General features: G+C 41.7%; 110 protein-coding genes, 1 tRNA gene and 1 riboswitch (2 of these 112 running past the window's edge). Of the genes, 43 read left to right on the forward strand and 68 right to left on the reverse strand.

Annotated elements, in window-relative coordinates; translation table 11 throughout:
• Together pyrE and rph are read right to left on the reverse strand one after the other, a co-directional pair.
• Positions 1-518, reverse strand: the 5' portion of a protein-coding gene (gene pyrE, locus GZH31_RS13620) for an orotate phosphoribosyltransferase (RefSeq protein ID WP_036973002.1). Its footprint begins 127 nt before the window's first position; 518 of the gene's 645 nt are visible here — the first part of the coding sequence; it begins with the start codon at positions 516-518; its stop codon lies beyond the left edge, outside the window.
• 23 nt (positions 519-541) lie between these two features.
• Positions 542-1,255: a ribonuclease PH gene (gene rph, locus GZH31_RS13625; protein ID WP_036973003.1), complete on the reverse strand. Its 714-nt coding sequence runs from the start codon at positions 1,253-1,255 to the stop codon at positions 542-544.
• 180 nt (positions 1,256-1,435) lie between these two features.
• On the opposite strand from rph, the gene GZH31_RS13630 reads away from it, so the two are divergent.
• The 8 genes from GZH31_RS13630 to GZH31_RS13665 all read left to right on the forward strand — a co-directional run bounded on the left by GZH31_RS13630 (position 1,436) and on the right by GZH31_RS13665 (position 8,707).
• Complete coding sequence (locus GZH31_RS13630; protein ID WP_036973004.1) at positions 1,436-2,296, forward strand: YicC/YloC family endoribonuclease; 861 nt, start codon at positions 1,436-1,438, stop codon at positions 2,294-2,296.
• A gap of 181 nt (positions 2,297-2,477) precedes the next feature.
• Positions 2,478-3,728, forward strand: a complete 1,251-nt coding sequence (locus GZH31_RS13635) for a site-specific integrase (protein WP_180311095.1) — start codon at positions 2,478-2,480, stop codon at positions 3,726-3,728.
• Positions 3,721-4,467 (forward strand): hypothetical protein, encoded by a 747-nt coding sequence (locus GZH31_RS13640; RefSeq protein ID WP_180311096.1) that lies wholly within the window; start codon positions 3,721-3,723, stop codon positions 4,465-4,467. The genes GZH31_RS13635 and GZH31_RS13640 overlap by 8 nt, the downstream gene beginning before the upstream one ends.
• A gap of 104 nt (positions 4,468-4,571) precedes the next feature.
• Positions 4,572-4,814, forward strand: a complete 243-nt coding sequence (locus tag GZH31_RS13645; RefSeq protein WP_180311097.1) for an AlpA family transcriptional regulator — start codon at positions 4,572-4,574, stop codon at positions 4,812-4,814.
• Entirely contained in the window at positions 4,804-5,028 is a 225-nt protein-coding gene (locus GZH31_RS13650) for an AlpA family transcriptional regulator (protein WP_257473661.1), read from the forward strand. The genes GZH31_RS13645 and GZH31_RS13650 overlap by 11 nt, the downstream gene beginning before the upstream one ends.
• A gap of 172 nt (positions 5,029-5,200) precedes the next feature.
• Positions 5,201-6,211, forward strand: coding sequence for an inovirus-type Gp2 protein (locus GZH31_RS13655; protein WP_180311098.1), 1,011 nt, complete (start codon positions 5,201-5,203; stop codon positions 6,209-6,211).
• A gap of 9 nt (positions 6,212-6,220) precedes the next feature.
• The gene (locus GZH31_RS13660; RefSeq protein ID WP_180311099.1) at positions 6,221-6,763 is read left to right on the forward strand and encodes an HGGxSTG domain-containing protein; all 543 of its coding nucleotides are present in this window, start codon (positions 6,221-6,223) and stop codon (positions 6,761-6,763) included.
• Positions 6,764-7,474: 711 nt separating this feature from the next.
• Positions 7,475-8,707, forward strand: coding sequence for a hypothetical protein (locus tag GZH31_RS13665; RefSeq protein ID WP_180311100.1), 1,233 nt, complete (start codon positions 7,475-7,477; stop codon positions 8,705-8,707).
• Positions 8,708-8,858: 151 nt separating this feature from the next.
• Here the strand turns inward: GZH31_RS13665 and GZH31_RS13670 are convergent, their stop codons facing one another.
• The 16 genes from GZH31_RS13670 to GZH31_RS13745 all read right to left on the reverse strand — a co-directional run bounded on the left by GZH31_RS13670 (position 8,859) and on the right by GZH31_RS13745 (position 35,390).
• Positions 8,859-9,008, reverse strand: a complete 150-nt coding sequence (locus GZH31_RS13670) for a hypothetical protein (RefSeq protein ID WP_180311101.1) — start codon at positions 9,006-9,008, stop codon at positions 8,859-8,861.
• 122 nt (positions 9,009-9,130) lie between these two features.
• Positions 9,131-10,453 (reverse strand): McrC family protein, encoded by a 1,323-nt coding sequence (locus GZH31_RS13675; RefSeq protein ID WP_180311102.1) that lies wholly within the window; start codon positions 10,451-10,453, stop codon positions 9,131-9,133.
• Positions 10,440-13,163 carry an AAA family ATPase gene (locus GZH31_RS20035; RefSeq protein ID WP_180311103.1) on the reverse strand — a complete coding sequence of 908 codons (2,724 nt, stop codon included), beginning with the start codon at positions 13,161-13,163 and terminating at the stop codon, positions 10,440-10,442. The genes GZH31_RS13675 and GZH31_RS20035 overlap by 14 nt, the downstream gene beginning before the upstream one ends.
• 9 nt (positions 13,164-13,172) lie before the next feature.
• Positions 13,173-14,045 carry a hypothetical protein gene (locus tag GZH31_RS13685; RefSeq protein ID WP_180311104.1) on the reverse strand — a complete coding sequence of 291 codons (873 nt, stop codon included), beginning with the start codon at positions 14,043-14,045 and terminating at the stop codon, positions 13,173-13,175.
• On the reverse strand, positions 14,042-15,634 hold the full coding sequence (locus tag GZH31_RS13690) for an AAA family ATPase (RefSeq protein WP_180311105.1): 1,593 nt from the start codon (positions 15,632-15,634) through the stop codon (positions 14,042-14,044). The genes GZH31_RS13685 and GZH31_RS13690 overlap by 4 nt, the downstream gene beginning before the upstream one ends.
• Positions 15,631-17,223 (reverse strand): restriction endonuclease subunit S, encoded by a 1,593-nt coding sequence (locus GZH31_RS13695; protein WP_257473662.1) that lies wholly within the window; start codon positions 17,221-17,223, stop codon positions 15,631-15,633. The genes GZH31_RS13690 and GZH31_RS13695 overlap by 4 nt, the downstream gene beginning before the upstream one ends.
• Positions 17,220-18,728 (reverse strand): N-6 DNA methylase, encoded by a 1,509-nt coding sequence (locus tag GZH31_RS13700; RefSeq protein WP_180311106.1) that lies wholly within the window; start codon positions 18,726-18,728, stop codon positions 17,220-17,222. The genes GZH31_RS13695 and GZH31_RS13700 overlap by 4 nt, the downstream gene beginning before the upstream one ends.
• Before the next feature lie 61 nt (positions 18,729-18,789).
• Entirely contained in the window at positions 18,790-22,206 is a 3,417-nt protein-coding gene (gene hsdR / locus GZH31_RS13705; protein WP_180311107.1) for a type I restriction-modification system endonuclease, read from the reverse strand.
• Positions 22,207-22,327: 121 nt separating this feature from the next.
• Entirely contained in the window at positions 22,328-23,221 is an 894-nt protein-coding gene (locus GZH31_RS13710; protein ID WP_180311108.1) for an Abi family protein, read from the reverse strand.
• Between the two features lie 515 nt (positions 23,222-23,736).
• Positions 23,737-26,202, reverse strand: a complete 2,466-nt coding sequence (locus GZH31_RS13715) for a S8 family serine peptidase (RefSeq protein ID WP_180311109.1) — start codon at positions 26,200-26,202, stop codon at positions 23,737-23,739.
• A gap of 99 nt (positions 26,203-26,301) precedes the next feature.
• Positions 26,302-26,940 (reverse strand): response regulator transcription factor, encoded by a 639-nt coding sequence (locus GZH31_RS13720; protein ID WP_180311110.1) that lies wholly within the window; start codon positions 26,938-26,940, stop codon positions 26,302-26,304.
• 1 nt (position 26,941) lies between these two features.
• A complete protein-coding gene (locus GZH31_RS13725; RefSeq protein WP_180311111.1) occupies positions 26,942-27,658 on the reverse strand; it encodes a sensor histidine kinase in 717 nt (238 codons plus the stop codon).
• Entirely contained in the window at positions 27,651-30,977 is a 3,327-nt protein-coding gene (locus tag GZH31_RS13730; protein WP_180311112.1) for a serine/threonine-protein kinase, read from the reverse strand. Before GZH31_RS13730 ends, GZH31_RS13725 begins: the two co-directional genes overlap by 8 nt.
• 19 nt (positions 30,978-30,996) lie before the next feature.
• Positions 30,997-31,893: an FHA domain-containing protein gene (locus tag GZH31_RS13735; RefSeq protein ID WP_180311113.1), complete on the reverse strand. Its 897-nt coding sequence runs from the start codon at positions 31,891-31,893 to the stop codon at positions 30,997-30,999.
• A 29-nt stretch (positions 31,894-31,922) separates the two neighbouring features.
• Positions 31,923-32,759 (reverse strand): DUF6689 family protein, encoded by an 837-nt coding sequence (locus GZH31_RS13740; RefSeq protein ID WP_180311114.1) that lies wholly within the window; start codon positions 32,757-32,759, stop codon positions 31,923-31,925.
• Positions 32,760-32,924: 165 nt separating this feature from the next.
• On the reverse strand, positions 32,925-35,390 hold the full coding sequence (locus GZH31_RS13745; RefSeq protein ID WP_218977102.1) for a S8 family serine peptidase: 2,466 nt from the start codon (positions 35,388-35,390) through the stop codon (positions 32,925-32,927).
• Between the two features lie 269 nt (positions 35,391-35,659).
• Here GZH31_RS13745 and GZH31_RS13750 point away from each other — a divergent pair, with 269 nt between their 5' ends.
• Positions 35,660-36,241 (forward strand): hemerythrin domain-containing protein, encoded by a 582-nt coding sequence (locus GZH31_RS13750; protein ID WP_083633662.1) that lies wholly within the window; start codon positions 35,660-35,662, stop codon positions 36,239-36,241.
• A 33-nt stretch (positions 36,242-36,274) separates the two neighbouring features.
• Here the strand turns inward: GZH31_RS13750 and nrdD are convergent, their stop codons facing one another.
• Positions 36,275-38,074, reverse strand: coding sequence for an anaerobic ribonucleoside-triphosphate reductase (gene nrdD / locus GZH31_RS13755; RefSeq protein ID WP_180311115.1), 1,800 nt, complete (start codon positions 38,072-38,074; stop codon positions 36,275-36,277).
• Between the two features lie 5 nt (positions 38,075-38,079).
• Positions 38,080-38,532, reverse strand: a complete 453-nt coding sequence (nrdG, locus tag GZH31_RS13760; RefSeq protein WP_065978358.1) for an anaerobic ribonucleoside-triphosphate reductase activating protein — start codon at positions 38,530-38,532, stop codon at positions 38,080-38,082.
• A 265-nt stretch (positions 38,533-38,797) separates the two neighbouring features.
• Between nrdG and mog the strand changes: the two genes are divergently transcribed.
• Complete coding sequence (gene mog, locus GZH31_RS13765; RefSeq protein ID WP_036973017.1) at positions 38,798-39,325, forward strand: molybdopterin adenylyltransferase; 528 nt, start codon at positions 38,798-38,800, stop codon at positions 39,323-39,325.
• 85 nt (positions 39,326-39,410) lie between these two features.
• Here mog and GZH31_RS13770 read toward each other — a convergent pair whose 3' ends face one another.
• Entirely contained in the window at positions 39,411-40,883 is a 1,473-nt protein-coding gene (locus GZH31_RS13770; protein ID WP_065978357.1) for a NarK family nitrate/nitrite MFS transporter, read from the reverse strand.
• 331 nt (positions 40,884-41,214) lie between these two features.
• On the reverse strand, positions 41,215-42,405 hold the full coding sequence (locus GZH31_RS13775; RefSeq protein WP_180311116.1) for an alginate export family protein: 1,191 nt from the start codon (positions 42,403-42,405) through the stop codon (positions 41,215-41,217).
• 183 nt (positions 42,406-42,588) lie between these two features.
• Between GZH31_RS13775 and GZH31_RS13780 the strand changes: the two genes are divergently transcribed.
• The gene (locus tag GZH31_RS13780; protein WP_036973025.1) at positions 42,589-43,332 is read left to right on the forward strand and encodes a molybdopterin-synthase adenylyltransferase MoeB; all 744 of its coding nucleotides are present in this window, start codon (positions 42,589-42,591) and stop codon (positions 43,330-43,332) included.
• Positions 43,333-43,348: 16 nt separating this feature from the next.
• On the opposite strand, the gene GZH31_RS13785 is transcribed toward GZH31_RS13780, so the two are convergent.
• From GZH31_RS13785 to GZH31_RS13795, 3 genes are all read right to left on the reverse strand, one after another.
• Entirely contained in the window at positions 43,349-43,792 is a 444-nt protein-coding gene (locus tag GZH31_RS13785) for a putative zinc-binding protein (protein WP_051501921.1), read from the reverse strand.
• A 147-nt stretch (positions 43,793-43,939) separates the two neighbouring features.
• Positions 43,940-45,142, reverse strand: a complete 1,203-nt coding sequence (locus GZH31_RS13790; protein WP_196857407.1) for an NnrS family protein — start codon at positions 45,140-45,142, stop codon at positions 43,940-43,942.
• A complete protein-coding gene (locus GZH31_RS13795; protein WP_065978355.1) occupies positions 45,139-46,407 on the reverse strand; it encodes a nitrate/nitrite transporter in 1,269 nt (422 codons plus the stop codon). Before GZH31_RS13795 ends, GZH31_RS13790 begins: the two co-directional genes overlap by 4 nt.
• 321 nt (positions 46,408-46,728) lie before the next feature.
• On the opposite strand from GZH31_RS13795, the gene GZH31_RS13800 reads away from it, so the two are divergent.
• Positions 46,729-48,447 carry a bifunctional protein-serine/threonine kinase/phosphatase gene (locus tag GZH31_RS13800; protein WP_036973029.1) on the forward strand — a complete coding sequence of 573 codons (1,719 nt, stop codon included), beginning with the start codon at positions 46,729-46,731 and terminating at the stop codon, positions 48,445-48,447.
• Here GZH31_RS13800 and GZH31_RS13805 read toward each other — a convergent pair.
• On the reverse strand, positions 48,444-49,313 hold the full coding sequence (locus GZH31_RS13805) for a U32 family peptidase (protein WP_180311117.1): 870 nt from the start codon (positions 49,311-49,313) through the stop codon (positions 48,444-48,446). The genes GZH31_RS13800 and GZH31_RS13805 overlap by 4 nt on opposite strands.
• A gap of 8 nt (positions 49,314-49,321) precedes the next feature.
• Entirely contained in the window at positions 49,322-50,314 is a 993-nt protein-coding gene (locus GZH31_RS13810) for a peptidase U32 family protein (RefSeq protein WP_180311118.1), read from the reverse strand.
• An 80-nt stretch (positions 50,315-50,394) separates the two neighbouring features.
• Between GZH31_RS13810 and GZH31_RS13815 the strand changes: the two genes are divergently transcribed.
• Positions 50,395-50,913: an SCP2 domain-containing protein gene (locus GZH31_RS13815; RefSeq protein WP_036973036.1), complete on the forward strand. Its 519-nt coding sequence runs from the start codon at positions 50,395-50,397 to the stop codon at positions 50,911-50,913.
• A 134-nt stretch (positions 50,914-51,047) separates the two neighbouring features.
• Here the strand turns inward: GZH31_RS13815 and GZH31_RS13820 are convergent, their stop codons facing one another.
• On the reverse strand, positions 51,048-51,419 hold the full coding sequence (locus GZH31_RS13820) for a hypothetical protein (RefSeq protein WP_036973038.1): 372 nt from the start codon (positions 51,417-51,419) through the stop codon (positions 51,048-51,050).
• 69 nt (positions 51,420-51,488) lie between these two features.
• Entirely contained in the window at positions 51,489-53,102 is a 1,614-nt protein-coding gene (locus GZH31_RS13825; RefSeq protein ID WP_065978353.1) for an MFS transporter, read from the reverse strand.
• Positions 53,103-53,380: 278 nt separating this feature from the next.
• Between GZH31_RS13825 and narL the strand changes: the two genes are divergently transcribed.
• The 3 genes from narL to GZH31_RS13840 are packed head-to-tail and all read left to right on the forward strand — an operon-like array spanning position 53,381 to position 55,593.
• Entirely contained in the window at positions 53,381-54,034 is a 654-nt protein-coding gene (gene narL / locus GZH31_RS13830; protein ID WP_036973040.1) for a two-component system response regulator NarL, read from the forward strand.
• Positions 54,035-54,036: 2 nt separating this feature from the next.
• A complete protein-coding gene (gene glp, locus GZH31_RS13835; RefSeq protein WP_180311119.1) occupies positions 54,037-55,293 on the forward strand; it encodes a gephyrin-like molybdotransferase Glp in 1,257 nt (418 codons plus the stop codon).
• A gap of 15 nt (positions 55,294-55,308) precedes the next feature.
• Positions 55,309-55,593, forward strand: a complete 285-nt coding sequence (locus GZH31_RS13840; protein WP_036973042.1) for a hypothetical protein — start codon at positions 55,309-55,311, stop codon at positions 55,591-55,593.
• Here the strand turns inward: GZH31_RS13840 and GZH31_RS13845 are convergent.
• From GZH31_RS13845 to GZH31_RS13890, 10 genes are all read right to left on the reverse strand, one after another.
• Positions 55,590-56,765 carry an ATP-binding cassette domain-containing protein gene (locus tag GZH31_RS13845; RefSeq protein WP_180311120.1) on the reverse strand — a complete coding sequence of 392 codons (1,176 nt, stop codon included), beginning with the start codon at positions 56,763-56,765 and terminating at the stop codon, positions 55,590-55,592. The genes GZH31_RS13840 and GZH31_RS13845 overlap by 4 nt on opposite strands.
• 14 nt (positions 56,766-56,779) lie before the next feature.
• Positions 56,780-57,472 (reverse strand): molybdate ABC transporter permease subunit, encoded by a 693-nt coding sequence (modB, locus tag GZH31_RS13850; protein WP_036973043.1) that lies wholly within the window; start codon positions 57,470-57,472, stop codon positions 56,780-56,782.
• A 4-nt stretch (positions 57,473-57,476) separates the two neighbouring features.
• On the reverse strand, positions 57,477-58,229 hold the full coding sequence (gene modA / locus GZH31_RS13855; RefSeq protein WP_180311121.1) for a molybdate ABC transporter substrate-binding protein: 753 nt from the start codon (positions 58,227-58,229) through the stop codon (positions 57,477-57,479).
• Between the two features lie 10 nt (positions 58,230-58,239).
• Positions 58,240-58,689 (reverse strand): molybdenum cofactor biosynthesis protein MoaE, encoded by a 450-nt coding sequence (locus GZH31_RS13860; protein WP_065978350.1) that lies wholly within the window; start codon positions 58,687-58,689, stop codon positions 58,240-58,242.
• 2 nt (positions 58,690-58,691) lie between these two features.
• A complete protein-coding gene (moaD, locus tag GZH31_RS13865) occupies positions 58,692-58,937 on the reverse strand; it encodes a molybdopterin converting factor subunit 1 (protein WP_065978349.1) in 246 nt (81 codons plus the stop codon).
• A gap of 15 nt (positions 58,938-58,952) precedes the next feature.
• Positions 58,953-59,423: a cyclic pyranopterin monophosphate synthase MoaC gene (gene moaC, locus GZH31_RS13870; protein ID WP_180311122.1), complete on the reverse strand. Its 471-nt coding sequence runs from the start codon at positions 59,421-59,423 to the stop codon at positions 58,953-58,955.
• Complete coding sequence (gene moaB / locus GZH31_RS13875; RefSeq protein WP_036973048.1) at positions 59,423-59,974, reverse strand: molybdenum cofactor biosynthesis protein B; 552 nt, start codon at positions 59,972-59,974, stop codon at positions 59,423-59,425. The genes moaC and moaB overlap by 1 nt, the downstream gene beginning before the upstream one ends.
• The gene (locus tag GZH31_RS13880) at positions 59,962-60,534 is read right to left on the reverse strand and encodes a molybdenum cofactor guanylyltransferase (protein ID WP_074989362.1); all 573 of its coding nucleotides are present in this window, start codon (positions 60,532-60,534) and stop codon (positions 59,962-59,964) included. The genes moaB and GZH31_RS13880 overlap by 13 nt, the downstream gene beginning before the upstream one ends.
• 1 nt (position 60,535) lies before the next feature.
• Positions 60,536-61,507 carry a GTP 3',8-cyclase MoaA gene (gene moaA / locus GZH31_RS13885; protein WP_036973049.1) on the reverse strand — a complete coding sequence of 324 codons (972 nt, stop codon included), beginning with the start codon at positions 61,505-61,507 and terminating at the stop codon, positions 60,536-60,538.
• Positions 61,495-61,626, reverse strand: a riboswitch (molybdenum cofactor riboswitch). (Overlaps the previous gene by 13 nt.)
• Before the next feature lie 123 nt (positions 61,627-61,749).
• On the reverse strand, positions 61,750-63,573 hold the full coding sequence (locus GZH31_RS13890) for a histidine kinase (protein ID WP_083422916.1): 1,824 nt from the start codon (positions 63,571-63,573) through the stop codon (positions 61,750-61,752).
• A gap of 267 nt (positions 63,574-63,840) precedes the next feature.
• Between GZH31_RS13890 and GZH31_RS13895 the strand changes: the two genes are divergently transcribed.
• The 11 genes from GZH31_RS13895 to GZH31_RS13945 all read left to right on the forward strand — a co-directional run bounded on the left by GZH31_RS13895 (position 63,841) and on the right by GZH31_RS13945 (position 77,026).
• On the forward strand, positions 63,841-67,566 hold the full coding sequence (locus GZH31_RS13895; protein WP_075593987.1) for a nitrate reductase subunit alpha: 3,726 nt from the start codon (positions 63,841-63,843) through the stop codon (positions 67,564-67,566).
• 14 nt (positions 67,567-67,580) lie between these two features.
• Positions 67,581-69,116, forward strand: a complete 1,536-nt coding sequence (gene narH / locus GZH31_RS13900) for a nitrate reductase subunit beta (RefSeq protein WP_036973051.1) — start codon at positions 67,581-67,583, stop codon at positions 69,114-69,116.
• A 3-nt stretch (positions 69,117-69,119) separates the two neighbouring features.
• Entirely contained in the window at positions 69,120-69,833 is a 714-nt protein-coding gene (gene narJ / locus GZH31_RS13905) for a nitrate reductase molybdenum cofactor assembly chaperone (RefSeq protein WP_036973052.1), read from the forward strand.
• Positions 69,834-69,843: 10 nt separating this feature from the next.
• Positions 69,844-70,527, forward strand: a complete 684-nt coding sequence (gene narI, locus GZH31_RS13910) for a respiratory nitrate reductase subunit gamma (RefSeq protein WP_036973053.1) — start codon at positions 69,844-69,846, stop codon at positions 70,525-70,527.
• A 45-nt stretch (positions 70,528-70,572) separates the two neighbouring features.
• Entirely contained in the window at positions 70,573-71,349 is a 777-nt protein-coding gene (locus GZH31_RS13915; RefSeq protein ID WP_036973054.1) for a peptidylprolyl isomerase, read from the forward strand.
• A 15-nt stretch (positions 71,350-71,364) separates the two neighbouring features.
• A complete protein-coding gene (locus tag GZH31_RS13920; protein ID WP_155950865.1) occupies positions 71,365-71,505 on the forward strand; it encodes a hypothetical protein in 141 nt (46 codons plus the stop codon).
• 112 nt (positions 71,506-71,617) lie between these two features.
• The gene (gmk, locus tag GZH31_RS13925) at positions 71,618-72,238 is read left to right on the forward strand and encodes a guanylate kinase (protein WP_180311123.1); all 621 of its coding nucleotides are present in this window, start codon (positions 71,618-71,620) and stop codon (positions 72,236-72,238) included.
• Positions 72,239-72,348: 110 nt separating this feature from the next.
• Positions 72,349-72,624: a DNA-directed RNA polymerase subunit omega gene (gene rpoZ / locus GZH31_RS13930; protein ID WP_036973056.1), complete on the forward strand. Its 276-nt coding sequence runs from the start codon at positions 72,349-72,351 to the stop codon at positions 72,622-72,624.
• A 130-nt stretch (positions 72,625-72,754) separates the two neighbouring features.
• Positions 72,755-74,860 carry a bifunctional GTP diphosphokinase/guanosine-3',5'-bis pyrophosphate 3'-pyrophosphohydrolase gene (spoT, locus tag GZH31_RS13935; protein WP_036973057.1) on the forward strand — a complete coding sequence of 702 codons (2,106 nt, stop codon included), beginning with the start codon at positions 72,755-72,757 and terminating at the stop codon, positions 74,858-74,860.
• 11 nt (positions 74,861-74,871) lie between these two features.
• The gene (locus tag GZH31_RS13940) at positions 74,872-75,264 is read left to right on the forward strand and encodes a RidA family protein (protein WP_036973059.1); all 393 of its coding nucleotides are present in this window, start codon (positions 74,872-74,874) and stop codon (positions 75,262-75,264) included.
• A gap of 157 nt (positions 75,265-75,421) precedes the next feature.
• A complete protein-coding gene (locus GZH31_RS13945; RefSeq protein WP_036973061.1) occupies positions 75,422-77,026 on the forward strand; it encodes a DUF342 domain-containing protein in 1,605 nt (534 codons plus the stop codon).
• 48 nt (positions 77,027-77,074) lie between these two features.
• On the opposite strand, the gene asnA is transcribed toward GZH31_RS13945, so the two are convergent.
• A complete protein-coding gene (gene asnA / locus GZH31_RS13950; protein WP_036973062.1) occupies positions 77,075-78,070 on the reverse strand; it encodes an aspartate--ammonia ligase in 996 nt (331 codons plus the stop codon).
• Between the two features lie 187 nt (positions 78,071-78,257).
• Here asnA and asnC point away from each other — a divergent pair, with 187 nt between their 5' ends.
• The 3 genes from asnC to recG are packed head-to-tail and all read left to right on the forward strand — an operon-like array spanning position 78,258 to position 81,607.
• Positions 78,258-78,716, forward strand: coding sequence for a transcriptional regulator AsnC (asnC, locus tag GZH31_RS13955; RefSeq protein ID WP_036973064.1), 459 nt, complete (start codon positions 78,258-78,260; stop codon positions 78,714-78,716).
• Positions 78,717-78,770: 54 nt separating this feature from the next.
• Positions 78,771-79,487: a tRNA (guanosine(18)-2'-O)-methyltransferase TrmH gene (gene trmH, locus GZH31_RS13960; RefSeq protein ID WP_065978344.1), complete on the forward strand. Its 717-nt coding sequence runs from the start codon at positions 78,771-78,773 to the stop codon at positions 79,485-79,487.
• A gap of 38 nt (positions 79,488-79,525) precedes the next feature.
• Positions 79,526-81,607 (forward strand): ATP-dependent DNA helicase RecG, encoded by a 2,082-nt coding sequence (gene recG, locus GZH31_RS13965; protein WP_118844645.1) that lies wholly within the window; start codon positions 79,526-79,528, stop codon positions 81,605-81,607.
• Between the two features lie 54 nt (positions 81,608-81,661).
• On the opposite strand, the gene GZH31_RS13970 is transcribed toward recG, so the two are convergent.
• Both GZH31_RS13970 and GZH31_RS13975 read right to left on the reverse strand, forming a co-directional pair.
• Positions 81,662-82,594 carry a porin gene (locus GZH31_RS13970; protein WP_036973069.1) on the reverse strand — a complete coding sequence of 311 codons (933 nt, stop codon included), beginning with the start codon at positions 82,592-82,594 and terminating at the stop codon, positions 81,662-81,664.
• 196 nt (positions 82,595-82,790) lie between these two features.
• On the reverse strand, positions 82,791-83,645 hold the full coding sequence (locus GZH31_RS13975; protein WP_036973070.1) for a LysR family transcriptional regulator: 855 nt from the start codon (positions 83,643-83,645) through the stop codon (positions 82,791-82,793).
• Between the two features lie 90 nt (positions 83,646-83,735).
• On the opposite strand from GZH31_RS13975, the gene GZH31_RS13980 reads away from it, so the two are divergent.
• Together GZH31_RS13980 and GZH31_RS13985 are read left to right on the forward strand one after the other, a co-directional pair.
• A complete protein-coding gene (locus tag GZH31_RS13980) occupies positions 83,736-84,110 on the forward strand; it encodes a DUF413 domain-containing protein (RefSeq protein ID WP_036973071.1) in 375 nt (124 codons plus the stop codon).
• Between the two features lie 79 nt (positions 84,111-84,189).
• Positions 84,190-85,425, forward strand: coding sequence for a diguanylate cyclase (locus GZH31_RS13985; protein WP_036973072.1), 1,236 nt, complete (start codon positions 84,190-84,192; stop codon positions 85,423-85,425).
• A gap of 2 nt (positions 85,426-85,427) precedes the next feature.
• On the opposite strand, the gene rarD is transcribed toward GZH31_RS13985, so the two are convergent.
• Positions 85,428-86,351, reverse strand: a complete 924-nt coding sequence (rarD, locus tag GZH31_RS13990) for an EamA family transporter RarD (protein ID WP_036973073.1) — start codon at positions 86,349-86,351, stop codon at positions 85,428-85,430.
• A 389-nt stretch (positions 86,352-86,740) separates the two neighbouring features.
• On the opposite strand from rarD, the gene recQ reads away from it, so the two are divergent.
• From recQ to GZH31_RS14010, 4 genes are all read left to right on the forward strand, one after another.
• Positions 86,741-88,564 (forward strand): DNA helicase RecQ, encoded by a 1,824-nt coding sequence (recQ, locus tag GZH31_RS13995; RefSeq protein ID WP_036973074.1) that lies wholly within the window; start codon positions 86,741-86,743, stop codon positions 88,562-88,564.
• A 7-nt stretch (positions 88,565-88,571) separates the two neighbouring features.
• Positions 88,572-88,868 (forward strand): DUF3630 family protein, encoded by a 297-nt coding sequence (locus GZH31_RS14000; RefSeq protein WP_036973075.1) that lies wholly within the window; start codon positions 88,572-88,574, stop codon positions 88,866-88,868.
• A gap of 67 nt (positions 88,869-88,935) precedes the next feature.
• Positions 88,936-90,651 (forward strand): BamA/TamA family outer membrane protein, encoded by a 1,716-nt coding sequence (locus tag GZH31_RS14005; protein WP_230236442.1) that lies wholly within the window; start codon positions 88,936-88,938, stop codon positions 90,649-90,651.
• A 64-nt stretch (positions 90,652-90,715) separates the two neighbouring features.
• Positions 90,716-91,276, forward strand: a complete 561-nt coding sequence (locus GZH31_RS14010; protein WP_036973077.1) for a mechanosensitive ion channel domain-containing protein — start codon at positions 90,716-90,718, stop codon at positions 91,274-91,276.
• Positions 91,277-91,321: 45 nt separating this feature from the next.
• Here GZH31_RS14010 and GZH31_RS14015 read toward each other — a convergent pair whose 3' ends face one another.
• The 3 genes from GZH31_RS14015 to GZH31_RS14025 are packed head-to-tail and all read right to left on the reverse strand — an operon-like array spanning position 91,322 to position 93,794.
• Positions 91,322-92,380 (reverse strand): succinylglutamate desuccinylase/aspartoacylase family protein, encoded by a 1,059-nt coding sequence (locus tag GZH31_RS14015; RefSeq protein WP_036973078.1) that lies wholly within the window; start codon positions 92,378-92,380, stop codon positions 91,322-91,324.
• A gap of 33 nt (positions 92,381-92,413) precedes the next feature.
• Positions 92,414-93,319 carry a 30S ribosomal protein S6--L-glutamate ligase gene (gene rimK, locus GZH31_RS14020; RefSeq protein WP_036973079.1) on the reverse strand — a complete coding sequence of 302 codons (906 nt, stop codon included), beginning with the start codon at positions 93,317-93,319 and terminating at the stop codon, positions 92,414-92,416.
• Between the two features lie 52 nt (positions 93,320-93,371).
• Complete coding sequence (locus GZH31_RS14025) at positions 93,372-93,794, reverse strand: ATP-dependent zinc protease (RefSeq protein ID WP_036973081.1); 423 nt, start codon at positions 93,792-93,794, stop codon at positions 93,372-93,374.
• 160 nt (positions 93,795-93,954) lie between these two features.
• Here GZH31_RS14025 and GZH31_RS14030 point away from each other — a divergent pair, with 160 nt between their 5' ends.
• A complete protein-coding gene (locus GZH31_RS14030; RefSeq protein WP_074989354.1) occupies positions 93,955-94,926 on the forward strand; it encodes a zinc transporter ZntB in 972 nt (323 codons plus the stop codon).
• Positions 94,927-94,933: 7 nt separating this feature from the next.
• Here GZH31_RS14030 and GZH31_RS14035 read toward each other — a convergent pair whose 3' ends face one another.
• Both GZH31_RS14035 and GZH31_RS14040 read right to left on the reverse strand, forming a co-directional pair.
• Positions 94,934-95,155 (reverse strand): Rho-binding antiterminator, encoded by a 222-nt coding sequence (locus GZH31_RS14035; protein ID WP_180311124.1) that lies wholly within the window; start codon positions 95,153-95,155, stop codon positions 94,934-94,936.
• Between the two features lie 64 nt (positions 95,156-95,219).
• Positions 95,220-95,294 (reverse strand) — tRNA-Arg (locus tag GZH31_RS14040).
• Between the two features lie 198 nt (positions 95,295-95,492).
• Between GZH31_RS14040 and GZH31_RS14045 the strand changes: the two genes are divergently transcribed.
• Positions 95,493-95,675, forward strand: a complete 183-nt coding sequence (locus GZH31_RS14045; protein ID WP_036973088.1) for a hypothetical protein — start codon at positions 95,493-95,495, stop codon at positions 95,673-95,675.
• On the opposite strand, the gene GZH31_RS14050 is transcribed toward GZH31_RS14045, so the two are convergent.
• Genes GZH31_RS14050 through GZH31_RS14060 form a run of 3 tightly spaced genes read right to left on the reverse strand, consistent with a single transcriptional unit; the run spans position 95,672 to position 97,383 of the window.
• On the reverse strand, positions 95,672-96,478 hold the full coding sequence (locus GZH31_RS14050; RefSeq protein ID WP_180311125.1) for a phosphotransferase family protein: 807 nt from the start codon (positions 96,476-96,478) through the stop codon (positions 95,672-95,674). The two genes, GZH31_RS14045 and GZH31_RS14050, sit on opposite strands and share 4 nt — an antisense overlap.
• The gene (pnuC, locus tag GZH31_RS14055) at positions 96,479-97,102 is read right to left on the reverse strand and encodes a nicotinamide riboside transporter PnuC (RefSeq protein WP_180311126.1); all 624 of its coding nucleotides are present in this window, start codon (positions 97,100-97,102) and stop codon (positions 96,479-96,481) included.
• A 23-nt stretch (positions 97,103-97,125) separates the two neighbouring features.
• On the reverse strand, positions 97,126-97,383 hold the full coding sequence (locus GZH31_RS14060) for a YkoF family thiamine/hydroxymethylpyrimidine-binding protein (protein ID WP_036973093.1): 258 nt from the start codon (positions 97,381-97,383) through the stop codon (positions 97,126-97,128).
• A gap of 114 nt (positions 97,384-97,497) precedes the next feature.
• Between GZH31_RS14060 and GZH31_RS14065 the strand changes: the two genes are divergently transcribed.
• Positions 97,498-97,737 carry a DUF2960 domain-containing protein gene (locus GZH31_RS14065; RefSeq protein WP_036973096.1) on the forward strand — a complete coding sequence of 80 codons (240 nt, stop codon included), beginning with the start codon at positions 97,498-97,500 and terminating at the stop codon, positions 97,735-97,737.
• A 9-nt stretch (positions 97,738-97,746) separates the two neighbouring features.
• On the opposite strand, the gene alr is transcribed toward GZH31_RS14065, so the two are convergent.
• The 17 genes from alr to radC form a co-directional block, all read right to left on the reverse strand.
• A complete protein-coding gene (gene alr, locus GZH31_RS14070; RefSeq protein WP_074989353.1) occupies positions 97,747-98,826 on the reverse strand; it encodes an alanine racemase in 1,080 nt (359 codons plus the stop codon).
• On the reverse strand, positions 98,826-100,205 hold the full coding sequence (gene dnaB / locus GZH31_RS14075) for a replicative DNA helicase (RefSeq protein WP_036973100.1): 1,380 nt from the start codon (positions 100,203-100,205) through the stop codon (positions 98,826-98,828). The genes alr and dnaB overlap by 1 nt, the downstream gene beginning before the upstream one ends.
• Before the next feature lie 159 nt (positions 100,206-100,364).
• Positions 100,365-101,306, reverse strand: a complete 942-nt coding sequence (locus tag GZH31_RS14080) for a DUF4097 family beta strand repeat-containing protein (protein WP_036973102.1) — start codon at positions 101,304-101,306, stop codon at positions 100,365-100,367.
• Positions 101,307-101,317: 11 nt separating this feature from the next.
• Complete coding sequence (locus GZH31_RS14085) at positions 101,318-101,806, reverse strand: hypothetical protein (RefSeq protein ID WP_083202712.1); 489 nt, start codon at positions 101,804-101,806, stop codon at positions 101,318-101,320.
• Complete coding sequence (locus GZH31_RS14090) at positions 101,793-102,344, reverse strand: RNA polymerase sigma factor (protein ID WP_036973104.1); 552 nt, start codon at positions 102,342-102,344, stop codon at positions 101,793-101,795. The genes GZH31_RS14085 and GZH31_RS14090 overlap by 14 nt, the downstream gene beginning before the upstream one ends.
• Positions 102,345-102,469: 125 nt before the next feature.
• Complete coding sequence (locus GZH31_RS14095) at positions 102,470-104,218, reverse strand: polymer-forming cytoskeletal protein (RefSeq protein WP_180311127.1); 1,749 nt, start codon at positions 104,216-104,218, stop codon at positions 102,470-102,472.
• Positions 104,199-104,723, reverse strand: a complete 525-nt coding sequence (locus GZH31_RS14100; RefSeq protein WP_118844648.1) for a prepilin-type N-terminal cleavage/methylation domain-containing protein — start codon at positions 104,721-104,723, stop codon at positions 104,199-104,201. The genes GZH31_RS14095 and GZH31_RS14100 overlap by 20 nt, the downstream gene beginning before the upstream one ends.
• Positions 104,723-105,121, reverse strand: coding sequence for a prepilin-type N-terminal cleavage/methylation domain-containing protein (locus tag GZH31_RS14105; protein ID WP_180311128.1), 399 nt, complete (start codon positions 105,119-105,121; stop codon positions 104,723-104,725). Before GZH31_RS14105 ends, GZH31_RS14100 begins: the two co-directional genes overlap by 1 nt.
• On the reverse strand, positions 105,118-105,570 hold the full coding sequence (locus GZH31_RS14110) for a GspH/FimT family pseudopilin (RefSeq protein ID WP_180311129.1): 453 nt from the start codon (positions 105,568-105,570) through the stop codon (positions 105,118-105,120). The genes GZH31_RS14105 and GZH31_RS14110 overlap by 4 nt, the downstream gene beginning before the upstream one ends.
• Positions 105,571-105,575: 5 nt before the next feature.
• Positions 105,576-105,998 (reverse strand): type IV pilin protein, encoded by a 423-nt coding sequence (locus GZH31_RS14115; protein WP_180311130.1) that lies wholly within the window; start codon positions 105,996-105,998, stop codon positions 105,576-105,578.
• A 321-nt stretch (positions 105,999-106,319) separates the two neighbouring features.
• Positions 106,320-106,772 (reverse strand): 50S ribosomal protein L9, encoded by a 453-nt coding sequence (rplI, locus tag GZH31_RS14120; protein ID WP_036973111.1) that lies wholly within the window; start codon positions 106,770-106,772, stop codon positions 106,320-106,322.
• 35 nt (positions 106,773-106,807) lie between these two features.
• The gene (rpsR, locus tag GZH31_RS14125; protein WP_002962753.1) at positions 106,808-107,035 is read right to left on the reverse strand and encodes a 30S ribosomal protein S18; all 228 of its coding nucleotides are present in this window, start codon (positions 107,033-107,035) and stop codon (positions 106,808-106,810) included.
• Between the two features lie 12 nt (positions 107,036-107,047).
• On the reverse strand, positions 107,048-107,350 hold the full coding sequence (priB, locus tag GZH31_RS14130) for a primosomal replication protein N (protein WP_036973732.1): 303 nt from the start codon (positions 107,348-107,350) through the stop codon (positions 107,048-107,050).
• Between the two features lie 67 nt (positions 107,351-107,417).
• Positions 107,418-107,759 (reverse strand): 30S ribosomal protein S6, encoded by a 342-nt coding sequence (rpsF, locus tag GZH31_RS14135; protein WP_036973113.1) that lies wholly within the window; start codon positions 107,757-107,759, stop codon positions 107,418-107,420.
• A 244-nt stretch (positions 107,760-108,003) separates the two neighbouring features.
• Entirely contained in the window at positions 108,004-108,159 is a 156-nt protein-coding gene (gene rpmG, locus GZH31_RS14140) for a 50S ribosomal protein L33 (protein WP_022946036.1), read from the reverse strand.
• An 11-nt stretch (positions 108,160-108,170) separates the two neighbouring features.
• Positions 108,171-108,407 (reverse strand): 50S ribosomal protein L28, encoded by a 237-nt coding sequence (gene rpmB / locus GZH31_RS14145; protein WP_036973115.1) that lies wholly within the window; start codon positions 108,405-108,407, stop codon positions 108,171-108,173.
• 274 nt (positions 108,408-108,681) lie between these two features.
• Positions 108,682-109,356: a DNA repair protein RadC gene (gene radC, locus GZH31_RS14150; RefSeq protein WP_036973117.1), complete on the reverse strand. Its 675-nt coding sequence runs from the start codon at positions 109,354-109,356 to the stop codon at positions 108,682-108,684.
• Between the two features lie 143 nt (positions 109,357-109,499).
• On the opposite strand from radC, the gene coaBC reads away from it, so the two are divergent.
• The 4 genes from coaBC to katG all read left to right on the forward strand — a co-directional run.
• Positions 109,500-110,693: a bifunctional phosphopantothenoylcysteine decarboxylase/phosphopantothenate--cysteine ligase CoaBC gene (gene coaBC / locus GZH31_RS14155; protein ID WP_180311131.1), complete on the forward strand. Its 1,194-nt coding sequence runs from the start codon at positions 109,500-109,502 to the stop codon at positions 110,691-110,693.
• A 112-nt stretch (positions 110,694-110,805) separates the two neighbouring features.
• Positions 110,806-111,393 (forward strand): nucleoid occlusion factor SlmA, encoded by a 588-nt coding sequence (gene slmA, locus GZH31_RS14160; RefSeq protein WP_036973120.1) that lies wholly within the window; start codon positions 110,806-110,808, stop codon positions 111,391-111,393.
• 216 nt (positions 111,394-111,609) lie between these two features.
• The gene (locus GZH31_RS14165; protein ID WP_180311132.1) at positions 111,610-114,372 is read left to right on the forward strand and encodes a S9 family peptidase; all 2,763 of its coding nucleotides are present in this window, start codon (positions 111,610-111,612) and stop codon (positions 114,370-114,372) included.
• Positions 114,373-114,559: 187 nt separating this feature from the next.
• Positions 114,560-115,343: the 5' end (the start) of a catalase/peroxidase HPI gene (katG, locus tag GZH31_RS14170; protein ID WP_036973125.1), read on the forward strand. It continues 1,430 nt past the right edge of the window; the window shows 784 of its 2,214 coding nt (coding positions 1-784); its start codon is at positions 114,560-114,562; its stop codon lies beyond the right edge, outside the window.

Genomic DNA, 115,343 nt, shown 5'->3' on the forward strand with positions numbered 1-115,343 from the left:
TCACGTTCAACTTCTTGAATCGCAGAAAGCTCAGCTTTGCCTTTTTCTTGACGGTCTAGAGCAATAAGCACACCACTTAAATCTGCACCATTATCTGCAATGATTTCCATTGATTCACGAATGGCTGTGCCAGCGGTGATCACGTCATCAACTAACATGATTTTACCTTTAAGCTCAGAACCGACTAATGTGCCCCCTTCACCGTGTGCTTTTTTCTCTTTACGATTAAAGCAATAAGGTACATCTTTATCGTGGTGATCCGCTAATGCAACCGCGGTAGTTGTTGCAATTGGAATACCTTTATAGGCTGGACCAAATAAAACATCGTATTCGATGCCTGCATCTTCCAGTGCCGCAGCATAAAAACGTCCCAAGCGAGCAAGATCACGACCGGTGTTAAACAAACCTGCATTAAAGAAGTAAGGGCTAGTACGGCCTGACTTTAAAGTAAACTCACCAAATTTAAGCACCTGCTTTTCAAGTGCGAATTCAATAAACTCTTTTTGATAATCTTTCATTACTAAATTAACCTACTTCTAAATTATGCTAAAGCTTGCTTTTGAGCATCGATAATTTCACGGATAGAATGCTTAGCCAGTGAAAGTAGCTCATCTAATTCATCAAACGAGAAAGGTTCACCCTCGGCAGTCCCTTGGATTTCGATGATTTTGCCGGTTTCAGTCAAAATAACATTCATATCGGTTTCTGCTTCAGAGTCTTCTAGGTATTCAAGGTCTGTAATTGGTTGACCTTTATATACACCCACAGAAATAGCTGCAATCATATGTTTAAGTGGATTAGAGTTGATCATGCCTTTGCTGCGCATGTACGTCAGCGCATCAACAAGCGCAACACATGCGCCGCTGATTGATGCAGTACGAGTTCCGCCATCAGCTTGAATTACGTCACAATCAATTGTAATGGTGTTTTCGCCTAACGCTTTTAAATCAACCGCAGCACGTAATGCGCGTGCGATTAAGCGTTGAATTTCCATTGTACGACCGCCTTGCTTCCCGCGAGCTGCTTCGCGACCATTACGGGTATGTGTTGAACGTGGCAACATACCGTATTCAGCCGTAACCCAACCTTTACCTTGGCCTTTCATAAAGCGTGGTACACCTGCTTCAACAGTTGCAGTACACAATACTTTCGTATTTCCGAACTCTACTAATACTGAACCTTCAGCATGCATAGTGTAATTACGTGTAAATGTAACCGGTCTAATTTGGTTAGGTGTTCTTTCGCTTGGACGCATTAACGATCCCCTTAAATCTGAATTTGCCACATTATAAGTATATATACGTGTAGATGCCATGTTGATTTACATAATTAAATGAATGTGAAATATGCAGCTGAAAAAATTTCCGCTAGAGGTTAAAGGCTGATACGGTATAATCAACCAAATTTGTAAATAAATAACACTAGGAAATCATCCATGATCCACAGCATGACAGCTTATGCGCGTCGCGAAATTAAAGGCGAATGGGGCACTGGCACTTGGGAAATTCGTTCAGTTAACCAACGTTACCTTGAAACTTTTATCCGCGCACCAGAGCAATTTCGTGGGATGGAACCTGTTATCCGTGAACGTTTACGCAAACACCTACAGCGCGGAAAAGTAGAAGTTTTCCTAAAATTTGCAGCAAACCCAGCACATGTTGGTGAGCTAACAATTAATGAATCTCTGGCTGAGCAGCTTATTAAAAGCGCGCAATGGGTGCAGCAACAAAGCAATGGCGACATCAACCCTGTTGATATTTTACGTTGGCCAGGTGTGATGGAAGCTGAAGAGTTAGACATGGATAGTGTGAATACTGCACTGATCGCAGGCTTTGATGAAGTAATCGAAGACTTTAAACAAGCACGAGGCGATGAAGGCGCTAACCTTCACGAAATGATTGCAACCCGTTTAGATGCAATTTTAGAGCAAGTAGTCATTGTTGAGAGCCACTTACCAGAAATAGCTAAATGGCAACGCGACAAACTAAATCAAAAACTAGAAGAGTTAAAAACGGATATCGACGAATCACGTCTTGAGCAAGAACTTATTTACCTTGCTCAAAAACAAGATGTGGCCGAAGAACTAGACCGCTTAAAATCGCATGTTAAAGAAACTAAAAAAATCTTAACGAAAGGTGGCGCTTGCGGTCGTCGTTTAGACTTTATGATGCAAGAGTTTAACCGCGAAGCGAATACGCTTGCGTCTAAGTCAATTAACAGCGACATCACAAACGCAGCTGTCGAACTTAAAGTGTTAATTGAACAAATGCGCGAACAGATCCAAAACATAGAATAAAGTTTCACCTTGTTTAAACCCGTTTATAAGCCACTAAAAAACCTAGCTTTTGCTAGGTTTTTTGTTTTTTACCGTCCATAATAGTTACCTATTGTCCGTGTCCAAGTGGTTACCAAAGTGGTTACCAAACCACTAGGTAACCACTATTTAAAACTCTTGGTAGCCATTTTTATGTAACTCTATGAATGTAAAAGAAATCAAAGAAAAAATAAAAAATAGTTCAACGCTTAGGTTTAGTGTTAGTGATGGATTGTATATAAAGCCCAACAAAGATAAGAAAAGCGGAGCTTGGGAACTTCGATACACGATTAATAACAAGCGACACTTTATGACTCTTAAAGGTAGCAACTTCCCAGATAAATCATTATCTGATGCGCGAATCGAAGCCGCATTAATAAAACAGAAAATTAAAAGCGGTATAGACCCCCTTGCTGAAAGAGCACGTCAAAGCGAATCAGATATTATCACTATTAATGATCTATTCGATGATTTCTATTCAATAAAGCTTCAAAAGTTAGATAACCCCAAAATTCCTTTGAGGATATTTAATCAAAATATTAAGCCTACAATAGGGAAATTAAAAATAGATGATGTTAACGCAAGAGATATCAGATCCATTATTACTAAAGTAAATGAAGATGGGCGCCCATCTATATCCAATAAATCACTACTTCTTTGTAAGAAACTTTTCGACCATGCGATAAAGCTGGATTTAACTCAAAAAAATCCAGCAGCCCCATTTAATGAGTCTGATGCAGGTGGACCAAGTAAAAGCCGTGATAGAGCTCTAAGCCTACAAGAAATTGAAACTACATTTGATGTACTAAGAGAGAATCCGAGTGTTTTTACCAGAGATAACTATTTAGCAATGGTATTGCTCCTAATATTCGGTAACCGTAAAACCGAGCTAACCCAAGCAAAATGGGAGGAGTTTGATTTTAAAGAAAAGGTTTGGAATTTAGGTAAAAGAAATAAGAAAAAGGTACATATTCAAATTCCTATTGCTGACGAACTTATATCTGTATTTGAGGAGTTAAAAGTAAAATCGTGTGGCTCTGAGTATGTCTTCCCTGCAAGAAAAGTTAGTAAAAAAGGCCATATGTGCGAAAACACTTTAAATCATGCCTTAGCAAAAATGTTTGGTAAAAGTATAAGTAAAAAATCTTACCCTAATCTGCTTGAACCTAAAGGTATTAAACACTTTACTATCCATGATTTAAGACGAACTTGTCGTAGTTTACTCGCTGAACTTGGTTATGAAGGAAATGATGTAACACGCTATCTAAATCATACTATTCGTGGTGTTGCAGGCATTTACAACAGATATGATTATTTAGATGAGAGAAGGAAGCTTGTAAGTATAATGGCAAATCAAATACTGCCAAGAGCTAAGATTTCAATGACACCTAAAGGAATCAATCTCAGTGAATAAATTTAAATTATTTCCAAACTGCACACCGCGTGAAGGTTTAAAAATTCAATCGCAGCCATTTTTAGTACGTGCTCAAGAGCTCGGAGAGATTGATGAGAGTGATGTTAATTATGCTAACTTAGAGGAGAGCCCTTCACCTGTAGGTATTGAGAAGCCAGGTTTAATAATATCTTCGATTAATAACTTACCAAAAAGTGAGTTTGGCCAAGATATTATGTTATTGGAAAAAGAGTCAATTAAACGTAAGGCGATGCTGGTGGAAGACATTCTAAGGGTACTTCCTGATAAGTCTAACGAAGACTACAAATTTTGGCTTAATAAACTAATGCACGAAATGTTTACGCTTGGCTCACGAGTACAAGAGCACAATGATTTTATAGAGCATTTATATGCCTTAAGAGCCACAGAAAAAACCAGTAAAGATCGCATTAAAGCTGGTAGTTCTTCACCTAAAAAGTATCAACCGTTCATCGAACTTACAAAACTAATAGTCAGCCAAATAAAACAGAACAAACATATGTCTCAATGTAGTAGATCAAGTTTAGCAGAAGCAGTAGAGGCTCTATTCATTGCAAATACTATATCCCCTCCTTCACACAAAGTAATAAAAGAATATATTAATGATGCATATGGCTATCCTGCTAAGAAAGGTCGAAAGTCTAGTTCTTCACCCTCTATTCATGAAGTAAAAGAATGGGTAAATAATAATTTCAAAAATAAAATTCATTTTAAATCATAGTATTACAAAGTTTAATTACCCCATATCAATCTATGGGGGTAATTAAGCCCCATCCAAACAAATAATATTTCCCCATCGAATAAAAGTGAACAGGGGAAACCTCTATGAACCAACTAATTACACCACCAACACAATTTATTGACCGCTTAGTCAGAGAAGCAGAGAGAGCTAAAATAACGTCTGTATCTCGAACTAGCGCTTGGGCTTTAGAAAAAAAAGGTCTGTTTCCAAAAAGAAGAAAGCTTCATGCCGATAGCGATAGAGTTTGTTGGTTATTAAGTGAGCTCTTAGACTTTGTAAAATCTCGCGAAGTAATAAATATGGAGCGCAGCATCAATGAGCGATAAGAAGCTACCTGATATTGCTATGTATATAGATAATGCGCGTCTAATAAAAAAGCCAGAGTTGCAAAGATTACTCAATGTAAGCCGCTCTACTCTTGGAAGGTGGATAAAGTCAGGTAACTTTCCGCCACCAGCAAAAATCATTAATGGTCGCTCTTTATGGCATTTTCACGATATAGATAGATGGATTTCAGAACGAGCTCATAAAGCAGGTTAGCAGCCTGCTTTTTTTTGCCACCTAATGACGCACTTTGCTACAAATTGATCTAAAAAACACAGGCATTTGGCGCTATCAAGACCTTTAAAGTAATTGTTATAGCTGAAAAAGTATCGCTCTCATCTGCCTGAACAGTCGCGGATATTAAATAATATAGAAAGAACGGTTGAATATGTCCTTTTCAATAACAAAAAATAACTCATATAACTTTCAATACAAAAATCATAGCTACAAAGTTTATAAGCCAAAAAGTAAAAAACAAAATAACACCGCTTTAAACAACTTATTTCAATTAGTAGAAAAAATGCTGTCACATTACTCAAAAGTCATTGTTATTAGAATAGACTTAAAACCTAATAAGTACTCAGCTGATAATTCCAAGTTTTTAAAGTTTATTAAGGAACAAAAAACGCAGCTTACTAAAGCGTATAAATGCCAAGTTACTTATGTTGCAACAAGAGAACGTAACAGCTCTGAAAAACAACACTACCACCTAGCTTTTTTATTAAGTGGTCATAAAGCTCATCATAGCTCCTCAATAACAGCTAACATCAAAAAAGATTGGGAAGAACAGCAGTTAGGGATAGCCTCATATGTCGAGAATCCATTTTATATGATTTATAGAGGTAACAAACACTCAATTGAGCCAGCTATGTACAGGTTAAGTTACTTCACTAAATTAGATACGAAAGAATCTAATTGTAGGGCGCGTAAGTTTATTTATAGCAAACTAGCCTATTCAAAACCTCAATTTGAAAGTAATTCAAACGACTCACTATTAGTCAACCCAGCATTAACTTACCAAAAAAATACTAAACAAATGAGAGCCATCAAAGATGTGGCTGGTGGGTTAAATCCTTCACATAAAACTCAAGATAAAAGTGATCACCTTTGTTATCAAAAGCCCATGAACCGAAGAATTTTGATATCAAAAGAGCGATCACTTTGCAGCAAAAATAGTGAGTTTCATAGAGTCAATGCCATTAAAAGCGATCACTTACATAGCTTTTTAGCTGATCACAGTCCCACTACACCACTAACAGAAAAGGCTAACAAATTGAAATTAAATGATTTCCCCCTAGGTAAAGCACACACACCGTATACTTTAGCAACAACAAACGACTGCGGGGAAAACAAACCCTATGAACCGAAGATTTATACCGAAACCGATCACTTTAGCTAGGTAACAAATATGACTAGATATAACCTTGAAAACCTTCCTTTGTGCGGTGCGAAAACTCGTAGTGGCTCACCTTGCAAGCGTAAAGGCAACAAACGAAATGGTAGATGCAAACTTCATGGCGGACGCTCTACAGGGGCTAAAACAATTGAAGGCAAGTTAGCTATTAAAACTAACGCTTTAAAAGATGGATATACTTGGTACCTCACTAAAGAAATTGACGAGAATTTATTAGCACAATCACAGCAAAGTTTTATTGAACTGTGTGAACTTGTAAATCACGAGGTGATTAATTTAGATGATTTCAATAAGCTAATAGAAGAATCCAGAGTAGCTTTGGAGAGTTTTAAATATCGTATTTTAGAATTCTACGGCGCAGATGGTTTCATTATTGTTCAATCAGCACTTGATTCTTATTACAAGAATGATGATTCAAAACATCTATCTTCCCATAAATACACAATTACTACTAACGGGCCTTATTTCCACCAGCCTATGAGCGAAGCTGAAAGGAAATTTGTTCATGTAAAAAAAGGGTTTAAATTTAGCTTCTAAAAACCGTCAACCGTTGACGGTTTTAATAGCGACTCAGTAAGAGCTGAATTTTCTTACATTTTAGAAAACCAGCCAGCACAGTTTTATGTCATAAAAAAACTAAATTTAAAGCTTTCATAAATTCCGTCAACGGTTGACGGCTTTACTTTTTGCCAGCTTTCAAACGTTAATAGACCCCCTGCTAGACTAATTTTAGGTGTCATTTGAAACCAAATATTAAACTGCCATAAGTTCCGTCAACCGTTGACGGTTTCAATTGCGACTCAGTAAGAGCTGAATTTTCTTACATTTTAGAAAACCTGCCAGCACATTTTCATGTCATAAAAAACTAAATTTAATGCTTTCATAAATTCCGTCAACGGTTGACGGCTTTATTTTTTGCCAACTTTCAAACGTTAATAGACCCCCTGCTAGACTAATTTTAGGTGCCATTTGGAACCAAATATTAAACAGCCATAAGTTCCGTCAACCGTTGACGGTTTACGCAACTCAGGGTTTTCATGCATCTGTAGAAAGCTTACTACACTTATTTGAGGTATCTGTTTTCTGTTAGATAATGCTTGGTTAGGTATGCACATAAATGCTTAATATTAAGCATCTATAGAAACCGTCAACCGTTGACGGTTTCAATTCATCGCATAGTTTATTGAATATTTATACTAAATGAGTAAAGCTCTGAAGTTATCTTTCAGGGCGAAGTAAAGGACTAATATGCTCAAACCTAATGAAGGTAACAAATATGTTTTTAAAAAAATCAACTTTAAAAGTGCTTACCTCCCATCTTTTGATGAAGTAGCTTATTTATTACATTTCCCAAATAACTTTCGAGGTATTATTGATTATGCTCAGTCATTTTATGAAGCTGAACTACCAGTAAGTAAAAGTTCTATTTCGACTTTATCAACTAAAGGCATAGGGAAGCCTACCTTCAAAAAAATTGAAAATTGGTTTATGTCCTTGTCACCTAGTATTGTCCACATTTTTAACCCCAAACTTCTCAAGAAAAATTATAAAGCTGTAGTCGTTGGCTCAAATGCAAGCCATTTCTATTCGTGTGTTGATAGTTATAAATTCAGCCTTAGGGCTAATAAAAACGATAATGAATTAAACGTATTAATGGACTGGCTTGAAGAACGTTCTAATACTGACTACTTACTAATGAGTGAAATTCATAGAAAGGCAAAATCAGAAATTATTGATAAGAATGATCCTAAGGATATTTGGCTATTACAAAAAACACACTGGCAGGCACATAGTTTAGTGCCATCCAAACAGCTCGAAGTTCTAGATGAGTTTTTTAAGTCCGATAAAAGAAGAGAGAATTATACATTCGATGAAGCATTAACTATTGCAGGAGCATCTTATTATTTAACATTTGATTTCTACTTATCTGCAATTGCCAACTATGAAATAGGTCTTCAATCCTACTACGAGAGATTAGATGAAACCTATAAAGATAAACAATATTCAAGTTTCTTTACTAAAGTACTTAATACATTAATTGAATCTGACGAAGCTAACGGCTGTTTCGATGCTGTACTTATAGAGCTAAAAAAATTTATATCATCGAAAATTAAACCAATTAGCTGGAGACAGCTGGCAAGCTTTATACCTATTGAAAACTCTCAATTAAATGACTCTGAAAGTTGCGAGCCCCTGAAAGATAGACAATACAAACAACTAAAAGATTGGCGTAACGGGAAGAACTTACCTTCCTTTCTAAAGTTAGAAAGGTTTGTCAGTGCAATTTGCGCGAATTTATGTGATTTAGATTCTTCAGCATTACTCGTATACTTCAGGATTAGCCGTGGGATAGATACAAAAATACAAGAATGCTTTGAACAAACTTACAGCGAAAAAGTCATTCCTATTTTCAATGAGGTTATTGGGCAATATCCTGCTTACTTTAAATACTATTCAGAACGCGAAAATTCGGCCATCTAACTTCAAATTAGATGGCCTTTGCTTTTGCAATTAATCGTCTAGGCGCTCTTCCCAATCATCAGGGCGCTCATCTTCACCTCGGCTTTGCCAATAAGCGTCATGCTCAGGGTTTAGCTGCTGTGAACGATTGTCATCATCATGTTTAGCCATGTTATTTTCTCCCTTGTTGGTTTTTGTTTGCTGCTCTAGCTGCACGAGCAGCAAAACCATTAGAATCAACACCGCCACCATTTTGCTTAGCTTCATTTCTTTGAATACGGGCCAAAGCATCGGTAGTCATTGGGGTTTCTTTCTTTGTCATTTTATATCTCCAAAAAGTAAAGTTTATTGTTAGGTGCTCCTAACAACGGGGAGAATAATGCCAAACTAAATTGAGGTTGAGATGGGGGGGAAAGAGTGTAAATTTCAATTTTTTATAAAAATTTATATTTGAATGCTAGCAGCGGTAACATTTTCAAAACTACAGCGAGTAAAATTAATAGAACAACTATCACTCTCTAAGTCATATGGCACAACTCTAAGCTTTAAGTTTTTATGAAAATGGAAGTCATCTAAAGGTGAATTGAAACCATCATACTTAGGATAAACCAAATAAAGCTCACCATTGCCCTGCAGGTATTTTTCACCATATGAGAATAACTGGTAAATGTCAGATTGGTTTAAATTATATTTATCAGTAGCATTTCCCAGTGACTCATTTAAACGCTTCCATTTTGTATCTATCACAGTCACTACTTTGATTTTATCGTAGATAACAATATCAGGCTCTAACCTAAACCATTCATCACCTTTATGCTCAACCAAACCGAAAGTAGAGGGTTGCTCTCTCAAACGAAAAGCTGATGGTAGTTGTTTAGATAGTTGATTAGCCACATAACGCTCAAATAATTTTTCCATTGGAAATAAAAACGAAATCCCTTTGTGATTTCCGAGCATGGCTATGGGTGATTTATAACTAAGAATTAGCTCACACCATTGTTTAAGTGGCCGATAGTGCGCAATACTGCGGTCAGTCTTCCAGATTTTAAAGTCGTTCAATATATTTTTTGATTCATCAATCTCATTGAATACAAATAATAGCTCTCTCGCTAAACGCTGATTCGCGCTAGATCTTGACCACTTTAAAACTAACTTTAAGGATGAGTGTATTAACCTGTTCTCAGCTCTATTAGATGTGAACACATCGTGAGAAACATGAAAGTGATGATTACGCCCTGGACGTTGCCGAAGTTGTTTTGCTACTAGCAACTGACCCTTTAAATAAGTCGCTTCTCGCTCTACTCGTTGGTATTGATTGCGTATACCTTGTTTTACCAATTTAGATACTGCATTTAAAAAGTGGCCAATTAGCAACTCATACAGCGGCTGTTTCAACACCTCTAAATGCGACTGTTGAAACTCTTGTAATTTTAATTTTTCAACACTCGCTAGCATCTTCATTAATATTTTGCGCGAGTTATCAGGGCAGCATTCTTGAGTAGATATTTTAGGTAAAATTTCAATTCGGGTTTTGCAGGGGGTTTCGAGTACACCAACAAAGTTCACAACTTGTAATGCAACCGCTTTACCATGTCGTTTTACTTTAATTAATTCACGCCGCTTTTCATTCTGGCTAACACCATTAACTAACAGCCACTCAAAAGCGCTCTTGGGAATTGAATGGCAATCAATACTGCAATCATCACCACCATTAGTCAAAAGCGCATACTCTCTAACAATTACATCATTAACCTTAGAGCGCTTCATAAACACCCATATACGCTTCAGGGTTGTTTAACGCCGCAACATTACGCTTATAAGGTATTATTCCCTCCTGCTGCCATTCAGCACCCATGAGGCTAGTAATAGAAGTGTCAGTAAACTTTTCTTCTGTAAATTTCAAGCTTACATCTGCTTTTAAGTGATCACCTAACACTTGTCCTACACGTTCCCAGTCCTCAAAAAAGTATTCTTCGAGTAAAGGAAGTATTTCTAGCTTAAATATTTTGGCTAATCGCTCAATTGTTGGCTCATCTTTTAAAGGTAAAAAGAAGCTATGCCCAATGGTATGTTCACGATCATATAAAAGCTCTATTCGTTGGTTAATGGTTTTTAGCAATTTTGCTATTTCAATTCCATCGACTTCAACATCATTGAGTAATTCATGATTCGGCATCATCTCCACAAATTCAAAACGACGACGTAATGCAATATCAACCTGTGCCAGCGACTTATCAGCCGTATTCATAGTGCCAATAATATGTAAGTTTGAAGGAACGGATAAAGGCTCTTTTGAATAAGGCAGTTTCACCGATAATGACTCGGAGCCACCAGCACGCTTGCTAGGTTCGATTAATGTAATCAATTCACCAAAAATATTAGAGATATTACCTCGGTTAATTTCATCAATAATCAACACTCGTTTTTCGGAGTTATTAAACGCTTTATTTTTAATACCATGATTTACAATTGCTTCAACTAGTGGTGCAAGTACATTTGGATATCCGTTAACAATATATTTTTCCATTTCAGTACTAGTGTTCCAGTCGAACACTTTTTTAGAACGGATATCGCTGATAGTAGTTTTTCCTTGTTTAACCAAATGCACAAGTTCGTCAATAATAACTCGCGGCATTGGAAGCAGAGCGCCATTGGGCTTTCTCAAGCTAATAATCTCGCTTGTTATACCTTCAACCACATAAGTTGAAACTTTAGATCCCACTGACAGCGAAGGAATTGAGTCACTATTTAAATCATCATCAGAAAGTAGCTCTTTAAGTTTGTCTCTTATAAGCACAGGCTCTCGTAATCTATACAAAGTCATCTGAGATAAATTCTTAGTAAATAACTCATCAACAGGTAACGAAGGCTCATAAACTCGATGCCAAATCACTTCCCGTTTTTGAGAGTAACTTTCATCATCAATTGCTGAAGGATCATATTCATAACCGCCTATAATTTCTGCTATCGCTCTAAACTTACGGTTACCATCCGATACAATAATCAGATCACCAATCGCCATGACATTCTTAAAGTTATGAACAGAAGTAACTCTGTAATCGTTACTTTCATTTTCTATATTAATACCGTAAGTATTATATGTACTTACAACCGACTTCCTGTCTTTTGAAGAGCTAAAGTCAATATTGCCGCCATAGCCTAATAAAACATAATTATTATCAATACATTGCTGATATATGTAAGCATCATCACTCAACGTATCACCTAAAGACATTTTCCAAACTTTACGTCCTGTTATATCTACGGGGCGCTTTTGCTGAGATATAACTGTATGAGCATTACCAGCATCACACATCCGCTTAAAAATACCATCTTCAATTTCATAGCTTATCTGGTGGGCTTCGTTACTATTGGCTTTTAACCCCTCAACAAAGTCTTCATAGCTAAAGCTCTGATGAAACGTAACAAAGCCTATGCGGTTTTTCTCCATAAGCTCATCAAAACGAGCTTTAATTTTAGTACGGTCATTTTTGTGTTGAGCTAAAAAGTCAGGATCGACTATTTCAAGCGCTTTATTTATTGTGTTGTAAGTTTTACCTGTGCCCGGTGGCCCATAAAGTATTTGGTTTAAACTGCTGGTGGTATTATTAATTGTTTTTTCCACTGTGTAGCCCTCTTTAGGTTCTTGCACATTTGTAACAGTGTTTAATTCTGTATTCTTCCATTTACTTTTTAACGGCTCAATATAGTAATCGAGCTCTGTTGTACCAAACTCTTGTTCAAATTTTTTACGCAGCTTTAAAAGCGCAGCATCTCTTTCACTGCACTTCATTTTGTTGTATTGGGGTTTAGTAAGGCCAGCTAGAGTGACTAGTATTGAGCATCTATCGGTATTACCAAATATGCGTTCATTAAAATCAGGGAAGAATAAAAACAACAGCATATGACGGAGTTGGCGGTTTTCATTATCAGGAACTTGTTCTAACCACTGGGCAAATTTAATGTGGTTATTTAATAGTTCTTTTTTTTCAGGTGTATCCAGCTTTAAAAACGACTCTGTAAAACGAATTAAATACACTAACTCGCGCCAACGCATTGTATTGTAGGCCGTACCTGAGCTACCAACACCTGTAAGCGCATTGTCAGATAAATAACGCTCTTTTGTGGCTTCGTCTATTTTGTAGCCACTCCAAGCAAATACACGCTCGACACTCCCGCGCTTTGATGCTGTACCTGTATTACTTGGGCATAAAAACATTAACCAAAGCATTTCAGCGATAAGTACTTTGGCGTTAATCGATGTCTCTGTTAGCTGAGTTTCAAGCTTTGTAAAAAAGTCCCCTTCACCTGCATCTGGATTATCTACAAAATATTTGATTAACTCTTCACAATATTCACTTGTCCAAATAACAGAATCTGTTAATAGAGATTTACCTTCAATTAAACAGTTTTGCTTAAACTCTTTTATATTTTTTAATAGGTGTTCTGAATTTCTGTTTCCACAATACCTCGGCATCTTATTTCCTTATGGAGTCAAATCTAAATTTGGTATTACTGATTGCAACCATGGCTCAGCTAACTTTGTCTTTACTAAAGAAACTGCCGCTGCAGAAAAAGGTGACTTTCTATTACACTTATCGATAATACCTAATTTAGCGTCAACAATTGGTTGTGACATTATCACTTTACTTCCATGATCAAGATCCCATGTACACTCTAAAATGTTTAAATCTTTTTTAAGTTCAGTGATTACTTTCATACGAGCATCAATAATAGATTTCTCATTTAGATTGTAATATTTTTTACTAAACTCGAAACGTTTAAATGCTGTTATATTCTGCTCTTCTGTATAACGAGGAGTAGCTCTCCCTTCATTCAAATCAAAAGCAATTAACTGTACATCATTTACATCACAAGGGTCCAAAAAGAGATTATCTTCTAATGAATAATCACAAGTTGGAGTCCACGCACGAGTAGCTTCGCTCTCTAAAGGAAAATACTCTTGTTTTCCCCCTTCACCATTGGCTCTATTGCTAAAAATACAGGAATAACGGTAGTTTAGAGGCTCATAAGCTAACCACCAGTAACTAGCATACTCTAATGCGCCTGCTGCATTATTTCGTGATACTAGCTGACCTGAAATATTTTTTACTGCATTTTTAGGCCTAAAATGATCAACATCAATCGTCGTTCCTATCCTCTGCCCTTCTGTGTACCAACACTTATCTCCATACATGTTTGAGAAATTATCTTTAAAAAGTCGCCAAGGATTCTTTATTTTTTTTAGTTCGGCTGATTTATCTGCAGCCGCCTGAACTCGACCTCGCCAGATATTACTTTTTCTATCCCAATCAACAGGTTTGCATACAGGAATAAAAGCTGGGTCTATATATCTCAAAAAGAGTACCCTCTCTCTTTAAGGATTCTTTTTACAAGTTGTAAACGAACCTCTGTAGTATCCAGATCATTGCACTCCATCTGATCCAATACTTTTTTTCGCTCAATTAAAAACTGTCGATAATCTTCATCTGGGTGCGTATAACCATAACCCAAACGATCCAAGGAGCTATTGAGCTTTCTTAGGTTAAAATTATCCTCTTCGTCCAAAAAGTCTTTTTCTAAGATTTTCCGACGGTCTTCAATAACTTTACTCGTATACTTATCAAGTGTAGTTGCCATGCCAAACATATCACTGGTCAATATACCATTAACACCCATTCCTATAGGGCTTTCAGCGGGCTTTTCAGCATAGGCTAATCCATTCGATCTACGATTTAATACTTGCACTTGATCACGGTTTAATTCAGCAATTGCTAGTGGATGATGTGTTACCATAACAATATGGCAATGCTTTTGATTTGGAATGAAGCGATTTAAAAACGCATGGTATTTGGCAGCCCACGCTGGGTTGAGATGGGTATCAGGTTCATCTAATAAAAATAAAGAGTCTGACTCTGCCGTAAACTGCAGTAAACCAAATACAGTTAGAAGTTGTTGCTCTCCTTCACTGAGCTCACTAAAACTAACTATTTCATCATTACTAAGGACAACCTTCACATGAACACTGGAAATTAATTCTGATAAAAGAGTGCTTTCAAGCATTTTAAAAAAGTTTTTAGGGCCTAAACCTTTAGCAGTAGTGTTCAATGAGGCTAAATCTGGTAGATACAGATGTACAAAATCGTTATTAACTCCAGTTCCGGTTAATGATGTCGTTTCTTTACGGGTAGCAGATACCGCCCCAAAAGTATTTGGAAGAACCCTCTTCAGGAACTCCCTAACACCACCATCAGCTCCCCAGAAAATATCTTTTTTATCTCTTTCCCAAGAGGGTTTCCTAAAAACAAAATGCACTGAATGGAATTGTTTTATTCCTAACTGCGACTCTAGGAACTTTCGTCCAGTATCACTCTGACCACTCAAAAAGAAAGCAAGCAATGCAAACTGGCTATGGTAAGGCTTAGCATAAAATAGAGGCCTAATTTCATCCTCTATTTTTACTTTATTTTTAAGCAGCCGATAATAAAAATCAGTCCTGTGTTTGACAAATAAGCTCTCGAGTCTATCACTAGGTCCTGAATAGTAAGCAAAAAGGTGCTTAGGTAAATACGGGGATTTCCCCTCTTTATCTCGCTTTACCTTGGATAGAGACTCTTTATTCCACATAGGCATATCATGTGCTTTAGTTTTTTTAGTCACATTAATTAAGTGCTGTGAAATGGGGGTCTGCCCATAAGAAGGTGATGCATCAACGTTGACCCAAGTTTTACTATCCCCCCCTAACGAATAGACTAACTCATAGCTAAAAGGTGCTACATCACCAAGATCAAGTGCACGAAAAATTTTTACTAATGCTTCTATAATATTTGACTTACCAGAACCATTTCGTCCGACCAATACTGTTAAAAGTTGATCTTCATCAAAATCGACTGTGAGATTAGTTATATTTTTAAAACCCGAGCGAATTGTTAGGTAATCTAATTTCATTTTTTTACTACCTTAAAAGTGCAACGCTCACCACTACCTATCTTTGTTATCAGCTTAGAATCAAGCAACTTTTTAATATCAGTAAACAGCATATCAACTTGCTCAAAAGAACTTCCCGATAGTTGTTCAATGATTTGTTGCGCGCTTAAATTGTCACTCGCATTTTTTAAAATAGACAACACCTCACTTTCAGGTTGTATTTTTTCTTTTACTGGAGTTGATACAACATTTTTTACTTGAGGGGCTTCTTTTTTTGCAGCTATTTGCTTTTTTCTAACCTGCTTTGGGATTTCTAGCCGTTGTTTTTTTATATTTTCTAAAAGTTCGCTTGCTGGTTCATCGTTTGGATCTTGCGCAACTAACTCACCACGAAATGCTTTAGCCAGTATTGACTGTGTTAATCGATTAAAGGCCTTACGAGCATCTAAGTATTGACGTTCAAATAAATCTGCGCGCGAGAAAAGCTCATTTACTCTTCTAACTATTTCAAGCTGCTCACTCATAGGCGGTAAATCAAACTCATAAGCTTGTAGCTTTTTTGCATTAATATTTGATTGGCTTACACCATCGGTTTTTACCTGCCAACAGTAATCACGGGCATGAGGGCTATTTAATTGAATATTTAAAAACTCTGTATTTAGTTGCTCACTGCCTTTCACTCGAATCAAATACCCAGCATAAATAGCCTTCTGCTCACCTCGATAAATAGATGTTTTACCTACTAGCTCAGGACTATTAGTGCGGTTAAAAAGTATATCTCCTGTTTCCAGCAGGTATTTTTCTATTTCGGCTTCATCTGAAGTAAAAACTAAATTACTCCAATCAAGTTTTCCACCTTGTAGATTCCCCATTCTTAGTACAGGCACATCACCTTCTGGTTTTGACTTTGCCGACGAACCATAATTAAAACCCTTGCCTACATCTTTTAGTTGAACTGTTCGCCATTGATGACCATCATCTTCGCGCCATTCTCTGGTTAATTCACCCGATGTAGCTGCTGCAAAAACTGATTGTCGAAAGCGTTTTAAGATTGATGGAATTTTATCGAGTCGTGATTGGGCTTTATTTACTTTAGCTAAGATTGAATCGAGTTTATTAGCTATACGAACTTGCTCAGTTAGTGGAGCTAGCAAAAAAGGTAAAGTTTTAGCTACGGTCCCAGAAAGCTCCTTAAATGTAGTACCTGTTCCCATTCCTTCTGCAACATGCTTAATGCTTTTTAAGTAGTAATATGCATAGGAAGAATCCACACTTTCAGATAAAACAAAATTTTTAAACCCCTGATTCGTTGCAATTTCGTTCTCTGCGATTACACAATAACCAATAGGAGCTCTACTACTAAATAAAATAGTTCCTTTGGGCATTAATTTAGCTGAACTAGATTTGAGCCCTTTCAAACTTAAATCTCTAGCCCCGCGAGAAATTGTTTTTTTATTATATTTACTTAAGTCTGCAGGCGTTAACCAGGCTACCCCCTCTCCTGGTTCTGCAAAATTTGAATTATCACTAGCTTTTGGTGTTCCTCCTGCAACAACTGTAGCTACATTAGAAATCTCAGTTCTTAACCATCCTTTAGGTAACTCGTTCACAATACGACCTCGTCTGATTCTTCAGCAGAGCCAAGCTCAACTAAAATAGCTTGCAATTCATGCATTGCACCAGCCATTTCTTCTAAAGCTTCGTTAATTAATACATCAGGCTCCGGCAGGTTCGTACTATCCTCAGTTTTGTCATCTCTAATCCACGCTAAATCGAGAACGTCATTTTTTTTAGCAATTTCTTCTCGGCTAAAACAACGTAGGCGGCAAGTATCAATATTACCAATTTCACTACCGTGTTGATGGTTTTTAATAAACGAGTGGCGCGCAGCTTCATCTACTTGTGTTAAGTCGCTACCAACTGCTTGATAGAATTCATCAAAATGCGCTTTGGTTAATACTGTGCGTTTACCAAACTGCGGCATGTTGGAACGCATGTCGTACACCCACACATTTTTGGTTTGGCCTTTATCTTGTTTTACATCGGTTGGTTTTGAGAAAAACAATACATTAGTTTTTACGCCTGCCGCGTAAAAAATCCCTGTTGGTAGGCGTAAAATGGTGTGTAAATTACACTTTTCCATTAAGTCTTTACGTATTGTTTGTCCTGTGGAACCTTCAAATAGTACATTGTCGGGCAATATAACGGCTGCACGGCCGCCCGGTTTAAGCATACGCAAATACATTAGGTGCAAAAAGGCCAGCTGCTTGTTACTAGTGTAAGTGATTAAATCGTCACGGGTTGGTACGCCGCCTCCTTGTTTTGTACCAAATGGTGGGTTAGCTAAAATAAGGCTTGCTGGTGGCAGTGCTTTACCTTCGTTTGATAGGGTATCACCATATAAAATGCCTGAACTATCATCGTCTACCGCGAGGTCGTGTAGCATTAAGTTCATCATTGCTAGGCGACGAGTGTCAGGTACTAGCTCCATACCATAAAAGGTTTTATGCTGGTATTTATCGTATGCGTCAGGCTCTAGGGCTTCTATATCATTATGTTGTTTTAAATAATGATGGGCGCTAATTAAAAAGCCGCCAGTACCGGCTGTTGGGTCAACAATAACGTCGTCAAGGTTTGGTTTCATCAGCTCGACCATGGCGTTAATAAGCACGCGAGGCGTAAAGTATTGCCCTGCGCCTGACTTTTTCTCGCCTGCGTTAATCTCTAGCAAGCCTTCGTACATATCGCCAAGGCCTTCGGTTTTGGCGCTGTACCAATCAAGCTTATCAATTTCGCTTACTAGCTTATTAAGTGTGACAGGCTTACGTATTACTGTACTGGCATTAGCATAAATGGCTTTAGTTATTGTGGTGCCGTGCGAGCCTAAGTGGATCAGTAATTTTTTATACTCTTCTAATCGTGTTGCACTGTCGTAATGCTCTAAGTCGGCCCAGCGGTAACCTTCAGGAATATTGTTATCTGTGCCTGTTTCGTCAACCATTTTAAGAAACACTAAATACGTGAGCTCATTAATATATTCATGGTATGTAACACCATCATCTCGAAGTAAGTTACATAAATTCCATAGTTTTGCGACTAAGTCTTGAGTGCTCATGTTTTTACCTAATTAAGTTAATACTGCTAAAAGAGTGATTGCTTAAGTGAACAGCCTAACACTAGGCTGATTGATTCGTGGTTTGCCACAGTGTTTGATTAAACATGTGCAGTACTTCAGCAATGGGTTGTTCAAATAATTTATTAGCGCGCTTTATACCGCCTTGGTGTTTAAAAATACCTTGGTCGAGCGCGGCTTCATCTACAATGGTGGTGGCCTTCATTTGTTTGGCTATAGTATTTAACCATTGTATTTGTGGTGTTTTCCAACTTTGGCTGGCTAATATTTTAGCTAGTGCGTTATCAACACGTTGTTCAAACGGAATAAGTGCTTCGCCTATAGCCGCTTGCCTAATAAACCCGATAATACGTGCGGCAATATCTTCGTTTTTAACTTCGCTCCACGCCACTTGTAGATCTTGTTCTCTAAAGTGGTTTTGTTCAAGCACTAAAGCGAGTTCTTTTAGATTTTGGCGAGTTAATTCCCATGGTGCTTGCACAACTGTTTTAATAGCGAGCAAACGGTTGCTATTGGCATTTACAAAGTCGTTAAAGGCGCGTAAATAATCATCGGGCTTTTGCCCATCACCATAGCCCGTAGTAATGTTGGTAAACTCATCTTGGTGATCAGATATATACACAGGTTTAGTGCCACCAGCTGCAGCTTGAACTTTACTATCAAGAATTTCACCTAAACCGGGGTGCTCGGTAAACCATTTAGCTACTTGCTCAGCAGGCTGCGCTTTTAAGTCTTTGATGAATTGCTGTGGTGATTGCCCTGTTATGGTTTCAAATTTATCACTTTGTTCAGGTGTTAAGTGGCGGCGCTTAACTTGTAATTTAGCGATAAACTGATTTTTGGCTAATGCTTTTAAATCTTCACTTTCGCTGTGTGCCATTTCTTGCTCTAGTTCACTAAAGGTAATATCTACATTAGTGACAACAGGCTTCATGCTGTTTACTTTTTCTAACTGCTTGTAGATATCTACCGCATCATAAATTTTAAACGGGCCTTTACTTATTTCGGGGCATAAACGTGTAGCGCGGCCAAGCATTTGTTCAAATAAAATACGGCTATTTACACGGCGTAAGAATACCAAATTACATATTTTTGGCACATCTACACCTGTGGTTAATAAGTCTACCGTTACGGCTATATTAGGTAGGCGATCGTTTTTAAACGAGCGGATTTTATCAAGCGGCTTATCTGTAGCGCCTGTAATTTTTTGAATGGCATCGTCTTCAACTTCACCGTGGTAATCTTCACATGCCTGTTTAAAAGCTTCGACCACTTCGTCTGCGTGTTTATCTGTTACACAAAATACTAATGTTTTAGCCTCTGAGTATGGGTCGATAGAATCGCTTTCGATAAGCCATTTTGTGACTGTTTTAGTGAAATTTGGGGCTATTACTTTACGGTTAAATTCTGCTACTTCAAAATCGAGTTCATCAGGGGTGTTAAATGTTTTTATATCACTATTTTCAGCATCATACACTTTAACTTCTTCATTAATTTTATAATGAATACCCATCTCAGAAAGTTTGGTATTGATACGTACAGGCGGTAAATGATCATTCAAATGCCCGTCAAGTACTGCCTCTGTATAGCTATAACTAAATACGGGTTCACCAAATATGTCTACTGTATGTAGCGCAGGCGTTGCTGTAAGGCCTATTTTAAATGCATCAAAGTAATCAATGACTGAGCGATATTTAGATTGGTAGTCTTTTTGGTCTCTAAATAATAACTCTGTATCGCTGAGCTCTCTATCAAGCAGGTAACCACGGTGGCATTCATCCACTACTATACAATCGTACTGACCTACGCCGGGCTTGGTATCGTTATCGCTCGGGTATAAAATACGCTTAACTAAACCTTGCACCGTTGCCACATGCACTTTGGTTCCGTTATCTGGCTTTTTATTACCCAGCTCCATAAGCTCGAAGGTATCGGCAAATGTTTGGAGTTGCTCCATTCTCACTTCTTTAAAGTCAGTTGCAGCTTGTTCGCCTAATGCTGAGCGGTCAACTAAAAATAACACGCGGCGAAAGCGCTCTGCTTTAAGCAATCTATAAACTAGGGCAATACATGTTTTTGTTTTACCAGTACCTGTTGCCATAGCAACCAACGCGCGGTCTTTTCCTTCTTTAATTGTTTGCTCTACTGCTTCAATGGCATCAACTTGATAGTCTCTTAATTTAAGATCGTAATCAAAGTCCATCGCATCAAGCTTTTGTTCTGCTTGCTGGGTGGTTTGCTTTAAATAGCCTTTTATTTCGTGTGGTGAATACCAGCCTTTAAGTGCTTTACGTCTATGAGCGTTATCTCGCACATCTAAAAACCAAATACCGCTTTCTTGCTCTAATTGCTTTAAATAAGGTCGCCCATTAGTCGCAAATGTGAGAGGCACTTTAAAATCGCCCCATATAGCATCTAACTCGAATGATGGGTTAGGTTCTAAGTCTCTGGCATAGCGTTTTGCTTGGTCGATTGCACCGTAAACATTTTTAGCTGACTTTTTAGCCTCTACAACAGCAACAGGTGTAAGGCCCATAAATAAAATATAATCCGCAGGCCCTGATTTAGTTGGCCACTCTGCAATGGCCCTATTCTCGTTTACAACTGGCCTTGTGCCTTTTGAATACTTTAGGTTTAAGCTATCCACCAGCCAACCAGCCTCAGCTAACTGCTCATCAATAAGTACACGCGTTTCACTTTCATTTAGCTGAAACGCTGACTTTTCAACTCGCTGGATTTCTTGCTGCTGTGCTTGTTTATCTTTAGCATTAAACTGAGCCATATACATGATATTGGCTTTAACCATTTTATCTCTATACTCAGCTAGCAATGCTTCTTGCTCAGTGGCTATTTGTTCCCACGTTTGGCTATCTGTAAGCATTTGCTCAGAACGCTTTCGCTCGGCAGCGGCTTTTTCAGCTTCGATTTGCTTTAACTGCTCTGCAATTTTTAGACGTTCAGATGACCTTTGACGTTCAACTTCAAGTTCATGTAGCTTCTCTTCAAGCTCTCTAACTTCTATAGATGGATCTTGAGGTTTAACGAATGGAGTAAATACAAACCCCTTTGCTGCTTTGCCGCCATACAGCTTGTGATACCACACAGATAAAGCGTGGCCTAACTGCATAGACTTTAAAGCATCTCGGTGGCTACTTGAGGTAAAATCGTGGTTAGCGGTGTTACCTAATTTGCGAATAACATGGAAGGCATCTTTAATTCGTTCATCGAGCTTTAGGGTGTAATCAAGCTCTCTTAATAAATCCACTTGCTTAACATCTTGACCAAAATCAACACCAACTCGCGCAGCGACATTTTGAGCCAAGGCTTCACCTAACTGGCGCATTTTAACTAGGGTTGTATTTGGATCTGGTGCAAAACAACGTTCAGCCGTTTGAGCTAAACGAAGTAGTAATTCGTCATGGTGTTTTAAAAAATCAAAGTTACTAAAATCGCTTCCCATCTCAACAGCCTAGCTAATCCCTATGTGTATCAATCGATACTACCAAAGAAAATTATTACTGTGCAAAATAAAAACTAAATAAAGCGATATTACAGCTAGTTGTAGCCTAATTAGAGCCTAGTTATTTAACGCTATTCCAGATTGGCAAACCTTTCCAGTCCTCAGGAAAGCCCATTTCGGATACGTCGATATCATAAGTATCAATTAAGCTGGCTAACTTTTGTTTCCAGTGGTGATTAGGACTAATTAAATCCATGAAGTAAGCACACATAACTAGTGTGTTGTATAGCTGTTTAGTTGTATCACTGAAACTACTAAGTAAAACACTGTCGCCATTTTTTGGCAGCTTCATAGTGAACGTAAAATCTCGATTGTATAAACGACAGTGATGGGCACAGATGTTACGAACCGTAGTAATGTGGTGTAAAAAAGATGAAAGTATTGTTTCCTTTACTTTATATGAATCTGCAATATCATTTTTCAGTGCTCGGCGCGCTATAGCATCATAGCTTCTTGAAAGCCAACCGAAGCTCATTACTTCAGCAACAATCCAAATTGCGGGTGTTTGCTCTTCATATTTACTGTTTTGCTTTTTTATATTGGTATCTGACGTTCTTTGAATTTCAGCACAAATATTACTGACGAAGTCTTCGTGATTAAACTTAGTTATAAAGGCAGCTGGCTCTAGATGTGCATGTGAGCCATGCTTTTTTGCTAAATGGTATGCCCATTGAGTTCGCAGAGAAACTTCTATTCGCTCAATGGCATCAAGTAGTAACAATCTCAACTCTCTATCAAAAGCATACAGATTCAAAACTTGTTCAAATGTAGTACCAGACTTGAAAGTATGATTTTGATGATCTTCAATAAAAGCCCACCAATAAGTGCCTAGCCTATAATAATTGATATGGCTAAGGTAAAAGGCAGCTGATTCTTTATCATTAATTACTAAACCGCGCTTTTCTAGAAGCTCAACTTGCTTTTCAAACGTTATGGGGGCTTTAGAGAACTGCATGAAGGTTAAATTCCTTTTATCATGCTTTAGAAATAATTAACCCCTCGCAGGGCGCTGAGCTTACGGGTAGCGGGAGGGGTGTTGTTACGCGTAATTATAAAGCTTAAAAGTATAATTTCAAGATATTTGTATATTTGTTCAAATTGAAACATCTAAGCAAACAAGGGTTATCACTGGATGAAAGTGCAATACTTACACTGTACTTCTGAATAGTTAATTTTGGATGCTATAATAATCAGTACAAGTTAAATGTTCATATATATCATCAGAGTAATTATGTTTACTCTCACACAAAGTGGTTACCATAGCGGTTACCAAACTTACATTAAAAGCCAAATAAAAAACACAAACAATTGATTTTTAATCAAAATAAAAAACCATCCAACATTCAGATCCAAAACATAGAATAATTCTGTTGTTATTTTAAAATAAGAAAGACCCAGCTGTTGCTGGGTCTTTTGTTTAAAAACCACTCTACAGGGGAATAAAGTGGTATTAGCATCGGTGAAGGGAGGCTAATTATTGTAAAAACGTGTTGCAGCTACAGCGTAGTCAGCACGCGTTACCGATTCATCACCATTGAAGTGTACGGTTACTTTTGGCTCTAAGTCGAAGCGGCCTTGGTGTACATCAAAGTACGCATTCAAAATGCCAAGGTCTAGCGCCAGCTGTACATACCCTTTAAGGTGGTCAGGAATGGTATGTTGATCTTCCAGTGCATATCGCTCATCGTTGTAAACCACTGTAATATCTCCGCTAAACGTAGCTGCTGTTTCTTGCAGTGCTAATGATTGCACGAGCGAGTAAGCAAGTTCACTTCGACTCACCTGCTCTGTTGGTGAAAACATCGTTGTATCAGTCAACATTACAGGCGCTTGATCTTGTGCTGTATTACGAAGCGCAGCCCCTTTTTGTGTTACTGCATTAATTGCTGCGCTATACGAAGCATCAACATCGGTATAGCTTACTTGTGTCGCTTTGTTTGATTGTCTCACTCCTGCACCGAGTGTTAAAAAGTCGGCTAATTCTTGGCGAAGTAAAAAGTCATCGGGTTTAAATCCATTCTCTGTTGCATCGACTAACTGCTCACTCACTGCCATTTCAATAAACGCTTTTGCAGGGTGATCAGCGGCTACATCATCAAGTCCAGTGTAACCATCTGTTTTAACTATTTTTACTTTAACAGGAATCGAGCCTGGCACAGCATAACCATTGGTTACACCGAGGGGGTCAACATCTACCCCAGACAAACCACCAATACCACTGGCTTTTAGCACCCATTCGCCGGCTTCTGCAGGGGCTGTTACAGCAATATTTTGGCCCAGTACTGGCAACGCAATACTCGAGCCATAACGTTTACCCGAAGGACTGGTGAGTGACAACCCAATGGTGTTGTCAGAAACATTGGCACTCACCATCAACATTGACGCATCTGGGCTAACATTAATAAGGGTGCCTGAATTATCACCCACGGGGCTAAAATCAACGGTGTCATTGTACTCAGCCTGCACTGATGTTTGCGCTTGAGCATTAAAGTTACGGTTAAGTTTAGTCGTGGTACCAAACGTGCGTTGTTGATCAACGACTGACTGTACTGCGGCATAAGCATTTGCATAACCTGCCCCAACTTCCCAATCTTCAAGTCCGGGCATATTTGTCGCGGTTTCTTGCAAAATGGTTTTCACTTCACGCCATGTCAGGTTTGGATTCGCCTCTAACATCAGCGCGACAATACCTGAAATATGTGGTGCAGCCATTGAGGTGCCGCTCATTGATGTGTAATACGGCACATGATTAATATCCATAATTTCACTATCATCAGCTAGACTCAAGGTGCTCAAGCTTGAAAGTGAAGCTCTTGCTGAAATAACATCAACACCTGGCGCCGTAATTGTTGGTCTATCTTGCCATTCGAGCTGTTCACCATTAATGCTAACAACGCCACCTTTACCTTTCACACCGCGAGAACTAAAGCTGGCCAAATTACCGGTTTTATCACCGGCTGCCACAGTAATAACCCAAGGTGCTTTTTTGAAGTTGCCTGTAATCGTACCTTCACCGCTTCCTGAGTTACCCGCTGAGAAAACAACAATTACCCCATTGTCTGCCAGCTTTTTGGTTGCGATATTTGTTGGATCATCTGGGTTAAAATCTGTGCCTGTGTCGCTTGTATTACCAAACGAGTTTGAAATAACACGAATGTTATAATCGAATTGATGTGTTAAAGCGTAATCAAAACCACCCAGTGTATCTAGAATAAATAAGCCCGCACCCGACCCATAACCGATAATTTTTGCACCCGGCGCGACCCCTTGATACTTACCACTCGACATTGCACCATTACCACCAATAATGCCCGCTACATGTGAACCATGACCGCCCGCAATATCAGTGTTATCAACGTCTTCTTGGTAAGTAATGGGTAATACACTCGACAACGAGTTTAAGTTTGTTTGTGCCAGCACGTTTTGTACTACGTGGTTAGGGTATTTGATGTCGCCATGCGTTCCATCCACCCCTGAATCATTAACGACAACACCAATGCCGCGACCAGAATACGGCATGCCTTTATGTCGTAAAGAGCTATCGGCACGTAATCGGTCAACACCAGTAATTTGAGTTGAACCATCATTTTCTAGTGATAGTGGCGCGTTGTACCAAATTGAACGAACTTTGTCTGATGCGTAGATAGCCTCGATTTGAGCTTTAGTTGCCGTAATACCGACCATAGGCAGGCTTTTTAAACTCACACCGCCTAACACACCTGCCGACTGAATGATGCTCATCAGTTCAGAGTCGACCGCTTTATTACCTTCAAACGTAACAATAACTTCGAACACATCTTGTTCTGTTGCTTGGGTCAGTAACTGACTAATTTCTGGCCCCAAAGATTTAGCTGATAAATTCAGTGACATTAAGCTTAGTCCTGCGCCAACAAGACCCGCGAGTAGTTTTTGTGATTTTAATTGAGTGTTAAGCATGAGAGTAAACCTTAATTTGTTTTGACTCTCTCAGCATGGCAAACACGCAGGCTTTTAAAAATGGGGGAAAACCCCTAGAGCAAGAAGGTTAAAACACCTTTATATGAGTAAATTATATTTTGCAGCGTAACGGACCAGTTCAGCCGCATTGGCGACTTGTAACTTATCAAGCACTTTACCACGATGATTTTCAGCCGTTTTTACACTGATATCTAATGAGCGAGCAATGTCTTTGGTGGTTTTACCTTCGATAATAAGATGAAAAACTTCACGCTCACGACTGGTTAAATTACGATAAGGGTCATCCCAGGTTTCAGCCGGTTTTAATGACATGGTTGCTAATACACTGGCAGCGTATTGGCTAAAATAGGTTTTCCCTTTAGCAAGTGCTTTTACAGCATCTATAAGCTCATCACTGGCGCTGTCTTTTAACAAGTAACCAGATGCACCAGCCCGCACCATATGTATTACGTATTCTTGCTCTTCATGCATGGTTAGCACCAGTACTTTAGCTTCTGGTAACTGCTCATGAAGTCGTTTAACCGCTTCCATGCCGTTTAATTCTGGCATGCTAATATCAATAACAATCACCATTGGCTTTAATTCAAGTGCTTTTTGTACGGCAGATAAACCATCTGCCGCTTCAGCAAGTACTCGAATATCAGGGTCATTGCTCAGTAAACTCACCAGACCTTGGCGCAAAATAGTGTGGTCATCAGCAATCAGTACGCTAATCATATTAATTATTTCCTGTTACTAGCACTTTAATTTCGCAGCCCTGCTGTGGCGCAGTCGTGACCGTTAGCTGACCACCGTATGCCATAACTCGGTCTCGCATTGCCCCTAAGCCAAAGCCTGTTGTTAGATCATCAGGTTGTAGTTCCATACCTTGACCATTATCTTTTACTTTGACCATTAACAAGCTTTTTGTTGCTATCACATTAATGGTAATTAGGCTTGCCTTCGCATGTTTAATGGCGTTGGTCAGCGCTTCTTGTACCACTCTAAATACCAAGGTTTGTATATCACTGGCTAGGTTATTATCAACTTGGTGATGTAAGTTAATAGTAAACGCCTGCTGTTCAGACATCACTCTCACCAACCACTCAAGTGCAGGCACAAGGCCTAAATCGTCTAATATGCGCGGTCGCATAAGCCGTGATATAACCCGAGTATCTGATAATGCTTGGCGAGCTAATTCAATACTCTCATTGAGAGCATGGCTGGGAGCTTCATTTTTTGCTTGCTGTAATTGATTTATTAAAGCGGTGAGTAGCTGCCCAACCCCATCATGCAGCTCTTGTGCTATTTGCTTTCGCTCATTCTCTTGCACCTGCCAAACACGCTTTGCTAAACCACGCATTTGCTCATTAGAGTTTGAAAGTTGCTGCGAAATTTGCTGCTGCTTTTGATTAAGCTCTGCCACCAGCGAGGTGATATCCTTATCATTATTCATAACCAGCCAAATCCTGTAACGAATCATCAAGTTGAAAATAACTTTGATAGTTTAAAAATTCAGCCTTTCTGTCTTTAGGAAGATTGGCCAATAAAGTGTTTAACTCTGAATTAAGCTTTGCTTTTAAGCTACTGGGTGCTTGCTCATTGTGATAAGCAAACTGCACTCTTAATCGATCAAATTGAAAACTCCGCCAGTACCCTCCCATCTTACGAAGCAGAATATCAGCCTGTTTTAGCGTTGCCTGAAAATCAGGCCATTGCTGTTGCATAAACTGCTGTACAGCAAGCAGCTCTAAATACTCAAGATAGGCGTATTGATATAAGGTAAAATCAACATTACCCAGCGCCGCTAAATGAGCACTAATATCTTGCTGTTGACGCAGTGCTTCACGAGCCGCATAAATGAGCTTGGCAATATAAATAGCGCCCTGACTATGATCTTTGCTCATGGGCTCACTCATTTGTTGTTGAGTGATCATCTCACCCGTTATGAGCTCACTGTAAAATGCAAGTCGGCTAACATACTCACGGTTGCCCTTATCGGCGATATCTTGTTTTAAGCTCGCGATTGTTGATGCTGCGCCGGTGATATCACCTAATTGATACGACCAATCAACAAGCCACAAGCCAAATTCACTCATCGCGCGAATATCTTGCAATGACTTTGCTTGCTCATAAATGGCGCTTAACTCAGTGATGCTATTTGCAAAATTTCCTTGCAAAAAGGTCAATTTAGATAAGTAACTACGCGATACCCATTGCTCAAACGTGCTATTGAGTTGTTTAGCATCTGCCAGTGTATTATTGAAAAGATGGTACGCGTTTCGCCAATTTCCCTGTGCTAATTCAATTTGCCCTAAATTCTGCCTTACATGGATGATACCCAAGGGGTATTGAATACCTTGATACAGTTGCTCAGCCTGACGCCAATAAACCAACGCATGCTTTTTATTTAACAGCATAAAATACATGAAACCGATGTTATTCATACTCTCGGCTTGCAGCATTTGGTTGCCAAGCGTCATGCGTATGTCGAGGCCTTGCTGATAATATTCAAGTGCTTTTTGATACAAAGCCTGCTCTTCTTCAAGCACCCCTAACTCGTTAAAGGTATGCGATAGTCCTTCTTGATCGCCTAGTTGCTCGTACAATGAAATGCTCTGTTGTAAATAGCGTTCTGCTTCTGTGTACTGTGCTTTAGCAAGGTGCAATGAAGACAGGTTACCCATGGTGGTTGCCATTCCAGCAATGTCGTCAATGTTTTCGCGGATAGCGAGTGCTTGACGGTAGTAATCAAAGGCTAAATCAATCTCCCCGAGTTGATTGTAAACAACACCAAACGCATTCAGCGCTTCGCCTTCTTGATACGCATTTTTCGATTTTTTGGCAGTTACTAAGGCTTTAACAAAATACTCATCAACCGCTTTTTGATACTGCCCTTGTAAAAATGCAGCTCGGCCAAGCATAAACCATGCATCGGGATGATAAGGGTCAAGGTTAACGACCTCAAGCAACAGCGCTTCCATTTTTTGATGTTGCTCTGTCAGAAAATAAAACTCTGCAAGGGCTATTTTTAATTCCACATCATAAGGAAATGCCTTTACAAGGGCTGCATAGTCAGCTTGAGCTTGCTCTGCTTTACCGGCGAGATCATTAAGCCTCGCACTGGCAAATTTTGCTGTGTAGGTTTTATCTTCAGCAAACTTAAGGGCCTGATTGTAAGCATTCTCAGCATCAAAAAATTGCTGGGTGGCAAGCAATAATTCACCTTGCAGTAACCACCCTAGTCCTGAATTTGGGTGCTTGGCTAAAAACTGCGATAACGATGTTTGCGCTTTTTCAAACTCACCTTTTTGCAGGAACGACTTCACAATAAACAACTCACCTGCAGGTTGAGGGTCAACTTGTAATGCCTTCACTTCAGTTGATAATTGCAATTGCTGTGAAAAACGCTCGGTAAAACTCGACACGCTTTGTTGCCAATTAGCTTGGTTAAAATCGCTCGTTAAGAGTGTATTTTTCTGTAATGTGTGTCCTTCAAGCTGATAAACATTAAATTTAATATCGTGTTGCTCTGAACCACTTGGGTATAGTTGCGGAGCAATCAGGTAGCTTACATTTAATAAGTCAGCCACCAGCGCTAGCTTTTGCTCATCTAACGGCATTGTAATTCCAAGTTGAGAGAGCAACTGACTTAACCTGCCTTGCTCTACTACTCGTAAATGACCTAATTCATGCAGTTGATAGTTAATATATTCAGCAAGCCCTTGTGCAACGCTATCGTCGCTACTTTGTAAAGGTAAAACAGCCACTGCATAGTATTCTTTCTCAGGCTGTTGGGGAGTATCGTGTGGCATGCTTAAAAATACCGCAGCCATAATAAACAAGCCTATAACCACCACGACAGCCATCAACATAGAGTGTTTTTTAATGTTGTGCGGTTTTTCTTTAATTTGTTTTAAAAATGCCGTTTGTGCCTCAGTGGCATTTTTAAAACGTGCGTTAACTTGAGAATGAATAAGTTTGTTGATAAATGGCGCAATAAAAGCCAGTTGTTTATGCTTTACGCGACATTTTGCTTTATTAAGCTGCTTTGCCGTTAATACCTCATCAAGGCTTTGTCCAGTAAAGGGAAGTTCACCACAACACAGCTGATACAACACCACGCCAACCGCATATAAATCAGTAGTCGAATTTACAGCCCCAAACTGCAAATACTCTGGAGGGGCATAATGAACCGTCCCCACAATATCGCCCACATCTGCGCTGCCTTCTAACACCGATAAACCAAAGTCTGAAATATACAGTCGTCCCTTTTTATCGAGCATAATATTGGCGGGTTTAATATCTCGGTGAACAACATTGGCTTGCTCCACAAAAACCAATGCCTCTAATAACTGGCTGACAAATGTAATAAGCTCTTCACGACTCTGAAAAGTCAGGCTAGCCTCTTCTAGCGATTGGCCATCAATCCAATCCATCGTTATAAAATGTAGATTTTGCCAATGATAATATTCATGAACACGTAAAATAGTCGGGTGGCTTAATTGACGTAAATGCAGTAATTCTTGTTTGAACTTTGCAATCGCATCTGATTGCTGACTAATTGATTGATTAAGTACTTTAATGGCAATGTGTGTATCAAGCTGTTTGTCGTAGGCGCGGTAAACACACCCATACTGACCTTGACCACACATGGCTTCAATCTCAAAACGGCCAAGTAAACATTCGCCAGGCTTAAGATAAGTCGGTGAGCTAATTACCTGAGTTTCATGCAATTCATCACTGCTATTTTTAGAAACGTCGTTATTGCTCATATCACCTATTTAACAGGGGTTAATGACATAAATTAAATAAAGTATAGCCAGTATTTTCGTTAACGTGCTTATCTGTAACCACTTTTTGTAAGTTATCAATAGATTGTTGCAACAGTAAGGCTTGCACTGCGGCCTCAATTTGAAGTCCCATGCTGTGGAAAATTTCGATGTCTAAATCAGTCAGTACTTTTCCCGCTAATTGGCTGTCGGTATACACAACCCCAACAACTCGACCGTCAAATAGTAACGGGATACACGCTAGCGAGGATATTTTTTTCAACTGAATACTGTCGCGGTGTTTGAGTAAGTCATGTACCGACACATCCATAGCCACCACGGGTTCTGCTTTTTCAAAGCAACGAGAGATTGCACCAACACTGCCTTCAAAGCGTTTCAATTTAAAATCACCCGTTTTGAAACCTTGTGCGATACATACTTGTAATGAATCTAATTGTTCGCCTAATAGCAACACACCACGCTGCGTGCCTGTTAACGTAATTAGGTTATGTAATTGGGCAATTAGGCTTTCTTTTAAATAGTCTGTATTAGAAGACGGTGAGGCTAACTTACTTTGTGTTAATCGCCAGGTGTTATGCTCATTAATGGCCGCTATTTGCGACATTGACTTTGCTTCAAACAAGCAATCTAACTCACCAATCGAAATGATTGCATCATCAGCAAGGGTTGAGTGAGTGACAACGGCACCGTTTACTTTCGTGCCGTTTAAACTTCGTTGATCATTAAGTTGCCATGCATCATTACTGTGCGACACACGAGCATGCTGACGTGACACCGTTGGGTGTTCCAAAATTAACTGACACTCTTTCGCACGTCCTATGAGGTATCCACTCTGTTCGTATAAATAGCTTTCCATCGCAGGCTGATCAGTATAACAAACCGTAATTCTAGCGGGCATACACAACTACTCTACAAACCTTATTATTCTTAATTGGCAAGTCTCAAACTAAAGCGTAACGTATTTGCATAAGCTATCAGCTCACCCATCACGTTATCGACATCTCGGCTTGAGCGCCACACATCTGGAATTGCTTGGCCTCGATTAGCTTTCACATTATTAATAAACAGGCTAACTTTGCTACTCGCTGAGCTGTAATCAAGCGTCATGATTGCTTGATTAATATCGGCGACGTCTTGCAATAGTGTTGAATAAACAACACTGTCAATCTGGCTAGAAAAAGCATTTAACGCCGTTTGTAAGTCGTTAAACTTTGTATTGATCACAACGGTTGCAGGGCGTAAATCAGCGACAATTATAAACTGTGAAAAGCGGCCTGTTGAACCGCGAGCACGGTAACTCCCCGCCCCCATTGTTGTGGTAATATCTTTAAACTCACCACCCAAAGGTGCTTTAAAAAAGCGTAGCGGCGTACCCGCTGTGTACTCTAAATTGTGCGTATGAATGTCAACACTCGCGACTCCCGAAAACGAAAAACCGCCACTGGTATCAGGCTCAATAGTAATCATCATTGGAAAAAGCGCTTGCAAAGAAATATTGCTACTGTTTGGTAGTCGCTGCAAAAGATTAAGCGACGTGATATCAATAATTTCGGCTGTAATACCTATGTTATCAGCGGTAAGGCCTACTGCATTTTCAAATTCAAGGGTGATATCTGCTGAAATATTTGCAGGGAGGTTAATCACGGCCTCAACAGTATTACCTTGAACATTGACACTAACTAATTCTGTGCTGTGTGATACGGGGCTTGAAAGCATCATTATTAAAGCAAATGCAATGATGTAAAACGTCTTGAACTGGCTCATATTCTCAACTCTCTCGTGACGACGGCAAGCCGAAGTAACACGTTTATTTAACAAACTACAACATTAAACTTACTTTCGACTGGGGTATTTCGCAAGTTTTTAATGAAAAATAACGAATAAAAACCAACCATTTTTCAGGTTGGTTTTTATTCATCAAGGACTTAACTATCTTAAATATTGATTGAACACTCGACCAATAATCACCGCGTAATCACCCCGGCTTACTACGGTGTCTGGTTCAAAGTAAGCAACAAGCGTCGGTGTTAAATCATAGCGACCCTGTTCAAGCTCAAAACGGACACCTAACAGCGACATATCAACAGCCAATTGCACATACCCTTTTAATTCGCTAGGTATCGCATTGCTATCACGAAGCGGGATTTGTTCGCCGTTGTAAGCAACCGTGATATCGCCCGTGTGATTGCCAGCCTGCGATTGTAAGCCAAGTGCTTGCACTAATGAGTACGCTAAATCGGTTTTGCTAACTGTGCCCGTCGGATTAAATGACTGACCCGATACTAACATTACTGGATTTTGCTCTTGTTTACGGTCTTTTAACGCTGAGCCTACTGACGTAACGGCATCGACAAACGCATCGCTACCAGACATAACATCCACAAAGGCCGGTTTTTGTGTCGCCAGAATGTCACGTTGTTGTCTGATTGCCATTCCCATCACAAGATACTGAGCAAGCTCTGCACGTGATAGGTTTACATCAGGGCGGTAGTAGCCATCATCGTGACCATCAACGAGTCGTTCACTAACCGCAAACTCAATCGCTTTTCGAGCTGGGTGAACAAAAATATCATTAAGCCCTTGGTATCCACCTGACTTCAAAATACTAATTTCACCACTAATAAACTCAGGTAAGCCTGGGCCATTTGTGACACCTGTAGGATCGGCTTCTACACCTGATAACGAGGTCAAACCAAATGCAGATAACTTCCACTCTCCGGCTTGTGCTGGCGCTGAAACACGCATTGAAGTATCAAGTACTGGCAAGGTTAAGTTGCCAAAATAAACCGTGCCATCGGGTGCTTCAAGTTTGAGTTTAGTGGTGTTCGCCAGCACATCTGCAGCCACATTGATAAACGCAGCATCACTGCCAACAGTAAAGGTAAATTCCTCTGGTTCACCCACTGGTGAGTAGAACACTTCAAATGGGGTGGGTGAGCTGTCATCCACAATAATGGCATTCGCATTAAAGTCGTTTAAGTTATTTACTGTGACACTATTTTCAGCGTTATAACCCAATGCGCCAGCTACAGCGGCATACGCATTGACATAACCAGCGCCCACTTCCCATGCCTGATAGCCCGGCATGTTTGTCGCTGTTTCTTGCATAATTTGTTTAATTTGCAGCGGTGTTAAGTCGGGGTTTGCTTCCAGCATCAGCGCAGCCACACCCGCAACATGGGGGGTGGCCATTGACGTGCCTGAAATCATTGTGTAATAAGGTAAGTATTCAGCTTCAATTGCGTCAATGTCATCTGCACCGCCGTTCGATACGATGTTCGTTTTTGCGCGTGTCGAAATAATATCCACTCCCGGTGCGACTATTGTTATTTCATTTTTATACTGCCACTCACTGCCGTCTGGCATAGTAAAGGTGCCTTGTTCACCACTTTTACCCCGTGATGAAAAATCAATTAAATCACCTTGCTTGGTGCCTGCACCCACCGACATTCCCCATGGAATTTGTGCATATGGGTTGTGAGTATCTTCGCCTGAACCTGAATTACCCGCAGCAAACACTGATAACATACCCAACTTGTAAGCTTTGTAAGATGCCAATGAAATAGGATCATGGCTTTCGAACTTACCACTGCTTCCCCATGAGTTACTCATGATACGAATCGGCGAGTTAAAATCCCAAATATGGGTAATGGCATAGTCATAACCACCCAGAGCATCCAAAATAGAAATACCTGCGCCAGAACCATAACCAATTAAATCAGCACCCGGTGCTGCACCTTGGTACTTACCATCAGAATGACTTCCCCAACCAGCCACAGTGCCCGCACAGTGTGTGCCATGACCTACATTTAAATCGGTGTTAAGTTGGCCTTCAATCCACACACCACTTGCACCAGTAATTGAAATAGCACTGGCATGAGTAATCCCTTGCACGTTTTCAATGACTTTAGCGCCATACTCTAAATCAGCGAGTGACGCATCAATACCAGAATCATTGACAAGAACGGTGACGCCTTTACCTGTGAACGTCATCCCATTATTAGCCGTGAATTCGTCTGATTGAAGCTTTTCGACCCCCGTAATTTCTCGCGCTTCTAGGTTGTAATAAGTTAAAGGTCTATTTGCAAAAATAGAGCGAACCCCTTCCATTGCTGCTAACTTTTTAATTTGTGTAGGTGATGCAACAACACCAATCATTGGTAATGACTTAAATTGCACACTTTGTGTGATACCTAGATTAATTAACTTACTTATTTGTGTGGCTTTAAGTGCTTCCATTTGCTCGTAACTTACAACCACCATCGCTTTGTCTGTGAGCGACATAGTTTTAAGCTGTTGCTCTAATTGAGAGCCTATCACTGCGGCTGCCGCTGCGTTTAAACTGAATCCTGCAAGCGTTAAACCAACCGCCATATTTTTCATTAATAGTTTCATCTGACACCTACCTTGCGTGAATTGACGCCTAAAATGGTTAATGTTTTATTTACATTTCTAATTAAATAGCCGAATGAAGTTGGCAGCTATCAGGATCAATCCCTACATGGCATGAGGGAAATCCCCTATTAGGTAAGGTATTAAATGAATTTTTACGGGCACTACCTAGTAAAGGTTAAGCGTTTTCTATCCCCTTTGAGGAATATCTTTCGTCCTATGTTTCAACTAGATTGATTAAACCATTCGTCATTTAAAAGTAAGGATTGAGAATGTCTGCTCGTACAGAAACATCAAATGATATAGCGAGCGAAAGCGCTAATGCTATTGACCTTGTCAATGAAGATAACTCAACCACCAAGCAACACACTCATATTGGACAAGCTATTTCTGGCAGTAACATAAACTGGGAGGCGCAATCGCCCATTAAGCTCATTGCGCATATCATCGATAATTTTCATGAAAAGCACAGAATGCAATTTCAACAATTGATCCAATTAACCAAAGCAGTGAAATTAAAAAATACTGATCATGCTGACTACCCTCATCATCTGGAATCTCATTTATCGCAAATGAAATATGAACTTGAAGAACATATGATGAAAGAAGAGGCCATTTTATTCCCAATGATCATGAAAGGTTATTATCCATCGGGTCCTATTAGTGTGATGGAAGCAGAGCACTTAGAGCACGAGAAGGCACTCGAAAAATTAACCACACTCACCAATAAGTTTACTCCTCCGCACGATGCTGATGAAGACTGGCAGCGTCTTTATGCCAAAATACATGAGCTCTACAACGATTTAAACGAGCACATTCATTTAGAAAATAATATTCTTTTTATGCAAGGTTAAGGCAAAAGGGGCAATAGACGCCCCTTTACATTGTTAGGCTAACGCTGATTGTTGTACTTTTGTGCATTGGTAATGTCGCAATTTGTGCTCTTTGCGTCGGCCATGACTAAATGACGACACTCTTTTTAAGTAGCCAATCACGCGTGTGCCATAATCAATATCTGTTGAACCACACTGTGAGCATGATTGCCTTGAGCGCTTATCGATATACTCACAGTGATTACAAATGGTGATCCTCACATTAATGCAAAAATAATTGCACCCCGTTCGCGCTGCCACATTAAATAACTGCATATATTGCTCAGTGTCTAAATGCTCTTCTAAGTTCAAATGCAGTGCTGAGCCACCATCTAAAAACTCTGTCATCGATTTACCATGCAATATAAACTTATCAAGGTGATTTAGTGTTGTGTCTTCTACTAAATAGAAATAACTGTTGTAGCATTCTCTTGGCGTGAAGTAGCCATCTTCGCTATCCCATTTGGCATTTTTTATCCCTAAATTTTCAGCAGGAACAAACTCAGTGTTAAATAAAAAGCCGGTCTCTTTTGTTGCTAAGCGATTCTCTTTATAAATCACTTCTAACTGACTTTTCACCCATTCTTTATACGCATCATTAACCCCCACTTGAATACCTAAATACTCTGCGGCTTCAACCATGCCATTAATACCAATGGTTAAAAATTGCTTGTTAAAGGAAATAAACCCTGCGTCGTACACCGGTAGCATGCCCGCTTGCTGGTACTCTTCCATTAAGGTGCGATACGCGATTTGATAAGCATGTATTTTTCTTATTTCTGTTGCTAGGTCTCTGCCATCTTGCACCAATCGATTCATATTGAGTGTAATAACATTGATAGAGCCCGTCGAAACGCCCCCCGCGCCTAAACTATACGAAAAACTATGATCGCTAATTTCATTACGAAGTCGACAGCATGAGGCTAATGAATCAGCATCGGTTGATTGATAAACAAAAAATGAGCCGCCCTGACTTAAGTTTTCGGCACACATCAATGCAAATTCTTTATCTTTAGGTTCATTGTCTTCTACTAGCATGGCAGCGGTGACAACAGGGAATGTTAAAACAGCTTTGTTTCGCTCTTGGTTAAACCAATTTAAAAACATGTCTTGCAGTGCCTTTAAAGACGACCAATCTGGAGCCGTCATATCAGGAAACACAAAATGACCAAACATAGCCTCAAAGTATGCACTATCGTACAACGAGATATTCCAAAATACGCTTTGATAACCTCGTGCAGCAGCGGGTTGATTTAAAGCGTACACGACGTGCTGTAAGTGATTTTCTATCTGTTTATAGTGAGTAACTAAATAATCATCGCCGTAATCCTTACGCGCAAAGTAATCAAAATACATTAAAAATTCGACCGTCGCGACAGCCCCTGCAAACTGCGCGCTAATTGCAAAAACAAGATTCACAAAACTGCCGCAGAACGATTCTAAATGCTTGGGTGCCTTAGACTCTCCCCCTAATTTGGTTAGCCCATCCAATAAAAATGGATACATGGTGATAGAAGTACAGTAAGGCTTTAAACTCGTTTCATCATGCACATAAATTTCATGATTCTCAATTTGTCGAAGGTACTCTTTGCCCAATGACTCGCCGAAAAGCGCGGTTATTTTATTACTAACCTGAGTGCGATTAACGTGAATGAAAAAGTCTTTCATTATTTCTGATTCTAGCGTCGCTATATTTTTTAATGTCACATTTGCATTCGCATCCACTTTAGAACCATCGGCCGCATTCTTGGCCTGTGTATAGTTTTCGATGAAACGCATTTTTTCTTTTAATTGTTCACAATTCAGCATAGACATTTTTGTTATCCTTTTAAAAATAATGAGTTAAGTACCTTACCCGAAGCAATTTCAATAAATCGTTGATTAGTTAAATGGCTCGCCAGGCCACCTAATTCAGCGACATAACGGCCCGTTTTTACATAAGTCAGCTGTGCTTTTAATTGCTCCGACACATCCTCAAGCCCGGTATACAAACACGTTGCTAAGCCTTGCTGCGTTGCTAACTTTAAAAAATAAACTAAATCACCTTCCTGCCATTCTCCGCCAAAAAACACCACACAAGTTATCAAGTGCTTATAGCGCTCAAGTAACCCTAGAAAGCGTTGCGATGTTAACCGCTCACCATGCTTTGGATCCCATGTATCAACGCTATGACACCCAGGACAGCGCAAGGGGCACCCCGTGCACACAAAGCCTAACGCAATGTGTCCGGGGACTTCTTGAAAGCACACTTGGGGTTCTAATACATTAAACATAAACCACTACATATTGTGTTTTAAATTTCAATATGATCAATATATAGTATCAACACCGTTTTAAGCCAGTTTGAAACTTGATCTAGATCAAAGCAGCTTAGTTCTGCCAAAAGAACAAAATGGGTAGCCAATCAAAACCCCCTCCTGTCAAAAATAAAATGCAGCGAAACGGAGCGCCCCCCAAACACCTCTACCTACTTTGGAGGAGTTACCTTTACCCATCACTTTGCTAGAGTGCGAATAAATGAATTGTAAAGAGATGAAAATGACTGCGAAAATTGGAATTTTGACTGTTAGTGATCGCGCAAGCCGAGGCCAGTACGATGACTTATCGGGACCCGCTATCACCGATACATTAAATGACTATTTAAGTTCGCCATGGCAGGCATGCTATCGATTAGTCGAAGACGAGCAACATTTAATTGAAGCGGCATTATGCGAGCTTGCCGATCAAGAACAATGCGCTTTAATCATTACCACAGGTGGAACGGGTCCCGCCAAACGAGACATAACCCCCGAAGCCACAGAAGCGGTGTGTGACAAAATGATGCCAGGATTTGGTGAGTTAATGCGTACTGAAAGCTTAAAATACGTGCCAACGGCTATACTCTCTCGACAAACAGCGGGGATAAGAGACCGCTCATTAATTATTAACTTACCGGGCAAACCCAAAGCGATTCGTCAATGTCTTGATGCCGTATTTCCTGCGGTGCCTTATTGTATTGATTTACTTGAAGGGCCTTACTTAGAATGTGATGAATCTGTGGTTCAAGTATTTAGACCTAAGTCATAAATAAGGTTTGTCATAACGTTAAAACATCCCCTTAGTTAATAACGAAAAAAGCCAGCTTAAGCTGGCTTTTCTATCGTATTAAGATTTATTTGTGTGATACATCAATCAGTTCAACAGTCCCGTCTTCGCGTACTTCAGCAATTTGACCTCGCGGTTCATCCATAAAGAACAAAGTAACAAAGCCAATCATTGCCGTACCGGCGATAACATAAAAGAAAGTTGCATAATCAACGAACGATAACACAGTTAAAAATGTAACTGCCCCAACGTTACCATATGCCCCTGTCATCCCTGCAATTTGCCCTGTTAAGCGACGTTTAATTAATGGCACGACCGCAAACACAGCACCCTCACCTGATTGAACAAAGAAAGAACACGCCATGGCTGTTGCAACTGCTAACCATAATGGCCACTGCGAATTAACCATGCCCATTAACAGATAACCTGCGGCTAAACCGGCGGTTAAAATAAGTAACGTTGTACGGCGACCAAACTTATCTGAAATAAACCCACCTGCTGGGCGTGACATTAAGTTCATAAATGCATACGCACCGGCCACCATCCCTGCCATAACAGGGTCGAGCGAGAAGGTCTCAGCAAAAAATAGCGGCAGCATTGACACCACAGCAAGCTCAGAACCAAAATTTGTAAAATACAAAATATCCAGCACAGCTACTTGCTTAAAACTATAGCGATGTAACTCAGGTACTTCTTGCTCAAATACCGTTTTATTTACGTTCCACACTTTTTTAACTTCAAACAAGTACAACAGCACTAACCCACCATAAATAAGGTGTACGACATTTGCTTCAATCATCCCAACACCATTGGGTGAGAGTTTCCAAGCCAGTAATGCCATTGCTGCATACATAGGGATTTTCATGATTAGGAGTAAGAAAAAATCGCCTTTAGAAGTGACTTCCATCGCCCCTAAATTTTTAGGACGAAAGTACGTCGAGCCTTTAGGTGTATTGGTTACATTAAAATAATAAATAAAACCATAAACAAAGCTCATTACACCCGTAATACCAATTGCATAACGCCAACCATCATCGCCGCCAAAAATTAATGCCAACGTAGGCAGTGAAAAAGCCGCAGCAGCGGAACCAAAGTTACCCCAGCCACCATACACACCTTCTGCGGTGCCTAACTCGTGATGAGGGAACCACTCAGACACCATGCGGATACCAATAACAAAGCCTGCGCCGATAAACCCAAGTAAAAAACGAGCAATGGCAGCTTGCAAAAAACTATCAGCAAAAGCAAACATTAAACAAGGTACTGCGCTGACAATCAGCAAACATGAATAGACTAACCTTGGCCCGTATTTATCGGTTAGCATGCCAATAATCACGCGGGCAGGAATGGTCAAAGCCACGTTCAAGATCAGTAGTGTTTTTACTTGCTCTGTACTTAATCCCAAGGTGGTTTTTACAGCCTGTAGTAACGGTGCAAAATTAAACCACACAAAAAAGGTGATAAAGAATGCAAGCCAACTAAGATGTAAGATTTTCATTTTTCCTTGAAAGGAAAAAAGGTTAAATTTTTCACTCGCCATTGTCGTCTCCAAACGGTTTTATTAATTTGATTCTGAGCCGACTTACTAAAAAAGAATTGATGTAAATCAAGGAATAAAGGTAACCGCCGTGCAGCCAAAAACACCTCTACCCCCTATGAATAGGCGCACTGTAAAGCAATGCCTTTATTAACTGCGCTTACTACCTACTAAGGTGTATTAACACTCCCTATCACTCTACGAGAGAGATAAAAGGAGATATTGGAGGAATAACAATGAGGTTTTGGGATATCACACAGAAAAAAGCCTCCGAAGAGGCTCATAATTGCAGGGAACTGAAACTAATCTAGCTGCTAAAAAGCATGCTAAGCGGTTAAAACTTATGAGTGAGCATCAACCATACCTTATCGGTATCCGTGGCATAATCATCAGCGTTGTACATGGCATATTTAAACAGCACATTACAGTTGCTTGAAAGTGCATATGCAGCCGTTAAATCAAGCTCTTGGCCATAATCGATGCTGTGTGCATCACTATCAAAAAAGTGATAAGTCGCGCTCAGCTTTATATCTGCCAACTGCCCATTAACGCCAAAGTATAAATCAGCAAGTCCATTACCTGGAGTCGCTAAAAACTTATCTGCAAAACCTTGGAACTTATGCCCTGTTGCCAGTGGTGTACTAAAACCTATGTTGTTATCTGAGCCTAACAGCTCATAGCCAACTTTCCAGCCAAGCTTACTCACTTTGCCCTTTAGCTCCGCTAATATATAGTCAGCATCAAACGAATTGGGGTTATCGGCATAATCTTGTTGAGTTGCATAACTGAGCGTATAACTCAATGAATCGGATAATTGGCCTGTTGCGCGCACACCTATTGTTTGTGTTGAGCTGGCTAAAGCAGCATCAAAGTCATAGAGATAGGCAAACACACTGACATTAAATTGCTTATTAACTTGGTATGCAGCATTGGCAAAGTGTAATTTACCGTGCAAATCGCTTTTATTGCTGTCTTCACCAAAAATACGATTCACATTAAACACATAGCTGTAGTCGAACTTTAATGACTCTGTTGGTTTATAAACGACTCTGTAACCATCAAAAGTTTGTTCATTCTGGCGCCATGCGACACCCCCTACAAATCGTTGGTCATCAAGGTTGATACGTTGTCTACCCGCAACAACGTGCAACTCTTTATTCTTGAATTGTAAGCTTGCTTGATTAAGCTCAGTACCTTTAGGGTCAGCAACAACGGGGTGATCCGTATGACCATTAACGGTACTGTTATAATTGTCATTACCAATCTCGGTAACATTATCAAACTCGAGAAGTGCTGAAACGCCTTTGAGTGTCGCCGTTGTATAATTAATACGCGTGAGTAATGTTGATGCATGTGCTTGTTCAGCGATCCCCGATTGATCGACATTTTCATATCGATAACGCAACATGCCATGCACTTCACCATTCGCCAACATGTTATGAATGCCATTATCTTCAGTTGCACTCACTTGCGTACTCAAAGCAAATGTAACTAACGCTGTTAGAACTGAGAGCTGTGTTTTCATATCACTACCTTGCTATGTTTTTAAGTTATGCACAGATTACGGCTATGCATAACTATGAAAATTGATTTAAATCAATTTTTTCATAGCGTTACCTAATATGACTCACTGCACCTCCAAAGAGGTATAACAACACTGCCCTATTTAATGTAGGCTTATAGACGCGTTCTAAAGAAGGAAAATTGCATGTTATTAGAGAGTGCCAACACCCTGCGTTATTGCCGCCATATTCTGCTTCCTCAGGTTCAAGAAGAAGGGCAAGAAGCCATTATGGCAAGCCACGTACTCGTTGTCGGAGCTGGAGGACTGGGTAGTGCAGTACTCCCTTACCTTGTTGCGGCAGGTGTCGGAAAAATTACTTTATTTGATCATGACACAGTGGATATAACTAACCTGCAACGACAAATATTACACACCGAAAACAGTGTGGGTCAGTTAAAAGTTGAATCAGCTAAACAGCAATTAACAGCACTCAATAGCCAAGTAGAGATGACAACCTATGCTTCTGAGTTTACGACACACCATGAGCCAGAGTTAATCAGCGCTGATGTTGTCGTTGACTGCAGTGATAATCTCGCAACACGCTTACTGCTTAATCGCCTGTGTTGGACACATAAAACGCCCCTAATTTCAGGTTCTGCAATTCGTATGGAAGGGCAACTCATTCACTTTCCAATGCGTGACGGCGATCCCTGTTATGCCTGCGTTGCTCGGCTATTTAAAGAGCCCTCATTAAGCTGTATGGAAGCTGGGGTCCTTGCCCCAGTAGTTGGCACTTTGGGTTCATTGCAAGCCACAGAGGCGCTTAAAAGCCTGCTATCTATGCCCCCTAAAACAGTGTCAATGCTGTTATATGATGCAGAGCACCTGACATTTAAAGAGTTTATTATTCCAAAACAACCCCACTGCGAGGTGTGTGCAGAGCGTTAAAGTTACATTGCTAACCTTAACGCTCTGCACACGGAAACATCGCGATCACTTTGCTTCCTGCGGCTTCCTTTTGATTCACTCTATGTTGCTTTGGTAGGACAGACGCGAGTTGATACTGCACCGTTTTTGTCACTTGCAAACAGGCCGCTAGCGAAGGTTTGCCCACGCCATTGTTTATTTTCTGAAGCTGCTTGGTCATATCAAAATGATAAAATGTATTAATAGATAACTTTTCGAGGCTTAACTTCGCACAGTTAAGCCCACAGCCATCAAAAACAATAATCGCAGGAGAAGATGCTAACTTTTGCCAATGCATAGCAGAACCTGCTGTTAATGCCGCAATGGAGACTTTTTCAACTTTCCCCTGCATAATTAAACTTTGTGATAAGTCTTCAGCCAGCTCTGCACCATAACTACAGCCAGAGCACGTTAACAATATTGGTAAAGATTGCTCCTTCATGCTTTCCACTCTTTTTACTGATACGTAAATATCAGCTTAGTAAGCGTACAAAAATTCAGCTTGATCTACATCAAGAGGAATGAAGTCCACACTAATTCAAAAGAGGTAGCTACTTTACCTAAACAACCATATTGACGTATAGAAACGTTAGCCTGCGCGGCCATCTGCTCTTGGTTGTGTTAACACCGGAAAATACACTAAGCAGAATAAACCATAAGCCATACACCATGTAATCACAGATAAAGAAATAAAGTACAGGCTCAATTGTGAATTTATCAACACACCAAATACGCGTAATAAGGCCGCTATTAATACCGCACCAAATGCAAAAATAATGGCGTGTTTAACCACTAATTTTCTTCCAGTGTGGCCTAAGCTAACACGCGCCATCATGCTTAAAATCATATTGCCCATAGCCCCCACAGTCAGTGCATGGAAAGCGGTCGAAATTGACAATAAATCAGTGAAGTAAGACATCCCCATTAATATAATTCCCACAGGAATAAACCAATAAGCCAAATGCAAACTCCACAGCAGTGGAACCGCTAAGGTTTTAAAGAACGGCCATCGCGCCGCACGAAGACAATGAAATACAGCACATATAATTAGCATGCCGCCAATGAGCTCATTGCTCAGGTAATAAACTGCACCAGTAAAAAACAACACAAAAATAAACCAGGTACTGCCAAGCGCTGCAATCTCTAACCAAGGTTTACCGTCGACCTTCTTTGTCGCAGTTGCATTTGCAGTGAAAAAGGGAATTACACGCCCGCCTAATACACTCATTAATAACGTAATTAGCCAAATAGCAGACATATAACCATGCTGATACAACTCAGGCATCCCCAGTGTCACGCCTAAGTGCATTAATAAATTGGCAGCACTGAGTAATAAAATAATCGGCACAAAAAAGAGGTTTCGCATTTGCCCTTTAACAATGATTGGTTTTGCTAACCAATAACCCGCTAAGGGCAAAAACACCATATCAATACCAAATACTAACCAGTGCGGCAAAGCGGGCACCACCATGGCAACTCGCGCGATTAACCATGCAAGAGTTAACAGCAGCAGCTTTCGACCATGAATAGAGCGTAAACCTGTCCAGTTTTGTACCGCGGTTAATAAAAAGCCGATAACAATAGCGCACACAAAACCAAATAGCATTTCATGGCTATGCCAAAACAAAGCCCCTCCATAAGGAGAAAAAGACCAGTGACCATTGAGTACTAATCCCCACACAACCAAAGCAATACAGCTAAATAAACCCCCACACAAAAACAGCGGACGAAATGCGAGCTGAAATAAGGCAACGTCACTTTTGGTTTGTTGTTCATCGGATATTTGCATCATAAACTATCATCTTCTAAAAAATTATAACTCGCAGCTTCATTCAATCTTCGTTGATAGCGCTCAGCACGCACCGCGAAATACATCAGCATCATACAGACAGCTAACACAGCGTAAAGCAACATAAAAGAGGCACTGTAAAAGCCAAATAAATCAACCACCGCACCAAACATTATCGGTAATGTGAATCCTCCCAGGGCCCCAATGGCAGCAATAAAACCGCCTACCTTGCCCATTTCTAACGGGTAGTTTTCATGGATAACTTTAAACACACTGGCACGACCAAAGCCTTGCGCTAAGCCAATCACAAATAATAAGCCGGTAAACACCCACACATTCACCGACACAGATAAATTCACATCTTGCTTAATACCATGAATGGTCATTGTTGTGGGCGGGTAGCTTAAGAAAAACAAACACACTAAACACACCCAAAATACGCTCCAGTTAACACTACGACCGCCATACTTATCGGCAAACCACCCACCAAGAGCCCGTATCACCGACGACGTTGCAACAAAAAACAATGTAAAGGCCATCGCTTGTTTAATTGATAATTGATAGGCCTGCATATAGTAATATGGCAGCCAAAGCAGTAAGGCCAAAAAAGAACCAAACACAAAATAATAATAGAGCCCTAATCGCCAAACTTGCGTATTTTTCAGTAACAGTGTCCAGGTTTGCGGTTTACTATTAATAACATGAGCGTTATCTGGCTGGCTGGGGGCAAACACACCATACAGCACAGCAACAAATAACAAGCCAAACGCATACACAGGCCCAACCCACTGCCAACCATAGCGCTCCATTAACCAAGGCGCTAACACGAGTGTAATAGCGGCACCGGCATTACCCACGCCAAAAATCCCCATCGCGGTTCCTTGTTGACTGCGTTGATAAAAATCACACACATAACGGATACCAAGGGTAAATGAGCTACCACTGAGACCAATCCATAAACCGAGAAAAAGTAGTTGAGAATAGCTTGTCGTTATATACAAGCATGCAAGGGCAGGCACACACACTAACATTTGCACAACAAAGAGCACTTTTGCCGAATAGCGGTCAGCCAATTCGCCAGCGGGGATCCGAGACAATGCACCTGTGAACATCGGGGCTGCAAGTAAGCCACCTAACTCAGTGACCGTTAATTGCCATTGCGATGATAAAGGCAATACTATCGCCGCATACAATGTCCATACGGAAAAGTTAGCCGCAAAAGCTAAAGTAGCAAATAATAACGCACGTTTAGCGCGAGACTCTGACATGCGATGCTCCAATTAAAAACGGTCGATGAACACGTCATCTATAAATCATTGACCCATTCTACCTAAAGCACGCGCTTTTTATGAGGCTCTACCCACAATGCCACAACTTAAAAATATCAACAGACAAAAACGTCGAACAAAATAAAAAGCATATAAAAATCAAATCATTAAAAACAACAACAATTACCCCAAAAGAGGTAGTTAAGCTTATTTGATAATAAACAGACCCGAAAAACTGACCGTTTATTGATCTGTACAGGTTGAATACTCCCCCCGTTTTCTTGCACTATTTTGATATTATTTCAAAGCTAACTACACATTATGCAAAGCACTCAGGTTGATGCAGGATTTCATACCTCACGCGGAATAAAAGAAATCAACGAAGATTGCGCAGGTCTTTTTATTCCAAAAGATGAGTACCTCAGCAATATTAAAGGTGCCGCATTTTGTGTTGCCGACGGTGTTAGCTCAGCAGAAGCTGGTAAAGAAGCGAGCGAAACAGCCGTTGAACGCTTTCTTAGTGAATACTTTAAAACCCCCGATACATGGTCTGTTAGTCGCAGTGGCGAACAAGTATTATCGGCAATCAATTTACGTCTTTTTCGCAAAAGCCATGCATTTTCACAAGAAAATAAAGGCTACTTATCAACCTTAAGCTGCCTGATTTTAAAAGGAAATCATGGTCATATTTTTCATGTGGGTGATAGTCGAATTTATCGCTTTAGAAATGGAAACTTAAAGCAACTCACAGCCGATCACACCACCAATTTAGGGCAAGGAAAATCGTTTTTATCGCGTGCCATTGGCATGGATAACAACTTACACATTGATTACAGCAGCAATGAATTACAACAAGGTGACATTTACTTATTAAGCTCTGACGGGGTGCATGATTTTCTCCCGACCGATATCTTAATAGATAACTTATTGAGTTATCAGCCAGCCTCTAAAATAGCAGAGCAACTGTGTATAGAAGCCAAAAAGCATGGCAGTGATGACAACATCAGTTGTGTCGTTTTAAAAATAAAAGAGCTGGCATATCAAAATGAAGCTGAATATAGCGCTGAGCTCACAAAATTGCCTTTTCCACCGCCGCTTAAAGCAGGTATGAAATTAGATGGTTATCTTGTCATTGAAGAGCTGTTTGCCTCATCACGTAGTCAACTTTATTTAGTGGAAGATGAGCTTACAAAAAAGCGTTACGCAATGAAAACGCCTTCAGCCAACTTTGACGACGACACACATTACATCGACCGCTTTATTAAAGAGCAATGGATTGGCAGCCGAATTGACTCCCCTTATGTCGTAAAAATTTATCAACATTCACGGCCAAGAAGTGCCCTGTATTATTTAATGGAATGGCTCGATGGTACCAGCCTCGACAACTGGTTAGCTGAGCATCAGCCCCTAAAACCTAAACGAGCAATCGCCATCGTTAAACACATTGCAGCGGCCTTAAATGCTTTTCATAGTAATGATGCGATTCACCAAGATCTCAAACCTGGCAATGTGATGGTATTAGAAAATGATGAAATCAAACTGGTTGATTTTGGCTCCGTGTTTGTTGCTGGAGTTGCGGAGCTTTATCAGCCAATAGAACATCAAGGGGCACTTGGCACGGCCAGCTATTCAGACCCTAATTATTTGCTGGGCAAAAATGCTGCCGTGCAAGGTGATGTGTATAGCCTCGCGACTATTTGCTATGAATTATTTACTCACCACTTACCCTATGGCGAAAAAGTTGAGCAATGCACAAGCATGGCAGACTACGACAAACTACGTTATCACAGTGCCATTAAACATAACCCCGTTATTCCAATTTGGTTTGATAAAGCACTGCAAAAAGGGGTTAGTTTTGATTTAACAGAGCGCTATCAAACCGTGGATGCACTCATGCATGACTTAACCGTCCCTAATCCTGAATTTTTAAAACCGGATCCTGAACCGAAGGAAGCCAGCAGTTTATTATTTTGGAAAATGGTAAGTGGTTTTTGGTTTATCACACTGGCTCTCATATTGTATTTATTTAGCCAGCACTAAGACTGGCAATGCATACCCGCAATGTGATGCCAAAAGCCATTAATATGTTCATCCGGTCGCTTAGAGTCGGTGCCCAAAGCAAACGACTCAATCCATTGTAAGTCGTCCATATAGTGCATACTTAGCCGCGCGATATCCGCACTGCTATTAAGTGCATGGCGGTCTTCACACAAGTTATACACTTGCCCAGACATTGTTTGAATGCCATTTAAGGTAAACACCTTTTTACCGTCTTGGCTGTGGGTCATTAATCCCGAAGGGTGCTTTTGACAAATGAGCTCACATTGATCTTTAGCTAAGTCATAATGGCGAGCCGTGAAGCATCGCGCACTGTAAGCCAAAGGCAACAAGCCATAACTAAACACTTCAAATTGCATCGGTAAATCTGTCAAACCCGCGTATTCGTGTTTTAAAGCCACCAGCCAATCTCTCGACAATTCAACAGGCATAACCCAGCGCACAGCTCCCATTTGAGCAAACTTTGCTAGCGTATAACCGTTATAAACATTAATTGCGGGGCCAATCACAAATGGTAATCCCAAGCTATGTAATTGCTGCACGGCGGCAAGATCATTCGCCTCTATTAAATACGCGCTTTGACGACACACACGTTTTAACTCTTGAAGTTGAGCCCCCGACTCCAACAAGGCTAAGCTAGACAGCACCACTTCTTTTCCTGCTTGCTCTAGCATTTTAGCCCACTCAAGGTAATCATTTAGGCGACTTAAACGTCGCTTTCCACAGACGGTTTCGCCTAAATAAACAATATCGGCTGTCGACTGCGCTACCCGCTCATAAAATTGTTCGAGCAGCTCCTTTTGCCACAAAAACAACATGGGCCCTACCGCAACTTTTAACTGTGTCATTGTTACTCCTATTTCCACTTGCGATGATACGCACCTAAGGTGGTTTGCTGCCCCTCAGATAAACTGTCCAGCGTCGTTTGCCAATGCGTTTCAACACTGAAGTCAGTCACATTTTGCTTTGCATGGTCAATAGCCTGTCGCCAAACGCGTGTAACTTGCTCAACATAGGCAGGGCTGCGCTGTCGGCCTTCAATTTTAACGGCCGCAATATTCATGGCTAATAACTCAGGTAACAGAGAAAGTGTATTTAAGCTCGTTGGCTCTTCTAAGGCATGGTAGGTTTCGTTATTTACAACAAAACGCCCTTTACATAACGTTGGATAACCGGCTTGCTCATCGTCAGTGAACTGATCAATCAATACATCATTCAAGCGTGATTGCATTCGAGCGCCCTGTTGTTGCCAACGAACAAACTTGGCCGGTGAACAGGCACCTGTTGTATTAGGTGATTCGCCTGTTAAATATGAAGATAAATAACAACGCCCTTCGGCCATAATACATAAACTACCAAAGGCAAAAAGCTCAAGTTCGATGTCGGTGGTGGTTGCCAATTGCCTGACCTGTTGCAAACTTAATACCCTAGGCAATACCACTCGCTTCACACAAAACTGCTTATAAAAATCAATTGCGAGTGCATTTGTCACCGATGCCTGCACACTGACATGCATTTCTTGGTGCGGATAATTATTCGCAATAAAATCAAGCGCAGCAATATCAGCAACAATCAGGGCATCTACCCCCACTGCAATCGCTTCATCAATGGCATGCTTCCATCTTGTAAAATGATTGGGGTGAGCAAAGGTGTTAATAGCAACATGCAATTTTCTTTTATGCTGCTGACAATAGTCTGCCGCTTCAACGAGTTGCCGCTCATTCAAGTTAAGGCCCGCAAAGTGACGCGCATTGGTATCATTGTTTAAGCCAACGTAAACCGCATCAGCGCCTTGCGCAATTGCCCTTCTTAACGAGGGTAAGTTTCCTGCTGGGCAAAGTAACTCCATACCCACTCCTGATTATTTAAACTAAGAAATAAATTATCAATAATGGTAAGCCAGCAAACCTAATAAGGTAATCTACTAATATGATTAGTCTCACTGATATTATGAAGCATAAAACTCCGCCATTTTTTACCCCGAAATGGCTAACTGCTATTACTCATCTCACGCCAACCGCAGGCATAAGTTGGCTGATAGAACAGCGAATAAACCTCATTTTTAAAACACAGATCAACGACGGTGAGCTCGACTTTTTAATTGATAAACAGTTATGCATTGACGTCGATAACCTGCCACTCAGCTTGCTTATTTCGCTCAATGCGACCTCTAAACGGTTAACTATTTTCTCTATAAAACCGTGGTTACTCCCTAAAGAACACCTCAAATACGACGGAAAGTTAACAGGGAGTAGTGATACATTTTTAAGTTTGATGAGTGGAAAATACGACCCTGATACACTTTTTTTCTCACGTAAATTAGCAATCCAAGGCGACACAGAACTGTGCCTAACTGTTAAAAACTGGCTCGATACGCAAGACCCACAAGCAAGCTTGCCAGACTGGTTATTTAATCAGTTAACAGAGTACGTAGAGTCATTACAATAAAAAGAAGGCAGCGAGTAGCTGCCTTCTTTTTACATTTAGGAGAGTTGTGCACAGAGCACACTAACGGCCATTAATCAGTTTAATATCGACCACTTACTTTGTGCCATTATTGCCGTGCAATTTTTTATACTGACTTAACTACCGACCATTTCTACAAGGTTATCTTCTCTGTCGAGGACAACATACAACGCCGTGTTTTTACCACTTTGTACGTCTTTAATCATCGCCTTCATGCTACTTTCAATCAGGCTGACCTCTGTATTAGCACCAATACTGGTGACAAATAATAAATCCCATGCTTGGTTTATGTTATCTGCTTCGTGACAAAGCGCCGTATAGTCAGTTAACTCACTAGGCAGTTTATCAACACACATAACAGGCTCAATCACCCCTTTATTGACATCGTTAACTGAACTTTCAACATTTGCTTTTGTAAATAACAACAGTAGCTTAACGGGTTCAGCTTGATGGCGAGCCATGGATAATAATTCTTGAAACTTACTCATATTCTTTTCCTGCAACAATAGAAAAAGAGCCAAAAACCGAAGTTGATGGCTCTGGACAAGTGGAGATCGTTATGGATTATAAAATTCGCCGTCTTTTCTTAAGTAGAACCACCAATTAATAATCAAACATAGCGCATAAAATACCGCGAAACCAATCAGTGCTACCTCAGGTGTTGTCGCTTTAATTTGCTGACCAAATACCATTGGAATATAAAATGCACCGTATGCAGCCACTGCCGAAGTCCAACCTAATACAGGGCCTGCTTGTTCTTTAGGAAACACCATCGCAATCGTTCTAAAGGTTGAGCCATTACCAATCCCTGTTGCTCCAAATAGCACTAAGAATAAGATGAAAAATGGCATAAAGAACTCTTCAGGTGTAGGCGACTGATAAGCCTCTTTCATGTAATAGGCCGCACCTAACGACGAGCCAATCATTACCACAGAACACACCTGTGTTACTAACGCACCACCCCATTTATCAGCAATCCACCCACCTAGTGGACGAATTAATGCCCCAATAAATGGTGCCATCCACGCATACATGAGCGCACTTGGGCCATTTGGGTTTAAGGTACTATGGGTCATCACACCATCAACCATAATGTGTTGAAAACCAAAAATAACTTTGATTGCTAACGGAAATGCTGCCGCAAAACCAATAAATGAACCAAACGTCATGGTGTAAATCGTGCTCATTACCCAGGTATGTTTATTATTAAAGATTTGATATTGCTTAGTGAGGCTTTTACCAATCGCCCCCGGTATCATCTTCAGTAAAAATACGGTAATAGCAACAACCAGCACCAGTACCAACTCTTTCGGTACCCCAAAGCCAGAACCATTTGCTGATTCAGGAAGCATCAACCACAGACCAGCCGCCGCAGTGGCAAGACCAATCGTTAGCATCACAGAAATCATTGCAAATGCACTCAGAGGGCTGCCTAAGTTTGGTGACACTTCTGGCGTGCGAATGTTATTCATACCAAACCATGTTGCAAAGAACAGCGGTATTAAGAACAGTAGCCATAAAAAACCACCGTTTTGCAGCCAAGTTTCAGAACCGGCTGGAATTTTACCAATCAAACTTCCCGACGTGCTCACCAACGTAATTGGATCGCCGCCCAATGCACCAAACACCCCATATGTCATAAACAATGGAATCAAAATCTGCATCGTTGTCACACCAAAGTTACCTAACCCTGCATTGAGACCCAGCGCTAAACCTTGTTGTTTTTTTGGAAAGAAAAAGCTGATATTTGACATTGAAGAAGCAAAGTTACCCCCACCAATACCCGACAACAAAGCAAGTAACTGATATTGCCACAATGGTGTCGTTGGGTCTTGTAATGCCAAACCGGTAAATAGAGCCGGAATTATGAGTAGCGATGTAGTGAAGAACAGCGTGTTTCTGCCACCACAAAAGCGAATGAAGAAACTACTGGGAATACGTAATGTAGCACCAGAAAGTCCAGCTATCGCCGTCAGCGTAAATAGCTCATCTGCGCTAAAACTAAACCCTGCATTCATCATCTGAACGGTCAAGATTCCCCAGTAAAGCCAAACAGCGAAGCCACAAAGTAAACTTGGGATCGAAATCCATAAATTCCTTTGCGCAATTTTTTTACCTTGGGAATTCCAGAAAGCTTCATTTTCCGGTTCCCACTTGTCTAGTTCAGCCATATGCTGCTCCATTTCGTTCTAATTGAACTTACTATGCGCACATAAAATCAACTCAACAATTCACATTGATGGGTAAGCCACACACAGCATAAACAGCAAACAACTACCACTTAGTGGGTATATTTAAGCGTAAGCAATTGTTTATCATTAAATAATATAAGAAAGCTTAAGGTTATTAGGAGTAATAGGGAGGCTTTTTGGTGAATACTTTATTGATCCACGTTAAGATATTTTTAAACCGCCAGTCTTTCAGGCTAAAGCCAACAAAGAGTTAAAGTATGAATGCACTAACCAGCTCAATTTTATTAGTTGATGATCACCCATTGCTACGCAAAGGCCTACAACAGTTAATCGATTTAGAAGACGAACTCGTCGTCATCGGTGAGGCAGCAACAGGCAAAGAAGGGCTACAGTTAGCTATAGAGCATGATCCCGATCTCATTATTCTTGACCTTAATATGCAAGGAATGGATGGCTTAGAAACCCTTAAAGCCATGCGTGCCAGTGATGTTACATCGCGTATTATTATGCTAACGGTTTCTGATAACGATGAAGACGTGCTCACTGCAATCAGCTATGGCGCAGATGGTTACTTACTAAAAGACATGGATCCTGAAGAAATTCTCGAAAAAATAAAACAAGCGGCACTGGGTAAAATGGTGCTGAGTGAAAAGCTCACAGGGGTACTCGCCCAAGCTATCCGCAAACCTGATGTATCGCAAAAAGCGAACATCCTCAATTCACTCACTAGCCGTGAATTTGAAATCCTCAAGTTAATTGCGAAAGGGTTATCAAACAAGTTAATCGCACGAGAATTAGATATTTCTGATGGCACCGTTAAAGTGCATGTAAAACACCTGCTGAAAAAGCTAAACCTGCGCTCACGTGTTGAAGCTGCCGTGTGGATAATCAATCAGCAAAAAGGGGCTTAATAATGAATCAGTTTTCGAGTGAGCAGCCCCTGCTCTCTTTTCAACACGCTAGCGAAGCACTTTTATCAGACACGCCGTTATTAGTTAAAACAGAGACACTGCCTTTATCGGCTGCTCATCGTCGTATTCTTGCTGCACCGATTATCGCCGACATTAATGTGCCTAACGCAGATAACTCAGGAATGGATGGTTTTGCATTTCGTTTTAGTGACTTAAATGAACACACACATTTAAATATTATTGGCACTGCCTATGCCGGGCATCCATTCAACGGCGAATGGCAATCAGGTTGCTGCATACGCATCATGACAGGCGCACATATTCCGGCTGGTTTTGATACGGTGATAATGCAAGAACATGTCACGCTCTCCACTGAACAAACAATCACTTTAAACACTAAGCCTTGCTTTGCACAAAATGTACGTAAACAAGGTGAAGATATCAGTATCGGCAGCCAATTATTTGCATCAGGGCAACGCTTAACAGCCACAGATATCGGTATGCTTGCCTCGCTTGGTATTGCCTCTGTTAGCGTTTATAAGCCACTTAAAGTGGGGGTTATTTCTACGGGCGATGAACTTTTTGAACCCGGCACGCCACTTTCACAAGGTGGAATTTACGATACTAACCGTTACACGATTCAGGCTATTTTAACTAATTTAGGCTTTGCGGTGCAGGATTTTGGCATCATTGCTGACGACCCTGACGCGCTAAAGTTGGCTTTTGAAGAAGCACTTTCAAATACCGATGTCATTATTACCTCGGGTGGTGTGTCGGTCGGTGATGCTGATCACACAAAAACAGTGCTCACAGAGCTTGGTCAAATGCAGTTTTGGAAAGTAGCAATAAAGCCAGGTAAACCATTCGCATACGGTCATTTTAAGCATTTAACACAAGACGGCCACAACAAGCGATTTATGGGATTACCAGGCAACCCGGTTTCAAGTGTTGTGACATTGCATCAACTCGCGATACCTGCGCTTCGTAAAATGGCTGGTGAAACAGTGCGTACACAGCCTCCCCTTCAGTTACCTTTAGCGTGTGATATTAGTAAAAAACAAGGTCGCGCTGAATTTATTCGTGCTTCATTAGTTGTCGATAACACAGGAACCTATATTGAGCCTTTAAAAGGACAAGGTTCTGGCATGCTCAGTACTTTTGCAAAAAGCCAAGGTTATTTATTGCTTGATGCTGAAAAAACTCAGTGGCAAAGTGGCGACTTAGTGCCCTTTATTCCTTTTGATTGTGCATTAAATTAGAAGCAAAGCAGTCAAATGCAAACACGTAAACCTGACCGCGTCACCGCCATGCAGCAATTAATCGAGCAGGTAAAAGTAGAGCTTCCCTTATACGAACCTGATACCTTTTTTTGTGGCACCGATAACTCGTGTATCGGCTGCCCTAAAAAGCTAATGGAGTTGGTTGATACCGAACTATGCTACTGGGAACACCAGCTGCAAATAGGCACAATCCCTAATTTTGACGATATTTCTCGATTCGCGAAGCTCTGCAAAAATGTAAAACGCGGTTTAGTAAGAAATAACTTAGTCGATAGTTAACCGTGTAATGCGTCCGCTTTACCTATTAAAAACCACGTTTCATCTAATTTAGGCTGTAGTTGATTAAATGATAAGCGCGTGATCCACACATGCAATGATGCGGGTTTATGCACACCGTCTTGTTCGCTGTTAGCGAGCCTTACTTTCACCAACATACCTTGCTCTTTTCCCATATTAACGGGGTAAAACGCCGTGATCCGCACTTTTAATTGGTTCACAAAACTACTCTCTGGTAGTGCTATTTTTGATAAACCCAGACGATTTGCTTTCAGTATTAATGGCTGCAAACGCCCTATTTGATGCTCTGAATTATACGCAGCAAAGCAGCGCTGCCCGCCAACGTGATACTCCGTTAAGCCCAGCGCAGGAAAGTGAGCATGAACCTGTCCGTAAAACATAGAGGTAAATTGACTTCCCTGTATGTTCTCACTCGATTGGCTCTCTAGTAACTGCTGCTGATAACGCTCAACACCTTCATCCACAGGGAACATTTGCCACTGTGTACTATTGTTTATCGTATGCTGCAATAAGCAGCTATCAGCTAAAGCTAATACATCATCCAGTTGGTGGCATGCTAACAAAGCAGCACCTTGCACTTTACAAAGGTAGTCTTTTATAACCCCTATACAGGCTTGCTTATTAAGTTGATCGAGACCGGTAAGCACTTCATCTAATAATAATAAAGGCGCTCCTTTTATCATCGCAAGCAAAAGCGCAACGCGCTGGCGCTGTCCACCACTTAATTGGTGAGCCCGATACACTAGTTTGTCGGTCAGCCCTAAGGGGTCTATTGCCCAACTTATATCAAATGGCTGCGCTTGTTGCTTAGCAACCAACTTTAATAAAGCGGCAATGCTTAGGTGGTCAAATAACAAAGGAGACTGTGTTACGTAAGCGATGCGGCGCTTATGTGCTGGCATACCTAACTGCTGCTGCCCTGTTACTTTTAACCCGCCAGAAGCAGGAGCAACACCCGCAATTGCATTAAACAAACTGCTTTTACCTGTACCACTTGGGGCTAATAACACCGTTATTTGCAAGGTCTTAAGCTGACAATCAAGTTGCTGAGTAACAGGCTCTGAACAATTAAGTTCAATATGCGCAACCACAGGCTTAGACGTACACTGTGGGTCTGAAATACCCATGCTGCTGTCGCTATTTAATGCCATCATCTGTTTAAACCTATTCAAAGCAAGCTGGTTGGTGTACTTACACGCTGCGTTTGCCTTTGCCACCATTGACATGCAAACACAACGGCAAATGAGAACACGAGCATCAGCCCTGCAAGCATATTTGCAGCCTGAAGATTAAAACTCTCAACATGATCAAATAACGCCAGTGACACAACTTGAGTTTCTCCTGGAATATTACCGCCAATCATTAAAATAACACCAAACTCCCCCACCGTATGGGCAAAGCTTAAAGTCGCAGCGGTATAAATAGCCGGTTTAATCATGGGGAGTACTAACCATAAAAACTGCTTCCATGGCTTAAAGCCCAATAAGGCAGCACTGCTGTATAAGTTATCTGGCAATTGTTCAAATGCACTTTGTAAGGGCCGAAAAGTAAAAGGTAAGCTGTAGATCATCGACGCCACTAAAATCCCCGAAAAGCTAAAGACTAACTGTATACCCAAGGTATTTTGCAGCCATAAACCGATACCTTGTTGCGGCGAAAATAACACTAAAAAGTAATACCCTAATACCGTAGGAGGCAAAACTAAAGGCAAGGTAATTAAGGTTTCGAGGAAGGGTTTTATGGCCCGTTTACTTCGCGCAAGCCAATATGCGCAGGGAATCGTTATTACTAACAACGCCAGCGTACTTAACGCAGCAAGTTTTAACGTAATAAAGATGGCTTGCAAGTCTCCCTCGCTCATAGTATTACCTATAGCCCATTGATTTTATTAGCTGTTGTGCCTGTTCAGTTTGAACAAAATGATAAAACTGACGCGCAAACACTGAGTCTTTTACTAATAAAACATGCTGCTCAATTGGCTGATACCACTCACTGGGAATGGCGATAGCCGTGCCATTATGTGGTTGTTGCAGTAGGCTTTTTGCAATTAAACCTAACTCTGCATTTTGGCTTTCAACATATTGAAAAGCATGCAAAATAGATCCCCCCGTTACTGTTTTTTTCGGCTTGGTTTGTAAATGAGCCAATACCTCAACCGCAGCCTGTCCATAAGGTGCATAACGTGGATTCGCAATAGCTAAAGTAATATGGGGCAAACGTGTCATAACGCCTTCCAAACTGTCATAGCCCTCAGACGAATAAAACACCAATTCGCCAAGCGCATACACTGTGCTTTCAATGCCAAAACCATCGGTTTTTAGTTGTGTAGGTAATATTGCATCGGCTGAAAAAAATACGTCATAAGGGGCTCCATAACGAAGCTGTGTTGCGAGTGTGCCTGATGAGCCAGTCACCACTTTAACCTGTATATCGGTTTTAATCTGTGCTTTGAATACTGGCAGCAACTGATCCATTACAGCGACAAAGTTAGCCGAGCAAGCAATCGTTAGCGAAGAAGATGTGTCTTTATCATTAGCGCTTGCAGGCAATACACAGCAAAATAAAACCAGCACAGTCGCTATCGTGTATGTGGTTAGTTTATTTGTTAGCCACTGCATTGTTTCAACCCTACAGCCACTGGGCAGCCGCTATTTGATCTTTATGATTGGCACTCACCCAACGAGTCTGCTCCCCTTCAACGTGCTCTTTTTTCCAAAATGGCGCACGCGCTTTAAGTAAATCAATTAAATACTGTGCTGCTTCAAATGCGGCTTCGCGGTGGACACTCGACACTGCCACCAGCACAATTTGATCTGTTAAGCTTAATTTACCAACGCGGTGAATTAAGGTTACCTTTTCCAAAGGCCATAATGACAACGCTTGCTGCTCTAACTGGGTAAGGTATTTCTCTGTCATCGCCGGATAATGCTCTAGATATAAACTATCGACTTGATGGCCTTGATTAATGTCGCGAACACGGCCTACAAACATAACCACGGCGCCCGACACCGAGTCGTCTGCTAACATGGATTGATACTCTTCGTTCATATCGAAATCATGTTCTTGTACACGGATCATCACTAACCTCCAGTGACAGGTGGAAACATAGCAACCTCATCGCCAGTGCCGACCGCAGCATTATCATCAACCAAAATTTGGTTTACGGCCACTAACACATCTTTATCGAGTAACCAGGTGTGCCAACGCTCATCTCGTTCAGCCAATGTTTGGCGTAACTGCCTAACCGACATACCTTGTGCATCTAGTTGCACCGAGTCACAGCCTAAACGTTCACGTAACTGTGCAAAAAAAAGTACCTTATTCATTCATACTCCCCTTAATTAGCCAATATAGGTGCCGCGTCTGCCACCACTTTTATAGGTAACTCGCATGTTCTGTACTGTCATACCTTGGTCAACCGCTTTACACATATCGATAATAGTGAGTGCTGCAATCGATACCGCAGCTAACGCTTCCATTTCAACCCCGGTTTGCCCAACTAACTTGCAATAACTGTGAATATCAACCGCACTGCCTTGGTTGTTAATAGAAAACTCAACCGCCACCTTACTTAACGCCAACGGATGGCAAAGGGGGATCAAATCAGCTGTTTTTTTTGCTGCTTGAATTCCTGCAATACGTGCGACAGCTAATACATCGCCTTTGTCTAACTGATTTTGCTCAATAAGAGCGAGCGTTTTTGGCTGCATCACGACCGTTGCGCATGCACGCGCTTCTCGCACTGTTGCTGATTTATCTGCAACATCAACCATGCTTGCTTGACCACTTTTATCTATGTGGGTTAACTGCATTAATTCATCTCCCGAGAGTGGCATTGTTCAACACGATGTGATTTAAGCTCTGCTACAAAATTACATGGCCCACACCGCGAATCGAGTTGCTGACATAAAATCTCATCCCAGGCGGTAGCACACGCATTTGGGCTACCCGGCATAGCAACAACAAGGGTTCTATTCGAAAGCCCTGCTAACGCTCTGGATTGCAGTGATGAGGTGCCAATTTGCGAACAAGACAAATGCCTGAATAACTCACCAAAACCGCTCACAGACACATCAAATAACACATCGATTGCCGAAGGCGTAATATCATCTGGTGTCAGTCCAGTGCCACCAGAAATCAGTACCACGTCAATATCGTCACTGGCTATCCATGTAGCGACTTCCGCGCGTACTTTATAAATATTGGCTTTATGTAATTGTCGATTAAGCACATGATGCCCACTGTCTATGACTTTTTGCTGCAACAAATCACCCGCAGTGTCTTGCTCAGGGCCTCGACTATTACTCACTGTTAAAATCGCTATGTTTAATGGTACAAAGCGGTTGCTTTTTACTCGCGCCATGCGTAATCCTTTTGATCAACCAAACAACGAGCCTGTGCCCATTGTTGTGGTGTATTAACGTTATATAGTTCACGACCCTCGCCATTTGACTCAAACAATTCAATGACGGCCGCTCCAAGCTCTTCAAGTAAACCACTGACAGAGCGCTGCCCATGCTCTAAACGTTGCTGGGCAATTAAACTCGCGCGTTCAAGCCGATTGAGGTAACAAGGCAATACACTGTGTGCAAAGTAACAAGCACAATCTCGTCTGCGCCCTTGGTTGATAAGGGTGCGTAAACTTGTTTTAGATAGCAGCGGCATATCAATAGGAATAACAAGCGCATCATCATACTCAGCGTGATTCAAACAGGCATGAATACCCGCTACAGGTCCTTGCTGTACAAATTTATCAACGATAAAACCGCTGCTATTTCGACTCACAATGACCTCATCGCAGCCCGCGTCTTTAAGGCAAGCAATCGCGCGTGTTAATTGCGTTTGACCATTAATTTCAAGTAAAGCCTTATCTTGCCCCATGCGGCGAGAAAGCCCTCCAGCCAGAACAATACCCACTAACATACTAACCCCCTAACATAGCCAGTTGTTTGGTCAGCCCTGTTCGTCCCATTTGTAATTGATGGCCTTGCCATTTATGTTGAACACTGCTTAAAAGGTGAGTGGCTAAGCCTCTAACATCTTGATTATCTAACCATGGCGTTAAGTCATCATTTGCTTCACCAAATAAACACAAATGCAATTTGCCTTCAGCAGAGACGCGTAAGCGGTTGCAGCTTGCACAAAATGCCTTACTGTAAGGCATGATCAAGCCAATTTGACCCGCATAGTGAGGGTGAAAAAATTCTTCGGCTGGGCCCGCATCCACCGCTTTGGGGGCTGCTCGCCAACCCGACTGTAAAAGCTGTTGTTTAAGTTGCTGACCTTGTACATGTTGGGCATTGAAATAAGCCCGGTTATCACCGGTTTGCATCAGTTCAATGAAACGAAATGTGACAGGCTTATCTTTAATATAATCAAGAAATTGCTGTAATTGGTTGGCATTGTATTGCTTGAGTAAGACCGCGTTTAATTTAACTTTTTTAACACCCAGCTCTAAGGCTTTATCAACACAGCTAAGCACTTCATGTAATGAGTCACTGCCGGTGATTTGCGAAAATGTATAAGGATTCAAGCTATCGGCGCTCAGGTTTAGGTTTGTTAAACCACTGGCCACTAAACGAGGAAGTTTTTCAAGTAAGCGATAGCCATTGGTTGTCATTGCAACGGTATCAATACCTTGGGTTTCACTGCATGCTGCGACGATATCGGCAAGATCTTTGCGCAAAGTGGGTTCGCCGCCAGTTAAGCGTATTTTTTTAGTACCCGCCATCGCAAAGGCGTTTACCAAGGTGCTAATTTTATCAACACTGAGGGTTTTCGGGCGAGCATCACACACGTAGCCATCCGGTAAGCAGTAATTACATTTAAAATTACAGACTTCCGTTACTGACAAGCGTAAGTAATTATATTTTCTATCAAAATTATCTTGCAACATCACAGCCTTTCCAAGTCGGGAGGCAAACAAATTTCTTTATTTACCCGGTGGTCACCCACGGTACATTAACCATGCTAAAAACTAGTTTAGGTCGATGTACTTCAGCATCTTGGATACAGCTTAGAGAGTTTGCATTTGCATCACCATACAAAAGAATGGGCAGACAAACTACCCACAAATAAGTAATCTACAGCAACAAGCCCATTATCAATCATGCGCTTATACATTATAAAATCTTTAAATCACTGATACAGATCTTTACCGCCGACAGGCAAAAACGTCAGTTTTACTTGTGTCCCCTGCTCTTCTCGAGGTAATACCACTAACTCACCATTAAGGTGTTTGGCTCGCTCTTGCATAATAGCCATGCCGTAATGGTTTAATTTCTCTGCATTGTGGCTAATCCCTACGCCATCATCACTAATAGCAAGCTCTAATTGACCATCATCAAGTTGCTTTAAGGTGATCCACGCATTGTTCGCCTGTGAATGGTGCACGGTGTTTTGGCTTGCCTCTCGTGCAATTTGTAAGATATGAATTTCTTCCATTGGTGATAAAGGCACTTGCTTAACGGCAAACTCTAAATGAAACGAAATGCTGCTTTGCGAGGCTAACTGATCAATGGTTTTATTCAGCGATGCCTCTAACCCCTCTTCCACCATTTTTAAACGAAAAGTGGTTAATAGTTCACGTAATTGCCGATATGCAGAATCTAACCCCATTTTAAGTTCATCAATAATCGGCTGCTGCATATCATATTGCTGCTTATTCTGCGTTTTCGACAAGCGTGTCACTTGAATTTTCAAATACGATAATGCTTGTGCTAAAGAGTCATGTAACTCACGCGCAATCACCGTACGCTCATGGAGTAACGCGATACGACGGTCTTGATTATGCTGCTCGTCAAGGTTAAGCGACAAGGCAACCTGGTCGGTCACCGACTGAACAAGCTGTAACTGCCAAGAATCTTCGGCAAAGCATTTGCCTCCACGCACAACAATCACACCATAATGGTTATCCCCATACACTAATGGAAAGCGTGTTACGGTGCTGTCATCAATTGATACAAATGCAGCGCTCCCAATACAGTTATCACAACTTTGAGCGCGGCATGCTCCCTTGTCATCGTGTGTTGGTTTTATTTGTACATACGGCTGGTCGCCACCCGATGTCATTAAGCATAACTCAATGTCATTAACGCCAATGAGTTGCGACAACTCATCAAACGTTTGCTGTAAGTCATGCTTTTTTTCTCTAGTTTCCAGTAGCAAACGGGCTGTTTTAAACAAAAACGCAAGGGTCTGATTATTTAACTCAAGCTTTTCAGTTTGCTGCTTTACGCGTAATTCAAGTTGGCCATACATTGATGCTATCGCCTCGCAGGTATGGTTCAAGGTGGCTCCCATTAACGCCAGTTCGTCATCGCCCTGTAAATCAACATGATGCGTAAAATTTCCTTTCCCGATAGCGTAGGCAGCGTGAGTCAGTTCAGCCAAAGGCTTTTCAACCCTTAAACTGATTAAATGCAAGGTAAACATGCCCACCAATAAGGTAATAAACAACGCGCCAACTTGAATAGTGCGCAGTAATCTAATTTTGCTTTCAGCATCTATTTGCACCGCATAAACAAATGCATCAGCATTTTGAGCGAGTGTTTTTACGTAGAGATTAAATTGAGCCTTATCTTCTATCGGTAGGTTAAGCAGTGCGGGCTTTAAGAATGATTGCCAATGAACAATGGTTTGCTGCCACAACACATTTAACTGTTCATCATTTTGTAGCTTCTGAAAAATGGGGTTTCTTAGTTTTTCTTCAAATATTGCAATGCGTTTATCTATTTCCTGTTTGTTTCCTTCAAGGCCGTACATTCCCAGCTGATACGACTCCATTCTCAGCGAGCCACTCAAATTAATTGCGCGAGCATCTAAGTCGGCTAATTCTGTGATCCAATACGATGCAAACAAGGTCGTAATGGCCAGACTAATAATCCCGACCAATGACCCTTTGATATACACCATGACCGAGCCATTAAATCGATTTTTTAGTTCATTTAACCGAATACCCACAATAATTACCCACCTTTTCTATGTTACGAAACCATAACGCTTGTATGTTATCAACACCAGTATTTTCACCCTAACAGCCCCACATTTACACTACCTCTTTGTAGGTATTCTCATAATATTCATGGCCTTACCCCCCATTGAGATATTGATCCTCATCAAGTTACTGTAGCGGTGAAACACTATATTTGATTTGCAATGTAGCTTTCTGCCGCTTCAAGGTGCCTAGTGATTGAGCGCTAAAGTTGAGCAGGATAGGAGAATAAGTAAATGAGCCATTTGTTGAATAAAATGCGCTTTTTCAAGACTAACAAGCAAAGCTTTGCGGGTAGTCACGGTGTAACAACTGATGAAAATCGCGATTGGGAAGACGGCTATCGTCGTCGCTGGCAGCATGACAAAATTGTACGCTCTACACATGGTGTAAACTGTACAGGTTCATGCAGTTGGAAAATTTATGTAAAAGATGGGCTAGTTACCTGGGAAACTCAGCAAACAGACTACCCTCGTACACGTCCTGACTTACCAAATCATGAACCTCGTGGTTGTCCTCGTGGAGCAAGCTACTCGTGGTATATTTACAGTGCCAACCGCTTAAAATACCCTAAAGTTCGTCAAGCATTATTAAAACTGTGGCGCGAAGCTAAGCAAGTACATAGTGATCCAGTTAAAGCATGGGAATCAATTGTTACTGACCCTGCTAAAACGAAAAGCTACAAATCAAAACGTGGTTTAGGTGGCTTGATCCGTGCTAAATGGGATGAAGTGAACGAGATCATCGCGGCTTCTAATGTTTACACCGCAAAAACGTACGGCCCCGACCGTATCATGGGATTCTCACCTATTCCTGCAATGAGTATGGTTAGCTACGCGGCTGGTTCGCGTTATTTATCACTGATTGGTGGTAACTGCTTAAGCTTCTATGACTGGTATTGTGATTTACCACCTGCATCGCCACAAATTTGGGGGGAACAAACAGACGTTCCAGAATCAGCTGATTGGTATAACTCAAATTATATCATTGCTTGGGGCTCAAATGTTCCACAAACACGTACTCCTGATGCTCACTTCTTTACTGAAGTACGCTACAAAGGCACCAAAACGGTTGTTATTACTTCTGACTACTCTGAGTGCTCTAAATTATCAGATATTTGGTTATCGCCAAAACAAGGTACCGATGCTGCTCTGGCAATGGCCTTTGGACATGTAATTCTAAAAGAATTCCACATTGAAAAACCAAGTAGTTATTTTACCGACTACGTTCGCCGCTACACCGATATGCCTATGCTTGTCGTGTTGGATAAAACCGACCAAGGCTACACACAAGGTGCCTTCTTACGTGCAGCAGACTTGGCTGATAACTTAGGCCAAGACAACAACCCGAAATGGAAAACCATTGGTCTTGATGAAACAAGCAATGAACTTGTCTCACCAACGGGGGCTATTGGCTATCGTTGGGGTGAAAAAGGCAAGTGGAATATTGAGCAACGTGAAGGAACAAACGGCAGCGATATCAAGTTAGCGCTCAGCTTAAAAGATCACTCAGATAAAGTTGAATCAGTATTATTCCCTTACTTTGGTGGCCAAGCACATGAACTTGGTTACTTCCAACATACTGAACATGACGATATTCAAGTTCGTAAAGTCCCTGTTAAAACAATTACCCTCAAAGATGGTAGCGAAGCACTCGTTGCCACCGTATTTGACTTAATGATTGCGCATTACGGCGTTGACAACGGCTTGGACGACCCTGCGGTTGCAAAATCATATGAAGACAATGTGCCGTATACACCGGCATGGCAAGAAAAAATCACCGGTGTTAACGCAGCTCACGTAATCCAAGTAGCGCGTGAGTTTGCCGATAACGCAGACAAAACTCGTGGCCGCAGCATGGTCATCGTGGGTGCTGGACTTAACCACTGGTACAACATGGATATGAACTACCGTGGCTTAATCAACATGCTGATGATGTGTGGCTGTGTGGGTCAATCTGGTGGTGGCTGGGCTCACTATGTAGGCCAAGAAAAGTTACGTCCACAATGTGGCTGGTTACCGCTTGCGTTTGGTTTGGATTGGCAACGTCCGCCGCGTCAAATGAACGGGACGTCTTTCTTCTATAACCATTCTGATCAATGGCGTTATGAAAAACTTGAAATGACCGAAGTGCTGTCTCCTTTAGCAAATAAAGAAAACTGGACTGGCTCAATCATTGACTACAATACACGTGCAGAACGCATGGGCTGGTTACCTTCTGCCCCTCAACTAGGCATGAACCCACTGCAACTGTGTAAAGATGCAGAAAAAGCAGGATTATCAGCTAAAGATTATGCAGTGCAGCAACTTAAATCTGGTGATTTAGACTTTGCATGTGAAGACCCTGATAACCCTAAAAACTTCCCGCGTAACATGTTTATTTGGCGCTCTAATTTACTGGGTTCATCGGGTAAAGGTCACGAATACATGCTGCGTCATTTCCTCGGTACTAAGCATGGCTTGCAAGGTAAAGATCTTGGCGAAAGCGGAGATAAAAAACCTGAAGACGTTGTATGGCATGATGATGCACCTGAGGGCAAAGTTGATTTATGGGTCACACTTGATTTCCGTATGTCAACGACCTGTTTGTATTCCGATATCGTGTTACCAACCGCAACTTGGTACGAAAAAGATGATATGAATACATCCGACATGCACCCATTCATTCACCCACTTTCAAAAGCGGTTGATCCAGTGTGGGAATCACGTTCGGATTGGGATATTTTCAAAGGCATTGCGAAAAAATTCTCTGACTTATGTGAAGGTCACTTAGGTGTTGAGAAAGACTTAGTAACATCGCCACTCATGCACGACACGCCAAGCGAGTTAGCCCAGCCAGACGGCATTAGTATGTGGTGGAAAGGCGAATGCGATCTGATCCCTGGTGTCACAGCACCCAATATGATTGAAGTTGAGCGTGACTACCCTAATACCTACAACCGCTTTACCTCTCTTGGGCCACTGCTAGAGAAACTCGGTAATGGGGGTAAAGGTATTAATTGGAATACAGACCAAGAAGTGAAGTTTTTAGGTGAGTTGAATTACACGCACACCAGCGAAGGCCCACAAAAAGGTCGTCCAAAAATAGACACCGCTATTGATGCAGCTGAAGTCATTTTAAGTCTTGCTCCTGAAACCAATGGTCATGTTGCTGTTAAAGCGTGGCAAGCATTGGGTGAGTTCACGGGTCGCGACCATACACACTTAGCAACCCCTAAAGAAGATGAAAAAATTCGCTTCAGAGATATTCAAGCACAACCACGTAAAATCATCAGCTCACCAACATGGTCAGGGCTTGAAGATGAGCATGTGTCTTACAACGCAGGCTATACCAATGTGCATGAACTGATCCCTTGGCGTACCGTTACCGGCCGTCAACAATTTTACCAAGATCACCAATGGATGCGTGATTTCGGTGAAACCATGGTGTCGTACAAACCACCTGTAAACTTAAAAACAACTCAACCATTATTAGATAAAAAACCTAATGGTAATAAAGAGTTAGTTTTAAACTGGATTACGCCACACCAAAAATGGGGGATTCACTCAACCTACTCAGACAACCTACTTATGCTGACATTAAGCCGTGGTGGTCCGATTGTTTGGATCAGTGAAACGGATGCCACAGAAGGGGGTATTAAAGATAACGATTGGATCGAAATCTTCAATGTTAATGGTGCCATTGCAGCACGTGCCGTCGTATCACAGCGTGTACCACAAGGTATGAGCATGATGTACCACGCACAAGAGCGCATTGTAAACACACCAGGCTCTGAGATATCAGGAACTCGAGGCGGTATTCATAACTCAGTTACCCGCGCCATCATGAAACCAACCCATATGATTGGGGGTTATGCACAGCAATCATACGGCTTTAACTACTACGGTACTGTGGGCTGTAATCGTGATGAGTTTGTAATTGTCCGTAAGATGGACAAGGTTGATTGGCTAGATAACGAGTAACCGAGGATAAAATTATGAAAGTACGTGCACAAATTGGCATGGTCCTAAATTTAGATAAATGCATCGGTTGCCATACCTGTTCAATCACTTGTAAGAATGTATGGACTAGCCGAGAAGGTGTTGAATACGCTTGGTTTAACAACGTAGAGACCAAACCGGGTATTGGTTATCCGAAAGAATGGGAAAACCAGAGCAAATGGAATGGTGGCTGGAAACGCAACAGTAAAGGCGTATTAGAGCCCAAACAAGGTAATAAACGCCGTTTATTAGCTAATATTTTTGCTAATCCAGATTTGCCCGAAATTGATGATTACTACGAGCCGTTTGATTTTGATTATCAACATCTGCATAACGCACCTGATAGCAAGCACCAACCGGTTGCTCGCCCTCGCTCGTTAATTACGGGTCAGCGTATGGAGAAAATCAACTGGGGACCTAACTGGGAAGAGATTCTCGGGACTGAATTCTCAGAGCGTAAAAAAGATAAAAACTTTGACGACGTAGTACAAAAAGACATTTACGGGCAATTTGAAAAAACCTTCATGATGTATTTGCCACGATTGTGTGAGCACTGCATCAACCCAGCCTGTGTTGCTAGCTGCCCTTCTGGTGCGATTTATAAACGTGAAGAAGATGGCATTGTCTTAATTGACCAAGACAAATGCCGTGGCTGGCGGATGTGTGTATCAGGTTGTCCGTATAAGAAAATTTACTACAACTGGAAATCGGGTAAATCAGAGAAATGTATTTTCTGTTTCCCTCGAATCGAAGCAGGTCAACCCACCGTGTGTGCTGAAACCTGTGTAGGTCGAATTCGTTACTTAGGCGTCTTACTTTATGATGCAGACCGCATAGAAGAAGTTGCAAGTGTACCGAATGAGCAAGACTTATACCCAGCACAGCTTAGCATGTTCTTAGATCCGAACGATCCTGAGGTCATTGAAGCAGCACGCAAAGAAGGGATCCCTGAAAATTGGTTAGAGTCAGCACGCCAATCTCCTGTCTATAAAATGGCAATGGACTGGAAAGTAGCACTGCCTCTGCACCCTGAATACAGAACCTTGCCAATGGTTTGGTATATTCCACCATTGTCGCCGATTCAATCAGCGACAGAGGCTGGTCATGTTGGCATGAATGGCGTTATTCCTGACTTGAAGTCATTACGTATCCCCATGCGCTACCTTGCTAACTTACTTACGGCAGGTGATGAGAAGCCCGTTGTACGAGCACTTGAACGCATGATTGCTATGCGCGCTTTCAAACGTTCGCAACAAGTCGATGGCGTTGAAGATCTCGAAGTACTTCAGCAAGTTGGACTAAGCGCTGACCAAGTTGAGCAAATGTATCGTTATATGGCGATTGCCAATTACGAAGACCGCTTTGTGATACCCACCAGTCATAAATCGTATGCTGAAGATGCCTACGATATGAAAAATGGCTGTGGTTTCAGCTTTGGTAATGGCTGTAGTGATGGTAACAACGGCGTAAATTTATTTGGTGCCAAAAAAGCCACCGTGAAACAAATTATCCCCGTTGAGATCAAGGAGTAAGTTATGCAAGTTTTAAGTGTATTTTCTCATTTGCTTGATTACCCAACTGCTGAGCTTGTAGAAGCGAAAGATGAGCTAATTAGCACGCTTAAGCAAAGTTCACTAACAGAGCAAAATCAACGTGCTGTCTGTGATTTTATCACCACACAATGCGAAAAAGACATACTCGACTGGCAAGCCGAGTATGACGGATTGTTTGAACGTGGACGCGCGCTTGGTCTGTGGCTTTTTGAACATGTTCACGGTGAAAGCCGTGACCGTGGTCAAGCTATGGTCGACTTAGTAGAGCAATATAAACAGGCAGGTTTAGAGTTAAGTCAAAATGAACTACCTGACTACATTCCCCTGTTTTTAGAGTTCTTAGCAACCCAAGGTGAGGAGAATGCTCAGTCTTGGTTAGTTGAAGTTGATCATATTTTTGGTCTGCTATTGTGCCGACTCGAAAAACGAGAGAGTAACTACTCATTACTGTTTTTAAGCTTGCTAGAGCTTGCACAGAGTGACCTAGACCTCGAGGTATTACGCAAGCAAATCAACGGTGAAAAGCGCGACGATACGAAACAAGCAATTGACAAAGAATGGGAAGAAGAAGCCATTACTTTTGGTGCACAAGATGCAACTAACTGCCCAAGTTCAGTCAATCGCCCTGACGAAACTCAGCGCAAAGATCAATATGTTCCAGTTAGCTGGACTGACTTTAATCAAGAAGCCAGTTAAGGAGTTCATCATGAGTTATTTAAACACCTTTTTCTTTGGGATTTACCCCTATATCGCCTTAGCCGTGTTTGTTATTGGCTCGGTAATACGTTACGACCGAGAGCAGTACACATGGAAAACAGGCTCAAGCCAACTACTTGAAAGCAAAAAACTCAAGCAAGGCAGCCGCGCATTTCATATTGGTATCATTATGGTATTGCTCGGCCACTTTGTAGGCTTACTCACACCAGCAGAAGTATGGCATGTGTTTGGTATTGAAGCGGGTCACAAGCAACTGATTGCCATGACGTTAGGCGGTGTGTTTGGTTTGATTTGTTTTTACGGTCTAACCATTTTAATCAAACGCCGCTTATATGAACCGCGCATTAGAGCTACCAGTAGTAATATGGATATTGCAATTTTACTGCTGTTATACGTGCAGTTAATTTTAGGTTTATTGTCAATTTTTGTCTCAGCAGGTCATTTAGATGGTGCAGAAATGCTACTCCTAATGAGCTGGGCACAAAACATTGTGACCTTTGATTTAACCGAAGCAACCGCAGCAATTGCACAAGTACATTGGATTTATAAGCTACATGTTGCACTAGGTATGACGTTATTTGTGGTATTCCCATTTAGTCGCTTAGTTCATATTGCCAGCGTACCGGTACAATATTTAGGCCGAAACTACCAAGTGGTTCGTAGCAAATCTTAACCTATCATGCCCTGTTTCGACAGGGCATTCCCCCTCGAGGTCGATATGATTAACGTTAATCAACACACTATTAGCGAAACACAAATTCTTAATGAAATGCAGTATCACCCAGCCGACGATCATCGCGCTGCGATGGTAGAGGCGGCACAGAGTTTGATCATTGGCGAATTGTTACAACAACGCGCACAAGCGCTAAATATCAATCTAGATACGCACGCTTCAGACACCGACGAGCAACGCCAAAATAAATTGCTCGAAAAACTTATCGCTGCAGAAGTGCAACTGCCCCGTGCCAGCGCGACTGAGTGCGAACATTATTATCAACAAAACAAACCCAAGTTCACCACACCTCCGCTTATTGCAGCAAAACATATTTTACTTGCAGCACCGAGTAGTGATGAAAAAGCGCGTAGTCATGCGCTGAACCAAGCCGAAAACCTGCTTAACGCACTCTCGCAAGGCGCTTCTTTTAGTGAGCTTGCACAGCAATATTCAAAATGTGATTCGGCTCAGTTAGGAGGCCAACTTGGTCAAATAACAAAAGGGCAAACCGTCAGCGAGTTTGAACGTCAAGTATTCAGTGCTGATGTTGGCTTAATTGCTCACCCTATTGAAACCCGTTTTGGTTATCACCTTGTTTATGTTGATCATAAAGAGCCTGGGCTGCAACTGCCTTTTGAAGCCGTGGAGTCACGTATTGAGGACTACCTGAATAAAAAAGTAGAGCGCAAAGCCATCGCGCAATATATCCAACTATTAATTGCTGACGCCGATATTGAAGGCTTCGACTTTAATGTCAGCAGCAGTCCGCTTGTACAATAAAATAAAGGAAAACACATGAGTTGTTGTGGAGCCTGTGGTGGGCAAGAGAATACAAAACCAACCGATCAAGACAATACGCCGAGTGAGCAAGCTTTGGCGGATACCGCAAAGCACAAAGATGAGGGGCAAGCAGTCCCTGACAATGAAGACGAGTAATCTCACTGAAACTTGAGCACAACGCGTCAAATAAAGTACACTGTAGAATACAGTAAAGGCTTGTTGGAGTATTCGCTCCTACAAGCCTATTTATTTTCAATAGAGACAGATCATGGCGCAAACTCGCGGAAATTTATTTATCTTATCGGCCCCTTCAGGCGCAGGTAAATCAAGCTTAATTAGTGCATTACTAAACAAACACAGCGATATGAAAGTATCGGTTTCACACACAACTCGTTCACCTCGCCCAGGCGAAGAAAACGGTGTGCATTATCATTTTGTGTCGGTTGAGGAATTTAAAGCACTGATTGAAAAGAATGATTTCTTTGAATGGGCGCAAGTGTTCGATAATTACTACGGCACTTCAAAGCAAGCAATTGAGACTCAGCTTGCAGCAGGCATTGATGTATTTTTAGATATTGACTGGCAAGGTGCACAGCAAATTCGTAAATTAGTCGAAGATGTTGAAACCATTTTTATTTTGCCCCCCTCAAAAGAAGAGCTTGAGTCACGCTTAACGAACCGCGGCCAAGATTCGAGTGAGGTTATTGCAGGAAGAATGGCCAAAGCCCAGTCTGAAACCTCTCATTACAATGAATATGATTACGTTGTAGTAAATGACGACTTCGACACAGCCCTTGCTGAAATCGAAACAATTGTTATGGCAAAACGTTTATCACTCAAGAGCCAGGCACAGCGCCATCAAACGCTTTTAGAAAATTTATTAAAGTAAGACACGCGTTAATTAACGAATAGAGATAAAAATTAACCACTAGCTATTGGCGAATCTGACTTGGTGCAGTAAACTACGCCTTTGCTTAAGAATTTATTTGGAGTGCTAAGATGGCTCGCGTAACTGTTGAAGATGCAGTAGATGCAATTGGTAATCGTTTTGACTTAATTTTAGTTGCGGCTCGTCGTGCCCGCCAAATCGCGGTAGGTGGAAAAGATCCACTTGTTGACGCAGAAAATGACAAGCCGACAGTCATTGCTTTACGTGAAATTGAGAAAGGGTTAGTAAATAGCTCATCAATGGACTTAATTGATCGTGAAGAACAACAACACCAAGAAGCAGCAGAAATGGCTGCAGTGGCTGCTATCGTAGGTGGCAACCAATAATCAAGCTCCCCGCTTTGATTTCGCTAAACGGCTAGTATTTCAGCACTAGCCGTTGGCAAGCCCTTCTTTTCATCGTATATTCTATTCATACCGTTACCGATTTACTTCATTTGCGCATTGGAGTGTGACTTTGTATCTTTTTGAAGGTCTAAAAAAGAAAATATCCGAATATTTGTCTCCCGCCGATATCGAGCTGGTGCAAAAAGCTTACGTGGTTGCTCGTGAAGCCCACGAGGGTCAAACACGTTCAAGTGGCGAGCCCTACATTACTCACCCTGTCGAAGTGACACAAATTCTTGCTGGCATGCATCTCGATCACGAAACTTTAATGGCAGCATTAATGCATGACGTGATTGAAGACACCGACTTTAGCCAACAAGATTTAGCTGAGATTTTTGGCGACACAGTTGCCGAATTAGTTGAAGGCGTTAGTAAACTCGATAAGCTGAGCTTTAAAGACAAAAAAGAATTCCAAGCGGAAAACTACCGTAAAATGATCATGGCAATGACACAAGACATTCGCGTGATCTTAATTAAGCTGGCAGACAGAACGCACAATATGCGTACACTCGGCGCACTTCGTCCCGACAAGCGTCGTCGTATTGCCCGCGAAACACTCGAAATTTATGCGCCAATTGCAAATCGTTTAGGTATTCACGACATTAAAAATGAGCTGGAAGATTTAGGCTTTCAGGCACTCTATCCTATGCGTCATCGCGCTTTGAAATCTGAAGTGATCAAAGCCCGCGGTAATCGAAAAGAAGTCATCAGTAACATTAAAAGTGAAATCGAAGCACGCCTTGAAGAGGCTGGTATCGACGCCACGATTTCTGGCCGAGAGAAACACCTCTACAGCATCTATAAAAAAATGCTGAACAAAGAGCTCTCTTTTAACGAAGTCATGGATATTTACGCGTTTCGTATCAATGTAGATAACATGGATACCTGTTATCGCGTTTTAGGTGTTGCGCACAACTTGTATAAGCCAATTGAAACGCGCTTTAAAGATTACATTGCGGTGCCAAAAACCAATGGTTATCAATCATTGCATACATCATTAGTGGGCCCACATGGCATTCCGGTCGAAATTCAAATTCGTACCCACGATATGGATCATATGGCCGACAAAGGGGTTGCCGCTCATTGGATGTATAAAAAAGCCGGTGATAGCGCAGGTCACACCGCACAACAACGTGCACGCCAATGGATGCAAAGCTTACTTGAGCTACAACAAAGTGCTGGGTCATCGTTTGAGTTCGTAGAAAACGTTAAAACCGAGCTATTCCCTGAAGAGATTTATGTTTTCACGCCAGATGGCCGTATTGTTGAACTGCCCATGGGGGCAACCGCGGTTGACTTTGCCTATGCAGTGCATACCGATGTAGGTAATACCTGCGTGGGGGCACGTGTAAACCGCAAACCGCATCCACTGAGTAAAGCGCTTGATACGGGTCAAACCGTCGAAGTTATTACCAGTTCAGGCGCACACCCTAACGCCACGTGGCTCAACTTTGTGGTAACAGGTAAAGCCCGCTTAGGGATTCGTAACTACCTTAAAAGCCAACAGCACGAAGAAGCCTTGTTACTAGGGCGTCGCTTACTCGACTCAGCCCTTGGTGAGCAAAAACTGGATGACATTCCAGATGAAAATATTCGCCGCGTGCTTCAAGAACATGAACTGAATACCGTATTAGAGCTGTTGGTCGAAATAGGCTCTGGTAACTTAATGAGCGTCTTAATTGCCAAGCGCCTAATGCAAGTAGAGGCCGACGACCTTAATGCGCTTGCCAGAAAAGCCAAAGCGACCATTATCGGCACCGAAGGTATGCTCGTTAATTACTCTAAGTGCTGCCGTCCCGTTCCTGGAGATGCCATCACCGCGCATATCAGCCAAGGTAAAGGCTTAACGGTTCACCGCCAAGAATGTAAGAATATTCGCGGCTGGGAGAATGAACGTTCGAAATACTTGGTTGTAAAATGGGACGATAATCCCGAGAAAGAATACATTGCCGCCCTTCGTATTGAAATTATCAATCATCAAGGGGCACTTGCTAAGCTCACCAATGTCATCGCCTCAACCCAAGCAAACATTGTCGAGATAGCCACCGACGAAAAAGAAAGTAATCTATACATGATAGACTTAGGCATTACCGTGAAGAACCGTGTTCACGTTGCCAATATTATGCGTCGCATTCGTGTGATGCCAGATGTACAAAAAGTCTACCGTAAAAAGTAACAAGGATAATCATGAACAAATCTTTTATTTCTACTGACAATGCACCCGCAGCAATCGGCACTTACAGCCAGGCTGTTAAAGTAGGTACCGCTGTTTACTTATCAGGTCAAATTCCTCTTGTACCAGAAACAATGGACGTTATTTCTGAAGACTTTACAGAGCAAACACATCAAGTATTTAAAAACCTAACGGCTGTTTGCCAAGCCGCGGGTGGTCAAATTCAAGACATGGTTAAAGTCAATATTTTCCTGACTGACCTATCAAACTTTGCAATTGTTAATGAAGTGATGAGCCAGTACTTTAAACAACCTTATCCAGCTCGCGCTGCAATTGGCGTGCGTGCACTACCTAAAGGCGTGCAAGTTGAAATTGACGGTATTATGGAATTACCTTCAACGAACTAATACACACAGTGCCAGCAACCCCCTTGCTGGCACTTTTTTAGACAAAGTTACTATTTTCCTCAGCCGAAGTTCTTGACTCACAAACCATTCTCTAGCAATCTGTGTAGTAATAATAATTAGAAACCTTTAACTATTGTAGTACAAAAGGATCCCCCACGTGTTTAAGCTGGCTCATAATGGAAACGTCTTATTAGATGTTCACGAACACTCACCACCCAGTGCTGCGTTTATTATCGAAGCATTAGAAAAGTCATCCTTCTGCGAATGCAGAGTGGATCATGATGCGATCAATAACTTTTTTAAAAATAAATCTACTGAACGTATGCTCGTTGTAGCTTCAAAGCATGATGCAAGCCTTGAGGTATCATTAAGTGATGACAAAATGCTGGCCACTGGTGAGTTGACTATCGCTGAAGGCGGCAAAGCCCTAACCCTTGAAAACGCGAAAAAAGAACTCATTAAAGCCGGCGTAGCACGGGGTTATAAACAAGCATTTTTAGAACAGTTATTACAAAAACAGTTTGAGCTTCCCGCAGGCACTAAAACCAAAGGCGTATTAGCAAAAGGCCGCTTGCCCATTGATGGCCAGCCCTCAAAACTAGTGCCGCAAGTAGAAACGTTAAAAGACCGTTTAAAACAGCCCAAACTACGTGAAGATGGCACCGCCGACATGCGTGACTTTGGTAAGTTAGCCAGCGTAGAGCCGGGTGTACTGCTTATAAAACAAGTGCCTGCCACTCCCGGTAAAGAAGGGTTTACTGTCACCGGTGATGTGCTACCAGCTAAAGCTGGTGAGAGCCATGCCTTAGTTGCAGGTGAAGGCACTGAGATTTCAAAAAACAATCCGCTGGAGCTGATTTCAGTGATCGCAGGGGTGCCTGTTGATATTGCCAATGGCATGCGTGTAGATGACATTTTTACGATTGCTGATGTTAACGTTAAAAGTGGCCATGTTGATTTTGAAGGCAGTGTCATCGTAACCCATAACGTTGAACCCGGCATGCGCATAAATGCGAAAGGCGACATTACCGTCATGGGAACCGTTGAGTCAGGTCACTTAACTGCGGCAGGCGATATCACCATAAAACAAGGTGTAATAGGCCACCAGCTCGATGATAAAAGCTTATCTTGTCATATTGTTTGCCAAGGCGACATTCATCTATCTCATGGTCAATACAGCTACCTTGAAGGGAATAACATTATCATTGACCGCCAATCAAGCCATTGTGTGATGAAAGCCGCTAAGTTGCTGCAGTTAGGCAAAGAAGACAACCCTCAAGGTAAGTTATTTGGGGGCACTATTTTAGATGCACAAATGGTGATAGCAGGTGAAATTGGTAATGAATCAGGTGCCAAAATGGTTATTAACCTCGCGGCCTCTGGCGCACAAGTCACCGCACAAACCGATCAGTGTTTAAAAGACCTAGCACAAACCGACTCACAGCTAGATAACTTGCAAGAAGCCATTGAAAAAGCCGACCAAGTCAAAGACGCTGAAAAGAAAAAGCTGTTATTGGCTAAGATAGGCGCTACACAAATGCATTACTGTGAACAAGCAGAGCAACTCGAGAAAAAGCTCTCAAACTTAGAGCTTCATTTACATGAACTGCTTGAAGGCGCACAACTCGTCGTTAATAAAACATTGCACTCGGGAGTTGAGATCCATATTTTCGATAAGGTGTTACTCACTAACCGCCAATACCCACCTTGTAAAGTCAAACTCGAAGAAAGCAAAATTGAAGTAGAGTTTAAAACAAGTTAAAAAAAAGAGGCTTAAAGCCTCTTTTTACCAGGGTCATTAATCTTTAAACTAAAGAATTCCTTCAACTTGCTGCTTTAACTGCTCAGGCCACACGCCGACCTGCACTTGCCCGATATGGTGCTTTTGTAATAGCAGCATCGCTAAACGAGACTGACCAATACCGCCACCAATCGTTTGTGGGAACTTTTTCGCTAATAACGCTTTATGCCAATCAAATTCAAGACGCGCTTGGTCGCCCGTAATCGCCAGTTGTGTAGCCAATGCATCAGGACTTACACGAATTCCCATCGACGAAATTTCAAACGCATCTTCAAGTACTGGGTTCCACACTAGAATATCGCCATTTAAACCAGCAAACTTGCTGCAGGTTTGCGTCGACCAATCGTCGTAATCTGGCGCACGCACATCATGAATTTTACCATCTGCAAGCGCTCCCCCAATACCAATTAAAAATACCGCGCCGTATTCCTGCGCAATCGCTTTTTCACGCTGTTTCGCAGTGAAATCAGGGTACATTTGGCGTAATTGTTCACTGTGAACAAAAGTAATTTTTTCAGGTAAAAATGGGGGGATATCAAACTCACTTGCAACATAACGTTCAGTCGCTTTTATCGCTTGATAAAGTAACGTTACTGTTTCTTTAAGTTTATCTAAAGTACGTTCAGTGCTTTCGCAAATCACTTTTTCCCAGTCCCATTGGTCAACATACACTGAATGAATCGGGCTTAATGACTCTTCGTCTGGGCGTAATGCTTTCATGTGAGTATAAAGCCCTTCACCGACAGAGAAATCATACTCGGCAAGCGTTTTACGCTTCCATTTAGCGAGTGAATGCACCACTTCAAACTGGCTACCAGGAATCGTTTTCACCGCCACCGATACAGCATTTTCAGTTCCACTCAAGTTATCTTGAATGCCATCACCTACTTTTGCCAAGATAGGGGCTTGCACCTCAACTAAGCCAAGTTGTTGCTCTAATTGACTCGAAAAAAACTGTTTTACTTTACTAATTTGCTGCTGTTGCTGCAGGTAGTGTGAACTCATAATAATTGGCCTCATTCCCAGTTATTGTTACTTGCTTATAGAGAACTAAAATCTCTTCGTTAAAACAATCCTCAACCAAATGAAGATTATTTTCAATAACCCGCAACAAAAAGAACTTAACATTGCAATTATCGTAAAAATAATGCTATAAATTTTAGATAATCAATAATTACAACTCGGTTAATTCATGGAAAATTATCAAATCGATAATCTCGATAAAAACATCCTCAACGCATTAATGGAAAATGCACGCACCCCATACGCAGAATTAGCCAAACGCTTTGCCGTCAGTGCCGGCACTATTCATGTTCGCGTCGAAAAAATGAAACAAGCCGGTATAATCACAGGCACCCAAGTGAGTATTAATGCAAAGCAACTCGGTTACGATGTCTGCTGTTTTATTGGTATTAATCTCAATAATGCCCGTGATTACCCAGACACCTTACTGCACCTAAAAGAGCTCGAAGAAGTGGTTGAGGCCTACTACACCACGGGTAACTACAGTATATTTATCAAAGTAATGGCGCGCTCTATTGACCACTTACAGGATGTGTTGATCAATAAAATTCAAGCCATAGAGGCCATTCAATCAACTGAAACGCTTATTTCGTTACAAAACCCAATAAGTAGAGCGGTAGTGCCCTAGCCTTATACTGGGTATAATCAGCGCCAATTAGAATCCGTCAACGAGCACACAACTATGGATACAACTCGCTTTGAGCGTGTAAAACAGGTGTTAGAACGCCGCCAAACGGACCTAACGGTTTGTTTAGAAGAAGTACACAAGCATCATAATTTATCAGCCATTGCCCGTACTGCTGACGCAACAGGCTGTCATCATGTGCACGCAGTGTGGCCTGACAATCAAAAATGGCTAACCAATAACACCTCGGGTGGCAGCAAAAATTGGTTAGAAACGCACTTGCATCGCACCATAGACGACGCCGTAGCGATGATGCGAGCCCATAATCCAGAAGTGCAAATTTTAGCAACTAACCTCAGTGACGATGCGGTCGACTTTCGCGAAATTGATTACACCAAACCAACGGCTGTGATTGTAGGCCAAGAGCGTGATGGAATTTCGCCTCGCGCACTTGAGCATGCTGATAAACACATCATTATTCCAATGCAAGGGATGGTGCAATCGCTCAATGTATCCGTTGCAGCCGCATTAATTTTGTTTGAAGCACAGCGCCAACGCGAAGAAGCCGGCCTGTATGAACGTAATATGTTAGATGACAGCATAAAACACCGTATTTTATTTGAGGGATGCCACCCTATTATTGCAAAGCAATGCCGCGAAAAAGAACTGCCTTACCCCGCGCTTGATGAAAGTGGAGAAATAGTCGCTGATGATGACTTTTGGCAGATTTTAAAACATACGCAATCGCTTGAAGCCGCTAACGACTCACAGTAAACTGAAAAAAGTTTACTAATTAATAATTTGAGTCTCCATTGAGTCATTGTAGCTTAGCGTTATACCCGATAACTGAATTAAAAGGCGTTGGCCCCAAAATGGCCGAGCGCCTTGCTAAGCTTGGGATTCATACAGTGCAAGATATGCTGTTTCATTTACCGCACCGCTATGAAGACCGTACTCGCATTCACCCCATTTGTGAATTACAGCCACACAGCCATGTGAGTGTCGAGGCCACAATTGAAACCAGCCAAATTACATTTGGCAAAAGACGCATGCTGGTTTGCCAAGTTAACGATGGCACCGGTCGTTTAACGCTGCGTTTTTTTAATTTTAGTGCGGCACAAAAAAATGCGCTCAGCGCTGGTAAAATTATTCGCTGTTTTGGTGAAATACGCCGTGGTCGGGTTGGGTTTGAAATGACCCACCCTGAATACAGTTTGTCAGACACGCCATCAGAACAACCGACGAACACCACCCTAACACCCGTTTACCCTGTTACTGAAGGCCTTAAGCAGCTGTCTATCCGCGCTTTAAGCGACCAAGCCTTAGCTTTACTTGCTAAATATCCCGTTGAAGAATTACTGCCAGAACAATTTCAACCCACAGGCATGCGCTTAAGTGATGCACTATTGACCTTGCATCGCCCGCAAAACGATGTCGATTTAACGGCGCTTGAGCAAGGCTTTCACCCTGCTCAGCAACGATTAGTATTTGAAGAGCTGCTCGCACAAAATTTAAGCTTGTTGAAGCTACGCCAAAAAGGCCAAAGTGTAAAAGCTATTGCATTAAAGCCTCATAACCCGCTAGAGACAGAGTTTTTGTCGACACTGGCATTTAGTCCTACCACGGCACAAAGCCGAGTTGTGGCTGAGATCAAGGGCGATCTTCAACACCCTTTCCCAATGATGCGCCTTGTTCAAGGTGATGTAGGCTCAGGAAAAACCCTTGTTGCCGCACTCAGTGCGCTAACAGCAATTAGCGAAGGCTACCAAGTTGCCTTAATGGCTCCGACCGAAATTCTTTCTGAGCAGCATGGTATCAACTTTAGCCAATGGTTTAACAACTTGGGCATTGAAGTCGCATGGCTTGGAGGCAAAAGTAAAGGAAAAGAGCGCACCGCCACACTTGAAAAAATAGCCTCGGGTGAGGCGCAAATGATTGTTGGCACTCATGCGCTGTTCCAAGAGCAGGTCGAATTTAATAACCTTGTCTTAATCATTATTGATGAGCAACATCGCTTTGGTGTGCACCAACGATTATCACTGCGTGAAAAAGGGCGTTTTGGCGACTGTTATCCCCACCAACTGGTTATGACAGCCACACCTATCCCACGCACGTTGGCTATGACCGCGTATGCAGACTTAGAAACCTCTGTGATTGATGAATTACCGCCAGGTCGAACACCTATCACAACCGTTGCCATTCCAGATACTCGCCGTGATGAAATCATTCAACGAGTCAGAACAGCCTGCACAGCACAAGGCCGTCAAGTGTATTGGGTTTGTACGCTTATTGACGAGTCTGAGGTATTGCAGTGCCAAGCAGCAGAGGACAGCGCAGCACAATTAAAAGAAGCCCTGCCCGAGCTAAATGTCGGCTTAGTACATGGCCGAATGAAAGCCGCTGAAAAGCAAGCGATTATGAGTGAGTTTAAAGCGGGTAATATTCATGTATTAGTCGCGACAACGGTGATTGAAGTAGGTGTTGATGTGCCGAATGCCAGCCTGATTATCATTGAAAACCCCGAACGCTTAGGACTTGCGCAATTACATCAATTAAGAGGCCGTGTTGGTCGAGGAGCGATAGCATCGCACTGTGTACTTCTTTATCACGCGCCTTTATCTGCAACAGCACAAAAACGCTTAGGTGTATTACGCGAAAGTAATGACGGCTTTGTTATTGCCGAAAGAGATCTTGAAATCCGTGGTCCAGGTGAAGTGCTCGGCACCAAGCAAACCGGTTTAGCCGAATTTAAAATCGCCGATCTTAATCGCGACAAACAAACGCTGGCCCATGTCAGACCTATTGCCTTTAAAATGTTAACCGATTACCCAGAGCAATCAAACAAGCTAATTACACGTTGGTTAGCAGGCAAATCAGATTACGCGCTCGCATAAAAAAGCCCCGCATCAATGCAGGGCTTAAAATAAGGGAGTTATCCGTGTGAACGGTTAGAATTTGTATTCAATACCAACGCCTAGGTAATCTTGATCCACTTGATTGTCCATATCAAATGTTGAGTAGAAACCAAATACTTTGGTGTTTTTGCTAAGCGTGTGATCAACACCAGCAGAGATAGCCGTTTTCTTATCGCCTTCATCAAAATCAATCACTTGGTATTGAACTTTGAACGTGTTGCTATTCATTTTATACGCCGCATTCACCAAGTAACCATCCGCTTCTGCGCTGCCATCCACTTTCTCTTGTGTTTGGTACATAGCACCTAGTTTAAAGTCGCCGACTTTACCTTGTACGGTTGCACGTACAATATCGTAGCCTTTCACTTCACTATCTGCTGCAACAGAGGCATACAGTTTGCTGTCTTTTAATTGAGCGTCACCGTAAGTAACTGCAAGTGAATAACCGTTATCTGCATCAACATCATCTTCTGCAATATAGGTTGCAAGCACTTTAAAGCCACTGAAATCGTTAGATGCGTAAGAAATCGTATTACCTAAACGGTTTTCACCTTTAAATACATTTTTAATATCGCCTTCAAGGTCATTGAATAAATCAATTTTGCCTTGAGATAGCTTCATTGCTGTATCGTTACGACCAATCACAACCTGACCAAAGCCACCTTTAACACCTACGTATTGGTTACGTGCAGTGATGTTGTCATCATTGTCGCCTTTTGAATCAGCGTCAGATACGTCAACACCAAACTCTAGTTTATAAACAGCTTCTAAGCCTTCAGTTATTTTTTCAGAGCCTTTCAGGCCAAAACGTGAGTTATTGCTTTTGATTTCAGTGAAAGACCCTTCACCATCGTCAGATGATTGAACAGTCACGTTTGCTTTACCATACACATCAACATCCGCTAATGCTGAAAAAGATAAACCACCAAATAAAGCTAAGAATAAGCTAGACTTTGCAAATTTCATGTCGTTTCCTCAATAATCGCAACAAAAACACGTGCTCGTGTTTCAATGCGGGCAGTTTGCCAGCGAAAAATGACAGAAAAATGACAATTGAAATAAAATCGTAAATTTACCTTCATGAAATGTAATTATTTCTGAAATAAAAACGTAACTTACTACTGCAAAATAAAATTTTATTTAAAGCATCGTTTAAAATTTTTTAAGCTTTAATTTTTAATTCAGTCAATAAAGTCACCAATTTCTCTAATAGTGGCGTTTGTTCATTATCTCTGTGGTAGGCAACAAACACATCTCGCGAGGTATGCGCCACATCTTCAACATGATATAGCTCACCCGCTTTAAGCTGCTCCTCGACTAATAACTGAGGAATAAAGGCACTACCGCCACACTTCAAAATTAAGTCTAAGGCAATACGCCCTGTGCTGGTTCTAAAATAAGGAGGAGCGTGACCATTAAACTCACGAGCATGCCATAACGAAAACGAGGTGCCCCAGTCTACATACACATACTGGTTATCAAAAAAGTTCTCACTGTTTGCTGTTTCGTATGCACTCACCGGAATGATCGGCAATTCACAAATACGCTCAACAATTAACTCATCTACTTTAGGGGGATCGAACAGCACGGCTAAATCGAGTGTGCGCTCAAGTAATAAACGCGTGCTCTCTTGCTGCGCCTTCACTTCAGCAACCAATGAAACTCCCGGCATTGCCGAGACAATATTCGTGATCCCAAACTGTAAAAAAGCATCCCAAATATTCGGAGTGCCTGCTAAACTAATTTGCTTATGCATATTATCAGCAAGTGCCACATCGACTTTAGCCCTTTGCATGCCGGTGATAATCATTTGTGCGTGAGGTAAGAGTCGTTCACCCGGCGCTGTTAGCTGTATATTATTACGCTGACGAATAAATAAATTAACGCCTAAACCTTGCTCTAATTGACGGATCCGAAAACTCACAGCAGACTGGGTAATGTACAGGTTTTCAGCTGCCTTACCAAAGTGACGTGTGCGCACCACTTCAACAAAGGTCTTTAATAAATCGATATCCATTTTTTACCCTTACGATAAAAATAACTTGTTTAATAAAATCGACAACTTGATCCATACTCCTGCAAGAAAATAGGGTATGAGGATACAGCCATGAGCAATGACATTTCATCACTTCGTCAGGCATTCGTAAGCCAACGTCAATTTTATGATGATCAAAACTTCCCACGCGGTTTTGGTCGTAGTGGTCACTTCACTTTGCTAGAAGCCGACATTCTCGAACAGCATGGTGTTGTACTAAAGGGTTTATACAACAAAACCCTAGAACCACAAAATGAATTTCAAACTCAATTTGTGCAAGTAGTCACAGGTAACCTAGAAGCAACCAACCCAATTGAGCGCGCTTGGATAAAATACCTAAAACAAACTACCTGCAAAACTAAGTTTCATACTTTGTTCGGTCGTTCTCGTATCGCGAGCCCGACACCACAAAGCGTTGATTATTATTCTGAGTCGGATAGTTTGTAAGCAAGTTGCTTTTTTAACTTTTTAGAGTTACAACATGTAATAACTTACGCTACGCGATAAAGTTATTACAAGGTAAAACGTGACCAGAAAAATATTAATCATTGAAGATGCACCTACTATTGCGCGAGTGCAAAAGCATATCGCGCATAAAGTAGGGTTTGAAGCAGACATTGCAACATCGTTAGCTGAAGCTAAACAACTTATTGCTGAAAATAACTATTTTTGCGCCGTTGTTGATTTTATCCTTCCAGATGCACCCAACGGTGAAGCCATCCCCTGCAGCGTCGATGCCGACATTCCTACCATCGTTATGACCGGCAATTTAGACGAAAAAACCCGAAACACGGTCGAAAAGCATCCTATCATTGATTACATCACCAAAGAAAATAAACAAGCCTATCAATACTTAGAAAAACAACTGACTCGCCTACCGCGTAATGAACAAATATTGGTTTTAGTGGTTGATGACTCCCCCGCAACTCGCCGTCACATTTGTAATCTACTCGCACGACATAAGTACCAAGTTATTGAAGCGGTAGATGGCGTAGATGCACTGCGAGTCTTAGCAGAAAACCCCTCAATCTCTGTGATCATTACTGATAACGAAATGCCTAATATGAATGGCGATCAGCTCTGTGTCGAAATTCGTCGTCTGTATAACAATGACGAAAAAGCCATAATTGGTATTTCAGCACAAGATACCTTGCATTTATCAACGCGTTTTTTAAAGTCTGGCGCTGACGATTATTTAAGTAAGCCCTTTAATAACGAAGAGTTTTATTGTCGCTTAAGCCAAAACGTCGACATGTTAGAAAATATTAAAACGATTCGCTTACAAGCGAATACCGACTACCTAACATCATTGCCTAACCGCCGCTATTTCTTTGGCGAGGCGAGTCAGCATTTAAAAGCGGCACACGCGGCAAAAAAATCGGTCTCACTCGGCATGATTGATATCGATTACTTTAAATCAATTAACGACAAGTACGGTCATGACTCAGGTGATGATGTACTCAAATGCCTGTCACGGTGCCTACTTAAGTACTTTAAAGATAATTTAGTCGGACGCTTAGGCGGAGAAGAGTTTGCTGTCTTTTTTGCTGATAATGATCCGCAACAAGCACAGCAACGATTAGAAAAATTTCGCCATTTCATCGAAAAACACAGCGCGGAATTTAGTCGTGACAACATTACATTTACGCTATCTATCGGATTTCATAATGGGCCTGTTTACAGCATTGATGAACTGATAAAACAGGCCGATTTAAAACTCTATCAAGCCAAAGAGACTGGCCGTAACAAGTTAGTGAGCTGATATTAAATAGGTTTAGTCACTGCTTTTAATGATGCTTTACGCTGCTTACGGCTTTGACGGTACGAATCCCAACTGAACAAAGCCAGCGCGCTCCATATACACGCAAACGTTATCACCCTTTCAGCATCAAATACTTCGCCATAAAATGCCACTGCAAGCACAAACATTAAACTTGGACCAATATACTGAAAAAAGCCCAATGTACTGTACTGCAAACGTTTAGCAGCGCCTGTAAAACACAGCAAAGGCAACGTGGTCACCACACCTGCACTAATAAGTAACAGATTGATATGCCAATCATTGGCAGTAAAATCAGAACTGGCTGTGGGCACCATTAACCACCAGTAAACCAGAGCAACAGGCAGTAAAATTAACGCTTCAAGTAATAACCCTGGCAGCGATTCGATAGGCAGCTTTTTACGCAGTAAGCCATAGATAGCGAACGAGCCTGCCAAAGAAAAAGCCACGATTGGAAAAGAGCCAAAGCTGAGCAATTGTAATAATACACCGCATAATGCAAGGCCAACGGCTACGCCTTGCCATTTACGCAGTCGCTCACCTAAAAACAGCATACCTAACAACACATTTAAAAGTGGGTTTATGTAATAACCCAAACTCGCATCGAGCATGTGGTTATTGTTTACCGCCCAAATAAACAAGCCCCAGTTAAAGCCAAGCAAACTGGCCGTTACCACCAGCATTAGGAGCAACTTAGGCTGACCTAATACAACGCGAATGCGCTGCCATTGATGGCGTGCAGCAATAATGATCAACAAAAATAACACCGACCAAATAACACGGTGCATCAAGATTTCAAAGGCAGATATATTCTGTAAAAGTTTAAAATAAATGGGTGCTAAGCCCCACATAAAAAACGCTAAACATGCGAAAATAACCCCTTTTCGCTGTTCAAGATTGGTAGGCATAAGTCAGGCTTTATAGATTAAAAACACTATTTTACGCCGCCTATTTACTGGCGCAACTAAAACGCGGCAAATAAACCCATGTATACCCAAACCACCTCAAGATGCGAGTTCTAGTTAGAATTAAAAGCGATTTAGGCAAGACATTGATTGCAAGTAATAGTGGTTCTATTGTTAAAATCAATAACGCAGTATAAATCGCTTTTAAACCAACCCTTTGGGCGCTCTACAGGCACTTACTTTCATCGTTGTTACTTCTTAAAAGGGACTGCCATTGTTGCAAAGTAACGCCTTGATATTAAGCACCTGTGAAACGCTGAATTCTGCATATTGAGGTCGTTTAGGTATATTGCTACAGACATCATCCAAAAAAAACACTAAAATGCTCGGCGATGAATACCAATACCGCAATGACTAACACCCCCGTTCGATCACCACAAGCCGTACTCAAACAAGTGTTTGGTTACAAGGATTTTCGTGATGGTCAAGAAGCGATTATAGCCGCAGCGCTTGACGGACAAGACTCGCTCGTCTTGTTACCAACAGGTGGGGGAAAATCACTTTGCTATCAAGTACCCGCCTTGATCCTTGATGGTGTCACTGTCGTCATTTCGCCGCTTATTTCATTAATGCAAGACCAAGTTGCACAACTCAAAGCACTGGGCGTTCAGGCCGCTTATATTAACAACAGTCTGCCATTCGAAGAGCAGCAAGCGGTGTACCAGCAACTGCATTACGGGCAAATAAAGCTGTTGTACGTCGCACCTGAAAAAGTCTTACAGCACGAATTTTTAGAGCGCCTTAGTCACCTAAAACTTGCTCTGTTTGCTATTGATGAAGCGCACTGTGTCTCGCATTGGGGACATGATTTTAGGCCTCACTATTGTCGGCTTAATGAGCTAAAACAGCGCTTTATGCATGTTCCGATGATGGCATTAACTGCCACAGCCGATAAAGCGACACGTTACGATATTATTGAGCAGCTACAGCTTAATCAGCCTTACGTACACACAGGCAGCTTTGATAGGCCCAATATTCGTTACACCATCGAAGAAAAATTCAAACCCATGGTGCAGCTGCTGCGTTATTTAAAAGAGCAGCAAAACCAAAGTGGAATAATTTACTGCACCAGCCGTAAACGTGTTGATGATGTTGCCGAAAAACTCGCTGATGCAGGCTTTAATGCCGCGGCTTATCATGCGGGGATGAGTAACGAACAACGACAATTTGTGCAGTCAGGTTTTGCCCGTGACGATATTCAAATTGTAGTAGCAACGGTTGCCTTTGGTATGGGAATTAATAAACCTAATGTACGCTTTGTTGTGCATTACGATATTCCTAAAAGTGTTGAAGCTTACTACCAAGAAACAGGCCGTGCTGGTCGTGATGGCTTAGCCGCTGAAGCGATAATGTATTTTGATCCGGCCGACATAGGACGCGTTCGTCGCTTTTTTGAAGATATCGAAGATGAGCAACGCCGCCGAGTAGAAGAGCAACGCTTTAATGCGATGGCCAGCTTTGCTGAAGCCCAAACATGTCGCAGACAAATCCTGCTCAACTATTTTAGCGAGTACAAACGTGAAACCTGTGGCAACTGCGATATTTGCTTAAATCCACCGACAAGCTTTGACGGCACGTTGGTCGCGCAACAAGCACTCTCGTGCGTATATCGTGCAGAGCAGCGTTTTGGTATTGGTTATATTGTTGAATTGCTGCGCGGGGCAAATACCAGCCGTATCCGCGATAATAATCACCACCAGCTGAGCACTTACGGTATAGGCAAAGATCACAGTGTGGAGTTTTGGCTAAGCATTTTAAGGCAGCTTATTCACCAAGGCTTATTAAGCCAAGATATAACTCAGGGCTCTTCACTGCGCTTAACCGAAGCAGCTCGTGCAGTACTTAAAAGTGAATACGCCCTGCAATTAGCCGAGCCACGCTTACAAGCCAAACACGTTTATCAAGATAAACTCGCGCAATTTAATTACGACAAAAAGCTGTTTGCTAGATTACGAGCTCTGCGTAAGGAGTTGGCTGATGCGGATGACGTTCCTCCGTATGTCGTTTTCAATGATAAAACGTTGGCTGAAATGGCACAGCTCATGCCGACCAATGATAGCGAATTTTTAAAAGTATCAGGCGTGGGGTTTACGAAGCTAAACAAGTACGGTTCTCCTTTTTTAAACACCATTCGCGACTACCTCGCCGCCCACTAGGATTACAATGACTAACCTTATTTATGACGCCGAGTATGAAATAATTGTCATTAACTCACGCGACCTGCCTAACGATGAAGATTTTGAACTGTGGGCTACCCTCTTTTTGCACGCCCCCGCAATTAAAATTGCAGACTTTGATGCCGGTGCCGATCGTCATCAGTTAAGGTTTCACTTTACAGATCATAGTTTTAATCTAAACTTTGAACATTATAGCGAAAGTGTTTGGATAAACGCTGAAGGCGTTGAAGCAGCGAGTGTTTTGCCAAAACTTCATCAGTATTTAGTCATGCAGTTACAATAATAAGCTAGACTTTTTCTCACGCTTAGTATGTAGTAGTTGCATAGCAAATAAACAACTAAGGGTGTAAATGGGATTTAAGCAGTCGCACTTTGTTGCTCAGATTTTACCAATGGTGTTACTTAGCGTAACATCGCATGCCTATGCAGAGCAGGTACTCGCTGACAATAATAACTACTGTCACAACCAACGCACTCTTAAAACGCAAGACAACAACTTACGTCGCCAGCTCGATACTGACAATCCCCTCCCCGAAGCCGCCGATAACCGCAAAATCACTTCCATTAAGCTTGAACAGCTCAATGTCTTCAATACCGCACTTGAAGAAGAAAACAACGCGTTATTTCGCTTTGCGAATCGTGCTCATATGACAACCGAACCCGAAGTGATTCACAGTGTACTGCTGTTTTCAGAGGGGGATATTTATCAACCTCGTAAGTTACTAGAATCAGAACGACTCTTGCGTAAACAAGGTTATTTATACGATGCACGCATTCATGCTGAACTCGATTGCGACGGCAACGTGAATGTTAAAGTCGTTACGCGTGACTTGTGGACTTTGCTGCCCGAAATCAGCTTTAGTCGCAGCGGCGGTGAAAACGAATCAAGTATAGGCTTTCGTGAATCAAACTTTTTAGGCTGGGGTAAACGGGTGTCGTTCTCGCGTACGCACGATGCAGACCGCACCGGGTATTTATTTGTATACGATGACCCTAATATCTTTTCGAGTCGCTACCGTGGTCGACTCGAATATTCAGATAACGATGATGGTAAACGCCATTACATCGATGTTAGTTACCCATTCTACTCAATTGATACTCCTTACAGTTACGGTGCAACCAGTTACTCAGACCAGCGCCGTGAGCCACTTTATTATCGCGGCGAAGTTGTCAGTGAGTTCGAGCAAAAAACCACCCTCAATCGCGCTTACTTTGGACATTCAAGTCAACTTGCCCGAAGCTGGACACAACGAATCAGTTTAGGGATAGAAAACCGTGAAGACACCTTTAAAGCCATTGCTGCCACCCAGTTACCTATCGCAGATGATCGCAGCCTAAGTTACCCGTTCATCAGTGCGCAATGGTTCGAAGACCATTATGTAAAAGTAAGAAATTTCGACAGTATTTATCGTACTGAAGACCTAAATCTTGGCTGGAATATTCAAGCATTACTGGGTTATTCAAGTAAAGATTTTAGCGATGATGCCAGCCGGACTATTTACTCTTTGTCTCTGTCAAAAGCCCATTACAGCGGAGATAATCAGCTATGGCGCTTTAAAGCTGATATAGATGGTTATTGGAACGAAGAACAAGGCGATGTCGAAAATCTCATAACCAGTAGCCAAGTACAATACTATTTGAATACCAGTTTACAACAAAGCTGGTATGCCAAAGTGCGCCTGCAATATGCCAAAAACCTAACAGCCGATAAACAACTCACCCTTGGCGGCGAAAATGGTTTACGTGGCTACCCGCTTGATTATCAAATTGGCGATCGTAGCTTTTTAGTAAGTCTCGAAAAACGCTATTATTGGGAATATGACTTACTGCAACTATTTAAAGTCGGTGGCGCGGCTTTTTACGACATCGGCCGCGCTTGGTATAACGACAAAGATAACGGCACGAATGGTAATGTACTGCAAAATATCGGTGTTGGCTTACGGTTAGCACCCAGTCGAGCAAATGCCGGAACAGTCATTCACCTCGATATTGCTGCGCCAATCAACAAAAAGGACAGCGACATTGATTCTGTGCAATGGCTTGTCACCGTTAAAAATACTTTCTAAGATAGTGTTATTCGGTTAGTAAAGAGCTAAAATCTCGACGCTTAACATTAATGTAGGATCCCCCTTGGACTTCGAAACACTCTTTAACGAGCAATACCATTTAATCGTGACGATTATCGCGATTTTACTTTACCCATTACTAAGAAAAACCACAAAGAAACTGCTGTTAAAAGCCATCAAAGGTAAAGCAGATCCTCATCGTGTTTATCGTGCAGAACTGCTACTAAATATTATTCTCGCCATTGTAATGCTGTGCCTAGTGTTAGTATTTTGGGGCATTGAGCTGCGCGGTTTATTAGTTTTAGGTTCATCACTATTTGCTATGTTAGGTGTCGCCCTATTCGCAGCGTGGTCGTTATTGAGTAATTTAACCGCCTTTTTATTAATGTTCATTCAAAACGACTGTCGTGTGGGCTATTGGATACGTGTCATCGATGGCGCGAACTTTTTAGAGGGACGTATCATTGAAATGGGCTTGATGAACGTGGTGCTTGAGCATGTCGATGGTCACAAGGTTATTTACCCCAATAATATTTTTGTTACTCGCCCAGTAATGGTGCTCAATAAAGCCCCGACTCCGAGTAAAACGCAATCAACAAAGCGTATTCTGGGACCCAAAAAATAAAGCCGCAAATGCGGCTTTTATTTTATGTATTGACGATGTCAGCAACTAATTATTGAGTTCAGCCGTTTTAAGCTCGTCTTCAATATCGCTTATTTCGTCAATAAAGGTTTCTAGCTGTTGCTCTACCAAGCTATTCGCATGCGCAAAGTAAGCAAGATGGAATACCGCATCGCCCTCATTTACAAGCGGCATGGTTTGCTGGCCAATTACAATGCCACTTCGTGGCGCTAATAGCTCAAGCTCAGCATCACCAAGTGGACTGCTGATATAAGCGAGCACTTGCCCTTTCATGACGCGCTCACCAAGGGATACTTGCGCACGGACAATACCATCAACCTCTGCACGCACCCAACTTGTTGAACTTGCAATCACCGGCTCTGGGAGTTTTTTCGCCCGCTTACCACGCACCATTTTTAAATGACGCATAACATAATCAACGCCTTGCACACCGGCTGCAATCGCAATGGGGTCGAATCGCAGCGCTTCACCCGCTTCGTAGGTTATCACTGGGATACCTAAATTAGCCGCTTCACTGCGTAAAGAGCCATTGCGTAATGAGGCGTCTATCACCGCTGGTGTACCAAATGCTTTTGCCATAGCCGCGGTATCAGGATCACTTAAGTTAGCCCTAATTTGCGGTAAGTTAGTACGATGAATCGCACCAGTGTGCAAATCAATAATGTGCGTACAGTGCATTGCCACCTGCGAGAAAAAGGCATTCGCCATTCGCCCAGCTAATGACCCCCGTGTTGAACCCGGAAAACTGCGATTCATATCACGACGGTCAGGTAAATAACGCGACTTATGGATAAAGCCAAATACATTCACTATTGGCACCGCTATAATTGTGCCGCGTAATTGTTCAGGCTCAATTTTTGCGAGCAATTGCCTTACAACCTCAACACCATTGAGCTCATCACCATGAATTGCCGCGCATACCATTAACACAGGCCCTTGCTGGACCCCATTAACGACTTCAATTGGAATATTAAGCGGTGAGTGGGTATAAAGCTTTGCTGCTTCAATCGAAAACGTTTTACGTTCACCCACACCAACCGTATCACCTAAAATTGAAAACGGAGTATTTTTCTTAACCTTTGCCACGCACTTTTCCTTTTACTAGAGCGCTTGTAAATCTTAGCCTTTACCACGTGTTGCAGTTCTTTTCGTTGCTGCATTTTTTTCAATAAAATCAACAATCATGCCTGCAATATCTTTACCCGTAGCCACTTCGATACCTTCAAGACCCGGCGATGAGTTAACTTCCATCACCAATGGTCCTCGTGCTGAGCGAAGTAAATCAACGCCCGCTACGTTTAAGCCCATTGCTTTTGCTGCAGCAACGGCTGTTTTTCTTTCTTCAGGGGTAATGCGAACCAATGTCGCACTGCCGCCACGGTGTAAGTTAGAGCGGAACTCACCTTCTTGTGCTTGACGCTTCATCGCTGCGATTACTTTATCGCCCAAAACGAAACAGCGAATGTCTGCACCGCCTGCTTCCTTGATGTACTCTTGCACCATGATGTTCGCTTTTAAGCCCATGAAAGCTTCGATTACACTTTCTGCCGCTTTGCGCGTTTCGGCTAACACAACACCAATGCCTTGTGTACCCTCTAGTAACTTAATAACCACCGGTGTACCACCAACCATGCTTAGTAAGTCTTTAACATCATCAGGCTTGCTTGCAAACCCTGTGACAGGCATACCTACACCTTTACGCGATAATAGCTGTAATGAACGTAATTTATCGCGAGAGCGTGAAATAGCCACTGATTCATTTACAGGGAACACGCCCATCATTTCAAATTGACGTAATACTGCACACCCATAGAAAGTCACTGACGAGCCAATACGCGGAACAATAGCATCAAAATCTTTTAAATTTTCGCCGCGGTAATGAATTTCTGGTTGATCAGAATTAATGTTCATATAACAACGCAATGCATCAATCACTTTTACTTCATGACCACGTTGCTCAGCTGCTTCAATTAAGCGACGTGTTGAATATAAGTTTTGGTTGCGAGATAAAATACCAAGTTTCATAGTTAAAACCTTTACTGACAAACTCACACACTGAGCGTGCTATGAGCGCCTTTTATAATAAATGAGATAAAGCCGGATCGACGACTATGCGATTTTCCATTGCTGTACGCCCTAACAACATTCTAAACTTCATTGTTGAACGGTTACTTAAAGTCACTCTAACGGGCCAGCTTTGGCTTCCTGCGACTAACGTTGTTTCTATAAAGTAACGAAGCTCTCTTTGACCACTTGAACTGGTCACATACTTACGCTCCATCACTTTTGCACGACAGTGGACCACAGTATCCACATCATCCTGCAGAGGCTGGGTTGTGAATTTCACCCAGTTTTCGCCATTTTCTGAAAACTCTTCAATATCAAAAGCATGAATACACGATGTACGCGCCCCCGTGTCCACTTTTGCTTTGATTTTATCAATTCCTAAATCAGGAAGGCTTAGCCATTCGCGCCAGCCAACGATAATTTTTGCACTCATTAATGTGCCCTCTATAAAAAAGTGTCTTATACGCTACAGAGCTAGAAACACCAACAAAATATATTCATCTCATCGATAAATCGATTTCATTAATATAGTCTTGACTATACTAATGTATATACTCAACTATATCGCACTATTTGTAAAATGAGAGTTCAATATGATCAATGGGTTACTTCATGTCTTAATTTTAGACGAGCAAGGCGGTGCACGTGCTATTGACAATAGTACCGAGCTGGAGAATTGGCAACCCGAACATGGAAAACTTTGGGTTCATATGGATTACAGCCAAGCTGACGCTGTAAAGTGGCTTGCTGACAGTAATTTACTGACTGACTATGAATTAGCATCCCTGATTGCGGATGAGACGCGTCCACGCCTAACAAAAGTAACCAACGGTTCGATGCTCTTTTTACGTGGCGTTAATTTAAATCCCGCACAAAGCCCTGAAGACATGGTGTCTTTGCGCTTATTTATAAACGAAAACGTTATTATCACAACCCGCAAACGCCGTTTACTCTCAGTGCAAGATGTTGTTGCAACATTTGATGACAGTAACGGTCCATGTTCAATTTCAGAGCTCGTGTGTCAATTAGCACAAAATCTTACATCGCGTATGCAAGGGGTCATTGATAGCCTTGATGACACGTTGGATATATTTGAAGACGAAATTGATGAGCCAAGCAAAGGTTTTGATAACCAAGCTTTAGCACAAATGCGCCGTCAGACCATCGCCCTAAAACGCTATTTAAGGCCACAAAAAGAGGCCCTTATTACGTTGTTAAACAACAAATACAAGTGGTTAGATGAAGACGACAAAGCCCGTTTAAACGAAACAACCAATATGTTGATTCGCTTTTTAGAAGAGCTAGACAGCTCAATTGAACGTGCACAAATTATTCAACAGACTATTGCTAACCAAGTGTCTGAACAACTGAATCAGCGTATGTATGTGATGTCGGTCGTTGCAGCATTGTTTTTACCATTAGGCTTCTTAACGGGCTTACTTGGTGTCAATGTGGGCGGCATTCCGGGCACGGAAAGTCCGTATGCATTTAGCCTATTTTTAATCTTCTTAGTGGTCCTTACCGTTGGTATTGGTATCTACTTTAAGAATAAAAAGTGGTTATAAGCCTACCTTAGCGTGGCTCAGCAGATTTGATTAAATCAAGGCGAACGGCGTGTTCGCCTTTTTTTGTGCTCAAAATTAAGTGCTCACCTTCAGGACTTATAATCTGTAAGTTAATCGCTTTGCCATTTACTTGCTCGCCTGAGTGCAATGTAATCTGTAATTCTGTTGAGTGCATACACCACAATTCGAATTGGTCGTAATCACCACATGCAATGGGTTGATAAGTCATGTTTTAAAATCATGAAAATAAAAAGGATATAAACAGTGTAGAAAATAACAAAAGAAGGAGCAAATGGCGCTCTCGGCAGGGATCGAACCTGCAACTCAGCCTCCGGAGGGCCACGTGATATCCATTTCACCACGAGAGCACATTTGTCGTTGTCAGTACCAACTCGCGATATCAGCATGACAACCCGGCAATGATAATGGCATCTTGCTATAAATGCTAGCATTGAACACTTACATGCTTATAAATTCAGCAATTTTCATTAAAACACTTCACATTAAGGCAGAACCACGGTATTAACGTATACTTATAAAATTAATAACAAGGTGGGAATTTGATCATGAGTTTAATGTCAACAGAGCAAGTTGCAGAATTTTTAGGTGTAAAAGTAGAACGCGTGAAACGACTTGCTCGCGAACATTTACTGATCTCGAAATCACAAGATGACAAAGGTGAGCCTTTGTTCGAACACGATGATGTAAAAAAATACAAAGAGCTTGCCGAGCGAATTGGTGGCCTTTAGCGTTTTTGCTGTTTAATGAAGTGGTGAAGCTGCACAAGCAGTGGCGCCACTTTATCCATTGCCCCTCGTTGCTCGTACCAACAAATACACAATAATAAAAATAGCCCCTGAAATGCCGCCAGCTTGTTGAGCGAAAGGGTAAATTCGTGGTGGGCTGATATAAGTGTTCGGTATTGTTCAAGCAAAGCTTGCTGTTGTTCAGTATTCAGCTGAAAACTGACCACTAAGGCTGCCAAGTCAAAATAAACATCATTACTTTTGGCATATTCGAAGTCGATTAAAAACATACCGCTATTATTCACAATGATATTTTCTTTAACCAAATCATTATGGCAAAAGCCCATATCTTTTGGTGCACTAGCAATATAAGCGAGTGACTCTTCTATTAATGTAAGATGCTGTTGGTAGCGAGTGGTGTGTTGATAACAATTAATTTCATAAGCGATGTCCATTGGCTCTGTGAGCAAGGGATACTGGTGCAGATTGACTAAATCTGGCAGTAAACTGTCACAAAAATCGCCGCTGGCAATACGACCTTCAACATAATCGAAAATAGCCGTGTCTGTGGCTTGTTCTAGCCAAAGAGGCGCTGGGCAGCAACTTTGTTTAGCAAAATGTGTTTGAGCAGCCAAGCCTAGTGCAGGCCAATGGTCGCGATAATGTTTTACCAAATAGCTATTGGTCGCTGTTTTTACTAAGTAATTATCGTTACTTAACCCTTCAACCAATGGACTGATTGACGTAATCGTTAACGCGGGATCAAAACGCGAAAATAGCGCGTTTATTTGTTGTTCTGTTTTCATTTAAAGTTGAGCTAATGGCTTAGCTTGATGTTGCTCATACTCTTCATACCAGGTTTTAAACCCCCACGCTGCCATAATGGTATAAAACACAAACAGCACCAAGGTCGGGTAATACCCTTTTTCAAAGTACAAATACATGGAAGCCGCATCTATAACAATCCAGTATAGCCAATTTTCAAGAACTTTTTTGGCGACAAGGTAGGTTGTAACCACAGCAAAAGAGGTGGTAAAGCTGTCTAAATATGCAAAATCTGCATGCGTGTAATTGGTCATGATGAAACCAATCACCACCGAGGCTAATGAGGTAGTAAATAAGATCACGACATGCTTTTTTAATGACCACGAAACAATCGGCAACCGGTCTTTATGGTTTAAACCTCGTCGCCAAATTACCCACCCATACACAGCCATGTACATGTAGTATAAGTTAAGCAGCGACTCCATCAATAGTGCGCCATTCCAGTACATTACGGTGTAAATAAAGGTGCTTGCAAACGCGGCAGGCCAACACCATAAGCTCTCTTTAATCGCGAGCAACAAGTACGCCATCGACAACGCCACTGCAATATATTCCCAGTGCGACATTGCCGTAAAGCCAGAGAAAGTTTCGGTTAAAAATTCCATATCACGCCGTCGTTATCGATTACTTAATCATCGCTTGGCGACAAATCACCGTGTAAAAATTTACAAACAAAAATTGCTTTACCAAACTCTTCATAAGAGCGCTTAATTTCAGTGTTAAGTACAGACATGACTAAGTCGTAATCACCAAAAATTTGTGTAGATAGCGTATTAGTAATCACTTTAAGGCCATCATAGCTGTTTACGCGGTCAATAAAGCCTTTAATAAATGGAATGTAATCTTGATGAAGTGGGTATTTACTAATCTCTACAGAAAGTTTCATTTTAAGCTACCGAGTTTTTTAACAGTGTCGCATTGTAACCCGCTTATAGCGACAAGTCATGGCTAAGGCTCGTATTTAGTGTAAAATCAGCCCTATAAATTAAGAGGAGTCATTATGGCACGCCGCATTACATACACATTTAAAAACCAACCTCGCGAAATCAACTTTTCTAAAGACAAGTACCGCGACATGTACCACGCCATTGCGGCAGCTGAGGGAATTGACTTAAGCAATTATTTAAAGATGGAACAACAAATAGAAATGACCTCAAAAGGCTCTGCGGCAGTGCGTAATTTTCGTGACCAAGAGTTTGCAAAAATGGGCTTTAGCGACATCTATTTTATTAAAGAGTAACGTGCCTCGTTACTCTTGATACTCATAGCTGACTCGCGGAGTAATATTACACAGTAGCTCGTAAGGTATGGTACTAGCACACTGCGCTATTTCTTCGACAGGCAGCTCTGGGCCCCACATGATTACTTCGTCACCCACTTGAATATTGTCGCCATTATCGCCAATATCAACTGTTATCATATCCATCGCGACGGTGCCGACAATACCATAGCGTTGTGATTTAATGATCACCGGTGTGCCTTGTCGTGCATGGCGAGGATAGCCATCACCATATCCCATCGCGACAACCGCAAGCTTGGTTGGCTTATCACTGCACCAACGGCCTCCGTAACCAACACATTGATGCGCATCAACATCGCGAATCGCAATGACGCGTGTTGTTAAACGCATCACTGGCGCTAAACCGTGTTCTTTACCCACGCCATTTAGCATCGGCGAGACACCATAAAGCATTAACCCTGGGCGAACCCAATCACCATGCCCATGCGGCCATGCTAAAATACCCGCTGAGTTTGCTAAACAGTGCTGCTGAGCTTTGCCATCTGTTAATGAATCAAATAACGCTATTTGCTGGGTGGTTTTCTCATCGTTTACATCATCAGCACACGAAAAATGCGTCATTAATTTAATATCATCACGTGCATTGTCACTTGCTTTTAAACGATGATAAAACGATTCAAATTGTGATGGTGCAATCCCTAAACGGTGCATCCCTGTATTAATTTTTAACCAACACGCTATCGGTGCATCCAACGTGGCACTTTCAAGTGCAGCCAATTGATTTTCATCATGAATAATGGTCTGAAAGTTATTCGCGAGCAAAATAGGTAAATCGTCTTGATGAAAAAAGCCTTCAAGTAAAACGATTGGTTTTGTTAAACCTCCCGCCCGCAGCGCTAATGCTTCATCAATACGTGCCACTGCAAATGCATCAGCGGCACTTAGGTGCTGGGCAATTTTAACCAAACCGTGGCCATATGCATTGGCCTTTAACACCGCCATCACCTTGCAATTGGGCGCAAAGTGCTTCACTTGCGCTAAGTTATTAGCCAGTGCTTTTAGATTAATTTCGGCGATGGCTAAGCGCATTAATATTCGTCATCCATAGCTGGGCCCGCGTAGTTATCAAAACGTGAGAATTGACCTTGGAACGTAAGACGCACTTTACCGATAGGACCATTACGTTGCTTACCGATTATGATTTCAGCGACCCCTTTCTCGGCACTGTCTTCGTTATACACTTCATCACGATAAATAAACATGATTAAGTCGGCATCCTGCTCGATTGAGCCTGATTCACGTAAGTCAGAGTTGATTGGGCGTTTATCAGCACGTTGCTCTAGCGTACGGTTAAGCTGCGACAGGGCAATTACAGGGCATTGTAGCTCTTTGGCAAGGGCTTTTAATGAACGCGAGATTTCGGCAATCTCTAAGGTACGGTTATCAGATAAGCTCGGAACGCGCATTAGCTGCAAGTAGTCGACCATGATCATACTAATACCGCCATGATCGCGTGCGATACGACGTGCACGCGAACGTACATCGGTCGGTGTAAGGCCCGATGCATCGTCAACATACATCTTCCCTTTTTCCATCAATAAGCCCATGGTTGAAGAGAGGCGAGCCCAATCATCATCATCTAATTGGCCTGTACGTACTTTCGTTTGGTTAATACGACCGAGTGAGGCAAGCATCCTCATCATAATTTGTTCTGACGGCATCTCTAGTGAGTAGATCAGCACGGGTTTGTCTTGCGTCATTGCCGCATGTTCAGCTAAGTTCATCGCAAACGTGGTTTTACCCATTGATGGACGTGCAGCAACAATAATCAGATCTGAAGGCTGCATACCCGCGGTCATTTTATCTAGATCGGCATACCCTGTACTTACACCCGTTACACCATCTTGTGGCGATTGATATAACTCTTCAATCTTATCAACCGTTTTTTCTAGAATGCTGTGTAAGCTTTGTGGACCTTCGGTGCTTTTAGTACGTTGCTCGGCAATTTTGAATACTTTACTTTCTGCAAAATCGAGCAAATCATGGCTTGTGCGTCCTTCTGGACTAAAGCCCGCTTCGGCGATTTCGTTTGCAACACCAATCATTTCACGAATAACAGCACGTTCACGAACGATATTTGCGTATGCGTCGATGTTGGCAGCACTGGGAGTATTTTTTGCGATTTCAGCAAGGTAAGCAAAGCCACCCACATTGCTCAGCTGATTATTTTTTTCTAAGCTTTCAGAAATGGTGATCAAATCAATCGGGTCGCCTGCCTCTGCAAGACTCACCATCGCTTCAAAAATCAACTTATGTGTGCGGGTATAAAAATCCTGCGAGACAACCAACTCAGCAACACGGTCAAACGCTTGATTATCAAGCATTAAACCACCTAAAACAGATTGCTCAGCTTCAATTGAATGGGGAGGAACTTTTAACGTATCGACTTGCTTATCTGGTTTAGCCATATCTTCACAAAACTTAAATTGAATGGCTCTATTCTATCGACTTGCAAAGGCTGTGCAAATAGAAAAGCGGGAAATCTTCCCGCTTTATTGTAATTAAGCTAAACCTTGGTAACTAGACATATTACTCAGTGCTTAGATTAATGACGCTCACCTTCGTGATTATTTTTGTTTGCGCAGTTCTATGCGACCACTAATGGTATCCATTTCAATATCAGCGTTCCCGCCATTGACACTAAACTCAAGATCACTCGATGGCCCATACTTCGCTTTTATAGCTTTATCATCACTTAGCTCATTAACAATTTTGCCATTTGCATGTGCTTCTATTTCAAACTGGGCTGATACGTCAGCCGGGAAGTAAAACTCCGCATCTCCACTGACAGATTCAAAGCGCACATTTGCACCGGTGAGTAATTTATTAATATGCACTTCGGCTTCGCCGTTCACCGTATTGATACGTAGCTTTTTAATTGCATCAAATGCAAAGTCGATATTACCGTTTACATTTTCAAGACGCACATCTTCGGCTTTGGTTTTTGACTTGATATCGCCATTTACTGCTGTAAAACGCAGCGTACCTTGTGAGTTTTTATCATTAATTTCACCATTCACCGTTTCAAAACGAATATCACCGTTTAGGTCAATCGCATTGACATCACCATTTACCGTTTCAAAACTCATGTTACCGCTAATATCCTGCACCGTTATATCACCGTTCACAGTATCAATGTCGGCGCCTGCTGCCAGCTCTTTGGCACTGACAGTCACATTCACCCCAGCAAATTCGAGCTCACTGCTTTTTGGCATATAAATCGTTAAACGTGAACCGTCGCCTTTGTTCCAGCCACTTATGTTACGTGGCATTTTGACAATAAATTCGACGCGGCTTCCTTCCACATCTAAACGATAACCGTCGGCTTTATCATCTAATTCACCTTCGATTTTTAACACCGGTTTATCCCACCCTTCAATACGCACATCACCACGTTGGTTTTCAATAAAAATGCGCTTATTCGCAGGTATATCAACCTGTTCATTGATTGTTTGTCCTGCCATTGCCATCAGTGGTAGTAATCCTAATGTTAATGCGAGTAGTTTCATGGTTATCACTCCTAAATCGTTTGCCACTTAGGTGCATGCACCTTATTAATTAAATCAAGTTGTTGCTGATAAACCTGCGACAGCATTTGTAATAACGCAGGATTTTCAGGTTCATTTTCCAGTGCTTGCTTAATGGCACTCTCTGCTTCTTCTAATTCTTTAAGCTGCTGCTGCCAATTGTCGGTAAGTGCAGGTTGATTCTGATATTGCACCAACAAGCCCTGTTTTTGCTTCGTAAAATAATCACTCATGGCTATCATCGTATTCGGCTCGGTCTGAGCAACAAACAATTGCACGCTAAGCAGTGCCGCAACACAGCATGCAGCAACGGCTGCAAGCTTATTCCACGTAAAACGTGACTGTTCAGCTTGTTGCTCTGTAGGGTGAGCAATTGCACGCTCAATACCCGGCCATAAGTTTTTATCTGGGCCGATATCTTGCTTAGGTTGATTAAGCGAGTCATTTAAAAACTGTTCAAAATCTGGCTTACTCATTTTCATACCACTCTTTTAATAACTGCCTTGCACGGTGAAACTGCGATTTACTTGAACCAACGGCCATATCAAGCATGCTGGCTATTTCTTCATGGCGATAGCCTTCAATTGCATGGAGTACAAACACCATACGCGCTCGTTCGGGCAATCTGAGTACTAATTTATCAAGGCCATTTAAACCCTGACAGTCCGCTGCACTTTGTTCATCCATGCCACTTTGCTCAAAGCTCACGACTTTCTGTAACCAGTTTTTATGTTTACGAATATAGCTAATCGCAATATTACTCGTAACGCTGTGTAACCAGGTCGTAAACTGTGAGCGCCCATCAAAATTGGCGATTTTGTGCCACAACTGTACAAACACTTCTTGTGTTGCATCTTCGGCGTGCTCTTTATCTGCAATAAGTCGCAAACAAAGGCTGTAAACACGTTTCACATGCAACTCATAAAGTGCTGCATAGGCAACTTGATCGCCGCTTTTTACGCGCTCAATCAAGGTGTGCTCACTTTGCTGTGCAAACGCTTGCTCTGCATCTATCAACATCCTGGATGTTGTCCTTTATGATTATTGTTGTGAATTTAGTGTATTAGACGTAAGGAGGGATTCAAAAGGTTTAAATGAAACTAAATATTTTTTCGAGCAAGTATCATCTTGCTCGAATTAGGTCATTATTGTGCGGGGCTCGGTTCACTCTGTGGCGGTGTTTTGTAGCTCCAGCCTAAAAACACAATCCGTGAAGGGGTTGACGGTTTCCCCCCATTTTGTACTTTAAGTAGACCCGCATCATAGTGCGCCCCACTGCCGCCTGTTGAAGTGATCACCGCACCACGAACACTGCCAAATAGCTCGCCACTTCCCGACAATTTTACCGTGGTAAGCGGCGCATAAATTGCAGCATACAAGTTTGCAGCGCCACTAAATTGCACACCATTCACACCGTTAAATGACGAGTAAAACGACAGCGATGGATGCCCACTGGTCGTTAATCCTTCTTGTTCAGTGATCACTTTAGCACCTGCACCAATATTAACTTTTCCCGTTATTAATACGGTAAGACTGCTGTCTTTTTTGATCGTCAGGGTGGTATCACCCCCCATTGAAAAATCACCATCTATCAATAAGATGACATCGCCCCCTGAGACTTCCATTTTACCATCACTGGTCATTTTCAAACCATCTAAAGCAAATACATACTCTTTAGAATGGTTCCCATGAGATTGATTTTGAATCTTCTTATCAAACAAAAATACATCAGCTAAGGTCGGCACAATAATTTGGCTGCCACCATTGCTGTGAAACCCTTGTTCAGTATTAAACTTAAATAGTTGAGTAGGCCCAACCGAAATAGAATCATACCCAGTGATACCAGCCATTATGTCAGTCATTTTTTCGGGCAAAATTAAAGGGTCACAGTTGGTATCAGGGTTACTCGGATCGTAATCAGGTGCCGTGGGGTCGGCTACAGTGACGGGTTCAACATTCGGGTTTATATTAAATTTACTATTACTGTAATGTACGCCATCTTGCTGATTATTGTAGGTGTCTTTAAAGTCACCAATACCGCCATACATGATATCGAGGGTCTCACCTTGAGTATTATCAATGTAAGTAGACCATTGCATTGTGGCATCACCATTTGCTCTTACTACACCTGAAATGCGGCCACCTCGGTGTTTATAGTAGCCCCGGGTATACACATTTCCATCGACTCGCAGACCACTACCTGGAGAAATATACACCCCAGTATTGGAGTGAATATTACCTATAATGGGCGATGACCCGTTTAAGTAAATTACACCACTGGCTTTTACATCACCTCTAATTGGCGAGTGCCCTGAAAGCACAACATCAGAGTCACCGGCAATAGTTGATACATCACCGTCGTCCGATTTAGTTTCTTCGTAAGTACCTTGGCTTGAATCATAACTGTCGATACTTCCACTGCCCGACAAATTAACCCCTTTACAGCCAACCATCGCATTAGTAAATACCGAGCTGCCTTTAGCACCTTGAATGCCAAAGCGTGCGACTAAATTACTCTGTGCATCGCCTTCAAAGCGCTGCCCTAGGCTGGCAATTTCAAGCTCGCCATCAGGGTTTTTAGTAAGGGTTGCACTAAAGGTAGCATCACTCGCAATAATGCCGGTACCAGACGCTAAATTCGTTTTATTAATTAAATCATCAACCGCTAATACGCCTTCACGATTCAGTGTTTGTTGCAATAGTTTAGCTTGCTCAAACACCCCTTTTTCGGCTAGCAAACGGCTGTTTAACTTTTTCTGAAAATTACCGCTCAAACGTTCTTGCACAATATTTTCACGCAGTGAGCTCAGCACCACAAGACTGGCCATGCTCGTTAAAATCAGCACTGTAATTAAGGTAAAACCATGTTGCTTATTAAACACTGCCACCACCATATGCCTTCAGTAAGATTGTGTTTGTGAGCGCAATATCGATATTTATACCATTGCCGAATTGCCCAGGTAATTGCTCTGGTTTCACACTCACCGTCACTAATTCACCCGCGATATCAAACGATAAGCTCTCGACCCCTGTTAACAAACGCTCCGCAGCCGCGCCATTCAGTGAGCACATTAAGTTATTATCGTTTAAGCTATAAACTTCAGTAACTTGCACTGCGGTAACTTGACCATCACAGGCAATGACACCAGCAGGCTGAGTGATGGTTATCATGCTTTTATCAGCACTAATAACCGGGGTTATTTGAGTTTGCTTAATGCTGCGATTAAACACTTTACTCGTGTAACGAAGCACCTCTTGTGCATTTTCGAGCTCTTTGCTCACCTGAATCGTGCCTTTAATCGCTGAGTAAGACAAACTAATCCCAGCAAGTAAAAATGCTCCAGCAGCCAGCGCCACCATTAACTCGACTAAGCTAAACCCTTTTGTATGTTTTATCATTAACACACCGCCGACAAATCAGGGAAACTCGCATTCAAACTGATCTGGTTCTCAGCATTATCAGTCATGCGTTTATCGACCCAACTAACATTAATTTGCATGTCATTATTGTATACAGCAGGCAGAATTAGTTCGTAGTCACTAACCTGTGGAGAAAGACTCGCTCTAAAGGTCGCATCTTGAAATAAGCCGGGGTTGGTTTTTTGAATATCACAAATATGCGGCCAAAGTCGCTCTATGCTGTTTTGACCTTGAATAAGCGACACCGTGTAATGAAAACTGTTAGTAGCATACTGAAGCGATTTAAGTTGAGCAGCAGCCAACCCTAATAAAGCAATTCCGGCGATTACCACAGATATCATGACTTCTAGTAATGAAAAACCTTGCTGCTTAATCATGCACATCGTCGCTCTGAACTTTCAACTAACCAGTTTTGGCCACTTTTTAGTACACACATTACATAGTCAGTGGTGTTGCTGTGATTGTCTTTAATATCTATTTGCGCTTGCTGGTTAACCTCGCCACTGGCACTCACGGTCAAGGCCGCTAAATCAACCGTTATGCCAGATTTGGTTACACTAAATTCTTTAAGAACCGTAGCCACGCCCGCTTCATTTAGCGTTACCTGCCAGCGGTTATTATTAACGACTAAGTTAATTTTTCGCTCACGCTTTACTGCTTCACTGCGCGCATATTTATAGACACTATTTAGTTGATTTGCGGTCGTTACAACGCGATCTTGCAAGATTTGCTGGCTAAATGACGGGAAAGCAAGACTAGCCATAATACCAATAATAACCAGTACGACCATTAATTCTATCAGTGTAAATCCGGCCTTTCGTCGCACTTCAACTACTCCCAACAATCATTCTCTGAGGCGGTGTAACTGCCATCATGTTTCACAGTGAGATCACCACAACGATCACTTGCTTGCGCCGAACCAGACTTTGGTGATGCTTTTAAACTATAACCACGGTTTTTAAAGTCACTGATTGCACCGGCGACTTTATCTGTAGGGGTGTAAGTGAAAGTATAAAAATCAGTATTTTGTGCCGTAAATGCGTTAGGGTAACCACCATTTCTTGAATAAATACGCTCAAGACTCGCGCTATATTGCAATAACTCTTGTTGTATGTCGGCACGGCGACTGCGTTGCATTTGTTCGGTATAAACAGGTAACGCTACGCTATATAAAATACCTAAAATAGCGATAACGATCAGTATTTCAACAAGTGTAAAACCACGGTGTTTTCCCGATGATAATGTCTCCTTCAACTTTCATTCCTTACAACTTTTTTATGAAACCACTATAAATGACAGCGCTGTCGCTGTCAATTTAACCAATTCTAACTAACTAGCCTGATTATACTAACTAAAAATAAAAAATTAAGACAAAAGACTGTTTGTGTTTAAAATAGGTAAACAAAACCCCATTCCATCAAACATTAATGCAAATAGCACAACTATTGACAGGAAAGCAAAGCAAAAAGAGTCGTAATGTAGTAAGTAAGGTAGTAAGTAAGTAAGTAAGTAAAATTTAGATACAAAAAAGCCGCGCTTAATAAAGCACGGCTTTTTTTCTACTTAATATTGCTATTAAGCTTCAGCGATAACGATTACTTTGATAGTAGCCGTAACGTCTGAGTGTACTGCGATTGCAACGTCAAATTCGCCAGTCTCACGGATAGTACCTAGAGGTAAACGAACTTCTGATTTTGCAACTTCAACGCCAACAGCTGAAATAGCTTCAGCGATGTCGCGAGTACCGATAGAACCGAATAACTTGCCTTCGTCACCAGCTTTAGAAACTAGTGTAACTTCAGCTAATGCTTCTAACTTGTCAGCGCGAGCTTGAGCAGCAGCTAGATCTTCAGCGATCTTAGCTTCTAACTCAGCACGACGTGCTTCGAAAGTTTCGATGTTAGCTTTAGTTGCAGGAACTGCCTTACCTTGTGGGAAAAGGAAGTTACGTGCGAAGCCAGATTTAACTACAACCTGGTCACCTAGGCCACCTAGGTTTGCGATCTTGTCTAGTAGAATAACTTGCATGTCTCTACACCTTTTAAAAACTGTTAATCCGCTGCTTACTTATGTAAGTCAGTGTATGGAAGAAGGGCTAAGTAGCGAGCACGCTTGATAGCAGTTGCTAGCTGACGCTGATATTTAGCGCTAGTACCTGTGATACGGCTAGGTACGATTTTGCCACTTTCTGTAACATAGTTTCTAAGAGTAGCTAGATCTTTATAATCGATTTGTTGTACGCCTTCCGCTTTAAAGCGGCAGAACTTACGACGTCTGAAATAACGTGCCATGAGTTTAATTCCTCAAAAAATTCTTTCTATATGCTGAGCATGCAAGACCAATTGGCTTAAACCATTTCGGCCTTCGTGTCGGTTTAAAAAACCCGTCACTTGCACTTGTTGCCCAACGTGCAATTGTTGAGTCTGTTGTTGCATTGGCGTGCCACTGGCAACAACTTGAAGCCTGACATAACTATTACGGTTAAGGTCTGCTTCAACTTGCATCGATTTATGTTCAAGAACAAAAATACAATGCGGTATACCAGCAGGGCTTTGACTATATTTTGGGGTTTTACATACAACCCCAGATAACGTCAGCTGATTCATAAAAGGATTAACCGGTTGGCTCATCTTAGTGTCTCAACTGCAAGCGCCATGCTTGGACTCAAAACGATTAAGCAGCTGGTGCTTCTTTCTTCTCTTCTTTCGCAAGAGGAGATGCTTCAGTTACAGCGTCTTTAGTACGCATAACTAAGTTACGAAGCACTGCATCGTTGTAGCGGAAAGTAGTTTCTAGCTCGCTGATTACTTCAGTAGGTGCTTCAACGTTCATAAGAACATAATGAGCTTTGTGAAGCTTGTCGATTGGGTAAGCCAATTGACGACGGCCCCAGTCTTCAAGACGGTGGATAGTACCACCAGCTTCAGTGATAGAACCAGTATAACGTTCGATCATACCAGGTACTTGCTCACTCTGATCAGGGTGAACCATGAATACGATTTCGTAATGACGCATGGATATTCCTTACGGTTAATAGAGCCTTCTACCGTTTCGGCCAGTCGGTTTAAGGCAAGGAATTAAATTTAATAAGCCGAAATGAGCGCGCATTTTACGCTTAGATTGATAATTAAGCAAGATAAAACAGCAAGCCAAGTTGCAATCTTATAAATATTTGCAATAGCTTAATTTTCTAAGGTAGTTAAGCATAAAACAAAAAACCCAGCCGAGGCTGGGTTTTTGAGATTCTGAAAAACTAAAATTACTTGATTTTAGCTTCTTTGAAAATCACGTGTTTACGAGCTTTAGGATCGTATTTTTTGATTTCCATTTTTTCAGGCATGTTACGCTTGTTCTTGTCGGTAGTGTAGAAAAAACCAGTACCAGCAGTTGAAACTAAACGGATCTTATCGCGCATGATTCAGTTCCTTAAACTTTTTCGCCACGAGCACGGATTTCTGTAAGAACCGCGTCGATGCCTTTTTTATCGATAATACGCATACCTTTAGTCGTAGTGCGTAATGTTACAAAACGTTTTTCACTTTCAACCCAAAAACGGTGAGTTTGTAGGTTAGGTAGGAAACGACGTTTAGTCGCGTTTCTCGCGTGTGAACGGTGGTTACCAACCGCTGGACGCTTACCTGTAACTTGACATACTTTAGACATGTCTATATATCTCCAATAACTTCGCTCGAGCTTAATTTTCCCTTAGGCCATGTATTTGTGCCCCGGGATAAATCGAAGGGCGCTCTTTATACAGCTTATACAGGCAAAGATCAAGTAACAGATCTTATCCAATCAGCTCATGTGTAAATTTGATAGCGGCTAATTATAATGATCGAAAGCCCTTAGGGAAAGTAAAAACTGCATTTAAATTAAACTAATTTCTAAAAACAGCCTAAACTGCTCATTTTTAACACACTCTCTCGGGCATACAGCCTTATATAAGCCCTCGCTCGGCAAAAGAAACACAATTTTTACCGCCCACAATGATGTGATCCAGCACATTTATGTCAACCAACGACAGCGCTTGCTGTAATTTTTGCGTTATGAACTTATCGGCTTGACTGGGTTCTGCCACACCACTTGGGTGGTTATGAGCCAAAATAAGTGCCGCTGCATTATTTCTTAATGCGGCTTTAACCACTTCGCGAGGATAAACAGATGCGGCATTAATTGTGCCATAAAATAGCACTTCATCTTTAATCAACTGGTTTTGGCTGTCTAAGTACAGCACCATAAACACTTCTTGCTGTAACCCCCGTAGTTTAATTGTTAGGTAGTCGTACACCGATTGAGGCGAATTAAATACAGCCTCTCTATGACATTGCTCAAGCATGTATCGCCGGCTCAGCTCTAACACGGCTTGTAATTGTACATACTTTGCAGCACCTAGGCCCCTTTGTGCACAAAACTCATGCTCTGTGGCATTAAACAAGTTGTGCAATGTACTATTTATACGCAGTAGATGCTCAGCCAACTCAACCGCGTTCATGCCCGGCACGCCAGTACGTAAAAATATCGCTAATAACTCAGCATCTGAAAGCGCTTTAGCTCCCTGTAAAAGCAGCTTCTCACGTGGTCTCTCTGCCAATGGTAAATCCGTTAATGGCATCATTTGTCCCTAAAAACATTACTTTGGTCATTAAACTGTAATATAAAATCCAGTTTTTTCCTGTCTTTAAAAAAGAAAACTTCATGCAATCGGCAAAGATTTGCTATCGTTAGCCCATATCGACAAAGGTAAAATTTCACGTAATGACAAAATCAGTTAATAAAAAAATCCTGTTAGGTATGAGTGGTGGCATTGCAGCCTATAAATGTGCAGAACTTGTTCGTCGTTTAAAAGACGCCGGCTGCGACGTTAAAGTGGTCATGACCGACTCAGCCAAACATTTTATAACACCACTGACAATGCAAGCTGTGAGTGGAGAAATTGTCTCTGATTCATTACTTGACCCTGCAGCCGAAGCAGCAATGGGACACATTGAATTTGCCAAATGGGCTGACCTGATTTTAGTCGCCCCCGCAACCAGCAATATCTTAGCGAAAATGGCGATGGGCATTGCCGATGATTTACTGACTACGTTATTGTTAGCCACACCTGCTAAAGTAGCGGTTGCTCCTGCAATGAACCAACAAATGTATGCTCACCCAGCGACTCAAGCAAACCTTAGAACTCTCAAAGATCGCGGCGTCGCAATTTGGGGACCCGGTAAAGGTGAGCAAGCCTGTGGTGATGTAGGTGCCGGAAGAATGTTAGAGCCTCATGAACTAGTGGCGCTGTGTACGCAACCAGACATTGAGCCATTATTGGCAGGTAAAACAATCACAATTACCGCTGGCCCCACGCGTGAAGCCCTCGACCCTGTGCGTTATATTTCGAATCATAGTTCAGGCAAAATGGGTTATGCCCTTGCAGAAGCAGCGCTTGCTTTAGGTGCTAAGGTCAACCTTATTTCAGGGCCCGTCGCAATTACAGCACCCGCGAATGCAAAGCTCACCAATATTGAAAGCGCTGAGCAACTTTTAACTGCGTCGATGGAACTTGCGGTGCAGTCTGATGCTTTTATTGGGTGTGCTGCCGTCGCCGATTACCGCGCAGCCGCAATTCAAGATCAAAAAATGAAAAAACAAGGTGACGAAATCACGCTCACTTTAGTCAAAAACCCTGATGTGATCGCAAACGTGGCAGGGCTTAGTAAAAACCGCCCTTACACTGTTGGCTTTGCAGCAGAAACGCAAGATGTGGCTAGCTACGCCCAAGGTAAATTAAAAAACAAAAACCTCGACATGATCTGCGCGAATGATGTGTCAAAAGAAGGTCTTGGCTTTAATTCTGATCATAATGCTTTAACACTGTTCTGGCATAATGAGCAGCTAGATTTAGCCATGGGGAGTAAAAAGGATCTCGCGATGAGCGTAATGACTGAGCTTGCCAAGCGTTTGTAAAAATGCTGGAAAGAAGCTGAATAAAACATTAACATAAGCGCCTCATTTGCACAAAAAATGGCTTGTCTGACTCTACTGAGCACAAGTAATAAATTATAAGAAAGGAATGGTCATGCCTGCGACAAAAAGAAGTAATCGCAAAGAGCAGATTCTGCAAGCACTCGCACAAATGTTAGAAACCAGCCCAGGTCAACGTATCACCACCGCAAAATTAGCGGCTGAAGTGGGCGTGTCTGAAGCTGCGTTATATCGTCATTTTCCGAGTAAAGCACGGATGTTTGAAGGCCTAATAGAATTTATTGAAGATACGCTGTTATCACGCATTAACCTCATATTAGAAAATGAGAAAGAAAGCCAAACCCGTGTTTATAATATCTTGCTGTTATTATTAGCCTTTGCTGAGAAAAACCCAGGAATTACTCGCATATTAACCGGCGATGCCCTGCAAGGTGAGCAAGAGCGTTTACGCGAACGAGTGCAAGGCTTATTCGAAAAACTTGAAACACAATTTAAGCAAGTATTGCGTGAGCGAAAACTACGTGAAGGCAAAGCATTTCAATCAGACGAAACCACGTTAGCCAATTTCTTACTTGCCTATGTCGAAGGTAAGATGAATCAATTCGTGCGTAGCGACTTTAAAGCGAAGCCAAGCTCACAATTTGAAAAGCAATGGCCAGAATTACAAAAAATCTGGTTGTAAAACAAGCTTTATAAGCGCGATGTCATATCGCGCTTAATCCCCCACCTTTTGATTGTCCCCCATAAGCGAGTCCTCGTAGCTCATTTCTCGTAGCGCGTTTCACGTAACTAATAACTTTAACCCACCTTAGGAAACTGGCAACTTATCGTATCTACTCGAATTGTTTATTAAAAACGCTACACTGGGGCATAAACTTAAAAACAATGAGAAAGGTAAATGAAAGCGCAATTATCACTTTTGAGCTTAGCCTTGGTGACTAGCCTAGGCAGCACACAAGTCAGTGCTAAAGAAGCCCTGCAATTTAAAGACGTATTTGATTTTAAATACGCAAAAGGCACACAACTGTCTGAAGATGGCCGTATCTTAACCTTGAGTGCAGACCCTTATCGCGGCAATGCACAAGGCCAAGTATACACGCTCAATAACAATGCCTTACTAAGCACCGTTGAACGCGGTACGCGCCCTACTATTAATAAAGCGGCAAATTGGGTCGCGTTTACACAAGTACCAACCCTACTTGAAAAAGAAACCACCAAGAAAAAAGATGAGCTAAAAAACAACCTAGTTTTAGTAAATACTAAAGACGGTGAACAACAAACGTTTAACGATATAAAAGATTATGCGTTATCAGATGATGGCGTATGGCTTGCTTACCGTCTTGATCAAAAAGCAGATAAAACTGAGACCAAAGACGACCAAGAAAAAGACGAAAACAGCAGCGAAATCAAGCCAGACAAAAAAGATAAACGCTTTGATTTAGTGCTTGTTAACCTTCAAGACAAAACCACTCACACTATAAATAATGTATTTAGCTATGCGATTAGCAGCACTGGCGAGCAATTATTAGTAAGCCAAAGCTTTAGTGATGGTGCCGACAACCAAATCGTATTAGTCGACTTAACAAATAGTTTTAATACCAGTGTATTAATTGATGAGCCAGGTGTGGTTGCAAACAAAATTGCATGGCAACCTAACAGCAATACCGCAGCGCTTTTAGTGGGTAATTATGTAAACGATGATACAAGACGTCGCGACCACAGCTTACAGCTTTTAGAAAACGGGGCTCTATCAACCATTAACTCTGCAGATAGCAGCTGGACTATCGGTAAAACAGCCTCACTCACATGGTCTGAAGACGGTAAGCGTCTATATTTCGAGAATCACCCAAAACTGGCTGATAAAGTAAAAGCCAAAGAGTATACAGACGAAGCCTCTTTATATGATTTCGATACAATTCGCGACCATAAAGGCTTAAATGTTTGGCACAATAAAGACGTTGAAATTAAACCTCGTGAAGAACAACAGTGGAATGAGGCTAACAAACTTCGTCACTACCAAGCGGTTTACCACGTAAACGGTAAACAGGTTGTACAATTAAGTACACCCAATATGCCCGAGGTATCACTTAACACTAATCGTGACGCGCTTTTAGGCTACTCAGACCTGCCGTATTTAGAGCGTGTTATGTATGGTGGTTTCTTTGCTGATTACTTCAGTGTTGACGTTAAAACAGGTAAACAAACACCTATCGTCAGTGACTACCCCTTTAGACCCAGCCTTGCGCCAAATGGTCAATACGCGGCATTTTTTAAAGACAGCCACGTTCAGCTAAAAGACCTAGGTAACAACAAAGTTTCGACGTTATCTAAGGCAATTAACGCTATTTTTGCCGATGATAAGCATGACTACCCATCACCTCAACCGGGTTATGGTTTTGCAGGCTGGTTAAACGACAGCAGCCAAGTACTGGTTTACAGCAAATTTGATATTTGGGCTTTTGATGTCGCAACACAAAAGGCAACGCGCTTAACACAAGGTAAAGAAACAAATACCCAATATCGTGTTATTAAACTTGATAAAGACCACGTTGGCTTTGCTAAAGACGACACATTATTACTAAGCGCAACTAACTTACAAGATAAGCAAACCGAAATCGCTAAGCTTGACTTAACAAGCAATAAAGTAAGCAAAGTACTGTCGGGTAAAAAGCGCTATGATGTGGTGAAAAAAGCTAAAAATGCCGACAAATACCTCTTTACTGCGCAAACGTACCAACAATTCCCTGATTACTACCAAGCAGATTTTAGCTTCAAAAACCCACAGCGTGTGACGAACCTAAACCCGCAAATTAGCAACTTTGCTTGGGGCGAAAAACCTGAACTTATTAGCTATAAAGGCTTTGATGGTGAAGACTTACAAGGTGTTCTAATCAAGCCGGCAGGCTACAAAAAAGGCGACAAAGTGCCCGTCGTTGTGTACTTCTATCGCTATATGAGCCAGCGCATGTATGACTTCCCGAAAATGGAGTTAAATCATCGCCCTAACTTCCCTATGTTTACTTCGAATGGTTACGCCATTTTCTTACCGGATATCCGCTTTGAAATTGGTCACCCAGGTAAATCATCGACTCAAACCATGATCAACGCGACTCAAAAGCTGATTGATTTAGGCATTGCCGATCCTAATAAAATTGGTTTACAAGGTCACTCATGGGCAGGCTACCAAAGCGCCTTTATGATCACCCAAACAGATATGTTTAAGGCGGTTGTATCGGGTGCACCTGTATCTAACATGACCAGTGCTTACAGCGGTATTCGCTTAAAATCAGGTCTTGCGCGTCAGTTCCAATACGAAACGGGGCAAAGCCGCATTGGTAAAACATTATTTGAAGCACCTGAACTTTACATCGAGAACTCACCGGTATTCTTTGCAGATAAAGTAAACACACCTATTTTAATTATGTTTGGTGACAAAGATGACGCCGTGCCCTGGCACGAAGGCGTACAGTACTATTTGGCACTGCGTCGTGCAGGTAAAGATGCTACGTTCTTACAGTATGAAGGCGAGCCACATCACTTGAAGAAATTCCCTAATCAGGTGGATTTTTCAATTCGCATGATGGAATACTTTGACCATTATCTAAAAGGTAAACCCGCCGCTGAGTGGATCAAAAACGGCGTACCCTTTATTGAAGAATAAACAATAAGCTGAATATCAGCTTATCTTCCCCCTTCCAGAGCCAGCATTGTTGCTGGCTTTGTTCTATAAAATCAATCATTCCATCTATTTTTTCGATTTTATCAATCGATTTAAACCCCAGTTTGTAAGTGGAAAGTTAACCAGAACAGCTCTATATTTCACGCAACTTCCAACTGGAGACAACACAATGTTAAAAAAATCAACCTCAGCATTTTCAAAAGTCGCTGTTGCTGTTTCATTACTCATCGCAACAAATGTACACGCCACTAACGACATCAAATCAAATCAATTTTGGTGGCCAGAGCAACTCGACTTAAGTCAACTGCGCGCACACGGCGCTGAATCAAACCCAATGGGTCCTTACTTTGACTACAAAAAAGAATTTTTAAAGTTAGACCTTAATGCAGTGAAAGCCGATATTGAAAAAGTGCTGACTGACTCTCAAGACTGGTGGCCTGCCGACTACGGTCACTATGGTCCATTCTTCATTCGTATGGCGTGGCACGCATCAGGTACTTACCGTACATTCGATGGCCGTGGTGGCGCTGGCGGTGGTCAACAACGTTTCGACCCACTAAACAGCTGGCCAGATAACGCCAACTTAGACAAAGCGCGTCGCTTACTTTGGCCTATTAAACAAAAATACGGTCGCAGCATCTCATGGGCAGATTTAATGGCGCTAACAGGTAACGTGGCACTTGAATCAATGGGTTTCAAAACCTTCGGCTATGCCGGTGGTCGTGAAGACGATTGGGAGCCAGATTACGTTTACTGGGGCCCTGAAGGCAAAATGTTAACTGACGAGCGCCGTGACAAAAAAGGCAAACTAAAAGGCCCATTAGCGGCGGTTGAAATGGGTTTAATCTATGTGAATCCAGAAGGTCCACATGGCAACCCAGACCCACTTCTTGCAGCTGATGATATTCGCTTATCGTTTGGTCGTATGGCAATGAACGATGAAGAAATCGTTG

Source organism: Pseudoalteromonas sp. JSTW (genome assembly GCF_013423925.1).
Lineage (GTDB): Bacteria > Pseudomonadota > Gammaproteobacteria > Enterobacterales > Alteromonadaceae > Pseudoalteromonas > Pseudoalteromonas lipolytica.

Excerpts from the sequence above, each read along its gene's own strand:
- rph (WP_036973003.1), bottom strand. The coding sequence starts at position 1,255 with ATGCGTCCAAGCGAAAGAACACCTAACCAAATTAGACCGGTTACATTT.
- GZH31_RS13630 (WP_036973004.1), top strand. The coding sequence starts at position 1,436 with ATGATCCACAGCATGACAGCTTATGCGCGTCGCGAAATTAAAGGCGAA.
- GZH31_RS13635 (WP_180311095.1), top strand. The coding sequence starts at position 2,478 with ATGAATGTAAAAGAAATCAAAGAAAAAATAAAAAATAGTTCAACGCTT.
- GZH31_RS13645 (WP_180311097.1), top strand. The coding sequence starts at position 4,572 with ATGAACCAACTAATTACACCACCAACACAATTTATTGACCGCTTAGTC.
- GZH31_RS13650 (WP_257473661.1), top strand. The coding sequence starts at position 4,804 with ATGAGCGATAAGAAGCTACCTGATATTGCTATGTATATAGATAATGCG.
- GZH31_RS13655 (WP_180311098.1), top strand. The coding sequence starts at position 5,201 with ATGTCCTTTTCAATAACAAAAAATAACTCATATAACTTTCAATACAAA.
- GZH31_RS13660 (WP_180311099.1), top strand. The coding sequence starts at position 6,221 with ATGACTAGATATAACCTTGAAAACCTTCCTTTGTGCGGTGCGAAAACT.
- GZH31_RS13665 (WP_180311100.1), top strand. The coding sequence starts at position 7,475 with ATGCTCAAACCTAATGAAGGTAACAAATATGTTTTTAAAAAAATCAAC.
- GZH31_RS13670 (WP_180311101.1), bottom strand. The coding sequence starts at position 9,008 with ATGACAAAGAAAGAAACCCCAATGACTACCGATGCTTTGGCCCGTATT.
- GZH31_RS13675 (WP_180311102.1), bottom strand. The coding sequence starts at position 10,453 with ATGAAGCGCTCTAAGGTTAATGATGTAATTGTTAGAGAGTATGCGCTT.
- GZH31_RS20035 (WP_180311103.1), bottom strand. The coding sequence starts at position 13,163 with ATGCCGAGGTATTGTGGAAACAGAAATTCAGAACACCTATTAAAAAAT.
- GZH31_RS13690 (WP_180311105.1), bottom strand. The coding sequence starts at position 15,634 with ATGAAATTAGATTACCTAACAATTCGCTCGGGTTTTAAAAATATAACT.
- GZH31_RS13700 (WP_180311106.1), bottom strand. The coding sequence starts at position 18,728 with ATGAGCACTCAAGACTTAGTCGCAAAACTATGGAATTTATGTAACTTA.
- hsdR (WP_180311107.1), bottom strand. The coding sequence starts at position 22,206 with ATGGGAAGCGATTTTAGTAACTTTGATTTTTTAAAACACCATGACGAA.
- GZH31_RS13710 (WP_180311108.1), bottom strand. The coding sequence starts at position 23,221 with ATGCAGTTCTCTAAAGCCCCCATAACGTTTGAAAAGCAAGTTGAGCTT.
- GZH31_RS13715 (WP_180311109.1), bottom strand. The coding sequence starts at position 26,202 with ATGCTTAACACTCAATTAAAATCACAAAAACTACTCGCGGGTCTTGTT.
- GZH31_RS13720 (WP_180311110.1), bottom strand. The coding sequence starts at position 26,940 with ATGATTAGCGTACTGATTGCTGATGACCACACTATTTTGCGCCAAGGT.
- GZH31_RS13725 (WP_180311111.1), bottom strand. The coding sequence starts at position 27,658 with ATGAATAATGATAAGGATATCACCTCGCTGGTGGCAGAGCTTAATCAA.
- GZH31_RS13730 (WP_180311112.1), bottom strand. The coding sequence starts at position 30,977 with ATGAGCAATAACGACGTTTCTAAAAATAGCAGTGATGAATTGCATGAA.
- GZH31_RS13735 (WP_180311113.1), bottom strand. The coding sequence starts at position 31,893 with ATGCCCGCTAGAATTACGGTTTGTTATACTGATCAGCCTGCGATGGAA.
- GZH31_RS13740 (WP_180311114.1), bottom strand. The coding sequence starts at position 32,759 with ATGAGCCAGTTCAAGACGTTTTACATCATTGCATTTGCTTTAATAATG.
- GZH31_RS13745 (WP_218977102.1), bottom strand. The coding sequence starts at position 35,390 with ATGAAACTATTAATGAAAAATATGGCGGTTGGTTTAACGCTTGCAGGA.
- GZH31_RS13750 (WP_083633662.1), top strand. The coding sequence starts at position 35,660 with ATGTCTGCTCGTACAGAAACATCAAATGATATAGCGAGCGAAAGCGCT.
- nrdD (WP_180311115.1), bottom strand. The coding sequence starts at position 38,074 with ATGTCTATGCTGAATTGTGAACAATTAAAAGAAAAAATGCGTTTCATC.
- nrdG (WP_065978358.1), bottom strand. The coding sequence starts at position 38,532 with ATGTTTAATGTATTAGAACCCCAAGTGTGCTTTCAAGAAGTCCCCGGA.
- mog (WP_036973017.1), top strand. The coding sequence starts at position 38,798 with ATGACTGCGAAAATTGGAATTTTGACTGTTAGTGATCGCGCAAGCCGA.
- GZH31_RS13770 (WP_065978357.1), bottom strand. The coding sequence starts at position 40,883 with ATGGCGAGTGAAAAATTTAACCTTTTTTCCTTTCAAGGAAAAATGAAA.
- GZH31_RS13775 (WP_180311116.1), bottom strand. The coding sequence starts at position 42,405 with ATGAAAACACAGCTCTCAGTTCTAACAGCGTTAGTTACATTTGCTTTG.
- GZH31_RS13780 (WP_036973025.1), top strand. The coding sequence starts at position 42,589 with ATGTTATTAGAGAGTGCCAACACCCTGCGTTATTGCCGCCATATTCTG.
- GZH31_RS13785 (WP_051501921.1), bottom strand. The coding sequence starts at position 43,792 with ATGAAGGAGCAATCTTTACCAATATTGTTAACGTGCTCTGGCTGTAGT.
- GZH31_RS13790 (WP_196857407.1), bottom strand. The coding sequence starts at position 45,142 with ATGATGCAAATATCCGATGAACAACAAACCAAAAGTGACGTTGCCTTA.
- GZH31_RS13795 (WP_065978355.1), bottom strand. The coding sequence starts at position 46,407 with ATGTCAGAGTCTCGCGCTAAACGTGCGTTATTATTTGCTACTTTAGCT.
- GZH31_RS13800 (WP_036973029.1), top strand. The coding sequence starts at position 46,729 with ATGCAAAGCACTCAGGTTGATGCAGGATTTCATACCTCACGCGGAATA.
- GZH31_RS13805 (WP_180311117.1), bottom strand. The coding sequence starts at position 49,313 with ATGACACAGTTAAAAGTTGCGGTAGGGCCCATGTTGTTTTTGTGGCAA.
- GZH31_RS13810 (WP_180311118.1), bottom strand. The coding sequence starts at position 50,314 with ATGGAGTTACTTTGCCCAGCAGGAAACTTACCCTCGTTAAGAAGGGCA.
- GZH31_RS13815 (WP_036973036.1), top strand. The coding sequence starts at position 50,395 with ATGATTAGTCTCACTGATATTATGAAGCATAAAACTCCGCCATTTTTT.
- GZH31_RS13820 (WP_036973038.1), bottom strand. The coding sequence starts at position 51,419 with ATGAGTAAGTTTCAAGAATTATTATCCATGGCTCGCCATCAAGCTGAA.
- GZH31_RS13825 (WP_065978353.1), bottom strand. The coding sequence starts at position 53,102 with ATGGCTGAACTAGACAAGTGGGAACCGGAAAATGAAGCTTTCTGGAAT.
- narL (WP_036973040.1), top strand. The coding sequence starts at position 53,381 with ATGAATGCACTAACCAGCTCAATTTTATTAGTTGATGATCACCCATTG.
- glp (WP_180311119.1), top strand. The coding sequence starts at position 54,037 with ATGAATCAGTTTTCGAGTGAGCAGCCCCTGCTCTCTTTTCAACACGCT.
- GZH31_RS13840 (WP_036973042.1), top strand. The coding sequence starts at position 55,309 with ATGCAAACACGTAAACCTGACCGCGTCACCGCCATGCAGCAATTAATC.
- GZH31_RS13845 (WP_180311120.1), bottom strand. The coding sequence starts at position 56,765 with ATGATGGCATTAAATAGCGACAGCAGCATGGGTATTTCAGACCCACAG.
- modB (WP_036973043.1), bottom strand. The coding sequence starts at position 57,472 with ATGAGCGAGGGAGACTTGCAAGCCATCTTTATTACGTTAAAACTTGCT.
- modA (WP_180311121.1), bottom strand. The coding sequence starts at position 58,229 with ATGCAGTGGCTAACAAATAAACTAACCACATACACGATAGCGACTGTG.
- GZH31_RS13860 (WP_065978350.1), bottom strand. The coding sequence starts at position 58,689 with ATGATCCGTGTACAAGAACATGATTTCGATATGAACGAAGAGTATCAA.
- moaD (WP_065978349.1), bottom strand. The coding sequence starts at position 58,937 with ATGAATAAGGTACTTTTTTTTGCACAGTTACGTGAACGTTTAGGCTGT.
- moaC (WP_180311122.1), bottom strand. The coding sequence starts at position 59,423 with ATGCAGTTAACCCACATAGATAAAAGTGGTCAAGCAAGCATGGTTGAT.
- moaB (WP_036973048.1), bottom strand. The coding sequence starts at position 59,974 with ATGGCGCGAGTAAAAAGCAACCGCTTTGTACCATTAAACATAGCGATT.
- GZH31_RS13880 (WP_074989362.1), bottom strand. The coding sequence starts at position 60,534 with ATGTTAGTGGGTATTGTTCTGGCTGGAGGGCTTTCTCGCCGCATGGGG.
- moaA (WP_036973049.1), bottom strand. The coding sequence starts at position 61,507 with ATGTTGCAAGATAATTTTGATAGAAAATATAATTACTTACGCTTGTCA.
- GZH31_RS13895 (WP_075593987.1), top strand. The coding sequence starts at position 63,841 with ATGAGCCATTTGTTGAATAAAATGCGCTTTTTCAAGACTAACAAGCAA.
- narH (WP_036973051.1), top strand. The coding sequence starts at position 67,581 with ATGAAAGTACGTGCACAAATTGGCATGGTCCTAAATTTAGATAAATGC.
- narJ (WP_036973052.1), top strand. The coding sequence starts at position 69,120 with ATGCAAGTTTTAAGTGTATTTTCTCATTTGCTTGATTACCCAACTGCT.
- narI (WP_036973053.1), top strand. The coding sequence starts at position 69,844 with ATGAGTTATTTAAACACCTTTTTCTTTGGGATTTACCCCTATATCGCC.
- GZH31_RS13915 (WP_036973054.1), top strand. The coding sequence starts at position 70,573 with ATGATTAACGTTAATCAACACACTATTAGCGAAACACAAATTCTTAAT.
- GZH31_RS13920 (WP_155950865.1), top strand. The coding sequence starts at position 71,365 with ATGAGTTGTTGTGGAGCCTGTGGTGGGCAAGAGAATACAAAACCAACC.
- gmk (WP_180311123.1), top strand. The coding sequence starts at position 71,618 with ATGGCGCAAACTCGCGGAAATTTATTTATCTTATCGGCCCCTTCAGGC.
- rpoZ (WP_036973056.1), top strand. The coding sequence starts at position 72,349 with ATGGCTCGCGTAACTGTTGAAGATGCAGTAGATGCAATTGGTAATCGT.
- GZH31_RS13940 (WP_036973059.1), top strand. The coding sequence starts at position 74,872 with ATGAACAAATCTTTTATTTCTACTGACAATGCACCCGCAGCAATCGGC.
- asnA (WP_036973062.1), bottom strand. The coding sequence starts at position 78,070 with ATGAGTTCACACTACCTGCAGCAACAGCAGCAAATTAGTAAAGTAAAA.
- asnC (WP_036973064.1), top strand. The coding sequence starts at position 78,258 with ATGGAAAATTATCAAATCGATAATCTCGATAAAAACATCCTCAACGCA.
- trmH (WP_065978344.1), top strand. The coding sequence starts at position 78,771 with ATGGATACAACTCGCTTTGAGCGTGTAAAACAGGTGTTAGAACGCCGC.
- GZH31_RS13970 (WP_036973069.1), bottom strand. The coding sequence starts at position 82,594 with ATGAAATTTGCAAAGTCTAGCTTATTCTTAGCTTTATTTGGTGGTTTA.
- GZH31_RS13975 (WP_036973070.1), bottom strand. The coding sequence starts at position 83,645 with ATGGATATCGATTTATTAAAGACCTTTGTTGAAGTGGTGCGCACACGT.
- GZH31_RS13980 (WP_036973071.1), top strand. The coding sequence starts at position 83,736 with ATGAGCAATGACATTTCATCACTTCGTCAGGCATTCGTAAGCCAACGT.
- rarD (WP_036973073.1), bottom strand. The coding sequence starts at position 86,351 with ATGCCTACCAATCTTGAACAGCGAAAAGGGGTTATTTTCGCATGTTTA.
- recQ (WP_036973074.1), top strand. The coding sequence starts at position 86,741 with ATGAATACCAATACCGCAATGACTAACACCCCCGTTCGATCACCACAA.
- GZH31_RS14000 (WP_036973075.1), top strand. The coding sequence starts at position 88,572 with ATGACTAACCTTATTTATGACGCCGAGTATGAAATAATTGTCATTAAC.
- GZH31_RS14005 (WP_230236442.1), top strand. The coding sequence starts at position 88,936 with ATGGGATTTAAGCAGTCGCACTTTGTTGCTCAGATTTTACCAATGGTG.
- rimK (WP_036973079.1), bottom strand. The coding sequence starts at position 93,319 with ATGAAACTTGGTATTTTATCTCGCAACCAAAACTTATATTCAACACGT.
- GZH31_RS14025 (WP_036973081.1), bottom strand. The coding sequence starts at position 93,794 with ATGAGTGCAAAAATTATCGTTGGCTGGCGCGAATGGCTAAGCCTTCCT.
- GZH31_RS14030 (WP_074989354.1), top strand. The coding sequence starts at position 93,955 with ATGATCAATGGGTTACTTCATGTCTTAATTTTAGACGAGCAAGGCGGT.
- GZH31_RS14035 (WP_180311124.1), bottom strand. The coding sequence starts at position 95,155 with ATGACTTATCAACCCATTGCATGTGGTGATTACGACCAATTCGAATTG.
- GZH31_RS14045 (WP_036973088.1), top strand. The coding sequence starts at position 95,493 with ATGAGTTTAATGTCAACAGAGCAAGTTGCAGAATTTTTAGGTGTAAAA.
- GZH31_RS14050 (WP_180311125.1), bottom strand. The coding sequence starts at position 96,478 with ATGAAAACAGAACAACAAATAAACGCGCTATTTTCGCGTTTTGATCCC.
- pnuC (WP_180311126.1), bottom strand. The coding sequence starts at position 97,102 with ATGGAATTTTTAACCGAAACTTTCTCTGGCTTTACGGCAATGTCGCAC.
- GZH31_RS14060 (WP_036973093.1), bottom strand. The coding sequence starts at position 97,383 with ATGAAACTTTCTGTAGAGATTAGTAAATACCCACTTCATCAAGATTAC.
- GZH31_RS14065 (WP_036973096.1), top strand. The coding sequence starts at position 97,498 with ATGGCACGCCGCATTACATACACATTTAAAAACCAACCTCGCGAAATC.
- alr (WP_074989353.1), bottom strand. The coding sequence starts at position 98,826 with ATGCGCTTAGCCATCGCCGAAATTAATCTAAAAGCACTGGCTAATAAC.
- dnaB (WP_036973100.1), bottom strand. The coding sequence starts at position 100,205 with ATGGCTAAACCAGATAAGCAAGTCGATACGTTAAAAGTTCCTCCCCAT.
- GZH31_RS14080 (WP_036973102.1), bottom strand. The coding sequence starts at position 101,306 with ATGAAACTACTCGCATTAACATTAGGATTACTACCACTGATGGCAATG.
- GZH31_RS14085 (WP_083202712.1), bottom strand. The coding sequence starts at position 101,806 with ATGAAAATGAGTAAGCCAGATTTTGAACAGTTTTTAAATGACTCGCTT.
- GZH31_RS14090 (WP_036973104.1), bottom strand. The coding sequence starts at position 102,344 with ATGTTGATAGATGCAGAGCAAGCGTTTGCACAGCAAAGTGAGCACACC.
- GZH31_RS14095 (WP_180311127.1), bottom strand. The coding sequence starts at position 104,218 with ATGGTGGTGGCAGTGTTTAATAAGCAACATGGTTTTACCTTAATTACA.
- GZH31_RS14100 (WP_118844648.1), bottom strand. The coding sequence starts at position 104,723 with ATGATAAAACATACAAAAGGGTTTAGCTTAGTCGAGTTAATGGTGGCG.
- GZH31_RS14105 (WP_180311128.1), bottom strand. The coding sequence starts at position 105,121 with ATGATTAAGCAGCAAGGTTTTTCATTACTAGAAGTCATGATATCTGTG.
- rplI (WP_036973111.1), bottom strand. The coding sequence starts at position 106,772 with ATGCAAGTTATTCTACTAGACAAGATCGCAAACCTAGGTGGCCTAGGT.
- rpsR (WP_002962753.1), bottom strand. The coding sequence starts at position 107,035 with ATGGCACGTTATTTCAGACGTCGTAAGTTCTGCCGCTTTAAAGCGGAA.
- priB (WP_036973732.1), bottom strand. The coding sequence starts at position 107,350 with ATGAATCAGCTGACGTTATCTGGGGTTGTATGTAAAACCCCAAAATAT.
- rpsF (WP_036973113.1), bottom strand. The coding sequence starts at position 107,759 with ATGCGTCATTACGAAATCGTATTCATGGTTCACCCTGATCAGAGTGAG.
- rpmG (WP_022946036.1), bottom strand. The coding sequence starts at position 108,159 with ATGCGCGATAAGATCCGTTTAGTTTCAACTGCTGGTACTGGTTTTTTC.
- rpmB (WP_036973115.1), bottom strand. The coding sequence starts at position 108,407 with ATGTCTAAAGTATGTCAAGTTACAGGTAAGCGTCCAGCGGTTGGTAAC.
- radC (WP_036973117.1), bottom strand. The coding sequence starts at position 109,356 with ATGCCATTAACGGATTTACCATTGGCAGAGAGACCACGTGAGAAGCTG.
- coaBC (WP_180311131.1), top strand. The coding sequence starts at position 109,500 with ATGACAAAATCAGTTAATAAAAAAATCCTGTTAGGTATGAGTGGTGGC.
- slmA (WP_036973120.1), top strand. The coding sequence starts at position 110,806 with ATGCCTGCGACAAAAAGAAGTAATCGCAAAGAGCAGATTCTGCAAGCA.
- GZH31_RS14165 (WP_180311132.1), top strand. The coding sequence starts at position 111,610 with ATGAAAGCGCAATTATCACTTTTGAGCTTAGCCTTGGTGACTAGCCTA.